The organism is Phenylobacterium sp. P4_E10, assembly GCF_056401675.1.
In genome coordinates this window covers 113,031-224,431 of the sequence record NZ_JBFUIW010000003.1, presented here as the reverse complement: position 1 = coordinate 224,431, position 111,401 = coordinate 113,031, and the positions used below count along the sequence as shown (strand labels likewise).

General features: G+C 67.5%; 105 protein-coding genes and 4 tRNA genes (2 of these 109 cut by a window edge). 73 read left to right on the top strand and 36 right to left on the bottom strand.

Features of this window, described 5'->3' with window-relative positions:
* Positions 1–1,099: the 5' portion of a DUF885 domain-containing protein gene (locus tag AC1DQJ_RS04955; RefSeq protein ID WP_477600846.1), read on the bottom strand. Its footprint begins 716 nt before the window's first position; 1,099 of the gene's 1,815 nt are visible here — the first part of the coding sequence; it begins with the start codon at positions 1,097–1,099; its stop codon lies beyond the left edge, outside the window.
* 225 nt (positions 1,100–1,324) lie between these two features.
* On the opposite strand from AC1DQJ_RS04955, the gene AC1DQJ_RS04950 reads away from it, so the two are divergent.
* Entirely contained in the window at positions 1,325–4,810 is a 3,486-nt protein-coding gene (locus AC1DQJ_RS04950; RefSeq protein WP_477600844.1) for a calcium-binding protein, read from the top strand.
* 31 nt (positions 4,811–4,841) lie between these two features.
* Complete coding sequence (locus tag AC1DQJ_RS04945) at positions 4,842–5,492, top strand: PEPxxWA-CTERM sorting domain-containing protein (RefSeq protein ID WP_477600842.1); 651 nt, start codon at positions 4,842–4,844, stop codon at positions 5,490–5,492.
* Positions 5,493–5,499: 7 nt separating this feature from the next.
* Here AC1DQJ_RS04945 and pdxA read toward each other — a convergent pair whose 3' ends face one another.
* Genes pdxA through lptF form a run of 5 tightly spaced genes read right to left on the bottom strand, consistent with a single transcriptional unit; the run spans position 5,500 to position 12,505 of the window.
* Positions 5,500–6,504 (bottom strand): 4-hydroxythreonine-4-phosphate dehydrogenase PdxA, encoded by a 1,005-nt coding sequence (gene pdxA / locus AC1DQJ_RS04940; protein WP_477600840.1) that lies wholly within the window; start codon positions 6,502–6,504, stop codon positions 5,500–5,502.
* A complete protein-coding gene (locus tag AC1DQJ_RS04935) occupies positions 6,501–7,841 on the bottom strand; it encodes a peptidylprolyl isomerase (protein ID WP_477600838.1) in 1,341 nt (446 codons plus the stop codon). Before AC1DQJ_RS04935 ends, pdxA begins: the two co-directional genes overlap by 4 nt.
* Before the next feature lie 58 nt (positions 7,842–7,899).
* Positions 7,900–10,206, bottom strand: a complete 2,307-nt coding sequence (locus AC1DQJ_RS04930; protein ID WP_477600836.1) for an LPS-assembly protein LptD — start codon at positions 10,204–10,206, stop codon at positions 7,900–7,902.
* A 53-nt stretch (positions 10,207–10,259) separates the two neighbouring features.
* Positions 10,260–11,363 (bottom strand): LptF/LptG family permease, encoded by a 1,104-nt coding sequence (locus tag AC1DQJ_RS04925; RefSeq protein ID WP_477600835.1) that lies wholly within the window; start codon positions 11,361–11,363, stop codon positions 10,260–10,262.
* Positions 11,360–12,505, bottom strand: coding sequence for an LPS export ABC transporter permease LptF (gene lptF, locus AC1DQJ_RS04920; protein WP_477600833.1), 1,146 nt, complete (start codon positions 12,503–12,505; stop codon positions 11,360–11,362). Before lptF ends, AC1DQJ_RS04925 begins: the two co-directional genes overlap by 4 nt.
* A 155-nt stretch (positions 12,506–12,660) precedes the next feature.
* Here lptF and AC1DQJ_RS04915 point away from each other — a divergent pair, with 155 nt between their 5' ends.
* Complete coding sequence (locus tag AC1DQJ_RS04915; protein WP_477600831.1) at positions 12,661–14,136, top strand: leucyl aminopeptidase; 1,476 nt, start codon at positions 12,661–12,663, stop codon at positions 14,134–14,136.
* 67 nt (positions 14,137–14,203) lie between these two features.
* On the opposite strand, the gene AC1DQJ_RS04910 is transcribed toward AC1DQJ_RS04915, so the two are convergent.
* Complete coding sequence (locus AC1DQJ_RS04910) at positions 14,204–14,572, bottom strand: hypothetical protein (protein WP_477600829.1); 369 nt, start codon at positions 14,570–14,572, stop codon at positions 14,204–14,206.
* Between the two features lie 161 nt (positions 14,573–14,733).
* Here AC1DQJ_RS04910 and AC1DQJ_RS04905 point away from each other — a divergent pair, with 161 nt between their 5' ends.
* Genes AC1DQJ_RS04905 through AC1DQJ_RS04895 form a run of 3 tightly spaced genes read left to right on the top strand, consistent with a single transcriptional unit; the run spans position 14,734 to position 16,204 of the window.
* Entirely contained in the window at positions 14,734–15,438 is a 705-nt protein-coding gene (locus AC1DQJ_RS04905; protein WP_477600827.1) for a hypothetical protein, read from the top strand.
* Positions 15,435–15,893 carry a DNA polymerase III subunit chi gene (locus AC1DQJ_RS04900; protein ID WP_477600825.1) on the top strand — a complete coding sequence of 153 codons (459 nt, stop codon included), beginning with the start codon at positions 15,435–15,437 and terminating at the stop codon, positions 15,891–15,893. Before AC1DQJ_RS04905 ends, AC1DQJ_RS04900 begins: the two co-directional genes overlap by 4 nt.
* On the top strand, positions 15,890–16,204 hold the full coding sequence (locus tag AC1DQJ_RS04895; RefSeq protein ID WP_477600823.1) for a peptidase inhibitor I78: 315 nt from the start codon (positions 15,890–15,892) through the stop codon (positions 16,202–16,204). Before AC1DQJ_RS04900 ends, AC1DQJ_RS04895 begins: the two co-directional genes overlap by 4 nt.
* A gap of 118 nt (positions 16,205–16,322) precedes the next feature.
* On the opposite strand, the gene AC1DQJ_RS04890 is transcribed toward AC1DQJ_RS04895, so the two are convergent.
* Positions 16,323–17,135: an ion channel gene (locus tag AC1DQJ_RS04890; RefSeq protein ID WP_477600821.1), complete on the bottom strand. Its 813-nt coding sequence runs from the start codon at positions 17,133–17,135 to the stop codon at positions 16,323–16,325.
* 100 nt (positions 17,136–17,235) lie between these two features.
* On the opposite strand from AC1DQJ_RS04890, the gene hisC reads away from it, so the two are divergent.
* A complete protein-coding gene (gene hisC, locus AC1DQJ_RS04885) occupies positions 17,236–18,297 on the top strand; it encodes a histidinol-phosphate transaminase (protein WP_477600819.1) in 1,062 nt (353 codons plus the stop codon).
* Here the strand turns inward: hisC and AC1DQJ_RS04880 are convergent.
* Complete coding sequence (locus tag AC1DQJ_RS04880; RefSeq protein ID WP_477600817.1) at positions 18,294–20,180, bottom strand: ABC-F family ATP-binding cassette domain-containing protein; 1,887 nt, start codon at positions 20,178–20,180, stop codon at positions 18,294–18,296. The two genes, hisC and AC1DQJ_RS04880, sit on opposite strands and share 4 nt — an antisense overlap.
* Positions 20,181–20,554: 374 nt before the next feature.
* Between AC1DQJ_RS04880 and ndk the strand changes: the two genes are divergently transcribed.
* From ndk to AC1DQJ_RS04860, 4 genes are all read left to right on the top strand, one after another.
* The gene (gene ndk, locus AC1DQJ_RS04875; protein ID WP_477600816.1) at positions 20,555–20,974 is read left to right on the top strand and encodes a nucleoside-diphosphate kinase; all 420 of its coding nucleotides are present in this window, start codon (positions 20,555–20,557) and stop codon (positions 20,972–20,974) included.
* 565 nt (positions 20,975–21,539) lie between these two features.
* The gene (locus AC1DQJ_RS04870; protein WP_477600814.1) at positions 21,540–22,691 is read left to right on the top strand and encodes an acyl-CoA dehydrogenase family protein; all 1,152 of its coding nucleotides are present in this window, start codon (positions 21,540–21,542) and stop codon (positions 22,689–22,691) included.
* A complete protein-coding gene (locus AC1DQJ_RS04865; protein ID WP_477600812.1) occupies positions 22,692–23,912 on the top strand; it encodes a CoA transferase in 1,221 nt (406 codons plus the stop codon).
* A gap of 8 nt (positions 23,913–23,920) precedes the next feature.
* Positions 23,921–24,700, top strand: coding sequence for an enoyl-CoA hydratase/isomerase family protein (locus AC1DQJ_RS04860; protein ID WP_477600810.1), 780 nt, complete (start codon positions 23,921–23,923; stop codon positions 24,698–24,700).
* 37 nt (positions 24,701–24,737) lie between these two features.
* Here the strand turns inward: AC1DQJ_RS04860 and purM are convergent, their stop codons facing one another.
* Positions 24,738–25,766 (bottom strand): phosphoribosylformylglycinamidine cyclo-ligase, encoded by a 1,029-nt coding sequence (gene purM, locus AC1DQJ_RS04855; protein ID WP_477600808.1) that lies wholly within the window; start codon positions 25,764–25,766, stop codon positions 24,738–24,740.
* Positions 25,767–25,860: 94 nt separating this feature from the next.
* Here purM and rnd point away from each other — a divergent pair, with 94 nt between their 5' ends.
* The 6 genes from rnd to AC1DQJ_RS04825 all read left to right on the top strand — a co-directional run bounded on the left by rnd (position 25,861) and on the right by AC1DQJ_RS04825 (position 33,269).
* Positions 25,861–27,048: a ribonuclease D gene (gene rnd / locus AC1DQJ_RS04850; RefSeq protein WP_477600806.1), complete on the top strand. Its 1,188-nt coding sequence runs from the start codon at positions 25,861–25,863 to the stop codon at positions 27,046–27,048.
* A gap of 177 nt (positions 27,049–27,225) precedes the next feature.
* On the top strand, positions 27,226–28,917 hold the full coding sequence (locus AC1DQJ_RS04845) for a putative bifunctional diguanylate cyclase/phosphodiesterase (protein WP_477600804.1): 1,692 nt from the start codon (positions 27,226–27,228) through the stop codon (positions 28,915–28,917).
* Positions 28,914–29,624, top strand: coding sequence for a LysM peptidoglycan-binding domain-containing protein (locus AC1DQJ_RS04840; RefSeq protein WP_477600802.1), 711 nt, complete (start codon positions 28,914–28,916; stop codon positions 29,622–29,624). The genes AC1DQJ_RS04845 and AC1DQJ_RS04840 overlap by 4 nt, the downstream gene beginning before the upstream one ends.
* 77 nt (positions 29,625–29,701) lie before the next feature.
* Positions 29,702–31,459 carry a protein kinase domain-containing protein gene (locus AC1DQJ_RS04835; protein WP_477600800.1) on the top strand — a complete coding sequence of 586 codons (1,758 nt, stop codon included), beginning with the start codon at positions 29,702–29,704 and terminating at the stop codon, positions 31,457–31,459.
* The gene (gene tagH, locus AC1DQJ_RS04830) at positions 31,456–32,523 is read left to right on the top strand and encodes a type VI secretion system-associated FHA domain protein TagH (protein ID WP_477600798.1); all 1,068 of its coding nucleotides are present in this window, start codon (positions 31,456–31,458) and stop codon (positions 32,521–32,523) included. Before AC1DQJ_RS04835 ends, tagH begins: the two co-directional genes overlap by 4 nt.
* Positions 32,520–33,269 (top strand): PP2C family protein-serine/threonine phosphatase, encoded by a 750-nt coding sequence (locus tag AC1DQJ_RS04825; protein ID WP_477600796.1) that lies wholly within the window; start codon positions 32,520–32,522, stop codon positions 33,267–33,269. The genes tagH and AC1DQJ_RS04825 overlap by 4 nt, the downstream gene beginning before the upstream one ends.
* Before the next feature lie 381 nt (positions 33,270–33,650).
* Here the strand turns inward: AC1DQJ_RS04825 and AC1DQJ_RS04820 are convergent, their stop codons facing one another.
* The 4 genes from AC1DQJ_RS04820 to AC1DQJ_RS04805 form a co-directional block, all read right to left on the bottom strand.
* Positions 33,651–35,039 carry an alkaline phosphatase gene (locus tag AC1DQJ_RS04820; RefSeq protein ID WP_477600794.1) on the bottom strand — a complete coding sequence of 463 codons (1,389 nt, stop codon included), beginning with the start codon at positions 35,037–35,039 and terminating at the stop codon, positions 33,651–33,653.
* A gap of 88 nt (positions 35,040–35,127) precedes the next feature.
* Entirely contained in the window at positions 35,128–36,663 is a 1,536-nt protein-coding gene (locus AC1DQJ_RS04815) for a Ppx/GppA phosphatase family protein (RefSeq protein ID WP_477600793.1), read from the bottom strand.
* Positions 36,644–38,863: an RNA degradosome polyphosphate kinase gene (locus AC1DQJ_RS04810; RefSeq protein WP_477600791.1), complete on the bottom strand. Its 2,220-nt coding sequence runs from the start codon at positions 38,861–38,863 to the stop codon at positions 36,644–36,646. The genes AC1DQJ_RS04815 and AC1DQJ_RS04810 overlap by 20 nt, the downstream gene beginning before the upstream one ends.
* Before the next feature lie 39 nt (positions 38,864–38,902).
* The gene (locus AC1DQJ_RS04805) at positions 38,903–39,574 is read right to left on the bottom strand and encodes a P-loop NTPase family protein (protein ID WP_477600789.1); all 672 of its coding nucleotides are present in this window, start codon (positions 39,572–39,574) and stop codon (positions 38,903–38,905) included.
* Between the two features lie 218 nt (positions 39,575–39,792).
* Here AC1DQJ_RS04805 and AC1DQJ_RS04800 point away from each other — a divergent pair, with 218 nt between their 5' ends.
* Positions 39,793–42,141, top strand: coding sequence for an arylsulfatase (locus AC1DQJ_RS04800; RefSeq protein ID WP_477600787.1), 2,349 nt, complete (start codon positions 39,793–39,795; stop codon positions 42,139–42,141).
* Positions 42,142–42,198: 57 nt separating this feature from the next.
* Here AC1DQJ_RS04800 and AC1DQJ_RS04795 read toward each other — a convergent pair whose 3' ends face one another.
* Positions 42,199–42,960 (bottom strand): arginyltransferase, encoded by a 762-nt coding sequence (locus AC1DQJ_RS04795; protein WP_477600785.1) that lies wholly within the window; start codon positions 42,958–42,960, stop codon positions 42,199–42,201.
* 88 nt (positions 42,961–43,048) lie between these two features.
* Positions 43,049–43,954, bottom strand: coding sequence for a flagellar motor protein MotB (locus AC1DQJ_RS04790; protein ID WP_477600783.1), 906 nt, complete (start codon positions 43,952–43,954; stop codon positions 43,049–43,051).
* A gap of 83 nt (positions 43,955–44,037) precedes the next feature.
* Between AC1DQJ_RS04790 and AC1DQJ_RS04785 the strand changes: the two genes are divergently transcribed.
* A complete protein-coding gene (locus tag AC1DQJ_RS04785) occupies positions 44,038–44,892 on the top strand; it encodes an NAD(P)-dependent oxidoreductase (RefSeq protein WP_477600781.1) in 855 nt (284 codons plus the stop codon).
* Positions 44,893–45,020: 128 nt separating this feature from the next.
* Here the strand turns inward: AC1DQJ_RS04785 and AC1DQJ_RS04780 are convergent, their stop codons facing one another.
* Genes AC1DQJ_RS04780 through AC1DQJ_RS04770 form a run of 3 tightly spaced genes read right to left on the bottom strand, consistent with a single transcriptional unit; the run spans position 45,021 to position 46,884 of the window.
* The gene (locus AC1DQJ_RS04780; protein WP_477600779.1) at positions 45,021–45,401 is read right to left on the bottom strand and encodes an NUDIX hydrolase; all 381 of its coding nucleotides are present in this window, start codon (positions 45,399–45,401) and stop codon (positions 45,021–45,023) included.
* A complete protein-coding gene (gene hemB, locus AC1DQJ_RS04775; RefSeq protein WP_477600777.1) occupies positions 45,398–46,408 on the bottom strand; it encodes a porphobilinogen synthase in 1,011 nt (336 codons plus the stop codon). Before hemB ends, AC1DQJ_RS04780 begins: the two co-directional genes overlap by 4 nt.
* Entirely contained in the window at positions 46,405–46,884 is a 480-nt protein-coding gene (locus AC1DQJ_RS04770; protein WP_477600775.1) for a hypothetical protein, read from the bottom strand. The genes hemB and AC1DQJ_RS04770 overlap by 4 nt, the downstream gene beginning before the upstream one ends.
* A 104-nt stretch (positions 46,885–46,988) precedes the next feature.
* Between AC1DQJ_RS04770 and AC1DQJ_RS04765 the strand changes: the two genes are divergently transcribed.
* From AC1DQJ_RS04765 to hemA, 5 genes are all read left to right on the top strand, one after another.
* A complete protein-coding gene (locus AC1DQJ_RS04765; RefSeq protein ID WP_477600773.1) occupies positions 46,989–48,128 on the top strand; it encodes an isobutyryl-CoA dehydrogenase in 1,140 nt (379 codons plus the stop codon).
* Positions 48,125–49,174: an enoyl-CoA hydratase/isomerase family protein gene (locus AC1DQJ_RS04760; protein WP_477600771.1), complete on the top strand. Its 1,050-nt coding sequence runs from the start codon at positions 48,125–48,127 to the stop codon at positions 49,172–49,174. Before AC1DQJ_RS04765 ends, AC1DQJ_RS04760 begins: the two co-directional genes overlap by 4 nt.
* 34 nt (positions 49,175–49,208) lie before the next feature.
* Entirely contained in the window at positions 49,209–49,931 is a 723-nt protein-coding gene (locus tag AC1DQJ_RS04755; protein ID WP_477600769.1) for a class I SAM-dependent methyltransferase, read from the top strand.
* A 9-nt stretch (positions 49,932–49,940) separates the two neighbouring features.
* On the top strand, positions 49,941–50,837 hold the full coding sequence (mmsB, locus tag AC1DQJ_RS04750) for a 3-hydroxyisobutyrate dehydrogenase (RefSeq protein WP_477600767.1): 897 nt from the start codon (positions 49,941–49,943) through the stop codon (positions 50,835–50,837).
* Positions 50,838–50,971: 134 nt separating this feature from the next.
* A complete protein-coding gene (hemA, locus tag AC1DQJ_RS04745; RefSeq protein WP_477600765.1) occupies positions 50,972–52,201 on the top strand; it encodes a 5-aminolevulinate synthase in 1,230 nt (409 codons plus the stop codon).
* 118 nt (positions 52,202–52,319) lie between these two features.
* On the opposite strand, the gene AC1DQJ_RS04740 is transcribed toward hemA, so the two are convergent.
* Positions 52,320–52,751, bottom strand: a complete 432-nt coding sequence (locus tag AC1DQJ_RS04740; RefSeq protein WP_477600763.1) for a Ros/MucR family transcriptional regulator — start codon at positions 52,749–52,751, stop codon at positions 52,320–52,322.
* Positions 52,752–52,939: 188 nt separating this feature from the next.
* Between AC1DQJ_RS04740 and glyA the strand changes: the two genes are divergently transcribed.
* The 9 genes from glyA to AC1DQJ_RS04695 all read left to right on the top strand — a co-directional run bounded on the left by glyA (position 52,940) and on the right by AC1DQJ_RS04695 (position 60,720).
* The gene (gene glyA, locus AC1DQJ_RS04735; protein ID WP_477600761.1) at positions 52,940–54,229 is read left to right on the top strand and encodes a serine hydroxymethyltransferase; all 1,290 of its coding nucleotides are present in this window, start codon (positions 52,940–52,942) and stop codon (positions 54,227–54,229) included.
* A 42-nt stretch (positions 54,230–54,271) separates the two neighbouring features.
* Positions 54,272–54,745, top strand: a complete 474-nt coding sequence (nrdR, locus tag AC1DQJ_RS04730; protein WP_477600759.1) for a transcriptional regulator NrdR — start codon at positions 54,272–54,274, stop codon at positions 54,743–54,745.
* Complete coding sequence (locus tag AC1DQJ_RS04725; protein ID WP_477600757.1) at positions 54,735–55,385, top strand: RibD family protein; 651 nt, start codon at positions 54,735–54,737, stop codon at positions 55,383–55,385. Before nrdR ends, AC1DQJ_RS04725 begins: the two co-directional genes overlap by 11 nt.
* Positions 55,386–55,976 carry a riboflavin synthase gene (locus AC1DQJ_RS04720; protein WP_477600755.1) on the top strand — a complete coding sequence of 197 codons (591 nt, stop codon included), beginning with the start codon at positions 55,386–55,388 and terminating at the stop codon, positions 55,974–55,976. It abuts the gene before it with no gap.
* A 30-nt stretch (positions 55,977–56,006) separates the two neighbouring features.
* Complete coding sequence (gene ribH, locus AC1DQJ_RS04715) at positions 56,007–56,471, top strand: 6,7-dimethyl-8-ribityllumazine synthase (RefSeq protein ID WP_477600753.1); 465 nt, start codon at positions 56,007–56,009, stop codon at positions 56,469–56,471.
* Positions 56,468–56,926 carry a transcription antitermination factor NusB gene (gene nusB, locus AC1DQJ_RS04710; RefSeq protein WP_477600751.1) on the top strand — a complete coding sequence of 153 codons (459 nt, stop codon included), beginning with the start codon at positions 56,468–56,470 and terminating at the stop codon, positions 56,924–56,926. Before ribH ends, nusB begins: the two co-directional genes overlap by 4 nt.
* Positions 56,913–57,872, top strand: a complete 960-nt coding sequence (gene thiL, locus AC1DQJ_RS04705; protein WP_477600749.1) for a thiamine-phosphate kinase — start codon at positions 56,913–56,915, stop codon at positions 57,870–57,872. Before nusB ends, thiL begins: the two co-directional genes overlap by 14 nt.
* Positions 57,873–57,916: 44 nt before the next feature.
* Positions 57,917–58,381, top strand: a complete 465-nt coding sequence (locus AC1DQJ_RS04700; protein ID WP_477600747.1) for a hypothetical protein — start codon at positions 57,917–57,919, stop codon at positions 58,379–58,381.
* Between the two features lie 212 nt (positions 58,382–58,593).
* Complete coding sequence (locus tag AC1DQJ_RS04695; RefSeq protein ID WP_477600745.1) at positions 58,594–60,720, top strand: sodium-translocating pyrophosphatase; 2,127 nt, start codon at positions 58,594–58,596, stop codon at positions 60,718–60,720.
* Between the two features lie 81 nt (positions 60,721–60,801).
* On the opposite strand, the gene AC1DQJ_RS04690 is transcribed toward AC1DQJ_RS04695, so the two are convergent.
* On the bottom strand, positions 60,802–61,290 hold the full coding sequence (locus AC1DQJ_RS04690; RefSeq protein ID WP_477600743.1) for an outer membrane protein assembly factor BamE: 489 nt from the start codon (positions 61,288–61,290) through the stop codon (positions 60,802–60,804).
* Between the two features lie 105 nt (positions 61,291–61,395).
* On the opposite strand from AC1DQJ_RS04690, the gene AC1DQJ_RS04685 reads away from it, so the two are divergent.
* The 7 genes from AC1DQJ_RS04685 (at position 61,396) to AC1DQJ_RS04655 (ending at position 65,611) form a co-directional block, all read left to right on the top strand.
* Positions 61,396–61,926 carry a ubiquinol-cytochrome C chaperone family protein gene (locus AC1DQJ_RS04685; protein WP_477600741.1) on the top strand — a complete coding sequence of 177 codons (531 nt, stop codon included), beginning with the start codon at positions 61,396–61,398 and terminating at the stop codon, positions 61,924–61,926.
* Complete coding sequence (locus tag AC1DQJ_RS04680) at positions 61,923–62,444, top strand: YceD family protein (RefSeq protein WP_477600739.1); 522 nt, start codon at positions 61,923–61,925, stop codon at positions 62,442–62,444. Before AC1DQJ_RS04685 ends, AC1DQJ_RS04680 begins: the two co-directional genes overlap by 4 nt.
* An 84-nt stretch (positions 62,445–62,528) precedes the next feature.
* Positions 62,529–63,581, top strand: a complete 1,053-nt coding sequence (gene plsX / locus AC1DQJ_RS04675) for a phosphate acyltransferase PlsX (RefSeq protein WP_477600737.1) — start codon at positions 62,529–62,531, stop codon at positions 63,579–63,581.
* Positions 63,582–64,562: a beta-ketoacyl-ACP synthase III gene (locus AC1DQJ_RS04670; protein WP_477600735.1), complete on the top strand. Its 981-nt coding sequence runs from the start codon at positions 63,582–63,584 to the stop codon at positions 64,560–64,562.
* Positions 64,563–64,716: 154 nt separating this feature from the next.
* The gene (locus AC1DQJ_RS04665; RefSeq protein WP_477600733.1) at positions 64,717–65,019 is read left to right on the top strand and encodes an integration host factor subunit alpha; all 303 of its coding nucleotides are present in this window, start codon (positions 64,717–64,719) and stop codon (positions 65,017–65,019) included.
* 13 nt (positions 65,020–65,032) lie between these two features.
* Positions 65,033–65,446, top strand: coding sequence for a MerR family transcriptional regulator (locus AC1DQJ_RS04660; protein ID WP_477600731.1), 414 nt, complete (start codon positions 65,033–65,035; stop codon positions 65,444–65,446).
* A gap of 88 nt (positions 65,447–65,534) precedes the next feature.
* A tRNA-Pro gene (locus tag AC1DQJ_RS04655) sits at positions 65,535–65,611 on the top strand.
* A 24-nt stretch (positions 65,612–65,635) separates the two neighbouring features.
* Here AC1DQJ_RS04655 and AC1DQJ_RS04650 read toward each other — a convergent pair.
* Positions 65,636–65,833 (bottom strand): DUF2842 domain-containing protein, encoded by a 198-nt coding sequence (locus AC1DQJ_RS04650; protein ID WP_477600729.1) that lies wholly within the window; start codon positions 65,831–65,833, stop codon positions 65,636–65,638.
* A 44-nt stretch (positions 65,834–65,877) separates the two neighbouring features.
* Positions 65,878–66,126 carry a GlsB/YeaQ/YmgE family stress response membrane protein gene (locus AC1DQJ_RS04645; RefSeq protein ID WP_477600727.1) on the bottom strand — a complete coding sequence of 83 codons (249 nt, stop codon included), beginning with the start codon at positions 66,124–66,126 and terminating at the stop codon, positions 65,878–65,880.
* A gap of 137 nt (positions 66,127–66,263) precedes the next feature.
* On the opposite strand from AC1DQJ_RS04645, the gene AC1DQJ_RS04640 reads away from it, so the two are divergent.
* Positions 66,264–67,292: a COX15/CtaA family protein gene (locus AC1DQJ_RS04640; RefSeq protein ID WP_477600725.1), complete on the top strand. Its 1,029-nt coding sequence runs from the start codon at positions 66,264–66,266 to the stop codon at positions 67,290–67,292.
* Here the strand turns inward: AC1DQJ_RS04640 and AC1DQJ_RS04635 are convergent.
* A complete protein-coding gene (locus AC1DQJ_RS04635) occupies positions 67,289–68,725 on the bottom strand; it encodes an alkaline phosphatase PhoX (protein WP_477600723.1) in 1,437 nt (478 codons plus the stop codon). The genes AC1DQJ_RS04640 and AC1DQJ_RS04635 overlap by 4 nt on opposite strands.
* 217 nt (positions 68,726–68,942) lie before the next feature.
* Between AC1DQJ_RS04635 and rplM the strand changes: the two genes are divergently transcribed.
* The 6 genes from rplM to AC1DQJ_RS04605 all read left to right on the top strand — a co-directional run bounded on the left by rplM (position 68,943) and on the right by AC1DQJ_RS04605 (position 72,511).
* Positions 68,943–69,416 carry a 50S ribosomal protein L13 gene (gene rplM / locus AC1DQJ_RS04630; protein WP_477600721.1) on the top strand — a complete coding sequence of 158 codons (474 nt, stop codon included), beginning with the start codon at positions 68,943–68,945 and terminating at the stop codon, positions 69,414–69,416.
* Between the two features lie 5 nt (positions 69,417–69,421).
* Positions 69,422–69,892 (top strand): 30S ribosomal protein S9, encoded by a 471-nt coding sequence (gene rpsI / locus AC1DQJ_RS04625; protein WP_477600719.1) that lies wholly within the window; start codon positions 69,422–69,424, stop codon positions 69,890–69,892.
* A gap of 89 nt (positions 69,893–69,981) precedes the next feature.
* Entirely contained in the window at positions 69,982–70,959 is a 978-nt protein-coding gene (gene argC, locus AC1DQJ_RS04620; protein WP_477600717.1) for an N-acetyl-gamma-glutamyl-phosphate reductase, read from the top strand.
* The gene (locus tag AC1DQJ_RS04615; RefSeq protein ID WP_477600715.1) at positions 70,956–71,396 is read left to right on the top strand and encodes an N-acetyltransferase family protein; all 441 of its coding nucleotides are present in this window, start codon (positions 70,956–70,958) and stop codon (positions 71,394–71,396) included. The genes argC and AC1DQJ_RS04615 overlap by 4 nt, the downstream gene beginning before the upstream one ends.
* Before the next feature lie 41 nt (positions 71,397–71,437).
* Positions 71,438–71,923, top strand: a complete 486-nt coding sequence (gene msrB / locus AC1DQJ_RS04610; RefSeq protein ID WP_477600713.1) for a peptide-methionine (R)-S-oxide reductase MsrB — start codon at positions 71,438–71,440, stop codon at positions 71,921–71,923.
* A 9-nt stretch (positions 71,924–71,932) separates the two neighbouring features.
* On the top strand, positions 71,933–72,511 hold the full coding sequence (locus AC1DQJ_RS04605) for a histidine phosphatase family protein (RefSeq protein WP_477600711.1): 579 nt from the start codon (positions 71,933–71,935) through the stop codon (positions 72,509–72,511).
* Here the strand turns inward: AC1DQJ_RS04605 and AC1DQJ_RS04600 are convergent.
* Genes AC1DQJ_RS04600 through phaC form a run of 3 tightly spaced genes read right to left on the bottom strand, consistent with a single transcriptional unit; the run spans position 72,508 to position 75,952 of the window.
* A complete protein-coding gene (locus AC1DQJ_RS04600; protein ID WP_477600709.1) occupies positions 72,508–73,056 on the bottom strand; it encodes a hypothetical protein in 549 nt (182 codons plus the stop codon). The two genes, AC1DQJ_RS04605 and AC1DQJ_RS04600, sit on opposite strands and share 4 nt — an antisense overlap.
* Complete coding sequence (locus AC1DQJ_RS04595; protein ID WP_477600707.1) at positions 73,053–73,997, bottom strand: alpha/beta hydrolase; 945 nt, start codon at positions 73,995–73,997, stop codon at positions 73,053–73,055. The genes AC1DQJ_RS04600 and AC1DQJ_RS04595 overlap by 4 nt, the downstream gene beginning before the upstream one ends.
* A 23-nt stretch (positions 73,998–74,020) precedes the next feature.
* Complete coding sequence (phaC, locus tag AC1DQJ_RS04590; protein ID WP_477600705.1) at positions 74,021–75,952, bottom strand: class I poly(R)-hydroxyalkanoic acid synthase; 1,932 nt, start codon at positions 75,950–75,952, stop codon at positions 74,021–74,023.
* Positions 75,953–76,044: 92 nt separating this feature from the next.
* Between phaC and AC1DQJ_RS04585 the strand changes: the two genes are divergently transcribed.
* The 14 genes from AC1DQJ_RS04585 to AC1DQJ_RS04520 all read left to right on the top strand — a co-directional run bounded on the left by AC1DQJ_RS04585 (position 76,045) and on the right by AC1DQJ_RS04520 (position 87,340).
* Complete coding sequence (locus AC1DQJ_RS04585; RefSeq protein WP_477600703.1) at positions 76,045–76,506, top strand: hypothetical protein; 462 nt, start codon at positions 76,045–76,047, stop codon at positions 76,504–76,506.
* A gap of 115 nt (positions 76,507–76,621) precedes the next feature.
* Positions 76,622–77,842 carry an LL-diaminopimelate aminotransferase gene (locus AC1DQJ_RS04580; protein WP_477600701.1) on the top strand — a complete coding sequence of 407 codons (1,221 nt, stop codon included), beginning with the start codon at positions 76,622–76,624 and terminating at the stop codon, positions 77,840–77,842.
* Complete coding sequence (locus AC1DQJ_RS04575) at positions 77,839–79,128, top strand: homoserine dehydrogenase (RefSeq protein ID WP_477600699.1); 1,290 nt, start codon at positions 77,839–77,841, stop codon at positions 79,126–79,128. Before AC1DQJ_RS04580 ends, AC1DQJ_RS04575 begins: the two co-directional genes overlap by 4 nt.
* 44 nt (positions 79,129–79,172) lie before the next feature.
* Positions 79,173–80,126, top strand: coding sequence for a class II fructose-bisphosphatase (gene glpX / locus AC1DQJ_RS04570; RefSeq protein ID WP_477600697.1), 954 nt, complete (start codon positions 79,173–79,175; stop codon positions 80,124–80,126).
* Positions 80,127–80,201: 75 nt separating this feature from the next.
* Positions 80,202–81,314 (top strand): serine hydrolase domain-containing protein, encoded by a 1,113-nt coding sequence (locus tag AC1DQJ_RS04565; RefSeq protein WP_477600695.1) that lies wholly within the window; start codon positions 80,202–80,204, stop codon positions 81,312–81,314.
* Positions 81,315–81,398: 84 nt separating this feature from the next.
* Entirely contained in the window at positions 81,399–83,198 is a 1,800-nt protein-coding gene (gene recJ, locus AC1DQJ_RS04560; RefSeq protein ID WP_477600693.1) for a single-stranded-DNA-specific exonuclease RecJ, read from the top strand.
* Between the two features lie 124 nt (positions 83,199–83,322).
* Positions 83,323–83,397, top strand: a tRNA-Glu gene (locus AC1DQJ_RS04555).
* A gap of 155 nt (positions 83,398–83,552) precedes the next feature.
* Positions 83,553–84,155 (top strand): cold-shock protein, encoded by a 603-nt coding sequence (locus AC1DQJ_RS04550; RefSeq protein ID WP_477600691.1) that lies wholly within the window; start codon positions 83,553–83,555, stop codon positions 84,153–84,155.
* A 23-nt stretch (positions 84,156–84,178) separates the two neighbouring features.
* Positions 84,179–84,757, top strand: a complete 579-nt coding sequence (locus AC1DQJ_RS04545; RefSeq protein ID WP_477600689.1) for a DUF192 domain-containing protein — start codon at positions 84,179–84,181, stop codon at positions 84,755–84,757.
* The gene (locus AC1DQJ_RS04540; RefSeq protein WP_477600687.1) at positions 84,750–85,178 is read left to right on the top strand and encodes a PaaI family thioesterase; all 429 of its coding nucleotides are present in this window, start codon (positions 84,750–84,752) and stop codon (positions 85,176–85,178) included. The genes AC1DQJ_RS04545 and AC1DQJ_RS04540 overlap by 8 nt, the downstream gene beginning before the upstream one ends.
* Before the next feature lie 124 nt (positions 85,179–85,302).
* A tRNA-Pro gene (locus AC1DQJ_RS04535) sits at positions 85,303–85,379 on the top strand.
* Between the two features lie 30 nt (positions 85,380–85,409).
* Positions 85,410–85,715 carry an ETC complex I subunit gene (locus AC1DQJ_RS04530; RefSeq protein WP_477600685.1) on the top strand — a complete coding sequence of 102 codons (306 nt, stop codon included), beginning with the start codon at positions 85,410–85,412 and terminating at the stop codon, positions 85,713–85,715.
* 128 nt (positions 85,716–85,843) lie between these two features.
* A tRNA-Arg gene (locus AC1DQJ_RS04525) sits at positions 85,844–85,920 on the top strand.
* A gap of 109 nt (positions 85,921–86,029) precedes the next feature.
* The gene (locus AC1DQJ_RS04520) at positions 86,030–87,340 is read left to right on the top strand and encodes a M20/M25/M40 family metallo-hydrolase (protein WP_477600683.1); all 1,311 of its coding nucleotides are present in this window, start codon (positions 86,030–86,032) and stop codon (positions 87,338–87,340) included.
* Here AC1DQJ_RS04520 and metC read toward each other — a convergent pair.
* Positions 87,337–88,497: a cystathionine beta-lyase gene (gene metC, locus AC1DQJ_RS04515; RefSeq protein ID WP_477601108.1), complete on the bottom strand. Its 1,161-nt coding sequence runs from the start codon at positions 88,495–88,497 to the stop codon at positions 87,337–87,339. The two genes, AC1DQJ_RS04520 and metC, sit on opposite strands and share 4 nt — an antisense overlap.
* Positions 88,498–88,618: 121 nt before the next feature.
* Here metC and AC1DQJ_RS04510 point away from each other — a divergent pair, with 121 nt between their 5' ends.
* Complete coding sequence (locus AC1DQJ_RS04510; protein WP_477600681.1) at positions 88,619–89,695, top strand: amino acid ABC transporter substrate-binding protein; 1,077 nt, start codon at positions 88,619–88,621, stop codon at positions 89,693–89,695.
* On the opposite strand, the gene sseA is transcribed toward AC1DQJ_RS04510, so the two are convergent.
* From sseA to AC1DQJ_RS04495, 3 genes are all read right to left on the bottom strand, one after another.
* Positions 89,692–90,531 carry a 3-mercaptopyruvate sulfurtransferase gene (sseA, locus tag AC1DQJ_RS04505; protein ID WP_477600679.1) on the bottom strand — a complete coding sequence of 280 codons (840 nt, stop codon included), beginning with the start codon at positions 90,529–90,531 and terminating at the stop codon, positions 89,692–89,694. The genes AC1DQJ_RS04510 and sseA overlap by 4 nt on opposite strands.
* 2 nt (positions 90,532–90,533) lie before the next feature.
* Entirely contained in the window at positions 90,534–91,532 is a 999-nt protein-coding gene (locus AC1DQJ_RS04500) for a cysteine synthase A (protein WP_477600677.1), read from the bottom strand.
* 88 nt (positions 91,533–91,620) lie between these two features.
* A complete protein-coding gene (locus AC1DQJ_RS04495) occupies positions 91,621–92,763 on the bottom strand; it encodes a class I SAM-dependent methyltransferase (RefSeq protein WP_477600675.1) in 1,143 nt (380 codons plus the stop codon).
* Between the two features lie 301 nt (positions 92,764–93,064).
* On the opposite strand from AC1DQJ_RS04495, the gene kdsA reads away from it, so the two are divergent.
* The 4 genes from kdsA to AC1DQJ_RS04475 are packed head-to-tail and all read left to right on the top strand — an operon-like array spanning position 93,065 to position 97,499.
* Positions 93,065–93,910, top strand: coding sequence for a 3-deoxy-8-phosphooctulonate synthase (kdsA, locus tag AC1DQJ_RS04490; protein ID WP_477600674.1), 846 nt, complete (start codon positions 93,065–93,067; stop codon positions 93,908–93,910).
* A 21-nt stretch (positions 93,911–93,931) separates the two neighbouring features.
* Positions 93,932–95,386 (top strand): D-glycero-beta-D-manno-heptose 1-phosphate adenylyltransferase, encoded by a 1,455-nt coding sequence (rfaE2, locus tag AC1DQJ_RS04485; RefSeq protein ID WP_477600673.1) that lies wholly within the window; start codon positions 93,932–93,934, stop codon positions 95,384–95,386.
* Positions 95,383–96,381, top strand: a complete 999-nt coding sequence (gene rfaD, locus AC1DQJ_RS04480) for an ADP-glyceromanno-heptose 6-epimerase (protein WP_477600671.1) — start codon at positions 95,383–95,385, stop codon at positions 96,379–96,381. The genes rfaE2 and rfaD overlap by 4 nt, the downstream gene beginning before the upstream one ends.
* Before the next feature lie 14 nt (positions 96,382–96,395).
* Positions 96,396–97,499 carry a DUF3089 domain-containing protein gene (locus AC1DQJ_RS04475; protein WP_477600669.1) on the top strand — a complete coding sequence of 368 codons (1,104 nt, stop codon included), beginning with the start codon at positions 96,396–96,398 and terminating at the stop codon, positions 97,497–97,499.
* 47 nt (positions 97,500–97,546) lie between these two features.
* On the opposite strand, the gene recG is transcribed toward AC1DQJ_RS04475, so the two are convergent.
* Positions 97,547–99,622, bottom strand: a complete 2,076-nt coding sequence (gene recG, locus AC1DQJ_RS04470) for an ATP-dependent DNA helicase RecG (RefSeq protein ID WP_477601106.1) — start codon at positions 99,620–99,622, stop codon at positions 97,547–97,549.
* A 74-nt stretch (positions 99,623–99,696) separates the two neighbouring features.
* On the opposite strand from recG, the gene AC1DQJ_RS04465 reads away from it, so the two are divergent.
* The 3 genes from AC1DQJ_RS04465 to mfd are packed head-to-tail and all read left to right on the top strand — an operon-like array spanning position 99,697 to position 104,112.
* On the top strand, positions 99,697–100,296 hold the full coding sequence (locus AC1DQJ_RS04465) for a hypothetical protein (protein WP_477600667.1): 600 nt from the start codon (positions 99,697–99,699) through the stop codon (positions 100,294–100,296).
* A 47-nt stretch (positions 100,297–100,343) separates the two neighbouring features.
* Positions 100,344–100,634: an FAD assembly factor SdhE gene (locus AC1DQJ_RS04460; RefSeq protein ID WP_477600665.1), complete on the top strand. Its 291-nt coding sequence runs from the start codon at positions 100,344–100,346 to the stop codon at positions 100,632–100,634.
* Positions 100,624–104,112, top strand: coding sequence for a transcription-repair coupling factor (mfd, locus tag AC1DQJ_RS04455; RefSeq protein WP_477600663.1), 3,489 nt, complete (start codon positions 100,624–100,626; stop codon positions 104,110–104,112). Before AC1DQJ_RS04460 ends, mfd begins: the two co-directional genes overlap by 11 nt.
* Here the strand turns inward: mfd and AC1DQJ_RS04450 are convergent.
* Positions 104,109–104,612, bottom strand: a complete 504-nt coding sequence (locus tag AC1DQJ_RS04450) for a CcdC protein domain-containing protein (RefSeq protein WP_477600661.1) — start codon at positions 104,610–104,612, stop codon at positions 104,109–104,111. The two genes, mfd and AC1DQJ_RS04450, sit on opposite strands and share 4 nt — an antisense overlap.
* Positions 104,612–105,940: a diguanylate cyclase domain-containing protein gene (locus tag AC1DQJ_RS04445; RefSeq protein ID WP_477600659.1), complete on the bottom strand. Its 1,329-nt coding sequence runs from the start codon at positions 105,938–105,940 to the stop codon at positions 104,612–104,614. The genes AC1DQJ_RS04450 and AC1DQJ_RS04445 overlap by 1 nt, the downstream gene beginning before the upstream one ends.
* A gap of 132 nt (positions 105,941–106,072) precedes the next feature.
* On the opposite strand from AC1DQJ_RS04445, the gene AC1DQJ_RS04440 reads away from it, so the two are divergent.
* Together AC1DQJ_RS04440 and AC1DQJ_RS04435 are read left to right on the top strand one after the other, a co-directional pair.
* Positions 106,073–106,849, top strand: coding sequence for an SDR family NAD(P)-dependent oxidoreductase (locus tag AC1DQJ_RS04440; RefSeq protein WP_477600657.1), 777 nt, complete (start codon positions 106,073–106,075; stop codon positions 106,847–106,849).
* A gap of 59 nt (positions 106,850–106,908) precedes the next feature.
* Positions 106,909–108,042, top strand: a complete 1,134-nt coding sequence (locus tag AC1DQJ_RS04435) for a CaiB/BaiF CoA transferase family protein (RefSeq protein ID WP_477600655.1) — start codon at positions 106,909–106,911, stop codon at positions 108,040–108,042.
* A gap of 43 nt (positions 108,043–108,085) precedes the next feature.
* Here AC1DQJ_RS04435 and AC1DQJ_RS04430 read toward each other — a convergent pair whose 3' ends face one another.
* A complete protein-coding gene (locus AC1DQJ_RS04430) occupies positions 108,086–109,165 on the bottom strand; it encodes a substrate-binding domain-containing protein (protein WP_477600653.1) in 1,080 nt (359 codons plus the stop codon).
* A 317-nt stretch (positions 109,166–109,482) separates the two neighbouring features.
* On the opposite strand from AC1DQJ_RS04430, the gene AC1DQJ_RS04425 reads away from it, so the two are divergent.
* The gene (locus AC1DQJ_RS04425; protein ID WP_477601104.1) at positions 109,483–110,430 is read left to right on the top strand and encodes a YihY/virulence factor BrkB family protein; all 948 of its coding nucleotides are present in this window, start codon (positions 109,483–109,485) and stop codon (positions 110,428–110,430) included.
* On the opposite strand, the gene AC1DQJ_RS04420 is transcribed toward AC1DQJ_RS04425, so the two are convergent.
* Complete coding sequence (locus AC1DQJ_RS04420; RefSeq protein ID WP_477600651.1) at positions 110,402–110,635, bottom strand: sulfurtransferase TusA family protein; 234 nt, start codon at positions 110,633–110,635, stop codon at positions 110,402–110,404. The two genes, AC1DQJ_RS04425 and AC1DQJ_RS04420, sit on opposite strands and share 29 nt — an antisense overlap.
* A gap of 231 nt (positions 110,636–110,866) precedes the next feature.
* Between AC1DQJ_RS04420 and AC1DQJ_RS04415 the strand changes: the two genes are divergently transcribed.
* Positions 110,867–111,401, top strand: partial view of an ATP-binding protein gene (locus AC1DQJ_RS04415; protein WP_477600649.1) — the beginning only. The gene runs 1,991 nt beyond the window's last position; the window shows 535 of its 2,526 coding nt (coding positions 1–535); it begins with the start codon at positions 110,867–110,869; its stop codon lies beyond the right edge, outside the window.

The window sequence follows — 111,401 nt, the reverse complement described above, 5'->3', positions numbered from 1 at the left end:
CGGCCTTCACGGCGGCCATTTGGCGGTTCAGCTCGCCCAGCAGCGCCTGCCGACCCGCATCGGTGTTCGGATAGAACTGGGCCGGGTCCTTGGCGAAGGCGTCGAGGCGGGCGGCCACCGTGCCTTGGGTCAGGCCCTGGGCCTTGAGCAGAGGATCGAGGCGGGCGGTGAGGTCGGCGACCTGCTCCAGGCCGATCTTGTGCGCGGCATCGGGCGTTAGGTCGGTGGTGGTGTGGAACCGCAGGGCGTACTCGTAATAGGCCGCAGTGGTCGGCTGGCGCGAGACGGTGGCGTCATGCACCGCGGTGCGGCGCTGCTCGGTCAGCAGGGCGATCTGGCCGGCCAAGCCCTGTGCGATCGGGCCGTCGACGATGGCGGCGGCCTTGGCGGCCCAGTCGTTCCCCAAGCCCTTTTCGGCGGCACGCCGACCGAGCGAGGCGGCAAGCCCCGAGGTCTCGCCCTTCTGCGAGGCTAGCGCGTTCAGCTGGGCGAGGGTCTTGTCGATGATGAAGTCGGGCGGAACCAGGCCCAGGGCGGCGTTGTCCCTGGCCCGGGCGGTCTCGTCCTTCAGCGCCTTGGCGAAGTCGGTCAGGCGCGCGAGGTAGGCCTCAGCGTCGGCCTTGGTCTCGATCACGTGCTTGGTGTCGAGGGCGTCGGGGACCTTCTGGTACGAGCCGGTCAGCTGGCTCAGCACATAGGGCACCGGATAGTCGTAAGAATCGACCCCGACGAACGGGAACTTCGCGCCCTCGGCGCAGCGGTCGGCGAGCCAGACGACGGTGTCGTACTCGGTGACGGCGCGGCCGGTCAGGCTGGAGCGGTCGATGGCCTGGAGGGCCGGCCGGGCGTCGATCAGCGGCTGGAACGCGCCCATGCGGCCGGCCTGAGAGCGATTCCCAATGCGCGACTTCAGCGCGGCGCGCGGTCCCTTGTCGAGGCCGAGGCCTGAGGCGTTGAGCGGGTCGGCGACCAGCATGCCTTCGAAGATGTGGTCATAGAGCTTTAGAGCCTGCGGCGGCGTGCTCGCCTGCGCCCGCGTGACGAGGCCCAGACTCACCGCGCTGGCGGAGGCGGCGAGCAGGTGGCGACGATTCAGCATTGGCGGACTCCCCCGGAACTGGAGCGGCAAGAGGACACGGGATGAGGGAGCAGGCAAGCCCGCTGCACACGCTCCAGGGGAAGTCCGTCCCATTCCGGAACCACCTTGGTCGGCGACGAAAATATGATCGCCTTTTTCCTTTCGTTCGTCGCACCGACCAAGCCGGGAAACCCCGTGTTTCGTAGCCCTCACCGCTGAAAAGTCAGCAATTGGAAGGACTGCGCCATGGCCGTGATCAACGGAACGGACAGTTGGGAAATTCTCGTCGGCTCGGACGTGGCCGATCAGATCAGCGGCGGCAAGGGCCAGGATACGATCCAGGGCCTGGACGGCAACGACACCATCTACGCCGAGACCTTCGGCGATCGTTTCCACCTCGACAACGAGTTTGACCTCATTGACGCCGGGGCTGGCGACGATGACATCACCGCGGGGACCGGCGACCGGGTCATCGGTGGGCAAGGCGACGATGACGCCATCCTGGCCTACCGCTCCGAGAACCGGCCGGCCCTGTTCTTCGACGGCGGGGCTGGGTTCGATACCCTGACCCTTGACGGCTACCTCGACGGTGTCAGCGGCGTCCAAAGGTTCGTCGTCGCGATGGACGAGTGGGCCGACGTACATACCACCGCAGACATTCGCCTGTATTCGGTCGAGCGCCTGGATCTTGGCCTGATGGGCGGAGGGCACGTCTATGCCGGCGCCGCCAACAACCACATCACCGCCAGCATCCTGCAGGACTTCATCAGCGCGGGTGATGGCAATGACACCGTGGGCCTGCGGGCGGGCGGTGACGACGTCGTGTCGGGCGGAGAGGGCGAAGACACCCTGAGCTTTGAGTCGATCACAAGCCTGGTCGGCGTGCCCGAGGCTTGGGGGCTAATGGTCAAGCTGCACGACACCAGCGCGCAGGCCTATTACCACGAAGCCTATGTAGTCTCGGAATCTCCGGGGCCGGGCATTCCGACGACGTGGGGCTATCGTCCCGCGGGCGCACTGAAGATCGAGTCGTTCGAGCATTTCATCGGCAGCTCGCTGCGCGACACCGTCGAAGGATCGGACTTCGGCAACCGTCTCGACGGGCGCGCCGGCAACGACGAACTGAAGGGGCTGGACGGCACGGACACTCTACTCGGCGGCACGGGCGACGACACCCTCGACGGCGGCGCGGACAACGACCTGCTCTACGGCGAGGACGGCCGTGACAAGCTGTACGGCGGCGAGGGGGCGGACACCTTGTTCGGCGGCGCCGACACGTCTGCCGACCTGCTGTATGGCGACGGGGGCAGTGACAGCCTGGATGGCGGCGCCGGCGCGGACTCGTTGTTCGGCGGCGCGAGCGCGGACACTCTGGATGGCGGCCTGGGAATCGACTTCCTCGACGGCGGGGAGGGCGGCGACCTGCTCAATGGTCAGGGCGCGAACTACAACGACGACACCTTGGCCGGGGGTGAAGGCAACGACACCCTCCAGGGCGGCTACACCGGCGGCGTCCTGATCGGCGGCGCGGGCGCTGACCGCATTGTCGGCACTTCAACGGGGGGCGACCGCTCCTATGCCACCGCCAGTTATATCGACTCCGACGAGGGCATTCAGATGGACCGGCGGCTGGATTCCAGCACCTGGTCCGGCGACGCCAAGAACGACGTCCTGATCAACCTCCACAAGGTCCAGCTCTCGACGCACGACGACGAGTTCCATGGGCGCGGCGAGGGCACCATGAGCTCGCAGACGGCGGATGACGAGATTTTCGGCGCCGCGGGCAACGACACGATCTTCGGGTACGGCGGCGTGGACAGTCTCGTCGGCGACTCCGGAAACGACTCCCTCTCAGGCGGCGAAGGTGCTGACGTCCTGCGCGGGGTCGACGGCGCGGATTACATGGACGGCGGGGCCAATAGAGACATCCTCTATGGCGGCGCTGGCAATGACACCATGGTCGGCGGCCAGGGCGACGACGAGCTCCTGGAGTCCACCGTCTTGGACGGCATGGCCCCCACCGTCGATAACGACGTCTTCGACGGCGGCGACGGCGCCGACCGTATCTTTGTCGCCAACGGCAGCGACACCGTCTATGGCGGGGCCGGGGACGACTACATCGAAGACACCAACTCCTCAAACAAGATCGGCCACCTGCACCTCGAGGGCGGGGCCGGCGACGACCTCTACACCGTGTTCCGCGCCGACTTCACGGTCGTCGAAGAACTGGCCGGGGGCCGCGACAAGATCGAGCTCAACTACGGGGTCAGGTTCAACGGCGCGGCCTATCAGCTCGGCGAGAACATCGAGGACATCAGCGCTCGCTCGATGTTCGAGGCGGTCCAACTGGGCGGGAATTCGCTGGACAATGAGATGTTCGGCTCCCGCTTCAACGACACGCTGAGCGGTGGATACGGCAACGACACCATCAGCGGCCACTTGGGTAATGATTTCATCGACGGCGGCGCCGGTTCGTTCGGCGAGGAGCGCGACGTCGCGAAATTCAGCGGCAAGTTCTCCGACTACAAGTTCGTCACCCTCGAGAACGGCGACCTGCAGGTCACCGACCTGCGGACCAACGGCGACGGCGAGGGCGTCGATATCCTCCGCAACATCGAGCGGCTGAAGTTCACCGACGTCGAGCGCGACCGCGGCGACCTGGCGAACACCGCCCCGACCGCGAGGCCGGACGCTGTGACGGTGGACGAGGATGCGACCACCGGCAATCTCTACGACCTGCTGCTCTCCAACGACACCGACGCCGACGGCGACGCCCTCGGCATCATGTCGGTCGGACTGACCGGCACGAAGGGGTCTGTGGTCTACGACAGCGCGGCCAAGAAGCTGACCTACGCCGCCGACACCGACGTCTTCGACGACCTGAAGCCCGGCGAAACGGCGACCGACACCTTCACCTACACGGTTCGCGACAAGACTGGGGCGACTAGCACCTCGACGGTCACTGTGACGATCACCGGCCAGGAGAACGGCGACGACTGGATCAGCCTGACCAATGGCAATGACACCCGGACGTTCACCGACGCGACCGAGCGGGTTCGTGGCCTCGACGGCAACGACAAGATCCTGGCGGGCGGCGGCGCTGACACCATCGATGGCGGCAGCGGCCATGACACGATCGAAGGCCAGGCCGGCGCCGACCAACTGATCGGCGGGATGGGCGACGACCGTATTGTCGGCGGCCTCGGCGATGTCTCCCTCGCCGGTGGCGAGGGGACGGACACCGGCGTCCTCGACTTCAGCGGCGCGCAGTCTGGGGTCACCTTCTGGCTCTCGCAGAACCTGAAGGGCCCGACCGACGCCGGCGGCGTGCAGGTTTCCGGCTTCGAGCGCGTCGAGTTCACCGGCGGCGCGGGCAGTGACTACGTGCTCGGCGGCGCCCTCAACGACGTGCTCAAGGGCAACGGCGGCGCTGATACGCTTTCGGGCGGTGAGGGCGCCGACACCATCAACGGCGGCGCCGGGACGGACGTACTCGAGGGTGGGGCCGGCAAGGACCGCTTCGTCTTCACCTCGTTGGACGGCGACCGGATCTCCGACTGGCAGGCCGGGGACGTCGTCGACGTGCTCGGGCTCGAAATCTACGGCCTAAAGCTGACCGTGAGCGGCGGCGCGACCCGCGTCGACTTCGACGTGGACGGCGATGGCCAGTTCGACGACGGGCAGATCGTCATCCAGAGCACGGCGGTCAAGATCACCGACTTCGACTGGTGAGCCAAATCTCAATTGAATCGGGAATTTAGTCATGAAACTTAAGATGTTTGCGAGCGCTGCGGTCGGCTTGGCCGCTGCGCTCACCCTCTCGGCGCCCGCCCAAGCGGCGACCCGGGTCCTCGACTTCACCGGCGCTTGCGGCGGAGCGGCCTTCTGCACGATCGGGCAGGGCTTTGGCGACGACGCCACGGTCAACATCTCCTATCGCACCGTGGACGGGACCACCGGCGATACCCTGGATGGACTGAACTTCGCCTCGGCCGGCTACGGCGACCTGGACGGCGCCGTGTTCGGGGCGGACGGTGAGGACGCCTATGCAGAGATCATGTTCGAGGCCGCGAACGGCTTCGAACTGTCGCTGCGGAGCTTCGACTTCGCCGGCCTGGCCGCGCGCACCCGGGCCACCTTCGAGCTGTACTCGCGCGACGGCGACCTGCTCGGCGCGATCGGCTACCGCACGCCGGCCGGCCATGGCACGGCGGCCTTCGACGACAACTACCTGGGCGCGGTGATCATGCGCTGGAAGCCGTCGGCGGATGTGGCGGTGGACAACATCACCTTCGACACTCGGGCGCTGCCGAGCGCGGTGCCGGAGCCGGCGAGCTGGGCCCTGATGATCGCGGGCTTCGGCCTGGTTGGCGGGGCCATGCGCCGCCGCCGTGAAGCGCTGGCCACGGCCTAGGCCGCAGTCAGCCGGCCCGCCGCTCAGCGATCGTCGCCGCCATGCGAATGGCGGCGATGAGGCTGTCGGGGCGGGCCAGGCCGCGGCCGGCGATATCGAAGGCGGTCCCGTGGTCGGGTGAGGTGCGGACGATCGGCAGGCCGAGGGTGAGGTTCACCCCGCCCCAGAAATCCAGCATCTTCACCGGGATCAGGGCCTGGTCGTGGTACATGCAGACTGCCGCGTCGAACTTTTCGCGGGCGGCCGGATGGAACAGGCTGTCGGCCGGCGTCGGGCCTGTCGCATCGACGCCCTGAGCGCGCAGAGCCGCCACGGCCGGGCCGATGACCTCAGCCTCTTCGCGGCCGATGGTTCCATCTTCTCCCGCGTGGGGATTGAAGCCGGCCACCGCCAGGCGCGGGGCGGCGATGCCGAAGTCACGGCGCAGGGACTGGTCAGTGACCAGGGCGGCGTTGACGATCTTATCAATCGAAAGCAGCGCGCCGACCTTGGCCAGCGGTTCGTGGACGGTGACCAGGGTGGTGCGCAGGCCCTCGACCGCCAGCATCATGATCGGCCCGCGGGCGCCCAGATAGTTGGCGGCGGCGGTGAGTTCGCCCAGGAACTCGGTGTGACCGGGAAACTGGAAGCCGGCCTCGTAGAGCGGGGCCTTGGCGATCGGGGCGGTGACCAGGCCGCTGACCGCACCGGACAGGGCCAGGCCCGCCCCAGTCTCGATCCAGCGGATGATGGCCGGCGCGGCCGCCGATGAGGGCTGGCCGGCGATCACCGGACTGCGCAGCGGCACGTCGAGGACGGGCAGCGCCTCCGGGAAGACCTCAACGGCCTGCTTGGGCGCGGTTACGCGGCGGACCAGATGCATGCCCGACCCCGACACCGAGGCCAGGGACTGGAAGTCGCCGACGACGACGAAGGCGGGCCCCTCGTTGCGCAGTCGGCTCCAGGCCTTGAAGATGATCTCAGGACCGATCCCGGCGGGATCGCCGAGCGTCAGGGCAAGAGGTGGCGTCACCGCGTCTCGATCGTGGCCGAAGTCCGGAGGTCGCGCATGTAGCGACGGGCGATCATGCTGAGTTGCTGGCCGAACAGCCGGCTTTCGATCTGCTCGGCGGTCATGCTCTCGGCGCCGCCGGTGCGCTTGGCGCAGACGGCCAGGATGTGCATGCCGGCGTTGGTGCGGATCGGCGCGGAGACCTGGCCGGGTTTGAGGCCCTCGATGGCCGTGCGGAACGACGGCGCCAGGTCCTTGATGTCGGTTTCGCCCAGGTCGCCGGCGACCACGCCGTTGACCTTCCCGGCCTTGGCTTCGATGTCGCCGCAGCCCGTGACCTGGCCGCGCAGGGTGTCCAGCGTGGCCGTGGCGGCGGCGATCTGGCCTTCAGTGGCCGACTGCGGCAGGGCGACGGCGGCTTGTTTGAGGCTGACCACCGAGGCTTCGGCGCCCGAACGCTTGTCGCGCAGGAAGATGATGTAGACGCCGTCGCGGACCGGAATCGGGCGCGACAGCTGGCCCGGACGCATCTGGTCGAGAGCAGCGTCGATCTCAGGCGCCATTTCGCCGGCGGTGATCCACCCGGCGTCGCCGCCGCTGGCCGCCGTCGCGGAGGCCGAGAACTGCCGGGCGACGGACGGGAAGGGCGCGCCCTGCTGCATCTGGTTGATGAGCTGCGTGGCGCCGGTCATGGCGGTTTCCATGCCGCCGACGCGGTTGGCGTCGAGGAAGACTTCGCTGATCTGGTATTGCGGCTTGGCGGCGGCGGCTTCCATGCGCTGCTGCACGGCCTTCACCTGGTCTTCGCCGATGCGCAGGCGCTGGCCGTAGCGGCCGCGGATCCAGCGCTGCCAGCTGAGCTGCGCGCGGACCTGTTCCTTCAGGGTGCCGACGCTGATGCCCTGGGCGGCGAGCGAGGCTTCGAACTGTTCGAGCGACATGTTGTTGTTGCGCGCCATGTCGGTCAGCTCTTCGTTGACCTCCTCCTCGGACGCCACGATCGAGAACTTCTGCTCCTTCTCCTGGCGGCGCAGCTCCTGCATCTGCAAGCGCTCGTCGACCAGGGAAACCAGCGCCTCGCGCTGGAACTGGGCGATGTTCTGCTGGGTCGGCTGGATGCCGGAGGTGGCGATCAGCAGACGCATCCGCTGGCCCAGGTCGTAGGTCGAAATGATGTCGTCGTTGACCACGGCGGCGACGCCTTCGCTCAGGCCTTGCGGCGCGGCGGGGGCGGCTGGAGCAGCGGGCGCGGGCGCGGTCTGCGCGAAGGCGTAGGGCGGCGCGGCCGCTGCGGACAAGGCTGCTGCCAAGGCGACGCCGCGCGCCGCGAGGCCCGTGACTTTACGCGCGCGGATCATGGATGAGGTCTTCCTTAGCGTGGCCGTAGCAGGCGGCGCCCCGGGGCGGCCGCAGTTGTCAGTTGGCATATATCGGTTCGCCCAATGTGGCGAGGGTTAGGCGGACGGAGAAGGACTCGGAAGGTCCCAGGCGGCCCACCACCGTGTCCTCGCGGCGATAGATGAAGTCGAGCCGGGTGCACTCGTCGCGATAGACCACGCCGACATCCCGGATGACCCAGCCGTCCTGCACGAGGTCCCGGTTGCCGTAGAGCGACAGGCCCCAGTTCTTGGTCACATAGACCTCGCCGCCCAGGTCGAGGTTCTCGACCCGGCCGCGGGTGTCGAGGGCGTTGGGATTGGCGCGGTCGCGCAGGTAGCGGACGTACCCGTAGCCCCAGCGGGACGAGACGTTGGCCCCGGTTTCGGCGCGGGCCACCTCGAAGTCGTCGGAGTCCAGGCGCGCGCGTCCGAAGAACGAGAGCCCGGGCAGCGGCTCGGCGGTGACCGACACGATCCAGTCCGAGGCCTCGTCCCGGAGGCCGCTCGCAGGGCCGAAGGCGTCGTTGGGCTCGTCCCGGAAGGAGCGGCCGACCAGCAGCGTGCCGCGGCGTCCATCGTCCCAGAGCAGCGACCCGCGCAGGCCGACATTGGCCCGCAGCCCGTCCTCGTAGAGGTCGTAGCCGGGGAATTTGTTGGGCCGGAACAGATTGGTCTCGTCAAACTCGAACGTCAGCGAGTCCTCGTTGAGGTAGATCGCCTCGCCCAGCACCGTGCCCAGCTCGATCTGGTCGAGTTCCGGAGACAGCGCCAGCTGGACGACAGGTTCAATAATCGCCGTTACGCTCTTGAATTTACGGAATAAAGGGTAGCTGAAGTCAGCGCCGGCGACCCCAAGGGCGCGGGTCTGGGTCTCCGAGCGCGAGCCATTGCTCAGCACCCCGACCAGATTGTCGTCGATCGAGTAGGCGTCGAGCCGGGCCTGGACGTAGGGCGAAATCCGCAGGCCGCCCGCAGTGATGTTGGTCCGCCAATCGACCTCCCCCGTGGCTCGGCGGCTATCGAGGCCGTCCAGCCGTTGCGCCAGATTGTCGGGTGACTGGTCGCGGGTGAGGGCGACCGCGCTGGCCTTCAGGCGCAGGCGCCCGCCCAGGACCTCGGGATCGGCTTCCCAGCGGGTCTCGATCAGCGGGGCGACGACGGGGAAGGTGCGCTCGTTGTCTTCCGGCCGCAGGCCCTGGATCGTGAACGCCGCGGCCGAGAAGTAGGAGCGGCGATCCTGGCGGGTTGTGTAGATCTGGCTGATCAGGCGCCGGTCGTCGGCGACGTAGGGGCCGCGGTTCTCGTAGACACTGCCCACTTCGTACTTGTCGAACAGCAGGTCGTCGGAGGTCCGCTCGGCCGTGAAGCCCCAGCGCCAGTAGTCGTTGATCGCGAACCCGCCGGCCGCGAGGATATAGCTGCGCGAGGTCTCCTCGCCGAACCGGTCGCCGTTTCCGTCGAAGTCCTGGTCGTAGGTGTAGCCGAAGCGCGCGTCGATGGCGCCGGAGTAGAAGCGCTTGCGGAATTGTCCGTTAAGGAACGGGTTAACTTTCGTGTTGATTTGAGGACTTAGCGTCAAATCTGAATGTGGCGAGATGACCAGCAGATAGGGCTGCTCGTAGCTCAGGCCGCGCCGGTCCGAGGCTGAGATGTCGGGCGGCAGGAAGCCCGACTTGCGCGTCGCCTGGGGGTCAGGGTGCCAGAACACCGGCAGGTAGATCAGCGGCACGCCCATGATCCTGACCACCGCGTTGCGGTAGTAGATGATCTGGTTGGCTTTATCCTGCACCACCTTGTCGGCCTTGATCGACCAGGTCGGGGTCTTGGGCGCCGAACCGTCCGGGGTGCAGATGTCGCAAGGGGTGTAGATCGCCCGGTTGAGCTCGTTGATCGTGGCCGAGCGGTGCACCGCCGTCGCCGAGGCGAGCTTGATGTTCTGCGGCATGCGGGCCGAGAAGCCGGTGGCGACACCAGCCTTCATCTGGTCGTCCAGCACGATCTCGTCGGCGAACTCGACGCTCCCGTCGGCATTGATGATCGAGGTATTGCCGGTCGCCCGCATGACGCCCTTGGCCTCGTCATAGACCAGCTGGTCGGCGCGCAGCGTGCGCCCCTGGTAGCGGACCTCGATATCGCCCTTGGCGGTCGTGACCTTGTTCTTGTCATCGCGGATGACGAGGTCGGCTTCCATGTAGAGCTGACCGGGCGCAAGCCCGTCCGGCGACGGCGCGGCGGCGGCCGGACGTGCGGCCTCCTGCGCCTGCGCCGCGCCGCAGAGCACCATGAGCGCCACGCCTGCGAGCAGGCCGCGCTTGGGGTAGGCTGAACGCCTGCCGAGACTCATGAACTCCCCTCGTCGCGGTTCGAGACGGTTTGATAGCCGGTAGCCCCGGCGATTCAACCGTCTTCGGTGTAGCAGAGCAGTGCAAGCCCCGACAGCAGGGCTACGACCGGCGGCGCCCAGGCCGCCGCCACCAGCGGAATGATGTCCGCGTTGGCCAACGCCCCGGAAAACTCGTTGAAGAAGAAGACGACGAAACCGAGGCCCACGCCAGCGCCGGCCAGGCCAGCCAGACCGCCCAGTCGAGCCAGCCGCAGCGAGAAGGCCGCGGCCAGGATCGACATGGCCGCAAACAGCACCGGGGTGGCCAGCAACTGGTGGAACCGCAGCCGGTAGCCGTTGGCCGAGAAGCCGGCCTGTTCGGTCAGCCGGATCGCCGTCGGCAGTCGCCAGAACGCCACCGACTCCGGCGCAGCGAACCGCTCCATCGCCGATTCCGCATCCAAGGTGGAGCGGATCGACAGCGAATCCGAGCGCACGGAACTCTCGCCCGCGCTGGCCTCGCGCACGTCGGTCAGTTTCCAGTAGCCGGGATAGAGCTGGGCCTCGGCGGCCTCCAGCCGGCGCTTGAACTCCGGCCGGCCCTCCTGGTTCTTCTGATAGACGAACAGCGACACGGCCTTCAGCCGCACGCGGCCCTGGGCGGTGTCGCGCTGCTTGGCGTGGATCACCATCTGGGTGCGGTCGTCGCCCTGACGCAGCCAGACCTCCTTGGGAGCGTCCGTCAGGTAGTTCTCCATCAGGCTGGCGCGACTGGATTCGTAGCGGGCGCTGAAGGCGGCGGCGAGCGGGTTGAAGACCAGGACCACGGCCACGCCGATCAGGAAGGCGGCGCCAGCCGAGGGCAGGATGAAGCGCCAGGCCGAAATCCCGGCGGCGCGCATGGCGACCAGCTCGGAGCGACGGTTGAGCCCGACAAAGGCGGCGATGCCGCCGAACAGGAAGACGAACGGCAGCAGCAGCAGCACGATGGCCGGGGTCTGCAAGAGGGTCAGGCCGAACAGCTGGGTCACGCCCACGTCGGCGCGCACCGCCACTTCGCGCGAGAGGTTGACGAAGGAGACCAGGATGATCACCGCGGCGATCACCGAAAGCGCTGCGCCGACCCCGGCCAGGGTGCGGCCCATCACATAGCGTTCGAGCTTTCCGGTCCCGATCATGCCGCAGCCTCGCCGCGGCGGCTGATCCGGTGTGGCTTGAGGCGCATGTCGATGAAGCGGGTGACCTTCTGCCGGAACACCCCGCGCAAGGCGGCATAGGCGCCGACCACCGGCACGGCGTACTGCAGGACGTTGAGCCACGCGGCCTCCTCGGACGCCGCCTGCACGATGAAGCCGAGGATGCGGAAGGCCACCGCCGCGGCGCTGACAATAGCGATGCGCCGGCCATAGCCCATGCGCGAGAAGCCGCCGCCGATGATCCCCGACAGCGCCATGGCCATCAGGGCGATGTTGTACAGCGGGCTGGCGATGCGGTTGTGGCCTTCGGCCAGCAGCTTGAGCCGGTTGCGCTTCTCCCAGTCCTGCGCCAGGTCTGGGAACAGCAGCTCGCGCAGATAGCGGTCCGACGGCTTGAAATGGATCAGCTCGTCACTCCGCATGAATGGCGACAGATCGTAGGGATAGTCGTCGAAGGTCAGGTAGTTGAGCACGCCAGCTTCGCTGAACTCCTGCATGGAGCCGCGATGCATGGCCAGGACCGGCTTGCCGTTGCGCTTTTCCAGTCGGCCCTGATCGGCGGTGTAGGTGGTGGCGGCGCCGCCTTCCTTTTCCTGGTGGATGAACAGGTTGTGGATCAGCCCCGTGGCGTCCACGCTCTGGGCGTATACGGTCAGGCCCGGCGCCGGATTGGTGAACTCGCCCTCGCGGATCAGCGTCGAGGCCAGGTCGGTGCGGACGCTGTACAGCGTCTCGCGCATCTCGCGGGCGGCCAGCGGCTGGATCCAGAGATTCATCACCAGGGCCAGGATGGCGATCATCGAAGCCAGGCGCAGGGCAGGGGCGATCACCCGCCAACGGCTCATGCCGCCGGCGTAGCAAACGACGATCTCCTGCTCGGTGTGCAGGCGGTTCAGGGAGACCAGCGCGGCCACGAACACCGCGATCGGTAGCACCATATTCAGCAACTGCGGCATGGCCAGCAGCGTGACCTTGACGAACACCAGCGCGCTTTGGCGCTGGCTGACGATGATGTCGAGCGCCGAGAGGCTCTGCGAGAGCAACGCGACAGCCGTCAGCGCCGCCGTGGCCAGCACGGTCGGTCCCAGAAGCTGGCGGAGCAGATAGCGGTCGATCAGCGGCATTGAAGAAATGTGGGTTCGGCCAGGGGATTTTGCGCGCCCCGAACGTGAACCTGCTCTAAATCATGCGTCGCCGCGTCACACAACCGCCGCAAGAACGGCCAAGCTTGTTGTATCGGAGGGCGCGGCCCCAATTCTATGTCTGGAGTTCGACACTGATGCAGATCGAGTTCGTCGCGGCGGGCGCCGCGATTGGCGAGAAGAGCGCCCTGGCCCTCGTGGTCTTCGAGGGCGAGGTCCTGGGCGGCGCCGCGGGCGAACTGGACAAGGCCTCGGGCGGCGTCCTGGGCCGTGCGGCGGGCGCTCAGCGCTTCACCGGCGGCAAGGGGCAGGTCCTGGACGTGCTGGGCGTGGCCGGCGATGCGGCCCGGGTGCTGCTGGTCGGCGGCGGCAAGAAGGAAGCCTTCGACGAGTTGGCCGCCGAGCATGTGGCCGCCAGCGCCTATGGTGCGGTGAAGAACTCGGGCCTGACCACCCTGCGGGTGGTGCTGCCGACCGGCGGGTCCGCTCCGCGAGCGGCGCTGGGCGTGCGCCTGGCCTCCTACCGCTTCGACCGTTACCGGACCAAGGAGCCGGCGGAGAAGAAGCCCTCGGTCGTGAAGGCGCAGATCGTCGCCGCGGACGCCGACAAGGCGCTGGTCGACTTCGCGCCGCTGGCCGCGCTGGCCGACGCCGTGGCGTTCTCGCGCGACCTGGTGTCCGAGCCGCCGAACGTGCTCTATCCGGCCGAATTCGCGGCGCGCGTGAAGGCTCTGGAGACCCTCGGCCTGGAGGTCGAGATCCTCGGCGAGGCCGAGATGGCCAAGCTCGGCATGGGTTCGCTGCTGGGCGTCGGGCAGGGCAGCGTCCGCGAGAGCCAGATGGCGGTGATCAAGTGGTACGGCGCGGCCGACAAGACCGCCCAGCCGGTGGCCTTCATCGGCAAGGGCGTCTGCTTCGACACCGGCGGCATCTCGATCAAGCCAGCCGACGGCATGGAAGACATGAAGTGGGACATGGGCGGCGCCGCCGCCGTGGCCGGCCTCATGCACGTGCTTGCCGGCCGCAAGGCCAAGGTCAACGCCATCGGCATCCTCGGCCTGGTTGAGAACATGCCCGACGGCAATGCCCAGCGTCCGGGGGACGTCGTGACTTCGATGTCGGGCCAGACCATCGAGATCATCAACACCGACGCCGAGGGCCGTCTCGTGCTGGCCGACGCGGTCTGGTACTGCCAGGACCGCTTCAAGCCGAAGTTCATGGTCGATCTGGCCACGCTGACCGGCGCGATCATCATCAGCCTCGGCAACGACTACGCCGGCCTGTTCTCCAACAACGACGAACTGTCGGGCAACCTGCTGGCGGCCTCGGGCGTCGAGGGCGAGCCGCTGTGGCGCATGCCGCTGCCGGCCCAGTACGACAAGAACATCGACTCGATGATCGCCGACATGAAGAACACCGGCGGCCGTCCTGGCGGTTCGATCACCGCGGCGCTGTTCATCCAGCGTTTCGTCAACAACGTGCCCTGGGCGCATCTGGATATCGCCTCCACCGCCTGGAAGAAGCCCTCGAGCGTCCCGACCATCCCGGACGGCGCGACCGGCTACGGCGTGCGACTGCTGAACCGCATGGTTCAGGACAAGTACGAAGGCTGACCGGTTTCCCGGTTCAGTGAGATCGGCATGGCCGGGCTGTTGAGCCCGGCCATCGTCAGCACGGCCGCTAGGGCGCCTTGCCCGGCACCATCTTCAGCGTGATGGGTTGGCCGTTCACCGCCTTTGACGTCCAGGTGGCGGTGGCCGCGTCCTGCGGGACCGGAGTGCAATAGACGATCGGCGCCGGGAACGGCTTAAGTTGCTGCAAGCAGACCTCCTCGCCCTTGAGGCGCCAGCGCCCACTGGAATCCTGTCCTCGCCGGCCCTTGGCCGTATAGGCGCCGCCCTGCGCCAGCCAGAGTTGCTGGGTCTGGCCGTTGGGAAAGGTCGTGACCACCGTATTTCCGAACGCCGCCTCGATCGGCGGCACGGCCAGGGCCGCGGTCGCCACGAGGGCGAGCGGACAGGCCAGGATGCCGGGTGCCTTGAATCGCATGTCGTCAAGCTGAGCCCTGATTGCGTCAATCCAACGACGGTCAAGGCATGGGCGTTCCCGCGACTGGGAATTCGCCGATTTGGAACGCCTTCGGAAACTGGATGCGGGAGGGGGAGGGAAGGTTCTGGCGCTGGCTGCGCGCGGCCCTCTAGAAGGGGCTCATGCGATTCATCCTGCTTCATAGTCCGCTGACCGGGCCGGCGGCCTGGGGCCCGGTCGCGGCCGAGTTGGCGGCGCGGGGGATCGAGGCCACCCGGCCGGTCATCCCGCCGATGCTAGCCCTGGCTGCGCCGCTCTATGAGAGTGCGGCGCGCGCCGTGGCCGCCCAGGTGCTGAGCCAGGGCGGACCCTTCGTGCTGGCGGTGCATTCGGCGGCGGGCGGCCTGGCGCCCAGCGTCGTGGCGGCGGCCAAGGGCCAGGTGCGCGGCGTGCTCTATGTCGATGCGGTCCCGCCCTATCCTGGCCGCTGCTGGTTCGAGACCGCGGGCGATGGCCTTGTCGCCAGCCTGAAGGCCAAGGCCGCCGACGGCATGATCCCGGCCTGGGATCAGTGGTTCCCGCCCGGCGCGCTGGAGAGCCTGCTGCCTGAGGGGTCGGTTCGCGAGCGTTTCACCGCCGAGCTCATGCCCACCCCGCTTTCCTGGTTCGAGGAGGTTGCGCCGGAGACGGACTTGCCGAGCGACGTCGGCTGGGGCTTCCTGAGGCTCTCGAAGGCCTATGAACGGGAGGCTGGCGAGGCGCGGCGGCTGGGTTGGCCGACCTTGCGCCGCGACATGCACCACCTGGCCATGGCCACGCACCCGGCGGAGGTGGCCAACGCCATGCTGGCCCTGACCCGGCTCCTGGGACTGAAGGTGGCTGCTTGAGCGACGCGCCCTGCGAGGTCTGGTTCTATCATCTCGAGCGCTCGGGCCTCGATCAGGTGCTGCCTGAGCTGCTGGAGCGCACCTTGACCCGCGGCTGGAAGGCGCTGATCCGCGCTCGCGAAAACGAGCGCATCGAGCATCTCGACGGCTGGCTCTGGGCCTATCGGGAGGAAAGCTTCCTGCCTCACGGCACGGCGGACGAGCCGCAGGCCGCGCGCCAGCCGATCCTGCTGACCCTGGGGTTCGACAACCTCAACCAGGCGGACGTTCTGTTTCTTGTCGATGGAGCTGATCCGGGCGACCTTGCCGGCTACGCCCGCTGCCTGGTGGTGTTCGACGGACGCGACGAGGCTCAGCTGGCGGTTGCGCGCAGCCAGTGGAAGCTCCTGAAGGGCAAAGGGCACCCGGCCTCCTACTGGAAACAGCAGGAGCGGGGATGGGAGAAGCAGGCATGAAGACGAAGCTGATGCTGGGTCTGGCCGTGATGGCCCTTGCTGGATGCGCCGGTGATCCGCCGCCGCCCCCGCCGCCGCCCATCGCACCCGCGCCGCCGCCTCCTCCGCCGCCGGAGCCGGACAAGTGCGGCGCCGCCGCCGCGCAGAAGTTCGTCGGCCGGCCGCGCAGTGAAATCCCGGTGCCCGTGCAGCCAAGCCTGCAGCGCGTCGCCTGCACGACCTGCCCGGTGACGATGGACTTCAACGAGCGACGGCTGAACTTCTTCTACGACGCCGAGACCGGGATCGTGAAAGAGGTGAGGTGCGGCTAGACCGTTACTTGCCGCGCTTTCGCAGCAGCCGGCGTAGGCCGGCGAGCGCCGCGGGCGCGACCACCGCGGCCGCCAGCAGCAGATAGATCAGGCGGGCTTCGTCCGGCATCGGCCCTCGCTAGAAGTCGTCTTCGTTGGGGATGTTGAGCTGTTCCCCGCACGCCTTGCAGTAGACGGCGTCCACGTCATGGCGGCGCAGACCGCATGTAGGGCAGGTGAAGCGGACCTTGTAGGGCCGGAACAGCGCCTGGGCGAGGCGCACGAACAGGGTGATGCCGGTCAGCATGGTGACGATGGCGATCACCCGGCCCCAGGTTCCCGGCAGGGTGATGTCGCCGTAGCCGGTGGTCGTCAGGGTGGTGACGGTGAAGTAGAGCGCGTCGATATAGCCGTCGATGCCTTCGGTGCGCGCGAAGCTCGTATAGACGAACCCGGTCATCACGAAGATGAAGGTGACCAGGGTCGCCAGCGCCCGGATCACGTCCTCCCAGCGGGTCTCGTCGTAGCGTCGACCCACGGTGCTCCAGAAGAACTCGGAATTGATCAGCGTCCACAGCCGCAGGACCCGCAGGAAGGCGAGATTGAACAGCCACAGCGGGAACAGCAGGGTGACCAGGACGAAGATGTCGATCCAGGTCACAGGCCGCTTCAGCCAGTCCCAGACATTGTCGCTGGCGAAGGCCCGCGCCGCGAGGTCGACGGCCAGGATGAAGGCCATGGCGTAGTCGACGACCAGGAAGATCGGCGTGTCGCGCAGCAGCGGCGAGGCGATGAAGAAGGCGATCATCACCAGATCGATGGCGATCACCCACAGCCGGAAGCGCACCGAGCGCCGGGAGGACCCGAAATAGAGCTCGTGCAGCCGGGCGCGGATGCGCGGCGCCAGGCGGCGTTGGCCAGGTTGGGGCAGGGGCGCTTCGGCGGTCGGCATGTCGGGAGGATAGAGATGCGCGCCCATCCTCGGGAAGGGGGCATGGACGAGAAGCTCGCGCCGGTGCACTAGGGCCCCAGCGTTTCGACCTGGAGGACTGATGAGCCGCTTCTGGAGCGACCTGGTGCGCGAGCTGAAGCCCTATGTGCCGGGCGAGCAGCCTAAGATCCCCGATCTGGTCAAGCTCAACACCAATGAGAGCCCGTTCGGCCCGTCGCCCATGGCGATGGCGGCGATCGCGGCGGAGGCCGCCGACACCCTGCGGCTCTATCCCGACCCCGAGGCCGGCGCGATGCGGCAGACCCTGGCCGCCTATCACGGCGTGGGGCCCGACCAGGTGTTTGTCGGCAACGGGTCGGACGAGGTGCTGGCCCACGCGTTCGCCGCGCTGCTGAAGCATGACGATCCGCTGCTGTTCCCGGACATCACCTACAGCTTCTACCCCGTCTACTGCCGGCTGTTCGGGATCGCGTTCCAGACCGTGCCGCTGGACGCGCAGATGGGCGTCGCGATCACCGACTACCGGCTCCCGGCAGGGGCCATCATCCTGGCCAATCCGAACGCCCCGACCGGGGTGGCGCTGTCACGCGCGCAGATCGCCCAACTGCTGGCCGAGCACCCCGACCAGCCAGTGGTGATCGACGAAGCCTATGTGGACTTCGGCGGCGAGAGCGCCATCCCGCTGGTGGCCAGTCATCCGAACCTGCTCGTGGTCCGCACCATGTCCAAGTCGCGGGCGCTGGCCGGCCTGCGGGTCGGCTATGCGATCGGCGATGCGGCGCTGATCGAGGCGCTGGTTCGGGTGAAGGACAGCTTCAACTCCTATCCGCTCGGCCGGCCGGCCCAGGCCGGGGCCATCGCCTCGGTCGAGGACGAGGTGTTCTTCCAGCAGAGCCTGGCGGCGGTGATCGCGGGCCGGGAACGCATGACCGCCGGCCTGGTGCAGCTCGGCTTCGAAGTCCTGCCGTCGGCCGCCAACTTCGTGTTCGCCCGGCGGCCGGGCCGTGACGGCGCACAGCTTGCGGCCGCGCTGCGCGAACGGGCGGTGCTGGTGCGCCATTTCGGGGCCGAGCGCATCGCCGGCTACCTGCGCATCACCGTCGGGACCGACGCCCAGATCGACCGGCTGCTCGAAGCGCTGGCCGAGATCTTGGCGGCCTAGGCCTCGCCCCTGACCGCTTCGTAGGCCTCGTTGGCCTCAAGCCATTCCAGCTCGGCGGCCTCGAGGGCGGCGTGGGCGGCCTGGCGCTGGTGGCCGAGCTCGGCGGCCTTGGCCGGGTTCTGGGCGAACACCTTGGGATCGGTCAGGGCCGCGTCAATGCGGGCCAGGGCCTGACTGGCGCGGGCCAGGGCGGCCTCTGCGGCCTCCGCGCGGCGACGCGCCGTGCCGGTCGGCATCTTGGACTTCGAGACGGGCAGCGGCTTGGGGGCTTCGACCGGCTCGGGCTCGCGGACCTGGGTCGGGGCCTTGCCGGCCTGCTTGGCCCGGTCGATCACGAACTTCGCGTAGTCGTCCATGTCGCCCTCGAAGGGCGCGATCGTGCCGTCGGTGGCCAGCCACAGGCGGTCGGCCACAAGCTCCATCAGCGACCGGTCGTGGGTGATCAGGATCACCGCGCCCTCATAGTCGTTCAGCGCGTCCAGCAGCGCCCGGCGGCTGTCGATGTCGAGGTGGTTGGTCGGTTCGTCGAGGATCAGCAGGTGCGGCTTCTCGGCGGCCACCAGGTTCAGCAGCAGCCGCGCGCGCTCGCCGCCGGAGAGGTTGGCGACCGTCGTCTCGACCTTTGCGTGGCCCAGCCCGTACTGCGCCAGACGGGATCGGCGGCCGGCCTCGGAGGCTTCCGGCATCGCGCGGCGAATGATGTCGAGGGGCGTGTCGGCGGGGTCTAGCGCCTCGATTTGGTGCTGATGGAACCAGCCGACCTTCAGCCGCGCCGAGCGCTTGAGCTCACCGGTCTGGGCTTCCAGGGCGCCGGCCACCAGCTTGGCGAAGGTCGACTTGCCCGCGCCGTTGACGCCCAGCAGACCGATGCGGTCGTCGAGGTCGAGGCGCAGGTTCATGCCTTTGAGGATCGGCGGGGCGTCGCCATAGCCGGTCGAGACGCCTTCGAGTCGAACCAGCGGCGGGGCCAGCGGGCGCTCGGGCGAGGGCAGGATGAATGGCGAGGTGTGCTCGATGGCCACCGCGGAGACCGGCGGCAGCTTGGCTAGCATCTTCAGGCGCGACTGGGCCTGCGTGGCCTTGGAGGCCTTGGCGCGGAAGCGGTCGACGAAGGACTGCAGGTGCGCGCGCTGCGCGTCGACCTTGGCCTTGGTGGCTTCCTGCAGACGGGCCTTCTCTTCACGCTGGCGCTCGAAGCTGTCGTAGCCGCCCACATAGATTGTCAGCTTGCCGTCGATCAGATGCAGGATGTGGTCGCAGCTGTTGTTCAAGATCTCGCGGTCGTGGCTGATGATCACCGCGGTGTGGGGGTACTTCTTCAGCCGGCTTTCCAGCCAGAGCGCGCCTTCCAGGTCGAGATAGTTGGTCGGTTCGTCGAGCAGCAGCAGATCGGGTTCGGCGAACAGCGCCGCCGCCAAGGCCACACGCATCCGCCAGCCGCCGGAGAACTCGGCCATCGGGCGCAGCAGATCGGCGTTCGAGAAGCCGAGGCCCGAGAGGATTTCGGCCGCACGACTGGGGGCGCGGTCGGCGCCGATCTCCGACAGGCGGCCATAGATGTCGCCCATCCGCTCCGGATCGGCGGTTTCCAGCTCGTCGAGCAGCGCCGCGCGCTCTTCGTCGGCGGCGAGAACGGTGTCGATCAGCGGCACCGGCGTGGCCGGATGCTCCTGATCGACGGAGGCGATCCGCGCTTGCTTGGGATAGCCGATCTCGCCGTCGCCGGCATGCAGCTGGTCGAGGATGAGTTTGAAGAGGGTCGACTTGCCGACGCCGTTGCGGCCGACGAGGCCCACCTTTGCGCCCACGGGAACGCTAACGCTCGCATGGTCGAAGAAGCGGCGGCCCCAGGAGTCGAAGGTCAGGTCATTGATCTGCAGCATGGCGAGCGCGGGGCCTTAGCAGAGGCGCGCCCGCCAGAGAAGGGCGCCTAAGCGCTCAACGCCGCGAGCTGACCGGCTTCCAACAGATTAGGGGGCGGCCGGGACATGGCGCTCTGAAGCGGCGGCGGCGCGTGCGGAGCGGGCGGTCTACGAGCCGGCCGGGGTGGCCCACAGCAGGGCAAGGAGGAGGAGAAGGATTCGCATGGGATGCGGCTCTAGGGCGGCTACGCGCCCGCGCCTACGCGGTTGCGGGGAACCAGCGCGCCGGCGCGACGAATCGGCTGTCTGGGCCGTGCTTGGCGTTGTCACAGAGGGCGGCTATAAGCCCGCCACCCGCGCGGGCCGCCCGCGCCTCCCCAAGAAAAAGACAGACCATGACCGAACGCACCTTCTCGATCATCAAGCCGGACGCGACCAAGCGGAACCTGACCGGCAAGATCAATGCGGTGATCGAAGACGCCGGCCTGCGCATCGTTGCGCAACGCCGCATCCAGATGACCGAGGCCCAGGCCAAGAAGTTCTACGAGGTTCATGCCGAGCGTCCGTTCTACGGCGAGCTGGTCGAAACCATGACCTCGGCCCCGGTGGTCGTGCAGGTTCTGGAAGGCGAAGGCGCCGTGGCCAAGTACCGCGAAGTCATGGGCGCCACGAACCCGGAACAGGCCGCCGAAGGCACCATCCGCAAGCTGTTCGCCCTGAACGTCGGCGAAAACTCGGTCCACGGCTCCGACAGCCAGGACAACGCGAAGATCGAAATCGCCCAGTTCTTCACCGACGATCAAATCGTCGGCTAAGCATTGGAACGGTAAAGCTCGCTGGGCGTTGATGGAGTGCGGCTACGAGCCCCACTCGGTCCACCAGCGGACCAGCCGCATCATGGCCCCGTCCAGGTCCTAGCCTGGGCGGGGCTTTCTTATGCCTGGGTTCAGCGCGGCCGGGTGATCTGGCTCGCCCGCAGATGGGGCGAGTGGATTCGATCATAGCGATCGGCGGATTTCAGGTGCAGCGCTGCATCCAACAGGTTCGCGCCGCGCAGTCCGCGGGGCGGGGGTTCCGGGCTCAGGGCTCGCCAAAGGCTGACGGCCTCCCGGTGCAAGCGTTCATTGCGGTCCATACGGTCCATGCCCGTTCGAACAACCAAAGCGCACTCAAGTTCCACCATAGTATGGTTAATGATTCGCAAATTTGCCGAAGCTTGCATTTGAATCTGTTCAAGGTTTCGCTTCAGCGAAGACTGGAGCTTGACTGTAAGATGGTCAGCCGAAAGCCCAGCGGGGCTTCCGCGGCGGCAAGGCTTCCGCCCGCGCCGGCTTTTCGCTAGCTGAGGATTTGCGCGGAGCGACCGCGCCGGAGAACACCGTGGCCGAGACCTTTCCTGAGATCCGAGACGCGGTCCGCAAGCTGTGCGCCCAGTTCCCAGGGGAGTACTGGCGTGAACGCGATCGCGAGCGGATGTATCCCACGGAGTTCGTGCAGGCGCTGACGCAGGCCGGCTTCCTGTCGGTGCTCATCCCCGAAGAATATGGGGGTTCAGGCCTTGGGCTGGCCGCAGCGACGGCGGTTCTGGAAGAGATCCATAGGTCGGGCTGCAACGGCGGGGCCTGCCACGCCCAGATGTACACCATGGGCACCATCCTCAAACACGGGAGCGAGGCCCAGAAGCAGGCCTACCTGCCGAAGATCGCCAGCGGCGAACTGCGCCTGCAGGCGTTCGGGGTGACCGAGCCGACGGCCGGGACGGACACCACCCGCATCTCCACCTTCGCGCGCCGAGAGGGCGACCACTATGTTGTCAGCGGCCAGAAGCTGTGGATCAGCCGGGCCGAACACTCCGACCTGATGGTGCTGCTGTGTCGGACCACGGCGCGCGAGGACGCGGCCAAGCCGTCAGACGGGATGAGCGTGCTGATCGTCGACCTGCGTGAAGCGGTCGGGAACGGCCTGACCATCCGGCCGGTGCGCACCATGCTAAACCACGCGACCACCGAGCTGTTTTTCGATGGACTGAAGGTGCCGGTGGCAAACCTGGTCGGCGAGGAGGGCAAGGGCTTCCGCTACATCCTCGACGGCATGAACGCCGAACGGATCCTCATCGCGTCGGAATGCATCGGCGACGGCAAGTTCTTCGTGGATCGCGCCAGCGCCTACGCCAAGGAGCGCGAGGTGTTCGGCCGGCCGATCGGCCAGAACCAGGGCGTGCAGTTCCCGATCGCCCGGGCCCACGTGCAGGTGACCGCCGCTTCGCTGATGGTCGACAAGGCCGCGGCGATGTTCGACTCCGGCGAGCCGTGTGGGACGGAGGCCAACATGGCCAAGATGCTGGCGTCCGAGGCCTCCTGGTTCGCCGCGGATACAGCGATCCAGACCCACGGCGGCTTCGGATTCGCCGAGGACTACGACATCGAGCGGAAATTCCGCGAAACGCGGCTCTACCAGGTCGCTCCGATCTCCACGAACCTGATCCTCAGCCATGTGGGAACGCATGTGCTCGGCATGCCGAAGAGCTTCTAGATGTACGATCTTCTCAAGGGCCTGAGGGTCGTCGAGGGTTCGGCCTTTGTCGCCGGGCCGACCTGCGGGCTCTATTTGGCGCAGCTGGGCGCCGAGGTGATCCGCTTCGACAATATCGGCGGGGGCCCGGATTTCCGGCGTTGGCCGCTCACGCCGGGCGGAGACAGCCTCTATTGGGAGGGGCTGAACAAATCCAAGAAGTCGATCGCCATCGATCTGTCGCGGCCGGAGGGGCGCGAGCTCGCCGCGCGGCTGGCGGCGGCGCCGGGCGAGGAAGGCGGGGTCTTCGTGACCAACTTCCCGGTCGAGGGCTTTCTCTCCTACGAGAAGCTGAGCGCGTTGCGGCCGGACCTGATCTGCGCCCGGGTGATGGGCTGGGCCGATGGCGGCCCGGCGGTCGACTACACGGTCAACAGTGCCGTGGGGGTGCCGATGCTGAACGGCTTTCCGGAAGAGCTGCGCCCGGTCAACAACGTGCTGCCGGCCTGGGACCTGCTGACCGGGGCCTATGCCGCCTTCGCCCTGGTCTCAGCGCTGCATGCGCGCCAGCGGGACGGGAAGGGGCGGGAGATCCGCATTCCTCTGTCGGACATCGCCGGCTCGACCATGGCCAATCTGGGCTATCTGGCCGAGAGCCTGGCGGGGCCGGACCGGCCACGGATGGGCAACGACCTGTTCGGCGCCTTCGGCCGCGACTTCATGTTGAAGGGCGGTCAGCGGATCATGCTGGTGGCGATCACCCCGCGGCAGTGGAAGGGGCTGATCGAGGTTCTGGAGATCGCCGCCGAGGTGTCGGCGCTGGAAACCGAGTTGGGGGTCGGCTTTGCGGCCGACGAAGGGCTGCGGTTTGATCATCGCGGCCGGCTGTTCCCGATCTTCGAGGCGGCGTTCGCCCGCAAGACGCTGGAGGAGCTCCAGCCGGCCTTCGACAGGGAAGGGGTCTGCTGGGGGCCCTACCAGGGGATGGGCGCGGCGGCGGAAGACCCTCGGCTGATCAAGGGCAATCCGGTCTTCAGCGACGTGCGCCATCCGAGCGGGCGGACCTATCCGGCCGCCGGGTTCGCAGGCAGCATCCCGCAGGAGGCTCGTGCGCCGGCGCGTCCGGCTTCGCGGCTGGGCCAGCATACCGACGAGGTGCTGGCGCAGGTGCTGGGGCTGAGCGGCGGCGAGATCGCCAGGCTGCACGATGCGGGCGTGGTGGCCGGGCCGGACGGGAAGTGAGGGGGACGATGGGCGATACGATCGAGATCAACGAACCGTCGGAGGGCGTTCGGGTCGTCACCCTGAACCGCCCGGACGCCGCCAATGCGCTCAATACTGTCATGGGCGAAGAGCTGCTGGCGCTGTGGAAGGCCATGGCCAAGGACGCGTCGGTGCGGGTGGCGGTGCTGACCGGCGCCGGGCGGTTCTTCTGCGCCGGCGCGGACCTGAAGGAGCGCGACGGCATGTCCGACCAAGCGTGGTCGGACCAGCACGTGATGTTCGAGGCGATGATCCGTGCGCAGTTGGCCTGTCCGTTCCCGATCATCGCGGCGGTGAACGGCGCAGCGATGGGCGGCGGCTGCGAGATGGCGCTGGCCTGCGACTTCGCCTGGGCCTCGCAGTCGGCGCGGCTTGGCCTGCCGGAGGTGGGGCTGGGGATCATTCCAGGCCTTGGAGGCACGCAGTACATCGTCCGCGCGGCGGGCGAGCGGCGGGCGGCGGAACTGTTGATGTCGGGTTTGCCGATCGACGCCGCGCGGGCGCTGGAATTTGGACTGGTCAATCACGTGACGCCGCCGGACGAGCTGATGGCTCAGGTCCTGGAGCGGGCGCGGGTGATCGCTGGCAAGGCGCCGCTATCGGTAAGGGCGCTGAAGAAGGTGGTCCGCGGTGGGGCGGCCCTGCCACTCGACAAGGCCATGGCCCTCGAGCTGGTCGAGTACAACCGGCTGTTCAAGACCAAGGACCGCCGCGAGGGCGTCGCGGCGTTCAACCAGAAGCGGACAGCCGTGTTTAAGGGCGAGTGAGTTCCTCCCCCAGAGGGGGGAGCAACTACGGGTGAGCCTATTCGGCCTTGGCCAGTTCGCCGCAGACGAAGGCTTCTTCGCCGGCGTGGAGCAGTCCGTCGAGGACGTCGGGCAGGTCGTGCGGATCGACGATCAGCACCAGGCCGACGCCGCAGTTGAAGGTGCGGCGCATCTCGTGATCGGCGACGCCGCCGACTTCAGCCAGCCATTGGAAGACCGGGGGCAAGGCCCAGGCGTCCCAGTCGAACTTGGCGACCAGGCCCTCGGCGATGGCGCGGGGCGGGTTCTCGATGAGGCCGCCGCCGGTGATATGGGCGCAGCCCTTGATGCGGCCCTTCTTGATCTGCGGCAGCACGCTCTTGATGTAGATCCTGGTGGGCGCCATCAGCGCCTGGGCCAGGGTCTTGCCTTCCTCGAACGGGGCCGGAGCGTCCCAGGCGAGGCCCGAGCGCTCGACGATACGGCGCACTAGCGAATAGCCGTTGGAATGCGGGCCCGAGGATCCGAGCGCGATCAGCACGTCGCCGGGCTGCTGAGCCTCGAGGCGGGGCAGCACGCCGCCGCGGTCGACCGCCCCGACGCAGAAGCCGGCCAGATCGTAGTCGCCTTCGGAGTACATGCCTGGCATCTCGGCGGTCTCGCCGCCGACCAGGGCCGCGCCGGCCTGGCTGCAACCCTCGGCGATGCCGGCGATCACGCGGGCGGCGGCCTCGACGTCCAGCTTGCCGGTGGCGAAGTAGTCCAGGAACATCAGCGGCTCGGCGCCCTGGGCCAGCAGGTCGTTGACGCACATGGCCACCAGATCGATGCCGACCGTGTCGTGCTGGTCGGTGTCGATGGCGATCTTGAGCTTGGTGCCTACGCCGTCGGTCGTGGTGACCAGCAGCGGATCCTCGTAGCCGGCGGCTTTCAGGTCGAACAGCGCGCCGAAGCCGCCGAGGGACGCATCGGCCCCCGCGCGACGGGTTGCCTTGGCCAAAGGCTTGATACGCTCTATCAGGGCGTTTCCGGCATCGATATCGACGCCGGCCTGGGCGTAGGTGAGGCCGTTGGGCCGGTCGGTCATGTGACGCCTTTAGGTACCAGGACGATTAAGAAATTGGCCGCTGCGCGCATGTGGCGCTTGCAGACTCGGCCTTGCGCGAGCGTATAGCTACTTGATGACGCCGATTACAACTACCGCCGAACTCCAGGCGTTCTGCGACAAGATCCAGGGCCAGCCCTTCGTCGCTGTGGACACGGAGTTCATGCGCGAAACCACATACTGGCCGAAGCTCTGCCTTATTCAGGCCGCAGCTCCCACCGCCGAGGCGGTTATAGACCCCCTGGCGGACGGTATCGACCTGGAACCGTTCCTGGCGATCCTGCGCGATCCGAAGATCGAAAAGGTCTTCCACGCCGCGCGCCAGGACGTTGAAATATTCAATAATCTCAATGCGATGCCGACGCCGTTGTTCGACACTCAGGTGGCGGGCATGGCGGCTGGGTTCGGCGAGCAGATCGCCTATGACGCCCTGGTCCGGCAGATGCTCAAGGTGGAGATCGACAAGTCGTCGCGCTTCACCGACTGGGCGCGCCGGCCGCTGACCGACGCCCAGCTGTCCTACGCCGTGGGCGATGTGACGCACCTGGCCGAGCTGTTTCCGCTGCTGCGGGCGCGGCTCGAAAAAGAAGGGCGCCTGGCCTGGGTCGTCGACGAGATGCAGGGTCTGACCGATCCGGCCATGTACGACGTCAGCCCGGAAAACGCCTGGAAGCGGCTGCGGCCGCGCCGGCACACGGCCAAGTACCTGGCGATCTTCAAGGCGGTGGCGGCGTGGCGTGAGCGCACGGCCCAATTGCGTGACCAACCGCGCGGCCGGATCCTGAAGGACGACGCGATCGACGAGATCGCCACGCAGGCTCCGACCGACGCTGATGGCCTGGACCGGCTGCGCTCCGTGCCTAAGGGCTTCTCCGGGTCGCGTTTCGGGCCCGACCTGCTGGCCGCCGTGCGCGAGGCGCTGAAAGATCCCGAGGCCTATGCTCCGGTGATCGAGAAGACCAAGCATCAGCCGTCGCCGGCCGCCGGCGCCGTGGTCGAGCTGCTCAAGGTGCTGCTGAAGGCGCGCTCGGAGGACGCCGGCGTGGCGTCCAAGCTGATCGCCACGGTCTCCGATCTCGAGCAGATCGCCAATGACGACAACGCCAAGACCCAGGCGCTGACCGGCTGGCGGCGCGAGGCGTTCGGTGAGGACGCACTGCGCCTGAAGCGCGGCGAACTGGCTCTGGTGCTCGACGGCGCACGCGTGCGGGTGGTCGAGGTGCGTCGAGCGCCCAAGGCCAAGGCGACCGAGGCCGCGGAGTAGCTCCCCGGGCGGGGAGCTTTCCGACTTCAACAAGCCACAGTCTCACGCCGCGCCGGCTTCTAGCCCGCCGCGACTGCGCTCGCTAACGGCTTGTTAAGGACGAAACTTCACCAAGCGGTAGAAGAACCAAGGTCATATTCCACCCGCATTTTCAGTGGGATGGCAGTTCGAGCGGGCATGGAGAGGCTCTGGATCTACAGCGCCTTGGCGCGTGCCTCGGCGATTGGCTACCGCGACAAGGCGATGGGCTTGGCCGTTGTGGCCGCAGCCTTTCCCTTTGCGGGCTGGTTGGCGCCGGGCGAGGGCTGGACACGGACCGCGACTATCCTGGCATGCCTGATGGGGTCGCTGGCGGCGATCATCTGCCTAGCGGGCCTGCTTCGTCCAATACGGTTGACGGCAAGGACCCTGCGAGCGGCCGCTCTGGGCGCGGATGAGGCTTTGAACCTTCCCGTTCACCACACAGACGAGGCCGGCCAGATGATGGCGGATCTCGCCGGGCTGCTCGGCCGTTTGGACGTCCAGCGCCACCGGCTCTCCAATCGCCATCCCGTTAGCGGTCTTCCGACCCGCGAGCCGTTCCTGGCCATGTTGGAAGCCGACGTGGCCGCGACAGACCGGGCCATCGTCCTGGGACTGGCTCGGTTCGCCGATTACGACCGCCTTGCGGCGTTCGACCAGGGCGCTGCCGATCAGGCCCTGAACGCCTTTGCGCGCCGCCTGGCGGGAGCGGTGAACGAGACCCATCTCATCGCCCAGGTAGACCGCGATTGTTTCGCGATCTGGTTCAAGCATGCCGCGGCTCCGCATGTCGCCGCCGGGGAGTTGCAGGCGCTCGGTTATGTGCTCGCCCAGGAACTCGGCGAGGCGCAGCTGTCCCCGGATGTCGATCTCGGCGCGGCGATCTTCCCGCACGACGGGAATGATCCAGCCACCCTGCTGACCCGCGCCTTCGCTGCCCTGCCCAAGGCCGGCGAGGCCTCCAACGGCAAGCTGTCGTTCTACTCGGCGCAATCCTCGGACGCGGCCAAGGAGCGGTTCTCGCTGGAGAAAGATCTGCGCCACGCGATCGAGCGCGAGCAGTTCATGCTGCACTATCAGCCCGTGGTCGACCTGGGCACGCGGAGGCTGGCGGGCGCGGAGGCGCTGCTTCGCTGGCGGCATCCGAAGCTGGGCCTGGTGTCGCCGGCCGAGTTCATTCCACTGCTGGAGCAAACCGGCCTGATCGACGAGGTCGGCGTCTGGGTTCTGAACACTGCTTGCCGACAGGCGCGCGCCTGGCAGGACGTAGGCCTGACCGAATTGAAGATGGCGGTGAACCTGTCGGCGCGGCAGTTCCGCGATCCGGCGTTGAAGACCACCATCGTGCGGACGCTGGAACGTCACCGCCTGGCGCCCGCGGCGCTGGAGGTTGAACTGACTGAGACCGCGGCCATGGAAGACGCCGCCCGCACGCGCCAGACGGTGGAGGACTTGCGTCAGATCGGGGTCAGCGTCGCGATCGACGATTTCGGAGCCGGCTACTCCAGCCTGTCCTACCTGAAGAACCTGCCGTTCTCGAAGCTGAAGATCGACCGGGAATTCGTGACCAAGGTGGATGAGCGGCGCGACAGCCAGGCGATCTGCCGGGCGCTGGTCGAACTGGCCAACGGGCTTGGCATCAAGGTGCTGGCCGAAGGGACCGAGACCCAGCGGGAGGTCGAGGCTCTGCGCGCCATGGGATGCGACATGTTCCAGGGGTATTTCTTCGGCAAGCCGATGTCGGGCGAGGATTTCGTGGCCAACGCCCGCGATCCGGCCTGGCTCGCCCTGCTGGCATCGCCGGCGCGTCGCGCACGGGCCGAGCTGAAGCGACGGGTGGCGGGATGAGGATCAAGGCGCTGGCTGCGGCCAGCTTGGCGCTCAGCCTGGCGGCCTGCGCCCAGACTGGCAATCAAGGCCCCGGAGTCACGTCCGCCCGCCCGGTCAAGGCGACGGAACCCGCGCCGCCGGTGTTCACGGCGACGCCCGGCCTGAGCGCGCGCGACCGCCAGCGCAAGGCCGTCGAGCTGCTGGGAACTGGACAGAGCGGCCAGGCCCGCGCCGAACTCGCCGCCGTGCTGGCCGAGCAGCCTGGGAACCTGGCGGCGCGGAAGCTGCTGGACCAGATCGACAAGGATCCCAAGGTCCTGCTGGGCGAGAAGAACTACCCCTACAAGGTTCGGGCAGGGGAAAGCATGTCGGTGCTGGCGGACCGGCTGCTCGGCGACTCCCTGATGTTCTATGGGCTGGCCCGTTACAACGGCATCGCCGACCCTTCGCAGATGGAGGTCGGCCGCACGCTGCTGATCCCGGGCGTCCCACGCAAGGTCGCGCCCGCCGCCGCCAAGGCGGTCGCCCCGCCCGCGCCCGTGCGCAATCCGGCCCGGGCCGCGCAGCTAAGGGGGCAGGCGCTTGAGCAGATGAATCGCGGGGCCATTCACCAATCAGTGGCGCTGCTGCAGCAGGCTCAGACGCTCGATCCCGGTAATCCCGCTATCCAGAAGGACCTCGAACGCGCCCAGCGGATCAAGGCCAGCGTCCAGGGACGTCCGTAACCAAACCCGGGAATTCCTCTTTAACTCTACGAGCTTAAGCTCGACCGGTGGCTCGTGGGGAGCGGGGGGACGGGTTAATGCTCGAGCTTGTTGGGCGCTACGAGATCCAGGCGCGGATCGGCGAAGGCGCGATGGCCGACGTCTACCGGGCCTATGATCCAAGCATCAACCGGGTCCTGGCCATCAAGGTCCTGAAATCCGAGTTCCGGCAGAACCGGCAGTATGCCGTGCGGTTCCTGCGCGAGGCCAAGGCGGCGGGCGTCCTGTCGCATCCGAATATTGTGACGATCTACGACGTCGGCGAGGTCGACGGCTATCCGTACATCGCCATGGAACTGCTCGACGGCGAGCCGCTGGACAAGGTCATCGCCCAGAACGGACGTGCAGCGGTCGGCGAAGTCCTGGCCATCGGCGCACAGCTAGGCGAGGCGCTGCGCTATGCGCACGGCGTTGGCGTGGTCCACCGCGACATCAAGCCCTCCAACATCATGCTGGCCGCCGACGGGCGGAGCATCAAGATCCTGGACTTCGGCATCGCCCGGGTCGCAGAGGCCGACAGCGACGCCGAGAGCCTGAAGACCCAGGTCGGTCAGGTGCTCGGAACGCCTCGCTACATGAGCCCGGAGCAGGCCCTGGGCGGTGAGATCGACGGCCGATCGGACCTCTTCTCGACCGGAGTTCTGCTCTATGAGCTGGTCACCGGTCAGCGCGCCTTCGTTGGGGCCAGCGCAGCGACCCTGGCGCTGCAGATAACCCAGCAGGATCCGCGGCCGATCGCCGAACTGGCGCCTGACTGCCCGCGCGGCCTGCAGTTCATCATCGACAAGCTGCTGGCCAAGAAGCCCGAGCGTCGGTTCGCGGACGGCGGACAACTGGCTGAAGCTCTCAAGCGCGAAGCCCGGACGCTGGAAGCCGAGGCTGAGGAGGCGCCGGCGCGCCAAGGTTACCTTCCACTCCCGGTGCGCCAGACGCTGATGATGGCCGGCGTCACCGCTGCAGCGCTGCTGGTCAGCGTCGGCCTGGTGCTGAACGGCCAAGGCAAGGCCATGGAGCGCATGGCGCTGTCCTCCGGCACGGCGATCGCCTCATTTGTGGCGTCAAACGCCGCCCTGACGGCGGCGGACAACGCGACCCTTCCGCCGGATCAACGGGATTGGGCTCCGGTCAGCGCCTTTGTCCGCGCCGCGGCGGAGGACCCCAACATCGGCCAGATCACCGTGGTCGACGCCGAAGGGCTGATCCGCGGGGCCAGCGACCTCAACCAGATCGGACAGATCTACGAGACGCCGCGCGGCGAGGCCTTGGTTCAGAAATCGGGGGGAACCACCGTCACCTCGACCAAGCTCGCCAAGGGCGGGCGCGGTTTCCGGTTTGTGCGGCCGATCCTCTATGCCGGCCGTTCATATGGGATGGTGGACGTGACCGTCAGCAAGGCTGAGCTGGAAGCGGCGGCCGGGCTCTCGCGCTGGCTGCTGGCCGCTCTTTGCCTAGTGACGCTCGGCGTGGTCGTGGCGGTCAGCTATGCCGGCGCGCGCCTGGTGGCGGCGCCGGTGAGGCGATTGAAGCAGGCCCTGGCGGACGCGGCGGACGGCAATCTCGACTTCCGCATCTCGCACACCCGCAAGGATGAGTTTGGCGACCTGTTCGACGGCTTCAACAGGTTGGCGGCCGCCGCTCAGGAGCGCCTGGAAAGCCGCCCGGCGGCCGAACCTTCGGCGCTGACGGAGCTGAAGATCGCCGCCGCGGCGGCCGAGCGGGCCGCGCAGGCGTTCGACCGAACGCAGCTTTTGTCGGAGGACGATACGGGGCGGACCGTGATCGTGGGGCGTCCATGAGCATGGCTGCCGTCATCGAGACGCCGGTGAAGGCGGTCACCCTGCGCCTGTTCGCCTTGAGCGACCCGTTCAAGCAGATTGATGCTCGCGAGCTCTCGTCTGGCGAACTGGTGATCGGCCGCGATCCGGAGGATGGGTGGAAGATTCCCGACCTGGAGCGCACGGTTTCGCGCGAGCACTGTGTGCTGACCCTCGATCAAGGGCGTCTGTCGTTGCGCGACACCAGCGCCAACGGGGTGTTCCTGGGGGCGCAGCGTGATCGGGTGCCGCCAGGCGAACCGGCGCCGATCGTTCCTGGGGACACGATCCGGCTGGGCGGTTTCATGATCGTGGTCGAGGCGCGTGAGCGCGCTCTGGACCAGGCGTTCGACGGCCCGTTTGCGGGGCCGATGCTTCAGGCGATGGCCATCGACGGGACGGCGGTGAGCGTCCCCAGCGGCTGGAGCGAGGCCGACGACGTCGTTTCATCACCGAGCGACGGGACGCTGCTGGAGGCCTTCTGCGCCGGCGCGCGGCTGGACGCCTCGGCGTTCGCCGGCGAGGACCCGGCCGAGGTGATGCGTCGCCTGGGCGCGGTCTACCAACAGATGGTGCTGGGCCTCGGAGACCTGATGAGCGAACGCACGACTCTCAAGGCCGAGTACCGCATGAGCCGGACCACGGTCTCGGCGGAGGGCAACAACCCGTTTAAGTGGGCGCCGCCCCAGCGGGTGGCTACGGACCTGCTGCGCCCGCGCGGTGAAGGCTTTCTGTCGGGGCCGTCCGCGGTAAAGGCCTCGTTCGAGGACATGAAGAAGCATTTGCTGTGCACCATGGCGGGGCTGCGCGCCGCCGTGAGCGCAAGCATGGAGTCTTTGGCCCCCAAGGAGGCCGAAGCGCGGCTGAACGGGCGTTCCATGGTCCTGAAGAACCGCGACGCCATGGCCTTTGCCGAGTACGCGAAGCTTCACGCCGAGTTCACGGCCCAGGCCAAGTCCGACCCCGAAAGCGCGGTCAATCGCGCTTTCCGAGCCGCCTATGAGCGCCAGTTGCTGGAACTGGACTCCATGAGCACCCAGGCATGAGCCGGGCCGCCGCCGCCATGCCCCGGGTTCGGTCATTCGAGTCGGCGGTGCGAACCGATGTGGGGCTGGTTCGGGATCTGAACGAGGATAGCCATCTGGTCCGCCCGGATATCGGGCTCTGGGTGGTCGCCGACGGCATGGGCGGGCATCAGGCCGGTGACACGGCGAGCCGCATGATCGTCGAGACGCTGGCCGCGATCGATGGCGAGGCGTCAGCTTATGGGCGTCGCGAGGCGGTGCGCGGACGGCTGGCGGAGGTGAATTCTCAGCTCGTCGAGCGGGCCGGGCGGCTGGCCGCCGGGGCGGTGATCGGCTCGACGGTAGCGGTGCTGGTGGTCCACGAGGACCACTACGCCTGCATCTGGGCCGGCGACAGCAGGGTCTATCTGCAGCGCGGCGGCGCGCTGATGCGGATCAGCCGCGATCACAGTCTGGCGCAGGAATTGATCGACGCTGGGGCTCTCTCAGAAGAGGACGCGCGCCATCGCAAGATCTCCAACGTGATCACCCGGGCGGTGGGCGCCGCGCCGACCCTGGAACTGGAAGAGACGCATGGGGAGATATTGCCTGGAGATCTGTTTCTGATCTGCTCGGACGGCCTGACTGGCCTGGTGCAAGATCACGAGTTGGGGCTGATCCTGGCCGGAACCGACCTCGAAGCCAGCGCCGATCGGCTATTGGCGTTGACCTTGGAGCGCGGGGCCAAGGACAACGTGACCCTGGTGCTGGTCCGCGCCCTCCGTTGAGCGGCCGCCAAACGTAGCTGTGGATAATCTGCAAGCCTTGCCGTGATTTGGGTAGGGCCAGTTTTCCCGTGATTTGCTCAGGGTTCTTCCACAGAACGCGGTTCCATGGCGCTTGCCAGAAATGCCGTTCGGAGCGAGCCTCAACTTGTCGAGAGGAAGCGCGGCGCGGCGGCCCGGGAGACCGGGACGAGAGGCGAGCGGAAGGCTCCAAGAGACGCGGCCGAGGGGTGACCCGGAGCGGCTTTTCGAAGGGGTCACGACGACGGACGCAGCCGGCCAGAGCATTCTCGCCCGCTACGAAGGTCGAAGACCTTGAGACCTCAGGCTTGCGGGCCTGGATGAGAAGGCGACGCCGTGGGCAACCATAGCGCCGCCTTCTTGCTATTTGGGCTCCGGCAGGGCCAGGGCCTGGCGCATGACCTGATAGATGGCCGGCTGGTCCATCAGTCCGTGCACGGCCTCCGACCCAGGCCCGCTCGCGTAGGCGGCGACATCCTCGCCAGTATGGGCGGCGCTACCGAGCGGAACGGCGGCGTAGGTGAGGTGGTCAGGATCGGCCATGTCCGCTGCGGTCGGCACCGGGCGGGGATCGCCGTTCATCGGAGCCCCAGGGCCCGTCGCATACATCAGGATCGGCATCGGCCGCCCGTCGAGCGCCTGGGCGGGATCGTCGTCATTGCCGGGCAGCACGCCGAGGATCGAGGTTCCCCGCCCGCCGCCGTTGATAGTCAGGCCATGGCTGTGGTCGGCGGTGACGATGATCAGCGTGTCCTTGGCGTCGGTCATGGCGGCCGCCTTGGCGATGGCCTTCGAGAACTCCACGGCCTCGTTCAGGGCGTCACCCGCCAGATTGATGTGATGGGCCTTGTCGATCAGGGCGCCTTCAACCATCAGGAAATAGCCGTGCTTGTTCTGCGATAGCAGCGCGATGGCCTTGCTGGTCATTTCAGCGAGCGTCGGGGCGTCGGTGTTGCTCGCGCGGCGAACGCTTTCCCGCATCATGTTGTTCGGGGCGAAGAGACCCAGCAGCCGCTTGGTCTCGCCAGGGACTGCGGAGAGCTCAGAACCGGTCGTGACATAGGCGCCGCCCGACTTGCGCCACTCGGCGGTCAGGTCGCGCCCGTCCATGCGTTTGCCGTTGTCGTCGCTGATGAAGTTGGCGAGGCCCCCGCCGAGCATCACGTCGAACTGCTCCGCTGCCGGGCGGTCCAGCATCTGGCGGGCGATGTCGACGCAGCCGGCCTCGACCGCTTCCGGCGGGAGATCGGCGTCGGCCTGCCAGCGCCGCGACGGCGTATGGGCGTAGAGCGCGGCGGGCGTGGCGTCGGTGATGGCGGCCGTCGAGACCACTCCGACGGCGAGCCCGGCCTGCTTCGCCGCTTCCGCCAGGGTGGGGACGGAGCGGCCCTTGGCCGATACGCAGTTTGCCAGGGCGATCCTGTCGTTGAGGCCCAGCGCGCCGTTGAGCGTGCGATAGCCGGTCAGCAGTGCTGAGGCGCCGGCCGCCGAGTCGGTCACCAGGCTGTCGGCGGAGTAGGTGCGGACCAGGGCCAGCTGAGGAAACGCCTCGAACGACAGGCGATTGGAGGCGCCGTCGATCCCGCGCTGCTGGCCGTCATAGATTCTGGCTGCGGTGAGGGTGGAGACGCCCATTCCATCGCCGATGAACAGGATGACGTTCTTCGCCCGCTCGGCGGCCGACGCAGGGCTCGCGTGCAGCGCCAGAGCGCTGAGCGCGCCCGCCAGGATCTTGCCGCCGATGCTCGTCAAGGTTCGCGTCCCCCGTATCCGTGGGCACGCTCATGGTCGTGATTGACTACAGGCGCGTGACGGCCAGGTGACGGCTCGATTGCATCTGCTACCCGACCTGCAGCTTCAGGCGAAGGGCCTGGGCCAGGGTCTGGGCCCGTTTGGCTGTCTGTTCACCGAGCAGCATGTCCGACCAGCCCTCCTGGGTGGACAGCAGCAGCCGGTCGCCTTCGATCGCCAGGCGGCAATGCGAGAGCAGGCCGGCGTTGCGGCCGGAAAGATCGCAGCCGAGCCGAATGGCGGAGCCGAGAGCGCGGGCGCGCTGGCGACGCTCGGCCGACAGCACCTTGGCGATCATGCCAGGGTCCGGAGGCGTCGGCGCCGAAGAGTGGCGAGCGAACGCAGCGCTGGCGAGGAAAGCCCGCTCTGGATGGTTCATGCCGGCGATCGGCGCCCGGAGAACCTGTTCGAAGGCCAGCTCTCCGCGGTGATCAGGGTGCAGGCGGGCGCCGAGGTCGGCCAGGCGACAGGCGGCGGCGATCAGCGTGGGCTCACGACTGCCGAACACCGCCGGAAGCTGGCCGAAAGCCGGGGCGAGCCAGGTTTGCAGCGCGACACCCAGGTCGGACGACAGCCCGCGTACGGCTGTCAGGGCCTCGCAGCCCTCGATCAGCGGATCGCGTGCGGCTTCCTCGGGCGGCATGGCCTCAAGCAGCAGGCCTTCGCGCAGGCCGTAGGCCGAGATCACGATCCGCTCGATGCCCAGCCGCTCGATCAGGGCGTCCAGCACGAGGGCTGAATAGGGAAGGGTGTCGAAGCGCTTCTTCGACAGGCCCTGCATCCGTTCCAGGCTGTTCTTCGATTGGCGGGCGACAAACCGGGCGACGTCGACGGCGTCCGAGCGGTTCATCTCATACTGGTGAGCCACGCGGAGCGGATAGTCGGCCATCTCCATGTGCAGCAGGGCGAGGTTGCGCCATGCCCCGCCGACGGCGTGGAACTCCCTTGACCGGAAGCCGAGGCCGGCGCCGTCAATGCGCTGGTCTATGACCTTGCGGACCTTGTCGACCTCCAGCGGCCGGGGCGCGCCGAGCGCGAAAGGCCCAAGCGGTAGCGTGGTCCCATCGCGCGGGGCGTCTGGGTCCAGGTGCACGAGTTCGAGGCTGGAGCCGCCGAGGTCGCCGACCACGCCGGCGGCGTCCGGTTGGCCGGCGATGACCCCGAGCGCGGCGTAGCGCGCCTCCTCTTGGCCGGAAAGGACGCGCAAGCGCAGGCCGGTCTCCATTTCCACCCGAGTCAGGAAGACTTGGCCGTCCGAAGCCTCGCGCACGGCGGCCGTGGCCACGGCGAAGATGTCGGCGCGGTTCCAGCCGCTCAGGGCGGAACGGTAGCGGCGCAGGGCGACCAGGGCGGTCTCGATCCCTTCGGGCGACAGCCGGCCGGTCGCGGGCAGGTCACGGCCGAGCCCGGCCAGGGCCTTTTCGTTGAAGACGGTCCAGATCGCGCGGCCTTCCAGCCGGTAGATCACCAGGCGCACGGAATTGGAGCCGACGTCGATGACGGCGGTCTGACGGGAGCCTGGGTCCTGAAACGCGCTCGGACCGGGTTCGCCTAACAGGACCCGGTTATCCGCGCGGGGCCACATGATCGATTGCGCGCGGCATGTCCTTCACCTTCTCTCCCCGGCCCGACAGGCTGGGATTGGTCATGAAGTACTCGTGCGCGGAGAAGGCGCCCGGATGATCCCATGACGGGTCCCGGGTATAGCGGCCGTCCGCATCGAGCGTCCAGCTTTGCGCTTCATCCTTCAGGTTGGCGACCATGATCTGTTGCAGGACCTGCTGGTGAACCGTGGGGTTCTCCACCGGAGTCAGGCACTCGACCCGGCGGTCGAGGTTGCGCGGCATCCAGTCGGCCGAGGAGATGAACACGCGGTTCTCTGCCGACGGCATCGCCGCGCCGTTGGCGAAGGCGACGATGCGGGCGTGCTCAAGGAAGCGACCGACGATCGACTTCACGCGGATGTTCTCCGACAGGCCGGGCACGCCTGGCCGCAGGCAGCAGATCCCGCGGATCACCAGGTCGATGACCACGCCGGCCTGGCTGGCCTCGTAGAGCGCATCGATGATGACCGGATCGACGAGCGAGTTGAGCTTGGCCCAGATGCCGGCCGGCTTGCCCTCTCGGGCGGCCTGCACCTCGCGCATGATGAAGGTCAGCAAGTCGGCCTTCATGGTCAGCGGCGACGGCGACAGCTTTTCCAGGTGTTCGGGCCGGGCGTAGCCCGTGATGAAGTTGAACACCTTGGCCGAGTCCCGGCCGAGCGCCGGATCGCAGGTGAACAGCGACAGGTCCGTATAGATGCGCGCGGTGACCGGGTGATAGTTGCCGGTCCCGAAGTGGCAGTAGGTGCGAAGCTGGTCGCCCTCCTTGCGGACCACTATCGAGAGCTTGGCGTGGGTCTTGTACTCGACGAAGCCGAAGACGACGTGGACGCCGGCGCGCTCGAGATCGCGCGCCCACTTGAGGTTGGCTTCCTCGTCGAAGCGGGCCTTGATCTCGACCAGGGCGGTGACGTTCTTGCCGTTCTCGGCGGCTTCGATGAGCGCAGCGACAATCGGGCTGTCGGACGAGGTCCGGTAGAGGGTCTGCTTGATCGCCAGGACGTTGGGGTCGCGTGCGGCCTGGCGGATGAATTGAACCACGACGTCGAAGCTCTCGAACGGGTGGTGGACCAGGATGTCCTTGGCGCGGATCGCGGCGAAGCAATCGCCGCCGTGGTCGCGGATGCGTTCGGGAAAGCGGGCCTCGAACGGCTTGAACTTCAGATCCGGGCGATTTGACGGGATCAGTTGCGAGAGCTCGTCTAGACCGAGCAGGCCGTCGATGAGGATGATGTCCTCTTCCTTGGCGTGCAGGTTCTCGACGATGAAGGCGCGCAGGTCCTGCGGCATGGCCGCTTCGATCTCAACGCGGACGACGGAACCGAGGCGGCGCTGCTTAAGCCGCTCTTCGAAGTCGCGGACTAGGTCCTCGGCCTCTTCTTCCATTTCCACGTCGCTGTCGCGGATGAGGCGGATGACGCCCAGCGATTCGACCTCGCTGTCCGGGAACAGGTGGTCGAGGAAGAGGGCGGTGAGGCTCTCCAGGCTGATGAAGCGGCGCTCCGGACGCTTGCGGCGGCTGGGCGGGGTAGGGAGCTCCCAGAACCGGGCGACCTGGGCCGGGATCGGCACCAGCGCATAGAGGAGGCGGCCGTCCGACACCCGCTTCAGCTTCAGAACGATCGAGAAGGCGAGGTTGGGGATGAACGGGAACGGGTGGGCCGGGTCGATAGCCAGCGGCGTCAGCACCGGGAAGACCCGGGACAGGAAGACCTCTTCCATGGCCTGGCGTTCGGCAGGCAGGACCTGGTCGGAGGTGACGACTGAGATGCCTTCGTCGGCCAGTTCCTCGCGCAGCAGCCGCCACTCAGCTTGCTGGTCGGCCATCAGATTGGCGGCCTCGGCGTTGACGCGCAGCAGCTGCTCGACCGCGGTCAGGCCGTCCTGGCTGACCACGCGGACGCCTTCGCGGGCCTGCGCCTTCAGGCCGGCCACGCGGACCATGTAGAATTCGTCGAGGTTGTTGGCCGAAATCGAGAGGAACCGCAGGCGCTCCAGCAGTGGATGGCGCGGGTTCTTGCTCTCGTCGAGCACGCGTTCGTTGAAGGCGAGCCACGACAGTTCGCGATTGAAGAAGCGATCCGGGGAGGCGGCCAGCTCGGAGTCGTAGGCGAGCGGCTGGGCGTCGGCGGGCCGCGGAAGGGGGGCGGCGTAGGTCATGGACTGCACATCGTTCGGCATGCGGCGGTTCTGAACCACCCATTTAACGCCTGCAAGTCATCACTCGAAAAGGTCAAGATTCTCCATATCATCTTCAAGAATCTGTCGCGCAAGCGTGCGGGATATCGGGCGTTGTTCATCATCGGCGGCTTCGTCCAGCCGCTTGACGATCTCTCGCGCGTAGGGGATCGACCTTTCCATGCGACGTAGCAGGTAAGGGAAAACCTCCTTGGGCGGGCGAATGCTCCGCTCGCGGAAGAATTTCTTTAGAACGCCCTCCAACACCTCATCGTCCGGTTCCTCGATCTCGGCGAGGAAGAGGGCGTTGAGACGCGAGCGCAGGTCCGGCAGCTCGGCGGGCCATGCGGCCGGCGCTTCGCGCGCGGTGAGCAACAGCCCAACGCCGTCGCGGCCGGCGATGTTGATCAGATGGAACAGCGCCTCATCATCTACGCCCTGGTCCACGTCTTCGATCAGCACCGGCCGGCTGGCCGCCGCCACGATGTCAGGCGCGGTCCTGTCGAGGACGATGGCGCCGGTGCGCGCCGCCCATTCGCGGGCCAGATGAGTCTTGCCCACCCCTTCAGGGCCGAACAGCGCCAGGGCATGTCCGGGCCAAGCGGGCCACCCGTCCAGCGCGGCGACCGCCTGGACGTTGGAAGGCCCGGTCACGAAGTCCTCCCGAGCGAAGGAAACCGGACGCCTGAGCTTCAGGCGTAGTTGCCGCGTCATGCGCCGGGTCCAAGAGACTGAAACACGAGCTGTGTTTACCAAACCGGGTTCCGCGGGTCGACGCATCCAGGGGTGCGGCCTGGGGATGATTCGTCAAAATCGCGGGAGAAACACCGGTCGCAAGGCGAATCCCCGGTGGGCTCTCAGGTCTGGGCCTGAGGGGAGGAACCCTGCAGGCGAGGCATGGTCCCCGGACCCAGTTTCACCGAGGCCGCACCATGTCCGACGACCTGCCGCGCACGATCCTGCCGATCCCCGACAAGAAGTACGTGGGTCTGACCACCTACGACGCCAAGGACCCGGACACCCACTATCCGCCGATCAAGGCGCTGCGGCCGCCGAAGGACGCGCCGAACGTGGTGATCTTCCTGGTCGACGACGCGGGGTTTGGATCCTCGTCGGTATTCGGCGGGCCGTGCCACACCCCGAACTTCGAGAAGCTTGCGGCGGGCGGCCTGAAGTACAGCCGCTTCCACACGACGGCGCTCTGCTCGCCGACCCGGCAGGCCCTGCTGACCGGGCGCCACCACCACTCGGTCGGGATGGGCGCGATCACCGAAATGGGAACCTCGGCTCCGGGCAACAGCGGGGTGCGGCCGAAGGAGAAGGCGGCTCTGGCCGAGATCCTGAAGCTGAACGGCTTCTCCACCGCCCAGTTCGGCAAGTGCCACGAAGTGCCGCTCTGGGAAGTCACCCCGATGGGGCCGTTCAACCAGTGGCCGACCGGCTCGGGCTTCGAGCACTTCTACGGCTTCGTCGGCGGCGAGGCGAACCAGTACTATCCGGGCCTCTACGAAGGCACCAAGGCGGTCGAGCCGCCGAAAACCCCGGAGGAGGGCTACACCCTCAACGAGGACCTAGCCGACCGCGCGATCACCTGGGTCCGCCAGCAGAAGGCGCTGATGCCGGACAAGCCCTTCTTCATGTACTACGCCCCCGGCGCCACCCACGCCCCGCACCATGTGCCCAAGGAATGGTCCGACAAGTACAAGGGCAAGTTCGACGCCGGCTGGGACAAGCTGCGCGAAGAGACCATCGAGCGGCAGAAGCAGCTCGGAGTGGTGCCCAAGGACGCTGTTCTGACCGCGCGGCACGACGAGATCCCGGCCTGGGACGAGATGTCCGCCGAGCTGAAGCCGGTGCTCGCCAAGCAGATGGAGATCTATGCCGGCTTCATGGAGCAGACCGACCATGAGATCGGCCGGGTGATCGACGCGATCAACGACCTGGGCATCATGGACGACACGCTGATCTACCTGATCATCGGCGACAACGGCGCTTCGGCTGAGGGCACGATCAACGGCTGCTTCAACGAGATGTGCACGCTGAACGGCATGCCTGACATCGAGACCACGGAGTTCCTGCTCGGCAAGATCGACAAATTCGGCACGCCGGAAGCCTACAACCACTATGCCGTCGGCTGGGCGCATGCGCTCTGCGCGCCCTACCAGTGGACCAAGCAGATCGCCTCGCATTGGGGCGGCACGCGCAACGGCACGATCGTCCACTGGCCGAGAGTCATCAAGGCCAAGGGCGAGATCCGCGACCAGTTCCACCACGTCATCGACGTCGCCAAAACGATCATCGAGGCCTGCAACCTGCCAGAGCCCGCCATCGTCAACAGCATCGCTCAGGCGCCGTTCGAGGGCGTCAGCATGCTGCCGACCTTCACCGACAAGAAGGCCGCGGAAACCCACACGGTCCAGTACTTCGAGATGATGGGAAACCGCGGCATCTATCATAAGGGTTGGACGGCCTGTACTCGGCACAGGACGCCCTGGAAGGCCGACACTCCGCCGCCCTTCGACGAGGATGTCTGGGAGCTGTACGGCCCAGACGACTGGACCCAGTCGAACAACCTGGCCGCCAAGGAGCCGAAGAAGCTGGCCGAGCTTCAGCGTCTCTGGCTGATCGAGGCGACCAAATACAATGTCGTGCCGCTGGACGATCGCGGGTTCGAGCGGGTCAATCCGGACATCGCCGGGCGGCCGCAGGTGATCACCGGCAACAGCCAGCTGCTGTTCCAGGGAATGCGGGTCGCCGAAGCCTGCATCCTGACATTGAAGAACAAATCGCACGCGGTGACCGCGCAACTCACGATCCCGGCGTCCGGAGCCGAGGGCGTGATCGTCACCCAAGGCGGCCTGGCTGGCGGTTGGACGCTCTACGCCAAGGATGGAAAGCTGAAGTACTGCTACAACTTCTTCGGCATCGAGTATTTCATCATCGGCTCCGACACCGCCATTCCCGCTGGCGACCATCAGGTGCGGATGGAGTTCAAATATGACGGCGGCGGCCTGGCCAAGGGGGGCGACGTCACGCTGTTCTTCGACGGCAAGCCGGTCGGCAAGGGGCGCGTCGATAGAACCCAGCCCATGGGTTATTCGGCCGACGAGGCTTGCGACGTGGGCGCCGACACTGGCTCACCGGCCTCGCCGGAGTACGGCGTCACCGGCAACAGCTTTGCCGGCAAGATCCATTGGGTGCAGATCGACATCGGCGATGACGATCAGAGCCATCTGATCACCCCCGAGCAACGCCTCAAATTGGCGATGGCCAGACAGTAGTCGCTGCGCGGCTACCCACGAGACGATCGCTCGGACGGCCGCCCGGTCAGTACGGCCTTAGGGACGGATGGGGCCGCGATCGCGGGCCGACATCAGCGACCAGCCTTCGGGACGCAGCAACTCGATCGGCGAGAATCGGACCTTGTAGTCCATCTTCTCGGAGCCGCGGACCCAGTAGCCCAGATAGACGTAGGGGATCTCGGTCAGGCAGGCCTGGACGACGTGGTCGAGGATCACGAACGAGCCGAGGCTGCGGCGCGGCATGGTCGGGTCGTAGAAGGAATAGACCAGCGACAGGCCGTCATTCATCAGGTCGACCAGGGCGCAGGCGATGAGGTCGCCGGGGCCGCCGTCCTTCGAGCGCAGCCGGTATTCGATGATGTGGGTGCGGACCGCGGTGTCCTCGACCATGGCGACGTAGTCAGGCCAGGTCATCTCGGCCATGCCGCCGTCGGCGTGGCGGGTCACCAGATAGCGGCGAAGCAGGTCGAACTGCTCCATGGTCGCCTCAGCCTCGACCAAGTGGCGCTCGAGGTCCTCGTTGCGGGCCAGCACGCGGCGCTCGGAGCGGGAGAAGGCGTAGTCCTTGGCGGGAATGCGGGCCGAGACGCAGGCCGAGCAGCTTTCGCAGGCCGGGCGATAGGCGATGTTCTGGGAACGCCGGAAGCCGACCTGGGTCAGGCTGTCATTGACGCTGGCCCCGTCGGACAGCGGCAAATGGGCAAAGACCTTCCGCTCGTGCCGGTCAGGCAGATATGGGCACGGACTGGGCGCCGTCAGGAAGAACCTGAGCTGTCGCGTCGGAAAGTGCTGCGTCACGTACGGCTCTCAAAACGATGCGCCTGATGGGATTAGGCGTCATGGGAGGCTCAGGCGCAAGCTCCCATGTATCAGAGCTGTAAACTCCTCATTGCAGACCATGATCCGGCGGCAGGACGGGGGCTTCGCGCAGCAGCACGATGGCGATGCGGCGGTTGCCCGGCATGGTCGGATCGTCGGGATAGAGCGGTTCGGAATTGGCCTTCCCGGAGACCTGGTAGACCCGGTCGGGATCGACCCCGGCCGATTGCAGGACCCGGCGCGAAGCGTCGGCGCGACCGGCCGAGAGTTGCCAGTCGCCGTCGGCCTTGGAGCCGTTGGCCGACACGCTGGTGTGGCCGGAGATGCTGACCCGGTTGGGCAGTTGGTTGATGACCTTGGCCACGGCGCGCAGCAGCAGCTTGGCGCGATCGTTGGGTTCGGTGCGGCCGGTGGCGAACATCGAGCGGCCTTCCTGGTCGACCAGCTGGATGCGCAGGCCCTCGGGCGTGACGTCGATCAGGATGTTCTTCGACAGCTCGGCCAGTTCGGGCATGTCCTGCAGCGCCTGACGAAGCGACTGGGCGGCCGAGGCGAAGGCGGCCTGTTCCCGCTGGAGTACGGCTTCGCGGAGGGCTTCGGTCGAAGCATCGCGGGCCATTTCCTTGGCCGCGTCGGTTTCGCTGCCGTCGTTGGGGTGGCGCGATTCCGGAGCCATCTCCTCGATGACCGACTGCGAGCCGGCGGCCATGCCGCCGTCCTCGCCCAGCGCCGTGCCGCCGAGAATGCCGCCGGAGCCGGAGGTGCTTTCGGAAACGCTGGCCGGGGCGAAATAGTCGGCGATGCCGCGCTTCTGTTCCGGGCTCGTGGTGTTGATCAGCCACATCAGAAGGAAGAAGGCCATCATCGCGGTCACGAAGTCCGCGTAGGCGACTTTCCAGGCGCCGCCATGGTGGGCGTGCCCTTGGGCCTTCTTGACCTTCTTGATCAGGATAGGCGCTTCGCCCATTGCCATGTTCAAACCCCGGTAGCCCCGATTCTTGCGCAAGATGCGGGGGCCCCCGTTAAGATGGCGTTGAGCGTAAGAAGGATCAGTCGATGAAAGTCGCTTTCGTGGGCCTGGGCGTGATGGGCTTTCCCATGGCCGGCCACCTGGCCAAGGCCGGGCATGAGGTCGCCGTGTTCAACCGCAGCCCCGAGAAGGCGCAGCGCTGGGCCGCGACCCACGGCGGCCGAGCGGGGGCGACGATCGCCGAGGCCGCGGAAGGCGCCGAGATCGTCTTCCTGTGTGTCGGCAATGACGACGACGTCCGCGGCGTGGTCGGGGAGGCGCTGCCGGTCATGGCGGCGAGCGGGATCATCGTCGACCACACCACCACCTCGGCCAAGGTCGCCCTGGAGATGGCGCAGCTGGCGCAGGCCGGCGGCCGGTTCTTCGTCGATGCGCCGGTGTCGGGAGGTCAGGCGGGGGCCGAGAACGGCCAGCTGACCGTGATGTGCGGCGGTGATCCCGCGGCCTTCGCTCGCGCCGAGCCGGTGATCGACGCCTTCGCCAAGGCCACGCGGCTGATGGGCGGACCGGGAGCGGGGCAACTGACCAAGATGGTCAACCAGATCTGCATCGCCGGGGTGGTCCAGGGCCTGGCCGAGGGCATGCATTTCGCCAAGCGCGCGGGGCTCGACCCGCTGGAGGTGGCCGCGGCGATCTCCAAGGGGGCGGCGCAGTCCTGGCAGATGGACAATCGATGGGGGACGATGGCCGAGAACCGCTTCGACTTCGGCTTCGCCGTCGACTGGATGCGCAAGGATCTGGGGCTGGTGCTCGACGAGGCCGCGGCCAACGGCGCCAAGCTCGACATGACCGCCCTGGTCGACGGCTACTATGCAGAGGTCCAGGGGCTGGGCGGCAATCGCTGGGACACGTCCAGCCTGGTGGCGCGGCTGGAGAAGTAGTTCGAATTTCCTTCCCTTCTGGGGGAGGTGGATCGCCGTAAGGCTGTGAGACGGAGGGGGCCTGCTGAGTCAGCAATCCCCCTCAGTCAGCCATTGGCTGACAGCCCTCCAGCCGGGGACCAATTGGCTCACAGCCGCGGCAGAACCTGGCGCTCCAGCAGCGGCGCCAGGCGCACGCTGGGCGGCGACTTGGGCTCGATCCAGAGCAGTTCCTCGATCTCGGCCTGAGGCAGCACGTCGCCGGCCATTTCGGTCAGGTAGATCGCGCCGTAGACCCGGGTGTCGGGCTCGTTGGCGGCGGGGGCGTCGTATGTGCCCAGGTGGCTGGCGCTGACCAGATCGCAGCCCAGTTCCTCGCCCAGCTCGCGCGACAGGGTGTCGATATCGGCCTCGCCGGGGTTGCGCTTGCCGCCGGGCAGCATGAAGGCGGTCGTGCCGCGCTTACGCACGGTCAGCACCCGGCCGCCCTGGTCGCGGATGACGCCGGCGACGATCTCGACGGCCTTCACGCCCCCAGCATCCGCGCGGCGCGCGGAGCGAAGTAGCTGATGATCCCGTCGGCGTCGGCGCGCTTGAAGGCGCCCAGGCTCTCGAGGATGGCCCGTTCCTCGTCGATCCAGCCGTTCTGGGCGGCGGCCATGATCATCGCGTACTCGCCCGAGACCTGGAACGCGAAGGTCGGCATTTCGAACTCGCGCACTACGCGGCTGACGATGTCGAGATACGGCATGCCCGGCTTGACCATGACCATGTCGGCGCCCTCGGCGATGTCGAGGGCCACTTCGCGTAGCGCTTCTTCGGTGTTGGCCGGGTCCATCTGGTAGGTCTTCTTGTCGGCCGGGGCGCCGGACGTGCCGAGCTTTCCCGAGCCGATGGCGTCGCGATAGGGGCCGTAGAAAGCAGAGGCGAACTTGGCCGCGTAGGACATGATCATCACGTCCTGCAGGCCCTCGGCCTCCAGGGCCGAGCGCAGAATCCCGCAGCGGCCGTCCATCATGTCGGACGGGGCGAGAATGTCGCAGCCGGCCTTGGCCTGGACCAGCGCCTGCTCGACCAGCCGCTCGATGGTGGCGTCGTTGGCGATCTTGCCGTTCTCGATGACGCCGTCGTGGCCGTGGTCGGTGAAGGGGTCGAGCGCGACGTCGCACATGATGCCGACCTCGGGGGCGGCGTCCTTCATGGCCTTGACCACCGTGGCGATTAGGCCGTTCGGATCGGCCGCCTGGGAGCCGAGGGCGTCCTTCTTGGCGCCGTCGATGTAGGGGAAGATGGCGATGGCCGGGATGCCCAAATTGCGGGCCTCGACGGCGGCCTTGGCGCAATCCTTGACCGACAGGCGCGAGACGCCTGGCATCGACGCGACCGGAACCTCGCCCTCGCCCTCGTGAACCACCATCGACCAGATCAGGTCGGCAGGGGTGAGGACGCTTTCTCGAACCAGGCGACGGACCCAATCGGCCTGGCGAAGGCGACGGAGACGAAGGGCGGGGTAGGCGGCGAGAGGGGGCAGGCTCATGAGGCTCGGCTCTGGCCCATCCCCCGCGCCGACGCAAGCTTGATGAAACCCAGGGCGGGCGCGAACACCAGCCAGAGGCCTCCGATGGCGGTAAACAGCGCCGTGGCGGCGATCAGGGCGATCATGGTTCGGTCGACCGTGACGTCGGAGAGGTCGATGCGGACCCGGTCGGGGGTGTTCCAGCCTTCGATCCGGGTGACCTGGAACAGTTCGCCGGCCACGCCGATGATCGCGCCAAGGAAGCAGAGGCCCGCCGCTAGGGCGATGACGAAGGCGACCCAGAAGATTCGGATCTGATAGGCGTAGTGCGAGGCAATCGGGGGCGGGGCCTCGTCCTTCTGCGAATAGGCGATGATGGCGGCGATCAGGGCCGGAACGCCGGCGAAGAAAATCGCAGCGAACAGCAAGGCGTAGTTGATGTAGGCGAGGTTCCGGGAGGAGTCCCCGGCGCGCCCCCCGACCGCTTGAACAGCCATTCAAAGACCCTGAGAAAAGCGCGCCCCCCGGCGCCCCGTCGTTGACAGGTTGCTCCAGCGGAGCGACTTGCTCAAGTCAGCCTCTCAAAACCGGGTTCGAGCGAATGGATTTCTCCCTCTCCGACGATCAGCGCGCAATACAAGACGCGGCAAGAGCCTTCGCGGAGGCGGAACTTGCCCCAAAGTCTGCGCAGTGGGATGAGGACAAACACTTCCCGACAGACGTGCTGCGCAAGGCGGCCGAGCTGGGCTTTGCGGGAATATACATCGGGGAGGATGTCGGCGGCTCGGCCCTGACCCGGCTGGACGCTTCGATCGTGTTCGAAGCGCTGAGCTATGGCGACGTCTCGGTGGCGGCCTACCTGACGATCCACAACATGGCCTCGTGGATGATCGACCGGTTCGGGGCCGACGAGCTGCGCAGGAAGTACCTGCCGCGGCTGACCACCATGGAGCTGATCGCCAGCTACTGCCTGACCGAGCCGGGCTCGGGCTCGGACGCCGCGGCGCTGCGGACCACGGCGGTGCTGGACGGCGACCACTACGTGTTGAACGGCTCCAAGGCGTTCATCTCCGGCGGCGGGGTCTCGGACCTCTATGTTGTGATGGCGAGAACTGGAGAGGCCGGCGCCAAGGGCGTCTCGGCCATCGTCGTGGAAAACGGTGCGCCGGGTCTGTCGTTCGGGGCGCAGGAGAAGAAGATGGGCTGGAACGCCCAGCCGACCGCCCAGGTGAACTTCGACAATGTCCGCGTGCCGGTCGAAAATCGGATCGGCGGGGAGGGCGAGGGCTTCCGCTTTGCGATGATGGGGCTCGACGGCGGGCGGCTGAACATCGCCTCCTGCTCGCTGGGCGGAGCGGCCTTCGCGCTGGAGACGGCCCAGGCCTACATGAGCGAGCGCAAGCAGTTCGGGAAGCAGCTGGCCGAGTTCCAGGCTCTGCAATTCAAGATCGCCGACATGGCCACCGAACTGGAGGCGGCGCGCCTGATGGTGCGGCGGGCGGCGAATGCGCTCGACAACCGCGACCCGCAGGCCACCAAATACTGCGCGATGGCCAAGCGGTTCGCTACTGACGCCGGCTTCGAAGTCGCCAATCAGGCGCTGCAACTGCACGGCGGCTATGGCTATCTGAAGGACTATCCGCTGGAGCGGGTGGTGCGTGACCTACGCGTCCACCAGATCCTCGAGGGCACCAACGAAATCATGCGGGTGATCATCGCCCGGGAGATGTTCCGGCAATGAGCATGCAAGACGTCCTGACCCGCATCGAGGGCCGCGTCGGCCGGATCACGCTGAACCGGCCGCAGGCGCTGCACGCCCTGACCCAGCCGATGTGCCAGACGATGACCGAGGCCCTGCTGGCCTGGCGCGACGACCCGGCCGTGGCGCTGGTGCTGTTCGACCACGGCGGCGAACGCGGCTTCTGCGCCGGCGGCGATATCCGCATGCTGGCCGAGAGCGGGGCCGGGGACGGCAAGGCGGCGCGGGAGTTCTTCTTTGTTGAATACCGGCTGAACCACCTGCTGTTCGAATATCCGAAGCCGGTGGTGGTCATCATGGACGGCGTCACCATGGGCGGGGGCGTCGGCCTGGCCATGCCGGCTCAGTATCGGGTGGCGACCGAGCGGACGACCTTCGCCATGCCTGAGACCGGAATCGGGCTCTTTCCCGACGTCGGCGGCGGTTGGTTCCTGCCGCGCATGCCCGGCCACATCGGCGTCTGGCTGGCGCTGACCGGCGCGCGGATCAAAGCCGCCGACTGCGAGCTGACGGGTCTGGCCACCGACTTCGTCGAGAGCGCCAAGATCCCGGAGCTCAAGGCGGCGATCATCGCCGACCCGGCCGCCCTCGACGGCGTTCTGACCGAGTACGAGGGCGACGCCGGCAGACCACCCCTGGCCCAGCACCAGGACGAGATCGAGAAGATTTTCGGGGCCGACACCCTGGAGGAGATCATCGCCCGACTGGAGGCGGCTGGGACTGAGTGGGCCGCCGAACAGCTGAAGGTGATGGCGACCAAGTCGCCGCAGACCATGAAGGTCGCCCTGCGCCAGCTGCGGCTCGGCGGGAAGATGGAATCCTTCGCCGAAAACATGGCGATGGAATACCGGATCGGCGCCCGCGTCGTGCAGCGTCACGACTTCATCGAGGGCGTGCGCGCCGTGATCGTCGAGAAGGATCACGCCCCGAAGTGGAACCCGCCAACCCCTGCAGGCGTGACCGAGACCATGCTGGACGGGATTTTTGCTCCGCTTCCTTCCACGGAGGAGTGGACGCCCCTACCTTGAGCGATAACTGACGAGCCGTCGCGGAGGAAACGAGATGACGCGCTACCTGTTGATGGCCGCCAGCGCGGCCCTGGTGCTTTGCGTATCCAGTGCCCAGGCTGCTCCGCCGGCCAATGTCACGTCGGCGGTGGCCGACGCAGCTCGCCCCGATACGGACAAGGTGCGAGATGTGGCGCGCAAGCCCGCGGAAATGCTTGAGTTCGCCGGGGTGAAGTCGGGCCAGACGGTCGGCGAAATTCTGCCGGGCGGGGGATACTTTACGCGTCTGCTGAGCAGCGCGGTCGGTCCCTCCGGCAAGATCTATGCGGGCGTGCCGGCCAACGACCTGGAGAAGGAAAAGACGGCTCTGGCCAAGGGCAACGTCCAGGTCGTGGCCCTGACCCCGACGTCGCTGGGCTTTCCCGAGCCGGTCGACGTGATCTTCACCGCCCAGAACTATCACGACTTCCACCTCAAGCGCCTGAACCTGGACGTCTCGGCGGTGAACAAATCGCTGTACGACGCCCTCAAGCCGGGCGGCGTCCTGGTCATCATCGACCATGCGGCGGTTCCCGGCTCGCCGGTCGAGGTGGCCGACACCCTTCACCGGATCGATCCGGCCATCGTCAAGCGCGAGGTCGAAGCGGCGGGCTTCAAATTCGTCGGGGAAAACAACGCGGTGCGGAACTCGTCCGACCCGAAGACGGCCATCGTCTTCGACCCCTCGATCCGTGGCAAGACCGACCAGTTCGTCTACAAATTCCAGAAGCCCAACTAGGGAAAAGACATGCGTATCGCGTTCATCGGCTTGGGAAACATGGGTGGCGGCATGGCCGCCAACCAGGCGAAGGCGGACCGCCAGGTCGCGGCCTTCGACCTCTCGGCCCAGGCGCTGGAACGCGCCAAGGCGGCGGGCTGCGCGCCCGTCGCCGATATCGCCGCGGCGGTGAAGGACGCCGACGCGGTGATCACCATGCTACCGGCCGGACCGCACGTGCGGAAGGTCTACGCCGAAGAGATACTGCCCAACGCCCCCAAGAGCGCCTTGCTGATCGACTGTTCGACCATCGACGTGGAAAGCGCCCGCGCGGTGGCTGAGCAAGCGAGGGCCGCCGGCTTCCGTTTCGCCGACGCTCCGGTCTCCGGCGGCACGGCGGCCGCCGACGCCGGGACCCTGGCGTTCATGGTCGGCTGCGACGAGGCCGACTTCGTCCAGGTCGAGATGGTGATCGGACCGATGGCGCGGGCGGTGATTCGGGCCGGAGACCATGGAGCGGGCCAAGCGGCCAAGATCTGCAACAACATGGTCCTGGGCATCTCGATGATCGGCGTGTGCGAGGCCATCGCCATGGCCGAGAAGCTCGGCCTCGATCCCGAGCGGTTCTTCGAGATCGCGTCGAAGTCCTCGGGCCAATGCTGGTCGATCACCAACTATTATCCCTGGCCAGGCCCAGTGGAGACCGCGCCGTCGAACCGCAACTACAGCGGCGGGTTCGCCACGGCGATGATGCTCAAGGACCTCAAGCTGGCCCAACAGGCGGCCGCGGCGGCCGGGGCGGCGACGCCCATGGGCGCTCAGGCAGAGGGACTCTATGCCCTATTTGACAGGCTCGGGTACGGAACTAAGGACTTTTCCGGAATTCTGCAGATGCTGCGCGGACGCTTACAAGAGCTGGATGGCTGATCACGAACCCTAGGTGCTCGCTTACGAAATCTGATCGATTGCGTATGACGAATTGTAGACAATCAAACCTAGCGGCGCGATAAGCCCGGCCAATTGCAAGGGGACCGTTCCGAACGCCGGAACGGATCAAGTCGATGGATTATAAGAACGCCTTCCAGACCGCACTCGGACAGATCCGTTCGGAAGGTCGCTATCGGGTGTTCGCCGACTTGAAGCGTCACCGCGGGCAATTCCCCCGCGCGACCTGGACCCAAACCGATGGTTCGCAGTCGGACGTCGTGGTCTGGTGCTCGAACGACTATCTCGGTCAGGGCCAGAACCCGATCGTCACCGACGCCATGCACAAGGCCATCGACGAGGCCGGCGCCGGCTCGGGCGGCACCCGCAACATCTCGGGCACCACGCACTATCACGTCGAGCTGGAGCATGAGCTCGCCGACCTGCACGGCAAGGAAGCCGCGCTGCTGTTCACCTCGGGCTATGTCTCGAACGAGGCCTCGCTCTCGACGCTCTACAAGATCCTGCCCGGCCTAATCATTTTCTCGGACGAGCTGAACCACAACTCGATGATCTCCGGCATTCGCGCCGGCGGCCGCGAGCAACGCCGGGTTTTCCGCCACAACGATCTTGAGCACCTCGAGCAGCTGCTGGCCGAGGCTCCGGCCGATGCGCCGAAGGTCATCGCCTTCGAGAGTGTCTATTCGATGGACGGCGACATCGCCGACATGAAGGCTACGGTCGCCCTGGCGAAGAAGTACGGCGCCATGACCTATCTGGACGAAGTCCATGCGGTCGGCATGTACGGCCCGCGCGGCGCCGGCGTCGCCGAGCGCGACGGCGTCATGGCCGAGATCGACATCATCGAAGGCACGCTGGGCAAGGCGTTCGGCGTCATGGGCGGCTACATCGCCGCCGACGCGGTGATCGTCGACGCGATCCGCAGCTATGCCGACGGCTTCATCTTCACCACCTCGATCCCTCCGGCCCTGGCGGCCGGGGCTGTGGCTTCGATCCGTTGGCTGAAGGAACACAACGAGGTCCGCGAGGCTCACCAAGCGCGCGCCGCGGCCCTGAAGGCTCGGCTGCTGAAGGCCGGCCTGCCGGTCATGCCGTCGGTCAGCCACATCGTCCCGGTGCTGGTGGGCGACGCCGTCCACTGCAAGATGATCTCGGACATTCTGCTGGCCGAACACGGCATCTATGTGCAGCCGATCAACTACCCGACGGTGCCGCGCGGCACCGAACGCTTGCGTTTCACGCCCTCGCCGGCCCATACCGACGAGATGATGGACGCTCTCGCTGAGGCGCTCGAGAAGCTCTGGGTCCACTGCAATATCGCCCGTGTCGGCGGGCAAGCAGCCTAAGGCCTACCTGTTTTGCACTTGTGAGCGAGGCTCGTCGGGCGCATACCCGCCGAGCCTCGAATATTTTCGGAGACCCTGCGGGTTCACTGATTTCCTGAATGCGGCCAGGCCGCGGACCTCATTTTCCCCGTCGTACGCCGCGGCCCAGGCCGATCTGCTTGGCGAAGTCGGATCTGCGCGCGGCGTATGCAGGCGCCACCATCGGATAGTCGGGCGGCAGGCCCCAGCGTCGGCGATAGTCCTCCGGGCTCATGTCGAAACGCGAGCGCAGGTAGCGCTTGAGCATCTTCAGCTTCTTACCGTCCTCCAGACAGACGATGTAGTCGTGCTGAATCGAGCGGCTGACAGGCACCGCGGGCTTGGGTTTTTCATCCAAGACGGGGGCCGGCGAGCGGTTGAGGCCTTCAAGGGCCCCATAGACGGACCTGATGATCTCCGGCACGGCGTCCGCAGAGACAGCGTTGCGGCTGACATAGGCGGCGACGATGTCCGCACCAAGCCGCATCAACTCCTCGCCCGAACGATCACCGGGCTCGGCTTCAATACTCATTCAGGACCCCCTGACAACGCCATGACGAACGGATGCGCCGCGCGGGCGCGCTCGCCTCCGTGGGGGTTGCAACGCTGCAGGCAGAAGTTCGTTCCATGCCGTTGGATCGTAGGTCCGATGGCGCTAAAGAGCGCACAACAGAGCGCTCGCCCCGCATTCGCGCCCTCAAGTTCCCGAAAGGCCCGCCCATGACCGTCCACGCCCAGACCCCCGCAGACGCCTTCTTCACCTCGTCCGTCGCCGACACCGACAAGGACATCGCCGCCGTCCTGGCAGGCGAACTGAAGCGCCAGCAGGATCAGATCGAGCTGATCGCCTCGGAAAACATCGTCTCGCGCGCGGTGATTGACGCCCAGGGCTCGGTGCTGACCAACAAGTACGCCGAAGGCTATCCGGGCAAGCGCTACTACGGCGGCTGCGAGGTCGTCGACGTGGCCGAGACGATCGCCATCGAGCGCGCCAAGCAGATCTTCGGATGCGAATACGCCAACGTGCAGCCGCACTCGGGCAGCCAGGCGAACCAGGCCGTGTTCATGGCCACCATGAGCCCAGGCGACACCTTCATGGGCATGGACCTGGCGGCGGGCGGCCACCTGACCCATGGCAAGAACGTCAACCAGTCGGGCAAGTGGTTCCGTCCGGTGGCCTATGGCGTGCGCCAGCAGGACCACCTGATCGACTACGACATGGCCGCCGAGGTCGCCCTGGCCGAGAAGCCGAAGGTGATCATCGCCGGCGGTTCGGCCTATAGCCGCCATATCGACTTCGCCCGCTTCAAGGAAATCGCCGACAGCGTCGATGCGCTCCTGATGGTCGACATCGCCCACTATGCGGGCCTCGTGGCGGGCGGCGTCTATCCGAACCCGTTCCCGCACGCGGACATCGTCACCACCACCACCCACAAGACCCTGCGCGGTCCGCGGGGCGGCATGATCCTGACCAACTCCAAGAAGCTGGCCAAAAAGATCGATTCGGCGGTGTTCCCCGGCCTGCAGGGCGGCCCCCTGATGCACGTGATCGCCGCCAAGGCGGTGGCCTTCGGCGAGGCGCTCAAGCCGGAGTTCGCGCAGTACGCCCGCCAGGTGGTGGATAACGCCCGGGCGCTGTCGGACAGCCTGCAGTCGGCCGGCTTCAAGATCGTCTCGAACGGCACCGACAGCCACCTGATGCTCGTCGACCTGACGCCAAAGGGCGTGTCGGGGGCCGACGCCGAGGTGGCGCTGGAGCGCGCGCACATCACCACCAACAAGAACGGGATTCCGTTCGACCCGCTGCCCCCGATGCAGACCTCGGGCCTGCGCGTCGGCACCCCGGCCGGCACCACCCGCGGCTTCGGCCCGGGCGAGTTCCGCCAAGTCGGGACCTGGATCGGCGAGGTCCTCGACGGTCTGGCCAAGGGCGGCGACAACAGCGCCGTGGAAGCCAGGGTCCGCGATGAGGTGCTGGCGCTGACGAAACGCTTCCCCATCTACGGTTAACCTCTGTATCTAGGGGTCGAATTGGCCGGAAGGGGCTAGATCATGCGGTGCCCGTTCTGCGGCCACGCCGAAAGTCAGGTGAAGGACAGCCGCCCGTCGGAAGACGGCGCGGCTATCCGCCGCCGCCGGTACTGTCCGGAATGCGAAGGCCGGTTCACGACCTTTGAGCGCGTGCAGTTGCGCGAACTCACCATCGTCAAGCGGTCCGGGCGGCGCGCGCCGTTCGACCGTGACAAGCTTGCCCGCTCGATCAGCCTGGCCACGCGCAAGCGGCCGATCGAGCCCGAGCGGATCGAGAAGATGATCTCGATCATCGTCCGCGAGCTGGAAAGCGTGGGCGAGACGGAGCTGCCGTCCTCGGCGGTTGGCGAGCTGATCATGAAGCACCTGAAGACGCTCGATGATGTGGCCTACGTCCGCTACGCCTCGGTCTATCGGGACTTCCGCGAGGCCGGCGAGTTCGCGACCTTCCTGGGCCAGGAGGGCCTGAGCGACGGCGACGAGGATGGGCGCTAGCGTCACCCTCAAGCTGGCGACGTCGCTGGACGGCCGGATCGCCACCGCGAGCGGCGAAAGCCGCTGGATCACCGGGCCGCAGGCGCGCCAGGCGGTGCATCAGCTCCGCGCTGAGCATGACGCCGTGGTTGTGGGCGTCGAGACGGCGCTGGCCGACGATCCCGAACTGACCGTGCGGCTGGACGGGTGGTCGGGTCCCCAGCCGGCCCGCGTGGTGCTCGACAGCCGCCAGCGACTGGCCGATGGCTGCAAGCTGGTGGCGAGCGCCCGTGAGATCCCGACCTATGTGATTTCCACCACCCCACCGCAGCCTCGCCTGGTCGACGCGGGCGTGCGGGTGCTGCAGGTCAAGGCGGTCGGCGAAGAGCGCCCGAAGTTGGATGACGTTGTGGCAGCCTTGGCGGAGCAGGGCCTGAACCGACTGTTTGTCGAGGGCGGCGGGCAGGTGGCGAGCAGCTTTCTGCGCTGTGGCCTGGTCGACAGGATCGAGTGGTTCCGCGCTCCAATGGTAATCGGCGGCGAGGGACGACCGGGCATCGGGGCCTTGGCCTTATCGGCGCTGGCCGATGCGCTGCGGCTGAGGCGAGTTGAAATCCGCGAGGTCGGCGACGACCTCTGGGAGCGTTACGAGAGGATCTGAATGTTCACCGGCATCGTCACTGATGTGGGCCGCGTTCGCGCCGTCCGCGAAACCAACCGCGACACGCGTTTCGAGATCGAGACCAGCTTCGACTTGTCGACCGTCGATATGGGCGCCTCGATCAGCCATGCCGGCTGTTGCCTGACCGTGGTGGAGAAGGGCGAGGGCTGGTTTGCTGTCGAAGTCTCGGGCGAGACTCTGGGGCTAACGAACCTGTCTCAGTGGAAGGAAGGCGACCCGGTTAACCTGGAGCGCGCGGCCCGGGTCGGCGACGAGCTGGGCGGCCACATCGTCTCCGGCCACGTAGACGGAGTCGGCGAGGTGATTTCGGTGGAATCCGAGGGCGGTTCACATCGGGTCAAAATCCGGGTTCCGCGGCCGCTGCACCGCTTCATCGCGCCGAAGGGTTCGATCGCTCTGGAGGGCGTCAGCCTGACCGTAAACGAGGTCGAGGACGACGTGTTCGGCGTCAATCTGATCCCGCATACATGGGATGTGACCACGCTGGGGCGGCTGAAACCCGGGTCCAAGGTCAATCTGGAGATCGACATGTTGGCTCGCTATCTCGCCCGCTGGCGAGAAACGGCCTAAAGGGTCCCTCCAAACAGAGACTGGAGCCCCATGCTCGAAGAAAAGATTCGCATCCTGATCGTCGAAGCCCGCTTCTACGACGACCTGGCCGACGAGATGCTGAAGGCCGCGGCCGACGTGATCACCGCGCACGATGCGGAATACGACGTCATCAGCGTGCCCGGCGCGCTGGAGATTCCTGGCGCGATCGCTATCGCGGAGGAGGGCGGCCACAAGCCCGCCGGCAAGCGCTACGACGGCTATGTCGCGCTCGGCACGGTGATCCGCGGCGAGACCTATCACTTCGAAATCGTCTCCAACGAGTCGGCGCGTGGCTTGATGGACCTGACGGTCGGCAAGCGCCTGGCGATCGGCAACGGCATCCTGACCGTCGAGGACGAGGACCAGGCCTGGGCGCGCGCCAAGGCCAGCGAAGGCGACAAAGGCGGCGGCGCCGCCCGCGCGGCGCTGGAAATGATCGCACTGAAGCGTCAACTGCTCGGACAGGCCCGATGAGCCGCAGCCAACGATCGATCGCCCGTCTGGCCGCGATCCAGGCGCTCTACCAGATGGAAGTCTCGGGCGTGGGCGTGGAGGCGGTGATCCGCGAGTTCACCGACCATCGCTTTGATCGCAACATCGAGGGCGATCCGGAAGGCGAGGGGGCTACCCTGGCCGCCGCCGACGAGGCGTTCTTCGCCGACCTGGTGCGCGGCGTCGTTGGCCATCAGCGCGAGATCGATGCGGCCGTGGTCAAGCGGTTGGCCGCCAACTGGCGTCTGGAGCGGCTGGACGCCACGGTGCGGGCGATCCTGCGCTCGGGCGTGTTCGAGCTGTCGCATCGGCCGGACGTGCCGACCGAGGTGGCGATCGACGAGTATGTCGAGCTGACCAAGTCCTTCTTCGACGGACCCGAGGCCGGTTTCGTCAATGGGGCGCTGGACGCGGTGGCCCGCGATGTCCGGGCCTGACGAGGCCCCCGACGAGTTCGGGCAGATCGCCCGGCTCTATCGGCCGCTGACCCGCGGAGCGCCCGAGGCGCTGGACCTGCTGGACGACGCGGCGGTGATCCCGTCGCGACCGGGTTTCGACTTGGTGGTGACCAAGGACGCCATGGTCGAGGGCGTGCACTTCCTGCCCGGCGAGGCCCCGGACCTGATCGCCCGCAAGCTGTTGCGGGTGAACCTGTCCGACCTCGCCGCCAAGGGGGCCGAGCCCTACGGCTACTTCCTGGCGACGGCCTGGTCGCCGACCTACGACTGGACGTCGCGGCAACGGTTCGCCGCCGGACTTGCCGAGGATGGCGAGGCGTTCGGGCTGGCGCTGCTGGGCGGCGATACCGTGTCGACCCCGGGGCCGCTGACCCTGTCGCTGACCATGCTGGGCTGGGTTCCGGCGGGGCGCATGGTGCGGCGGGCCGGGGCCAAGCCGGGCGACCTGGTGCTGGTTTCCGGCGTGGTCGGCGACGGCTGGCTTGGCCTGGCTGCGGCGCGAGGCGAGCTTGCGGACACCGATGGCTATCTGGCGGCCCGCTACCGGCTGCCGGAGCCCAGGCTCGAACTGCGTGAGCTGCTCAGGGTGCATGCCAGCGCCGCGGCGGACGTCTCCGATGGGCTGATCGCCGACTCCGGGCACATCGCCGAGGCGAGCAAAGTCGGCCTGCTCCTGGACCTCAATCACCTGCCATTGTCGGCGTCGGCGCGGGCCTGGCTCGACGAACAGCCCGACCGAGTCGCTGCGCTGGCGGCGCTGGCCTCCGGCGGCGACGACTACGAAGTCGTGTGCACCGCTCCGCGCTCGGCCGTCTCGGCGCTGGGCCTCACCGTGATCGGCGAGGTCGTCGCCGGCGACGGGGTCGAGGTGACGGTCGGCGGGCAGGAGGTCAGCGTCGCCGATGGCGGCTGGCGGCACCGCTAGGCCGCGAAAGTTTCCGGAAACCCTTGTGCGGTAAGGATCGCCACATGATCCGCCGCGCGCTCATCACCGGACTAGCCATGTTCGCCGCCACGAACGCCTTCGCTTCCGCCCCCGCCAAGGGCGAGAAGGCCGAGGAAAAGATCATTGGCCAGTACGTGGACATCTATCCGGTCGCCATGCCGATCGTCGCCGAGGGACGGCTTATCAACTACGTCTTCGTGACCATGCGGATCCAGCTGACCCAGACCGCTGACGCCCCCAAATGGCGGGCCAAGGAACCGTATTTCCGCGACGCCCTGGCGCGAATGGGGCACCGGACTTCGTTCGCCAACGCCAAGGACTACGCCAGCGTCGATGCGCCGCGGCTGACGGCGGCGTTCCAGCGCGAAGCCGTTGCGATCGCCGGTAAGGACGTCAAGAGCGTGGCCATTACCGCCCAAACTGCAAAGCAGCGCTTGGGCCTGCCCAAACCGGGTCCCACGCCGGCGCACGTCGAAATCCAGCCCTAAGCCAGCCTTGAGCTTGGCTGTCGTCGCGTAACCGCGGTCAACGGGACGTTGCGCGTCTCAGTTACAACTGGCAACGTCGCCCCCACCAATAAAGGGGCGGCGGATTCACGACGCTCCATTCGAGGGAAAAACGACAGGGCTAGAAGTGTCGCGCACCGCCCATCGTGGGCGGCGAGCGGCTCTTCGTGCAAATCGATAGGGGCGCTTAGAACATGAGTCTTACGCTTACGCTGGTGATCGCTGCCGGCCTATTGGCGGTGCTCTACGGCATCGTACGAACTGCTCAGTTGTTGCAGGCATCACCGGGAAATGCCCGCATGCAAGAGATCGCCGCGGCGATCCAGGAAGGGGCGCAGGCCTACCTGCGTCGTCAGTACACTGCTATCGCCATTGTCGGGGTCGTGGTCCTGATCGCTGCTGCTGTCCTGATCGGGCCGCTGGCTGCGGTGGGCTTCGCGATCGGCGCCATCCTGTCGGGCGCGGCGGGCTTCATCGGCATGCTGATCTCGGTAAGGGCCAACGTCCGCACGGCGCAGGCGTCCTCGGAGGGGCTGGCCAAGGGCCTGGCCCTAGCGTTCCAGTCGGGCGCGATCACCGGGATGCTGGTGGCCGGCTTCGCCCTGATCGGCGTGGCAGGCTATTACGCCATCCTGATCGGGCCGCTGGGCCATGAGAACACTAGCCGCGAAGTGGTCGACTCGCTGGTCGCGCTGGGCTTCGGCGCTTCGCTGATCTCGATCTTCGCCCGTCTGGGCGGCGGCATCTTCACCAAGGGCGCCGATGTCGGCGGCGATATGGTGGGCAAGGTCGAAGCCGGCATTCCGGAAGATGACCCCCGCAACGCCGCCACCATCGCCGACAACGTCGGCGACAACGTGGGCGACTGCGCCGGCATGGCCGCGGACCTGTTCGAAACCTATGCGGTGACCACGGTCGCCACCATGGTCCTGGCGGCGATCTTCTTCCGCGGGACCGACATCGTCAGCAACATGATGCTGCTGCCGCTGGCGATCTGCGGGGTGTGCATCATCACCTCGATCATCGGCACTTTTGGCGTCCGCCTGGGCAAGTCCAACAACATCATGGGCGCGCTCTATCAGGGACTGATCATCACCGGGGTGCTGTCGGTGGCGGCGATCTACTGGGTGGTGACCTCGCTGGTCCCCGATGCGCTGACGGTCGGCGACAAGACCTTCGGCGCCATGAGCCTGTTCTGGTGCGGCATCGCCGGCTTGGTGGTGACGGCGCTGATCGTCGTGATCACCGAGTACTACACCGGCACCGGCTTCCGTCCGGTGAAGTCGGTGGCCAAGGCCAGCGTCTCCGGCCATGGCACCAACGTCATCCAGGGCCTGGCCATGTCGCTCGAATCCACCGCGGCTCCGGCCCTGGTGATCGTGGTTGGCATCATCGTCACCTACGGCCTGGCGGGCCTGTTCGGCATCGCCATCGCCACGACGGCCATGCTGTCGCTGGCGGGCTTCATCGTCGCGCTGGACGCCTTTGGTCCGGTCACCGACAACGCCGGCGGCATCGCCGAAATGGCCGGCCTGCCGCCCGAGGTCCGGGTCACCACCGACGCCCTCGACGCGGTCGGCAACACCACCAAGGCGGTCACCAAGGGCTATGCGATCGGTTCGGCCGGTCTTGGCGCTCTGGTGCTGTTCGCGGCCTACACCGAAGACCTGAAGTACTTCGCCGCCAGCGCTACGCCGGGGTCGTTCTTCGACGGCCTTGGCGCGGTGGCCTTCGACCTCTCCAACCCCTACGTGGTGGTCGGCCTGCTGATCGGGGGGCTGCTGCCCTTCCTGTTCGGCGGCATGTCGATGACCGCGGTGGGCCGGGCAGCCGAGTCCGTCGTCGCCGAGGTGCGGCGTCAGTTCAAGGAAAACCCCGGCATCATGACCGGGGAGGTAAAGCCGGAGTACGGCCGGGCCGTGGACATCCTCACCAAGGCGGCGATCAAGGAGATGATTGTCCCCTCGCTGCTGCCAGTGTTCTCCCCGATCGTGCTGTTCATCATCATCAACATCATCGCAGGCAAGGTGAATGCGTTCGCCAGCCTCGGCGCCATGCTGATGGGCGTGATCGTGACGGGCCTGTTCGTCGCCATCTCGATGACCTCGGGCGGCGGGGCGTGGGACAACGCCAAGAAGCTGATCGAAGAAGGCCACTACGGCGGCAAGGGCTCCGAAGCCCACAAGGCCGCGGTGACCGGCGACACCGTCGGCGACCCCTACAAGGACACGGCCGGCCCCGCCGTGAACCCGATGATCAAGATCACCAACATCGTGGCTCTGCTGCTGCTGGCGGTCCTGGCCAACGGGGTGGTCGGCTAGTCCGTCCGACTACAATCAGACATGCGAAGGCCCCGGAGAGCGATCTCCGGGGCCTTTTGCTTCTGGTCTGCGGCTGTGAGCCTAGCGCTGGTCGCCCGGGCGGGTGCCGGGCAGGCCCTCGTCCTGGTTGGGCATCATGGTGCCGCGGCCGACGTTGCCGAGCAGCTGCTCGAGGATGGTCAGCTCGCGACCGCGAGTCGGGGTCTCCCGACCGTTGAAGGCGATGACCTTACCGTCCTTCAAGGTCATGGTGTCGACGGCCTTCACGACCTCCGTCTCCTTGTCGAAGGTCACGGCCACGACGTTGCGGGCGGTAATGACCGGGCGACGGAAGGCGACCTTCTCCTTGATCTGGTCGATGTAGAACCAGACGTTGGGGTCGAAGGTGGAGGTGGCCGACGGCGAGCCGAGGCTGGCGCGAACGGTGGACTTGGTGTCGGCGCCGACCTTGACGTCCTTCGGGTTGGCCTCGATGGCCTGGAACCCGGAATAGGTGGTGATGGGCGCGCAGGCGCTGGCGGAGGTCAGCAGACCGGCGGCGAGTGCGGCATAAGCGACGCGGCGAAACATGTGCGAACCGGACCTGTTCAATTCTTCGAGGCTTTGACCTATCGCTCGCCGCCCCTTAGTTCAATGCCGCCTGTATCTGCGCCTGACGGCGAAATCGAGGCCGAGATGTTTCTGGACCGCTTCTTCCGCCCCCGCATGACCCTGGCGAACGGCCAGAAGCTGTATGCCGGCGTGGTGGCGCAGGCCCGCTTGCCGGCGCTCTACGAGGCTTATGGCGTCCCCGATACCGTGGAGGGCCGATTCGAGCTCTACACCGTCCACGTCTTCCTGCTGCTGGATCGCCTTCGCGGCCAAGGGAATCGCGCCAGCGAAACCTCACAGGCGCTTTTCGACACCTATCTCAGCGCGCTGGACGACGCGCTGCGCGAAATGGGGGTCGGGGACCTCTCGGTGGGCAAGAAGATGCGCAAGTTGGGCGAGGCCTTCTACGGCCGCGTGAAATCCTACGAGTCGGCGTTTGCGGCCTTGCCGCAGACAGACCACCTGCATGCGCTGCTAGGACGCACGGTCTATGCGCAGGGCGGGGGGGAGAACGTGGCCAAGCTTGGCGAATACGTGCTGCGCCAGCGCGGCGAGCTCGCCGACCAGAAACTGGACAGGCTGCTGGACGGCCAAGCGGCCTGGGGGCAGGCGTGAGCGCCTGGCGCCATGTGATCCGACTGGCGGATCTCGGCCGGGGCCCGGTCTCCGTCACCCTGGAGCCTGACGAGGCGGTTCGCGCCGAGCTGGCGAAGTCCCTGGCGATCGAGAGCCTGCCGATGCTGCGGGCCCGGCTGCATCTCCGGCCGTGGCTGGACGGGGCCGAGATCACCGGACGATTCCAGGCCCGGGTCGAACAGATCTGCGGCGTTACCCTCGATCCGTTCGAGAGCGAGCTCGACGGCGATCTCGACGTAAAGGTCGTGCCGGCCGGAAGCCCGAACGCGCCGATCGATTCGGGCGGCGGTGAGATGGAGATGGATCTCGAAGCGGCCGATCCCCCGGACGTGCTCGACAGCGAGGAAATCGACCTTGCGGCCTATCTGGTGGAGCATCTTGCTCTGGAGATCGATCCCTTTCCGCGCAAGCCGGGGGCGGAGTTCGACTACACGCCCGACGCTCCCGAGGAATCGCCTTTCGCAGTCCTGAAGAAACTGAAGGATGGCGATGCGTGATCGGGTCTATGTTTGCATCAGGGCACCTCGCCCCATATCCTCGCCCTGCTTGCGGCGCGAAGCTGTAAGAGATTGAGCGGCGCTGTGGCGAATTCCCTGGTCATTTCGATTGATGCAATGGGGGGCGATCACGGCCCCTCGGTCGTGGTTCCCGGCGTGGCGTTGGCCGCTGCGGAAGCCCCCGACCTAAGATTCCAGCTACACGGAGACGAGGCGGCAATCGCCGCCGAGCTCGCCAAGCATGGCTCCCTCAAGGAGCGCGTGGAGATTCGCCACGCTGATCGTGTCGTCGCCATGGACGAGAAGCCGGCCCAGGCGCTTCGCCGCGGCAAGGGCACCTCCATGTGGGGTGCGATCGACGCTGTGAAGACCGGCCAGGCCCAAGCCGCGGTGTCGGCAGGCAATACCGGTGCTCTCATGGCCATCTCGCTGCTGATCCTGAGGATGAGCGTCGATGTGGATCGTCCCTGCCTGGTCGTCGGATGGCCGGGGGTTAAGGGCGTCACCACGGTGCTGGACGTCGGGGCGAACGTGGATTGCGACGCCGAGCGTTTGGTCGAGTTCGCCATCCTCGGCGAAGCTTTCCACCGCGCCGCCCATGGCGTGCCGCGGCCGACCGTCGGGCTGCTGAACGTCGGCTCCGAGGACATGAAAGGCCACGAGGAGGTGCGCCAGGCACACGCCATCCTGCGCGGCGGCAAGTTCGATCTCGATTATCGCGGCTTCGTCGAGGGCGATGAGCTGTTCCAGAACAAGGTCGATGTCGTGGTCACTGACGGGTTCACGGGCAATGTCGCCCTGAAGACCGCCGAGGGCGCCGCCAAGTACATCGGCGGCGAACTGCGCAACGCCCTGACCAGTTCGCTCACCAGCAAGCTCGGCGCTCTGATGGCCCGGTCGGGCCTGCTCAAGTTCCGCGAGAAACTGAGCCCTGACGCCGCCGCGCCGCTCCTTGGCCTCAATGGCGTGGTGGTGAAGAGCCATGGGGGCGCGTCGGCCCGGGATATCGCCGCAGCGATCCGAATGGCCGCGAAGCTCGCGCAAAGCGACTTCGCAGCGGAGATCGAACGGAATATGACGCGCCTGACCGCAGCGGTGGCCGAACAGCAGCCGCCGGCCGTGGATGGAGCCGCCTGAGTGACCAAAGTTCTGCGTAGCGTCGTGACCGGCGTCGGGGGCTATCTGCCCGACGAGATCGTCACCAATAGCGATCTAGCCAAGGTCGTCGACACCTCTGATGAGTGGATCGTGGAGCGGACCGGCATCCGGCAGCGCCACCGCGCGGCCCCCGACCAGCCTGTCTCGGATCTGGCTGTAGAGGCGGCAAGGCGGGCGCTGGAAGCGGCTGGCAAGACCCCGGCCGACGTTGACCTGATCATCGTGGCGACGACGACGCCGGATCTGACCTTCCCGGCGACGGCGACTATCGTTCAGCGCAAGCTGGGCTGCCCGGTCGGTGTGGCCTTCGACGTTCAGGCTGTGTGCTCGGGATTCGTTTACGCGCTGTCGACCGCCGACGGCTTCGTGGCCCGCGGCCGCTCCAAGTGCGCCCTGGTGATCGGGGCCGAGACCATGACCCGGCTGATGGACTGGAACGACCGCGGCACCTGCGTGCTGTTCGGCGACGGGGCTGGCGCAGTCGTGCTTGAGCCGCAGGAAGGCGAGGGAACGACAGCCGACCGCGGTCTGCTGGGTTTCGCCCTGCGCGCGGATGGGACCAAGCAGGATCTGCTGTTCGTTGATGGCGGCGTCTCGACCAACGGTCAGATCGGCCATCTGCGGATGCAGGGCAACCAGGTCTTCCGCCACGCCGTGGTGAACATTTCCGAGGCGATCTTCGCCGCCGCAGCGGACGCGGGCATCGACGTGGCTGAGGTGGACTGGTTTATCCCGCACCAGGCCAACCAGCGGATCCTCGAAGGCGTGGCCAAGCGGGTGGGTATCCACGAGGGCAAGGTCGTCTCCACCGTCTCCGAACACGCCAACACTTCGGCGGCGTCGATTCCGCTGGCCTGGTGGAAGGCGACGGTCGATGGCCGCATCAAGCCGGGGCAGATGCTGCTGCTCGAGGCCATGGGCGGCGGCCTCACCTGGGGCGCCTGCGTGGTGCGCCTCTAGCCGTTGTTGCGAGACACTTGCGTCTGCAGCCCTTAGGGGCGAGGGTGCGAATGTGGACAATTGTTCGCTTGAAGTCTTTGACCTGATGCGACAATCAGGTCATGACGGCTTGACGATGTACTCAGTAACGGTGTTTTCCGGGGTAGGGGCGTTAATGAAAGGCGCTACGGTGACGCGGGCCGACCTTTGCGAGGCGGTTCATGAGGAGGTGGGTCTTACCCGCCAGGACTGCTCCGAGCTTGTCGAGCGGACCCTTGAGCTTATGGCTCAGGCTCTTGAGAAGGGGGAACAGGTGAAGCTTTCCGGATTCGGGGTCTTCCAAGTGCGCGAGAAGCGCGCGCGGATGGGCCGCAATCCCAAGACTGGGGAACCCGCCGCGATCGAGCCGCGCCGGGTCATCGGCTTTCGCGCCTCCCAGGTCATGAAGGCGCGGGTGGACCGCGCCCTGTTGAAGTGAGGACGGCGGCTTCGTGGCCAAGGGCCCGGACGCCTTTCGAACGATCTCGGAAGCAGCCGACGAGCTGAATGTTCCGCAGCACGTGCTGCGGTTCTGGGAGACCAAGTTCTCCTTCATCCGGCCAATGAAGCGCGCGGGCGGCCGGCGCTTCTATCGTCCGCAGGACATCATTGTCCTGCGCGGGGTTCGGACCCTGCTGCATGACGCCGGATACACCATCAAGGGCGTGCAGAAGCTACACAAGGAGCAGGGGCTCAAGCGCCTGTTGGCGGCGGCCGCCGGGGACGTCGGGCTGCAGCCCGCTGGATTGGCGCTGGAACTCGCCGCCGGCGAACTGACCGAGGAAGGGCGCGAGCGGCTGCGGTTCGCATTGGACGACCTGCAGAGCGCCAAACGCCGCCTGGACGCGTTGCTTGAGCGGGAGTGACCTCCGTCTCCACAGCAATCGACGCGGCCTCTAGAAATACAGCTTGCCCGGCCAGCCTAACCGGTTAGAAGGGCCGCCTTGCCGATGTCGGAGCGTGGCGCAGCCTGGTAGCGCACTTGACTGGGGGTCAAGGGGTCGCAGGTTCGAATCCTGTCGCTCCGACCATCGGCGGATTTCCCCAGAAGCTATTCAGCGTCCGCGGTTCATCCAGGAGATGAGCGGCAGGATCGGTATGCCCCAAGCCAGCCCGCCGATGCCGTAAAAGGCCAGTTGCGCGGCCCAGTGGTCGGGCAGACGCTCCCCGATCATGGTCATCACCCAGGCGTAGAAGCCCAGGAAGACGACGATCCCAATTCCACCAATAAACTTCCGGACGCGCGCGCTCATGCGCCATGCCTATAGGCGCCGAGGCGCGCGCCGTCACTAGAGGCTTAGCGTCGCTTGATCAGGCCCAGCAGGAACAGCAGCACGATTGCGCCAATGGTGGCGACGATGAAGCTGCCAATCCAGCCGCCGAAGTTGAAACCGATCAGGCCGGCGATCCAGCCGCCCAGCAATGCGCCGACCACCCCGACGAGCAGATTGGTCAGCAGTCCATGGTCGCGCTTCATCACCTTCTCGGCCACGAACCCAGCGGCGATGCCGATGACGATCCAGCCGATGATACCCACGCCCTGCATTGTCTTGCCTCCGGTTGAGTCCCACTCACCAAATGCGGTCAAGCTTTCGTGGTTCCGTTGGCGCAGCATGGACCTCCGCCGCGTTCTCCGATAGCGGATCGCCGCAAGAACGCCCTGAAGAGTCCGAACTTTAAGTCATGACCTCGTTTCTTCGTTCAGACCGGTCCCGTCCGGTCGCAATCTGGCTGTTCATCGTCGCGGCGCTGGTGCTGGCGATGGTGGTCGTGGGCGGCGCCACGCGGCTGACCGATTCCGGCCTGTCCATCACCCAATGGAAGCCGGTGACGGGCGCGCTGCCGCCGATGTCCGCGCAGGACTGGGCCGAGGAGTTCGCGCGCTACAAGGAGATCCCGCAGTATCAACAGGTCAATGCGGGGATGAACCTCGAGGCGTTCAAGTCGATCTACTGGTGGGAATGGAGCCATCGGCTGCTGGGCCGACTGGTCGGGGCGGTGTTCGCCCTGCCGTTCGCCTACTTCCTGCTTCGCGGCGAGTTGCCGCGCCGCCTGATCGTCCGCTGCGCAGGCCTGTTCGTGCTGGGCGGGCTGCAGGGGGCGGTGGGCTGGTGGATGGTCGCAAGCGGCCTGGTGGACCGGGTCTCGGTGGCGCCCGAGCGACTGATGATCCACCTGGGGCTGGCGTTCGCCTTGCTTGGAGCTTTGGTCTGGACCGCGCTGGACGCGTGGTCGGGCGCGCCGCGGCAGACAATCCCCAGTCCCTGGAACAAGGGCGCCTTGGCGCTGGTCGGACTGATCTTCCTGCAGATCCTACTCGGCGCGCTGGTGGCGGGCAACGACGCCGGCTTCGTCTACAACGACTGGCCGCTGATGAACGGCGCACTGTTCCCGGCGGACTACGCGGGGCAGGGGCTCTGGGGGACTCTGGCGCACAGCCAGGCCGCCGTGCAGTTCAATCATCGGATGGTCGCGTACCTGCTGACTATCGTCGGGCCGCTCATGGCCTGGGTGGCGTCGCGTTCGCCGCTGCCCGTCGAAGCCAAGCTGCTGGGGGTTGCGACTGGCGGCGCTATCCTGGTCCAGGCGGCGCTCGGGGTGATCACCCTGGTTGCCGGGGTGCCGATCTGGCTGGGCATGGCGCACCAGGTGGCGGCGGCCATCGTGCTCTCGCTGGCCGCCGCCTTCGCCTGGCGTGTCCGTCGGCCCTAAGCCTTCAGGCTGTTCCAGGGGCCGGTGATCGCCAAGGTGCAGCCCGGTGTGTAGATGTTCACGAACATCGTCGAGCCGTCGGGCGAGAAGCAGACGCCGGCCAGTTCCGATGTCCCGCGCACCTTGGCGCCTGCAAGCATCTGGGCGTTGCGGCCCAGAGTGTAGACCTTTCCCTCCGGCGTGATCCCGCGCAGGTAGTTTGTGCCGCCGACCTTGTCCTCGCAGGTGACTAGGTGGCCCCAGGGCGCGATGACCAGGTTGTCGGCCATCTGCATGATCCGGGTGTCCGAAGGCTCAACGAACAACTGCAGGCGGCCCGGAGCGTCGGTCTCTCCAGACTGACCTTCGTTCTCGCTGGGGACGTAGCGAAGGACCTGGCCGTTGAACTTCGGGCCGCCGCTGGTGCAGGTGAAGTAGAGCTCGCCCTTGCCGAAATAGATGCCTTCGCCGCGCGCGAACCACGAGGCTCCGGCCGAGTGACCGCGCTGGCGCAGGTCGGTGTTGGGGTTGTCGACGCCGTCGAGGTCGATCCAGCGGACCTGCTTCCAGTCGCCTTGGCTCCAGGAGACGGCGTCCCAGTTGCGTGGATCGCCGCCGTCAGTGACAGCCATGGCCTGCAGACGGCCGCCGGCGTGCAGGCGACGACGATCGTTGGGCAGGTAGCGGTAGAACAGACCTTTGCCGTCCACCTCGTCCTCGGTGAGGTAGACGATGCCGGTGCGCGGATCGATGGCGCAGGCTTCATGCTTGAAGCGGCCCATGCCGGTGATCGGGATCGGCTCGGCGAGGCCGCGGAGGCGGGAGGGCACTTCGAAGACCCAGCCGTGATCCTTCTTCACGCCCTGGCCGGCCTTGACGACAGTCTCCTCGCAGGTCAGCCAAGAGCCCCAGGGGGTGCCGCCGCCGGCGCAGTTCACCGCCGAGCCGGCCAGGCTGAGGTGCTGGGCCTTCAGTTCGCGGGACTTCAGGTCGTAGATCAGGGTGCTCGTGCCGCCACCGAGCGGCAGGCCCTCGATATCCGTGTCGTAGAGATCCGCGGCCGCGACCTTGGGCGCGAAGGCCCGGTCCTGGCCATAGGCGGTGATCTGCAGGTCGCGGGGAGGGGGGCTGATCTCATGGTTGCGGACCAGGGCGACCTTGCCGCGGCCGGCGGCGAAGCAGCCCATGCCGTCCATCTTGCCAGCGGCGACCAGGCCGTCGTCCATCGGATCGCCGGCCTTGGAGATCACCTTGTAGGAGAAGCCCTCCGGCAGGTCGAAGATCTCGGCCGGATCGCGCCGCAGCGGCCCATAGCCGGTGATCTCGCTGGCGTAGCCTGGGTTGGAATAGCCGTCCGCATCGGCGGTGATCTGGGCGTCGGCGAAGCGGGCGAAGCCAGCAAAGGCGGTTGTGGCGGCGGCGGTCTGAAGGAACTGACGGCGGGAAGCGAACATGAAGGCTTTCGACTTAGCGAAACGTGAGGGAGCTGAACCATAGAAGCGGAATGGCCGCGTCCTGCGGTATTATGATACCTACATCGCGAAAGCCTTGCGGCGTAACGATTTGCGGGCCTTGGTGAGCAATCAGTGTTGACAGGCGCCCCGCAGGCCATTACTAGCCGCGCCCTCGCCGGGACCTTTCTCGTCCCGCCAACCTAACGGACCCGTTCCCATGATGAAGACGACGGCTTCGCTGAAGCCCGCCGACGTCGAGAAGAAGTGGATCGTGATCGATGCAGAGAACGCCGTGGTCGGCCGTCTCGCTTCGTTCATCGCCATGCGTCTTCGCGGCAAGCACCGCCCGGACTACACCCCGCACGTCGATTGCGGCGACTTCGTCGTCGTCGTCAACGCCGACAAGGTGAAGTTCACCGGCAAGAAGCTGCAGGACAAGATCTACTACTGGCACACCGGTTATCCGGGCGGCATCAAGGAACGCACCGCGGGCAAGATCCTCGGCGGCAAGTATCCGGAGCGCATCCTGGAAAAGGCCGTTGAGCGCATGCTGCCCAAGGAAAGCCCGCTCGCCCGCAAGCAGATGACGCACCTGCGCATCTACAACGCCGGCGAACACCCGCACGAGGCGCAGAACCCCGAGACCATCGCGTTCGCCTCGCTGAACGCCAAGAACGTGCGGAGCCTGTAAGACAGATGTCCGAGACCCAAGGTTTCGAGGCCCTGCAAAGCCTCTCGTCCAACCCGCAAGCCGCGCCGGCTGAGCCGAAGATCGACGCTCAAGGCCGCGCCTACGCCACCGGCAAGCGCAAGAACGCCATCGCCAAGGTCTGGATCAAGCCCGGCAAGGGCACGATCACGATCAACGGCCGCGACCAAGAAGTTTACTTCGCCCGTCCGGTGCTGCGCATGATGATCGCCCAGCCGCTGCAGGTCACCGACCGCCTCGGCCAGTTCGACGTCATCATCTCGGTCGAAGGCTCGGGCCTGTCCGGCCAAGCCGGCGCGATCCGTCACGGCCTGTCGAAGGCGCTCACCTACTACGAACCGGCCCTGCGCCCGGTCCTGAAGCCGCACGGCTTCCTGACCCGCGACAGCCGCGTGGTCGAGCGTAAGAAGTACGGTAAGGCCAAGGCCCGTCGTAGCTTCCAGTTCTCGAAGCGCTAACCGCGCGCGAGCACTCGCGTTTGGGAAGGGCGCTTCGGGCAACCGAAGCGCCCTTTCTGTTTTTGGCCTAGTTTTTCCGGACCCAGAGCATGGCCCACACAGTTTTCATCGACGGCGAAGCCGGGACCACCGGCCTGCAGATCCGCGAGCGGCTGGAAGGCCGCAGCGACCTGGAAATCCTGTCGATCGATCCCGAGAAGCGCAAAGACGCGACCGCCCGCGCTGAACTGCTGAACGCCGCCGACGCGGTGATCCTGTGCCTGCCGGACGAGGCCTCGAAGGAGGCGGTCAGCCTGATCACCTCCAACAGCGTACGGGTGATCGACGCCTCGACCGCCTACCGCACGGCGGCGGGCTGGATCTACGGCTTCCCTGAGATGTCCAAGGATCAGCGCGCGGCCGTGGCCGGCTCCAAGCGGGTGAGCAATCCCGGCTGCTATCCCACTGGCTTCATCGGGCTGGTGAAGCCGCTGGTCGAGGCCGAACTGATCCCGACCGACTATCCGGTCAGCGTCAACGCCATCTCGGGCTACTCCGGGGGCGGCAAGGGCCTGATCGCCGAGTTCGAGGCGCCGGCGCACGAGGGGACCAACGACGCCTTTCGGCCCTATGGCCTCAACCTGGCGCACAAGCACCTGCCGGAGATGAAGCTGAACACCGGCCTCGCCCACGAGCCGATCTTCGCGCCCGCCGTGGGCCGCTACGCCCAGGGGATGATCGTCGAAGTGCCGCTGGCGCTCTGGGCTTTGCCCAAGACGCCAACCCCGGCGCAACTGCTGGAGACGCTAGCCGAAGCCTATGCGGGCGAGCAGTTCGTCGAGGTGGCCACGGCCGCCGAATGTGCGGCTCTGCAGCAGACGCGGGCGGGGGCGGGCAGCTATATCGAGGCCCTCGACCCCGAAGCGCTGAACGGCACCAACAAGATGAAGCTCTATGTCTTCGGCAACCGCGAGAAGGGCCAGGCTCGGCTGGTGGCGGTGCTGGATAATCTCGGCAAGGGCGCCTCCGGCGCGGCCGTGCAGAGCCTCAACCTGATGCTGGGCCTGCCGGAAGCGACCGGCCTGTGATCCTGCGGCGGGCGAGCCTGGCCGACGCCGGGGAGATCGCCCGCCTGCACCGGCATGTGATGCGCGAGTCGCTATCCTTCCTGCCGGAACTGCACACCGCCGAGGAGGACCTCTGGTTCTTCAGCGAGCGACTGCTGCCGGAGAACGAGGTCTGGGTTGGCGAGGATGGCGGCGTGATCGCCGGCTACATCGCCTTCAAGCCAGGCTGGGTCAGCCATCTCTACATCCACCCCGAGCATCAGGGGCGGGGGCTTGGCGACGCCTTGCTCGCGAAGGCCCTGGAGGACGGTTCGCCCCGTGAACTGTGGACGTTCCAGCAGAACGCGCGCGCCCGGGCGTTCTACGAGGCTCGGGGCTTCTCGCTGGTGAAGCTGACGGACGGGGCTGACAACGAAGAAAAGACGCCGGACGCCCTCTACGCGTGGCCGGGACGCTGACGATCTTGCATCCGACCGCCGCTGAAGAACGTATTCCCGGCATGAGCAAGATCGACCGACGTGCATTCCTGATGGGATCGGCCCTCGCGGCGGTCCCCGCGCTGAGCCTGGCGGCCGACCCCGATCCCTATGCGGGCTCGCCGTGGCGCAAACTCACCGACGCCGACTGGCGCAGGCGGCTGGACGTGGCGACCTACAACGTCCTTCGTAAGGAAGCGACCGAGATGGCCGGGACCAGTCCGCTGAACAAGGAAAAGCGCCGCGGGACCTATGTCTGCGCCGGTTGCGCGTTGCCGCTGTTCAAGTCTGACTGGAAGTTCGAGAGCGGCACCGGCTGGCCGAGCTTCTACACGGCCATCAAGGGCGCGATGGGCAAGAAGACCGATTTCCTGATCGGCGTGCCGCGTACCGAATACCACTGCGCCCGCTGCCTGGGGCACCAGGGCCACGTCTTCCCGGACGGCCCGCGGCCGACCGGCCTACGCTACTGCAACAATGGCGACGCCTTGAGGTTCGTCGCGGCATAGCATGCCCGCATGCCGACGATTCTGTTCCTGACTCACCCGGAAGTGGTCATCGATCCGACCATGCCGATCCCGCATTGGCCGCTGTCCGAGACCGGGCGGCGTCGAATGGCGCTGTTCATCGAGGGCCTTGGCGCGCGGAACCTGACGGCCGTCTATTCGAGCGATGAGCGCAAGGCCACCGACGGGGCCGAGATGGCCGCCGCCGCCCTCGGCGTCCCGCATCGGATCGATCCGGCCTTGGGCGAGAACGAGCGCTCCTCGACCGGCTACATCGCCCCGCCTGAGTTCTGGGAGGTGGTCGAGGAGTTCTTCGGGCGCCCTGATCAGAGCGTTCGAGGCTGGGAGACCGCGCGGGCGGCGCAGGCGCGGATTGTCGAGGCGGTCCAGCGCCTGGCGCGCGAGGAATCGACCCAGGGCGATCTGCTCGTGGTCTCCCATGGCGCGGTCGGGCGGCTGCTGAGCGCCCACCTGCAAGGGGTCGAGATCGGCGCGGAGGACCGGCCGGAGCACCCTGGCGGGGGATGCTGGCTGGAGCTGGATCGCGCCAGCCTGCGGATCGAGCGGAGCTGGCAGTCCGTGGCCGATTAGGGCGCGATGGGCCTGGTCAGATCGAACTCGACGCGGAAGTGGCGGTTCGGGCGCCGGAGTTCGTAGGCGAAAGCGGCACCTGGCTCGACCTCGACGGCCCAGACATTGGTCACTGAGGCCGCACGGTTCTCGCGGAGAAACAGATCCTTGGAGAACTGATCGACCGGGAACTCCTGGCGCGTGGCGGAGCCTGGCGAGGCGGCGTCGCCGCCGTACTGGCTGACCGTATCTTCGGTCCCGTCGGCGTGCCTATGGTCATGTTTCAGGCGCAGACCTTGCACATTCCTGCTGATGACCCAAGTGCGCGAGCGGTCGGCGCCGACGCTGAAGGGAATGCGGATCTCCTTTGGCGTGCAGTTGGCGACCTGCATGACCAGCCGCTGACCCGTGAAGCTGGCGTCGGCGGGGTCGCTGGTCACCACGCGGCCCTGGAAGGCCTTGCCGCAGAGGGCCGTGACGCGGTCGAAGAACTGGTCCTGAGGTGTTGCGGCGGCAGCCGGCGAGGCGAGGGCGAGCACCGCCGCGGCGATAAGGTAAGCTTTCACTTGTCATCCTTGCTCAGCGCGCCGAGCACGTGGTCGACGCCGCGCAGGACGGCGTCGGAATGGGTGAGGCCGAGCAGGGTGGCGTGCTCGGCGGCGGGCTCGTTCTCATAGTAGCCGGCGCGCGAGTTCCGCTCCGGCGCGCGGCGCGCCACGTTCCAGCCCAACATGCGCGTCTCGTCGCCGGCGGTGACAACCGCGACTGGCCAGTTCGGATCCAGTTGGACAGCGGCGGCCTGGGTCGCGCCCTGCGGCCAGACCAGCACTTCGTCGGCGGCGGTGCGGGCATGGCGGCCGAGGACAAAGGCATGGCGCTTCTCGGCCTTGCCCTGGGGCGGCAGACCGATGCGGTCGCCGGCGTAGAAGGCGATCCTGCTGAGGCCGAGACTGCCGGCGACGGCGGTGGCGCGGGCGACCTTCTGCACCCGGCTGAGGAAGCGCTGGGCGTCAGGGCTTTCCGCCATCTCCGGGGTGGTGGCCTCCAGCAAGACCAGCCCGGCCACCTGGTCGGGATGTTGGCCGGCGTAGAGGCGGATGTGCTGGCCGGCCATGGAGTGGGCCATGAAGATGAAGGGGCCCTGCTCGCCCGAAGCGGCGATCAGCCTGGCAAGATCGGCGGCGATGGCGGCGCTGTCGCGCGGCTTGGGGCCCGGATCGGAGAAGCCCATCCCCGCGCGGTCATAGGCGCAGGAGCGCAGGCCCTTCTGCGCCAGGCGCTGCTGGATGGCCGCGAAGTCGGCCGCCAGACCCCAGGCCCCGGCCTCCATCCAGATCACCGGCAAATCGGACTTGGGGCCGGCGCAGACCAGCCGGAGCTTGCGTCCGCCGATGTCGACGAAGCGTCCGCTCGGTTCGAAAGGCCCGGCCAGGGCGACGAGCGCGAAACCGGCGCCGACCCACAGAGCCGCCAGCGCGGCCACGCCGAGCGCGATGTATTTGAGCATTGGTCCCCCGGAAGCTCAGCCTTTTAAGACTTCACCTTCACATAAGAGCCAGGCGCGTTCTCGATAGGGGCGAACTTGCCTTTGGCGGGATCGCGGGCCTGAACGAGCCCGCCGGACTTAGCCCGCAGCCACTCGGCCCAGTGCGGCCACCAGGAGCCCGGCGTTTCGGTGGCGGCGCCCATCCAGTCCTCGACCGAAGCCGGCAGCTCGGTGTTGGTCCAGTGCTGGTACTTATTGGCCACCGGGGCGTTGATGACGCCGGCGATGTGGCCGGACCCGGCAAGGGTGAAGGTCACCGGCCCGCCGAATAGCTTGGCGCCGCGATAGACCGAGCGGGCAGGGGCGATGTGGTCTTCCTTGGAGGACTGCACATAGACCGGGGTCTTCACCTTGCCGAGGTCGAGCTGGACGTTGTCGAGCACCAGTTCGCCCTTCGAGAGGGCGTTCTCGCCGTAGAACTTGCGCAGGTAGAACAGGTGCAGCGCCTTGGGCATGCGGGTCTGGTCGGAATTCCAGAACAGCAGGTCGAAGGGCTTGGGCTCCTTGCCCATCAGGTAGTTGTTCACGAAGAACGACCAGATCAGGTCGTTGGCGCGCAGCGAGTTGAAGGTCTCGGCCATGGCCTGGCCCGAGAGCACGCCGCCGGCCGCGTCCATCTGCTTTTCCAGATCGCCCAGCCAGTCCTCGTTGGTGAACAGCAGCAGGTCGCCGGCCTCGGCAAAGTCCTGCTGGGCCGCGAAGAAGGTGGCCGAGGAGATCCGCTGGTCGTCCTTGGCCGCCATGTGGGCCAGGGTCGAGGCGAGCAGGGTGCCGCCGATGCAGTAGCCGACGGTATTGACCCGGTCGACGCCGGCCTGGGTCATGGCGGCCTCGGTGGCCGCGTAGATGCCTTGGCGCATGTAGTCTTCGAAAGTCTTGCCGGCGAGGGCGGGGTCGGGATTGACCCACGAGGCCACGAAGACCGTGAAGCCCTGGTCCGCGAGCCAGCGGATCATCGAGTTCTCGGGCCGCAGGTCGAGGATGTAGAACTTGTTGATCCAGGGCGGGAAGATCAGCAGCGGGATCTCGTGGACCTGCTCGGTCGTCGGATCGAACTGCAGCAGCTGCAGGATCTCGTTCTGAAAGACGACCTTGCCTGGCGCGGTGGCGACGTTCTCGCCGATCTTGAACATCTCGTAGTCGGTCTGGCTGATCGCCAGCTGGCCGCCACCGCGGGTCAGGTCCTCGGCGAAGTTCTGCATGCCCTTGACCAGCGACTCGCCGCGGCTCTGCATCGCCTCGCGCAGGGCGGCCGGATTGGAGGCCAGGAAGTTCGAGGGCGAGAAGGCGTCGGTGAGCATCTTCATGAAGAACTCGACCCGGCGCTTGGACATCGGATCGACGCCATCGACCTCGGCCACCAGCGAGTTCAACCAGTTGGAGGTCAGCAGATAGGACTGCTTGATCACGTCGAAGACCGGATTGGCCGCCCAGTCGGGATCGTTGAAGCGCTTGTCGCCCTTTTCCGGCGAGACCACCGGCGCGACCTCCTCGCCTCCGGCCCGGCGCGCGGCGAGCTGCCAGAGTTCGAGGTAGCGCTGGAAGAGATCGGCCTGCGCGCGCACCAGGCGGTCGGGCTGGGCGATCAGGCGGCCCATCACGTCGGTGAGGGCGGGGGCGACGTGGAAGGGGTCGGGCTGCAGGCCGGCCGGGCGCTCGGCCTGGCGCAACGCCGCCTCGGCGATCGCGCCCTGGGCGGTCAGGGCGGCCCGCGCCAGGTTCGCCGACATCTGTTCGATCGCGTCGCGCTGATCGGCGCTGAGCTGTTCGAGTCCGGGGCCGGGTCCGACGGCGGGCGAGGGCTCGGGCGGGGCCGCAGCCTGGGGCTCCAGCTTCACCTTGGCGGCGGCCTTGTCCGAAGACTTGCTCTTCTTCTTGCCCTTGGATTTCGAAGGCGCCGCAGTCTGATCGGTCATAGCCCTTGTTCCTCCAATGCCCCTATTCCTTGGGACGCAGAAACGCTGACGCTCTTTCGCCCGAAGCGATCATGGCTTAGACCGGGACGGAAATGAACGCGCCGCTTCGACTTTTCGCAAATCTGCTGGGCAAGCCCTCGCTGCGGGGGCTGCTGGCTTGCGCCGGTGCGGCGGCGTTGCTGGCCGGCTGCGCGAGCAATCCGTTGGCCGAAGCGCCGGTCGATCCGAACTCTCCTGTGGCCGAGGACGTGGCCCGGATAGCGCGTGAGGAGCGCGAGTTCCCGACCTTCGCCGACATTCCGCCGGTCCCGACCGATCAAAGGCCTTTGGCCGAGTTCGGTCAGCAGGCCGACAAGCTGGAAGTGGCCGCCGCCAAGCTCGTGCGCGACACGGCCGCCAACACCTGGACCCTGGACGGCACTGAGCGCTTCGCCGCGCGTGCGCGCGCCGCCGCCGGGCCCGACATCGACGCCGGCGCCTCGACGACACCGTCGACCGAGGCTTTCGCACGGGAGCTTCGGGAGCGAGCTACCCCGCCTCCGTCGCCGCGATAATCCGGCTGGCGGGGGCAAGAATGACCTTGAACCTGCTTGGCTGGCCTCTGCATGGGGGCTATCCATGCGCGACTTCAGCTCCCTATCGCCGCAGGTAGCGCGGCCAGAGCTTCAAATGACTCCCGAATTCCATCGTATCCGACGTCTGCCGCCCTACGTCCTTGAGGAAGTGAACCGCATCAAGGCGCGGCTGCGCGGCGAAGGCGTCGACATCATCGATTTCGGCATGGGCAATCCCGACATGCCGACCCCCAAGCACATCGTCGAAAAGATGATCGAGACGGCCCGCGACCCGAAGGCGGGCCGCTACTCCGCCTCGAAGGGCATCTCGGGCCTGCGCAAGGCCATGGCCGGCTACTACAAGCGCCGGTTCGGGGTGACGCTGAACCCCGACAAGGAAGTGATCGCGACCCTGGGGTCGAAGGAAGGCTTCGCCAACCTGGCCCAGGCGCTGACCGCGCCGGGCGACGTCATCGTCTGCCCGAACCCGGCCTATCCGATCCACGCCTACGGCTTCATCATGGCCGGCGGGGTGATCCGGCACGTGCCCGCGCATTCGCCCGAAGAATACCTGGCCGGCGTCAGCCGCGCAGTGAAGCATTCGGCGCCGCCCCCGAGCGTGTTGATCCTGTCCTACCCGTCGAACCCGACCGCGCAGTGCGTGGATCTCGACTTCTACAAGGACGCGATCGCGCTGGCGAAGAAGCACGAGATGCTGGTCATCTCGGACATCGCCTATTCGGAGATCTACTTCGACGACAACCCGCCGCCGTCGGTGCTGCAGGTCGACGGCGCCAAGGACATCGCGGTCGAGGTCAACTCGCTGTCGAAGACCTACGCCATGGCGGGCTGGCGGGTCGGCATGGTGGTCGGCAACGAGCGCATCTGCTCGGCGCTGGCCCGGGTGAAGTCGTATCTGGACTACGGCGCCTACACCCCGATCCAGGTGGCGGCCGCGACCGCGCTGAACAGTTCGCAGGACTGCGTTGACGAGATCCGCGCGATCTACAAGGCGCGCCGCGACACCCTGGTGTCGTCGATGAAGCGCGCCGGCTGGGACATCCCGTCGCCGTCGGCCTCGATGTTCGCCTGGGCGCCGGTTCCCGAGCAGTTCAAGGAGGCCGGCTCGCTGCTGTTCTCCAAACTGCTGATCGAGGAAGCGGGGGTGGCGGTGGCGCCGGGCGTCGGCTTTGGCGAGTACGGCGAGGGCTTTGTCCGCGTCGGCCTCGTCGAGAACGAGCAGCGCATCCGGCAGGCGGCTCGAAACGTGAAAAAATTCCTGGCCAACGCCGACGAGATCCTCGGCCGGGCCCACAACACTATGGCGGCGCAATGAGTAAGACTGAGTGGCGGGTCGGCGTCGCGGGCCTGGGTACGGTCGGCGGCGGTCTGCTGAATTTCCTGGCGGATCGGCCGGACTTCGCGCCGGCCGGCGGCCGTGCGGTCGTCACCGGGGTCTCGGCGCGCTCGCGCTCGCGGCCGCGGCCGTTCGACATTTCCAACCTGCCGTGGTTCGACGACCCGGTGGCGCTGGCCTCTTCGCCTGAGAACGACCTCTTCGTCGAGCTCATCGGCGGCTCCGACGGCCCGGCCAAGGCCGCGGTCGAGGCGGCGCTGAACGCCGGCAAGCCGGTCGTCACCGCCAACAAGGCGCTGATCGCCGAGCACGGCGCCGAACTGGCCGCCCTGGCCGAGTCCAAGGGCGTGCCGCTGCTGTTCGAGGCCGCCGTGATGGGCGGCACGCCGGCGGTGAAGATGCTGCGCGAGGCGATGGTCGGCGACGACGTGAAGTCGGTGGCGGGCATCCTCAACGGCACGTGCAACTACATCCTCTCGGAGATGGACACCGGCGGGCGTCCGTTCGCGGACGTACTGGCCGAGGCTCAGCGCCTCGGCTACGCGGAGGCCGATCCGACCATGGACGTCGGGGGCTTCGACGCCGCGCACAAGATCTCGATCCTGGCCGCCCTGGCCTTTGGTTGCGCGCCCAACTACGCGGCGGCCGAGATCGAGGGCATCGACCAGGTGGCGCTGCTGGACATCCGGCTGGCTAAGGACCTGGGCTACAAGATCAAGCTGATCGCCTCGGCCGACAGCTCGGACGGCGGGGTGTTGGTGCGGGTCCACCCGACCCTGGTCGCCCAGAACCATCCGCTGGCCCAGGCCGGCGGGGCGCTCAATGCGCTGTTCATCGAGGGCGCCCGGATCGGACGGATCTTCATCCAGGGGCCCGGCGCGGGCTCTGGCCCGACCGCCGCGGCCGTCGCCGCCGACATCGCCGACGTGATGACCAAGGCCGTGCGCCCGGTCTTCCAGGCGCCGGCCGGCTCCTTGAAGCCGTTCGTGCCGGTCGATCCGGCCAAGACCATGAGCCGGGCCTATCTGCGGTTCCTGGTGAAGGACGAGCCGGGCGTGATCGCCGCAGTGTCCGAGACCCTGGCCGAAGCGGGGGTCTCGATCGAGAGCTTTCTGCAGAAGCCGGTCGAGAACGCCGACGGGGTGCCGATCGTGCTCACCACCCATGCGGTGGCCGAGTCGGTGCTGACGGCGGCGATCGACCGCATCGCCAATCTGCCGGCCGTGCTCGAAAGACCGCGCCTGCTGCGCATCGCGCGCATATAAGAATCCAACGATAATCTGCGCCCTCACGGCGCTGGGAGAGACTGATGAGTTCGCAAGATCTGGATCGCGGCCTGGTTCTGGACGCGGTCCGGGTGACAGAGATCGCCGCCATCGCCGCCTGGAAGCTGGTCGGCCGCGGTGACGAGAAGGCCGCTGACCAGGCGGCGGTCGACGCCATGCGGACGGCGCTCAACGACCTGGACATCGATGGCGAGATCGTCATCGGCGAAGGCGAGCGCGACGAGGCCCCGATGCTGTACATCGGCGAGAAGGTCGGCCGCGGCAAAGGCCAGGCGATCGACATCGCGCTTGATCCGCTGGAGGGCACCACCCTGACGGCCAAGGCGATGGCCAACGCCCTGGCGGTGATGGCCTGGGCGCCGAAGGGCACGCTGTTGAACGCCCCTGACACCTACATGGACAAGATCGCCTGCGGGCCGGGCTATCCGGCCGGGATCATCGATCTCGACAAGTCGCCCTCCGACAACGTCAAGGCGCTGGCCGAAGCCAAGGGCGTGGAGCCCTCGGACATCACGGTCTGCATCCTGGACCGCCCGCGCCACGCGGAAATGATCGCCAGCGTCCGCTCGGTCGGCGCGCGCGTCTACCTGATCACTGACGGCGATGTCGCCGGGGTCATGAACACCGCCGACCCGTCCACCGGCGTCGACCTTTATGTCGGCCAGGGCGGGGCGCCGGAAGGCGTGCTGGCCTGCGCGGCGCTGAAGTGCGTCGGCGGCCAGTTCCAGGGCCGCCTGGTGTTCCGCAACGCCGACGAGAAGGCGCGTGCGGCGCGGGTCGGGATCACCGACTTCGACAAGAAGTACGACCTGCACGAGATGGTCCGGGCCGACGCGATCTTCGCGGCCACCGGCGTCACCAACGGCGCGCTGCTGGACGGCGTGACCTATGAGGACGGCTTCGTGCACACCCACACCCTGGTCATGAACTCGTCGACCCGCACGGTGCGCGAAGTGCGGATGAAGCGGCCGGTCTGATCGCGGCGTGGCCGCTTCGGCGGCCTGTCCGATCCTTAAGGTGACGCCGCCCAAGCGGGGATTTAAGCCGGCTGGATGTTGTCGACGTCCAGGCGAACTCTGCTGAGCGGCCTCGCCGCGCTCTCCCTTCCGATGCCGGCGCGGGCGGCGGCGCCCTCCGTGCTCGTGGAGGCCATGGCCGGCGGCGCCACGCCGGGCATGGCGGCCATGGTGATCCGCGACTTCCGGGCCGAACCTGAGCTGACGGCCGGGATCCGCCGTCTGGGCGATCCAGGGTTGGCGGCGCCTGGCGAGCGCTGGCACCTCGGTTCCGACGGCAAGGCGATGACCGTCACGCTGGTCGCGCGGCTGGTGGAGCAGGGGGTGCTCACCTGGGACCGGCCGCTGGACCAGATGCTGCCGCAGCTCGCCAGCGGCATGCGCCCCGAATATCGGGACGTGACGCTGCCCGACCTGTTGTCGCACCGCTCCGGACTGCCCGAGAACCACGACGACACCGACTTCTTCAACAGCTTCTACGTGGACAAGGCGAAGCCGACCGCCCAGCGGCTGCGCTACATCGAAACCGCGCTGCGGGACGCTCCGGTCGGCCCCAAGCGGGCCGAGCCCTCCTATTCCAACACCGGGCTGCTGATCGCGGCGGCGGCGGCGGAGCGCGCTTCTGGAAAAAGCTTCGAGGCGCTGATCGTCGAGCAGGTCTTCCGACCGCTGGGCATCGGCTCGATCAGCTTCGATCAGTTCGGCGGCCCGGGCGAGCCCGCCGGCCACGTGGACGGTCGCATCGCCGACCGGCAGCTGGACGCCAATCCACGGATGTTCGCCCCGGCCGGCGCCATGCGCATGAATCTGCCCGACTGGGCGCGGTTCTGCATCGAGCACATGAAGGGCGAGCACGGACGCGGCCGGCTGCTCACCGCAGACACCTACCGCTTTCTACATGCCGCCCAGGGCGACACCGGCTTTGCGCTCGGCTGGGGCGCGCGGTCCAGCGCCATGGGGCTGCAGGGCCCGGTGCTGACCCACGCCGGGTCGGACGGCAACTGGAACGCCCTGGTGGCGCTGTTCCCACAAACCGGCGACGGGGTGCTCGTGGCCGCCAACGCGGGCGAAAGCATGGGCGGCGACAAGGCCAGCCTGACGGCGTTGCGCGCCCTGGCCGTCACGGTGGCCAAACCGCTGGCGTCATAGGCTGCGACCATTGCGGACGCATGCGGCGATGAGCTCGGGGGCTGCGCCTATCGGGACGCCGACGACTCCGCGTAAGGTCGGCGGATGGCCGATGGATCGACAGGCACGGGCTATCTTGGCGTCACGCGGTCACTGACTGGCCGCATGTGGCGCGAGCGGCCGGCCGACGCCGCCGTCGTGCGCCGCCACCAGCTGTCGCTGGGGCTCTCCGAGCCCCTGGCGCGGGCCCTGGCCTCGCGCGGGGTCGCCGCCGACGCTGGTGAAGACTACCTGCGCCCGACGCTCAAGGCGCTGTTCCCCGATCCGTCGAGCTTCCTCGACATGGACCGGGCGGCGGCGGTGCTGATCGACGCGCTGATCGCGGACCGTCCGATGACGGTCTTCGCGGACTATGACGTGGACGGGGCCTCGAGCGCCGCCCAGCTGGTGCGCTGGTTCCGCTTCATGGGCAAGGAACTGCCCATCTATGTCCCCGACCGGATGACCGAGGGCTACGGCCCTTCACCCGCCGCGTTCCGCAAGATCCGCGAGAGCGGCGTGGAGCTGGTGGTCACCGTCGACTGCGGCGCGGCCGCCTATGAGGCCCTGGCCTGCGCCAAGGAGATCGGGCTGGAGGTGGTGGTGATCGACCATCACCTGATGCGCGAGGAGATCCCCGAGGTCGCCGCCCTGGTGAACCCCAACCGGCCCGGCTGCCAATCCGGGCAGGGCGTGCTGGCCGCGGCCGGCGTCGCCTTCGTGCTGATGGCGGCGCTGAACCGCGAGGCGCGGGGCAGGGGGCTGTTCAAGGACACGCCCGAGCCTGACCTGCGTCAGTGGCTGGACCTCGCCGCCCTGGGCGCGATCTGCGACGTCACTCAGTTGGTGGGATTCAACCGCGCGCTGACCGCCCAGGGACTGAAGGTGATGTCGGCCTGGCGCAACCCCGGCCTGAAGGCCCTGCTGGAGGTCGCAAAGGGCTCCGGACCGGCCAGCGTCTTCCATGCCGGCTTCATCCTGGGGCCGCGGATCAACGCCGGCGGCCGGATCGGCCGCTCAGATCTCGGCGCCCGGCTGCTCTCGACGGACGATCCGGAGGAGGCCGCAGCCCTCGCCGCCGAACTCGACACGCTCAACGCCTCCCGCAAGGAGGTCGAGAAGGAAATCTTCGACGAGGCCGTGCGCATCGTCGATCGCGAGAGCAATCAGGCCGACGCGGCCATGGCGCTGGTGGCGGCCGACGGCTGGCATCCGGGCGTGATCGGCATCGTCGCCAGCCGGCTGCGGGAACGCTATCGCAAGCCGACCCTGGTCATCGGCATCGACCGGGCCGCCAATGTCGGCAAGGGCTCAGGCCGCTCGCAGCCCGGGGTCAATCTGGGCCGGGCGGTGCAGGCGGCGTTCGACGAGGGGCTGTTGTTGGCCGGGGGCGGGCACGCCATGGCGGCGGGGCTGTCGGTTCGGCCCGAGCTGATCCCCGACCTGCGCGCCTTCCTGAACGAGAGACTGGCCGAAGAAGCCCAGACGGCGGCCGCTGCGGACGGTCTGGACATCGATGCGCTGGTGACGGCCGGCGGCGCGGACAGGGGCCTCTATCAGGCATTTCAGGCGATGGCGCCGTTCGGCCCCGGCAATCCCGAGCCGGTGTTCGCCGCCGCCAATGTGCGCGTCGAGCGGCCGATGGCCCTGCGCGGCGGCCACGTGCGGGTGACGCTGACCGACGGCTCGGGCGGCAAGCTGAAGGCCGTCGCCTGGCGGGCCGAGGACACCGAGCATGGCCGGCGGCTGCTAAACGAAGGCGGCGCGATCCACGTGGCGGGCCGGCTGAAGCCGGACGACTGGCAAGGGCGCGAGAGCGTCGAGCTGGAAATCGAAGACGTCGCCGACCCCCGGCGGGTCGGCTGAGCCTTGGCCGCAAAGGGCGTTTGCGCCCGGCGTAGCCACTCGAATAACGGCGTCCTCAAAAAGGTTCAGCAAGGCGCTTGCGCCCCCGCGGAATCGTCAATATAGACACCGCTCTCGCGGACGCGGTCCCTTCGTCTATCGGTTAGGACGCCAGGTTTTCAACCTGGAGAGAGGGGTTCGACTCCCCTAGGGACTGCCACCGCGGGCTCCCCAAAATCCACGTAGACGTGAAGAATGCGACCCCCGCGTGTGTTGGTCGCAAAATGCCCCATTGACGGCACTAGCCTAACAAGAACACTGTTATAGTTGGCCATTATCCGAAAGGATCGGGGGGAGACCGGGCCAGAGGGGCAGATGTCTGGTTACGAATTCGAGGGAGTAGGTCCGCACGAGGAATCGGTGCGGATCAGCGGGCGTGTGAAGTGGTTCGACGCCGGCAAAGGTTATGGTTTTGTGGTCCCGGATGATCCTAATCAGACCGGGCTGAAGGACGTGTTGCTTCACGTCACGAGTTTGCGGAACTCCGGGCGTGAAAGCGCCCTGGAAGGCGCCGTGATCGTCTGTGACGTGATCCGCCGTCCGAAAGGCTGGCAGGTGGCCGAGGTGCTGGAGGTGGACGAAAGCGCCGCCCCGCCGCCTTCCGACCGCCGCCGGGACGACAATCAGCATGGGCGGCGCGACAGCTTCGACCGTGGCGGGTTCAACGCGCGGCCTCAGCGCCGACCGTCGGCCCCACCCGGGCCGCTGGAGCGGGCCAAGGTGAAGTGGTTCAACCGCGCCAAGGGCTACGGCTTCGTAGTCCGCGACGGGGAGAGCGGCGACATCTTCGTTCACATCGAAACCCTGCGGAGGTCCGGTATCGAGGACCTGCAGCCGGGCGACGACGTGATGGTCCGGTTCGCGGAAGGTCCGAAAGGACTTGTCGTCGCCGAGATCGAGTCTGTAGGTCTAGCTTAAGACACACAGCTCGGAGCTTGCCGGTGCCTAGGCTGACGGGGCCGCAACGCGGCCTGACCGCCCTTGCGGGCGCTATGCTGCTGCTTGCCGCGTGCACGCAGGAGCCGGCGGCCCAGGCGGCCCCCAATCCTGCGCCTGCCGCGCAGGCTGCACCTGCCGCACAGTCTGCGCCCGCCGCTAATATTGCGGTTGGCGGGGCCGTGGGGGAGGCGCCGAAGGGCTTCGAGCCGCTGGAGGCGGTGACGCCCAGCGGCCGCACGCGGTTCTTCGTGGAAATCGCCGACAATGACGCCGAGCGGGAACGCGGGCTGATGTTCCGCAAGGAACTGGCCCCCGACCGCGGCATGCTGTTCGACTTCCATGGCGAGCCGCACGAGGTGGCGTTCTGGATGAAGAACACCCTGATCCCGCTGGACATCATCTACATCCAGCAGGGCGGGACCGTGCTCTCGATCGCCCGCAACACCACGCCGTTGTCCGAGGCGCCGATCCCGTCGGGCGGGACGGTCGTCGCGGTGCTGGAAATCGCCGGCGGGCGGGCCGAGCAGATCGGCCTGATGCCGGGCGACCGCATCGAGCATCGGATCTTCAAGGGTGGCTGATCGCGACGTCGTTCCTGAGCCGCCGGCGGGTTTCGTCCCATCCGGCTCACGCGGGCCGTTCTCGAGCCACAACGGGCCGTATTTCCATCGCGCTGAGATGGGCGAGCTGACCGAGCAGGCCTTCTTCGCCCTGCCGCGGCACGCCAACGGCCTGGGCCTGGTGCACGGCGGCATGCTGACGGCGTTCCTCGACGGCCTGATGGGCGCGGCGGTGTTCCGCAATGTTCGCCAGACCGCGGTGACGATTCACCTGTCGGTGGACTTCCTGCACATGGCCCGGGTCGGCGAGTGGGTGATGGGCGAGGCCAAGGTCACCCGCGCCACCCGCGACGTCGCCTTCGTCGAGGCCCGCGCCCATGTCGGCGGGACCGACGTGATCCGTGGCTCGGGCGTCTTCAAGCTGATGCGGCGCCACGGCTAGGCCCTTTCCGGCTCAGCGTTTCAACCGGCTTCCACTTAAAGCTGTGACGCTCTGAGCGCCCCGCGCGCTTTGTTCAATTGCGGTAAAGGCCAAAGCCTTATATCCCCCCGACGCCGACGCTTTTCGGGGTGTAGCGCAGTCTGGTAGCGCACCTGGTTTGGGACCAGGGGGTCGGAGGTTCGAATCCTCTCGCCCCGACCAGCGTCGGCCAAAGATTGATTGAGGGTCCGCATGCTCGCGCGCATCTACCGTCCGGCCAAGAACGCCATGCAGTCCGGCAGGGCCAAGACCAAGGATTGGGTGCTGGAATTCGAACCGGCCTCGGCCAGACGGTCGGACCCGCTGATGGGCTGGACCCTGACCAGCGACATGAACGGCCAGATCCGCCTATCCTTCGAGACCAGCGATGAAGCGGTGGCCTACGCCCAGGCTCACGGCATCGCCTTCCAGATCACCGAGCCGAAGACCCCCAAGCGCATCATCAAGGCCTATGCGGACAACTTCGCCTACGGCCGCAAGCAACCCTGGACCCACTAGGGCTTTCACGAGCGCCCATAGCTCACCGGACCGCCTTCTAAGCGAACGGTTGCAAGCGCCGAGGTCATGCGAAATAGGGGGAGAGGCCTTTCGGAGTTCGTCCCGTCAGGTCGCGACGCGTTCTCTGAGCGCCCATAGCTCAACCGGATAGAGCATCCGCCTTCTAAGCGGACGGTTGCAGGTTCGAGTCCTGCTGGGCGCGCCAGGGTCGGTAACCGCGAGTCTTCGGGGCTTCCAGGCAGTTCTCTCCGCTTGAGTTCGCCCCGCGGCGGGCGGATGGTCAGGCCATCGAGTCAGTACCCGGGGGACGACCCATGATCCGCTTGAAGACCACCGCCGCGGCGATCGCGGCGCTCTCCGTCCTGGCCGCGGGCCCAGCCTTCGCCGCCGGCCTCAGCGCGCCGGAGAAGAAGATGGTCGCGACGGCGACCGCCGAGCAGGAGCGTTCGCTGAAGCTGCTGGAGACCCTGGTCAACATCAACAGCGGCACGCTGAACAAGGCGGGCGTGGAAGAGGTGGCCAAGATCCTTCAGGGCGAGCTGAAGGACCTGGGCTTCGAGGTCCGCTGGGTTCCGATGGCGCAGGTCGATCGCGCCGGCCACATCGTGGCGGTCCACAAGGGCTCGGGCAAAGGCAAGCGCATGCTGCTGATCGGGCACATGGACACGGTGTTCGAGCCCGAGAGCCCTTTCCAGAAGTACGTCCGCCGCGGCGACATCGCCGAGGGGCCGGGCGTCAACGACATGAAGGGCGGCCTGGTGATCATGCTGGGCGCGCTGCGGGCCATGAAGGCGGCCGGGACCCTGAAGGACGCCGACATCACCATCGTCCTGACCGGCGACGAGGAGCGGGCAGGGCGTCCGCTGGAGGTCTCGCGCGCCGACCTGATCAACGCCGCCAAGGTCAGCGATCTGGCCCTGGAGTTCGAAGGCCTGGCGCAGGAGAACGGCAAGGACATGGCCTCGATCGCCCGTCGCTCGTCGACCGAGTGGCGGCTGAGCGTGAAGGCCAAGTCCGGCCATTCGTCGGGCATCTTCAACGACAGCGTCGGCTATGGCGCGGCCTATGAGCTGGCGAGGATCCTCGACCAGTTCCGCCAGCAGGCGCGCGAGCCGAACGCGACCTTCAATGTCGGCTACATGGCTTCGGGCGCAACGGCGGCGCCCAATGGCAACGACACCGGGGCGAGCGCGACCGGCAAGTCCAACATCATTCCGGCAGAAGCGGTGGCGCGCGGCGACCTGCGGACGCTGTCCAACGCCCAGACCGAGAGCATCCGGGCCAAGATGCGCGCTGTCGTCGCCCAGCCGCTGACTGGCGCGACGGCGTCGATCGAGTTCACCGACGGCTATCCGGCCATGGCCCCGAGCGCCGGCTCGCGCGCCCTGCTGGTCAAGCTCAACGAGGTCAATCGCGACCTCGGCCTGGAGCCGATGGCCGAGCTGGACCCGCTGAAGCGCGGGGCGGGCGACATCGGCTTCGTCGGCGACCTGCTGCCGGGGTTGATCGGGTTCGGCGCGGCCGGGGCCGGGGCGCATGCGCCGGGCGAGACCATGGAACTGGACAGTCTTGATCGTCAGACCCAGCGGGCAGCGCTGTTCATGAGCCGGATGGCTCGGCCCTAGATGAGGGCAGTGTAGGCGTCGAGGGCCTGGCGCAGGTCGGCGATCAGGTCATCCTGCGCTTCAAGGCCGATGTGCAGGCGCATCAGCGGGCCTTCGTACTTCGGCGCGAACTTGCGCTTGCCGAGCTGAGGGTCGCTGACGATGGCCAGGCTCTCGAACCCGCCCCAGGAGAAGCCAAGGCCGAACAGCTGCAGCGCGTCAAGGAAGGCGTCGACGGCTTCCGGCGACCCCGGCTTCAGCACGAAGCCGAACAGGCCGCAGGCGCCGCTGTAGTCGCGTTTCCAGAGCGCATGGTCCGGGGAGCCGGGCAGGGCGGGGTGGATGATCTGCGCCACCTCCGGCTGCTGGGCCAGCCAATGGGCGATGGCCAGGGCCGCGTCGCCTTGGGTTTTGAGCCGGGTCGGCAGGGTCCGCAGGCCGCGGAGCATCTGGTAGGCGTCCTCGGCCGAGACCGCCCAGCCGAGATTGTGCACGCCGTCCTCCAGCGCCCGCACCAGGGCCGGATCGCGCGCCGCGGCCGACCCCATGAAGATGTCCGAATGGCCGCCCACGTACTTGGTCAGCGCCTGGACGCTGATGTCGACGCCGTGCTCCAGCGGCTTGAACAGGTAGCCGGCGCCCCAGGTGTTGTCGGCGAGGGTGAGGATGCCGCGCGCCCGGGCGAGGGCGGAGACCGCGGCGAGGTCCTGCATCTCGAAGGTCAGGGAGCCCGGCGACTCCATCACGATCAGCCGGGTCGCCTCGCTGGCCGAGCCGACCAGCTCCTCCGGCGAAAGGCGCGGATCGAAATAGCGGACGGCGACGCCATAGCGCTTGAGGACATTGTCGCAGAAGCGGCGGCTGGGCTTGTAGATGTTGTCGGCGGCCAGCACCTCGTCGCCGGACTTCAGAACCGCCAGCATGGCGCCGGTGATCGCCGCCAGGCCTGACGGGTAGAGGCTGACGCCGGCCGCGCCCTCCATCTCAGCGAGCGCGCACTTGAGCGCCTCGTGCGCCGCCAGGCCGGCCCGGCCGTAGGTCAGGTAGGCCTCGTCGTCATAGAGTGCAGCCGCGCAGGGCAGCAGGACGGTCGAGCCCTTCTGAATCGGCGGACCGACAGTCTTGACGAGGTCGTCAGACCGGGCGCCGGCGCGAATGAGACGGGTTTCTTCAGCCATGCGGGTTGACGGGCCGGAACGAACTTGAGCCATGATCAGCTCGCACTTAGAGCCTGGTCAGCTTTGCAATCAAGGAGGGCGGCCAATCCACCGGCCCAGTATTTCTAAGCCTGTCCCCAGCTTGATCGCCGCCGTCCTGCTGGTGGCCGCCTGCGGAGAGCCGAAGACCCCGCCGCCACAGCCGCCGCCGCCCAAGGTTGAAGCTCCCGCCGCCAAGGCCGCCTTCACGCCTAAGCCTAGTCCGACGCTGGCGGCGATCCGGGCGCGAGGCTGGGTTTCGTGCGGCGTGAACCCCGGGCTGTCGGGCTTCGCCTTCGCTGACGACCGCGGGACCTGGCGCGGCTTCGACGTGGACATCTGCCGAGCCATCGCCGCCGCCGCCCTGGGGGACGCCAAGGCGATCCGCTTCACGCCGGTCAGCGCCGAGGATCGGTTCTCAGCCCTGCGCAGCGGCAGTATCGACGTGCTCTCGCGCAACGCATCCTGGACCGTGGCGCGCGACGCCGGCGAAGGCGTGGACTTTGCGGCCATCACCTATTTCGACGGTCAGGGATTCCTGGTTCCCAAGTCGCTGGCGTTGACCAGCGCCGACGAACTGAACGGCGCGCGGATCTGCGTGCAGGCGGGCACGGCCAGTGAGGCGAACCTCGCCGACTATTTCCAGGCGCGCGGTCTCAAGTACACCGCTGTGGTGACCAAGACCGAGGCCGAGGCCAGGGTGAAGTACCAAGCCGACGGCTGCGACGCCTTCACGGCCGACATCTCGGCCCTGGCCTCGTCGCGTTCGGTGATGAACAGCCCCAATGCGCACGTCATCCTGCCGACGGTGATCTCCAAGGAGCCGCTGGCGCCGGTCGTGCGGCAGGACGATCCGGTCTGGACCGACATCGTCCGCTGGACGGTCTATTCGCTGATCCTGGCCGAGGAGCTGGGCGTCGACAGCAAGACCGCGCCGGAGCTGGCCAAGACTTCGACCGACCCGCGCATCCGCCGCCTGCTGGGCGTGGAGAGCGACTTCGGCGCGCCGATGGGGCTGAAACGCGACTTCGGCTATCAGGCCATCGTCCAGGTCGGCGCCTATGACGAGGTGTTCGAACGCAATGTCGGCGCTCGTTCGGCGCTGAAACTGGCGCGGGGGCACAATGCGCTGTGGAGCGCCGAGCAGCCGGGCCTGCTCTACGCGCCGCCGATCCGTTAGGGGCCCGTGACGACCGGAGCGTCAGGCAGTCCGCCCCACTCGGTCCAGGACCCGTCGTAGACCGCCGTGCGGTCCAGGCCCAGGCGTGCGAGCGCCAGCGCCAGGACCGAGGCGGTGACGCCCGAGCCGCAGGTGGTGACGATCGGCTGCTTCAGATCCACCCCCGCGCCCTTGAAGGCGGCGGTGAGCTGTTCGGCCGGCTGCAGGGTTCCGTCCTCGGCCACCACCTGCTCCCAGGGCAGGTTGGCCGCGCCAGGCATGTGGCCGGAACGCAGGCCGGCGCGCGGCTCGGGCGCCTCGCCGGTGAACCGGGCGGCCGAGCGGGCGTCGACCATCCGCGCCGAACCGCTGGCCAGGATCTCGCGGACGTCGGCGGCGCTGCGCACCAGCCAGGGATCGAAGGCGGGCTCGACCTGGACCGCGCGGGGATAGATCTCGCCCGGTTCGATCGAGCGGCCTTCTGCGATCCACTTGCGCAAACCGCCGTCGAGCACGTGGACCGTCGGGTAGCCCATGGCCCGCAAGGTCCACCAGACCCGTGCGGCCGAGCGAATGCCGTGAGTGTCGTAGATGACGATGTCCGCCTCGCGCGGGAGGCCGAGCAGGCCGGCGGCCTTGGCGAAGGCCTCGGGGCTCGGCAGCATGTGCGGCAGGTCGCTCGAGGTGTCGGCGATGGCGTCGATGTCGAAGAACACCGCGCCCGGTATGTGGCTGACCAGATACTCGTCGTGGCCGCTGCGGTTCTCGGCCGGCATGTACCAGGAGCTATCGACCACGCGAATGTCCGGCGCTCTCAGGCGGTCGGCGAGCCAGGCTGTGGAGACGACGGGATCCATGTCTACAACCAACGCGGAACGGGGAAGTCGCGCTGCTTCAGAAACTCGGGATTGAAGATCTTGCTCTGATAGCGCGCGCCCTGGTCGCAGAGGATGGTCACGATGGTGTGGCCCGGACCCATCTCCTTGGCCATGCGGATCGCCCCGGCGACGTTGATGCCGGTGGAGCCGCCCATAACCAGGCCCTCGTGCTCGACCATGTCGAAGATGACGTTCAGCATCTCGACGTCGTCGATCCGGTAGGGGTGATCGACGGTCAGGCCCTCAAGATTGGCGGTGATCCGACCCTGGCCGATGCCCTCGCTGATCGAGGTTCCGTCGGACTTCAGCTCGCCGTCGGTGTACCAGGAGTAGAGAGCCGCGCCGTGCGGGTCGGCCAGACCGATCTTGATGTCCGGCTTGCGGACCCGCAGGGCCTCGGCGACGCCAGCCAGGGTGCCGCCCGAGCCGACGGCGCAGATGAAGCCGTCGACCTGGCCGCCGGTCTGTTCCCAAATCTCCGGTCCCGTGGTCTCGACGTGGGCCTGACGATTGGCGACATTGTCGAACTGATTGGCCCAGATCGCGCCGGCCGGTTCCTTGGCGTTCAGCTCCTCGGCCAGGCGACCTGAATAGCGGACATAGTTGTCGGGGTTGGAGTAGGGGACGGCGTCGACCTCGACCAGCTCGGCGCCGAGCAGGCGGATGGCGTCCTTCTTCTCCTGGCTCTGGGTGCGCGGGATGACGATGGTCGTGCGGTAGCCCGACGCCGCGGCGACCATGGCCAGGCCGATGCCGGTATTGCCGGCGGTGCCCTCGACGATGCGCCCGCCAGGACGCAACAACCCGCGCCGCTCGGCGTCGCGCACGATGTAGAGCGCGGCCCGGTCCTTCACGGACGCGCCGGGGTTCATGAACTCGGCCTTGCCGAGGATCTCACATCCGGTGGCCTCGCTCGCACGGCGCAGGCGGATCAGCGGGGTGTTTCCGATGGCGTCGAGGACGCTGGGAGCGACGGTCATGGCGGTCTACTTAAGGCCCGCCGCGCGCGAGGAACAGGGGTGTTGAGGCCCAGCTTTCTTGCAAGCGCCCCAAGCCGATCTGCGAAGGTCAGGCCTTGGCAAGGCTCAGCTGGACGACATTGGTTCGTTCGGTGCGGAAGCCGGCCTCGCAATAGCTGAGATAGAACCGCCAGAGCTTGCGGAACCGCTCGTCGAAACCCTGTGTGGCGATCTCGTCCCAGGCGCTCTCGAAGCGCTTGCCCCACTCGGCCAGAGTGTCGGCGTAGTCCTGACCGAAGCGGACCATGCCGGTCCCGGTGAGGCCGGCGCTGGTGGTCTCGGCCTCAAGGCGTTCCTCGGAGGGCAGCATGCCGCCCGGAAAGATGTACTTCTGGATGAAGTCGGCGCGGCGGCGGTAGGCCTCGAAGATCTCGTCGCGTATGGTGATGATCTGCAGGCCGGCGCGCCCGCCGGGCGCCAGCACGTCGCGGATCTTGCCGAAGTAGGTCGGCCAGTAGCGCTCGCCCACGGCCTCGAACATCTCGATGGAGGCGACCCGGTCGAAGCGGCCCTCGACGTCGCGGTAGTCGATCATGCGGATCTCGGCCTTCTCGGCCAGGCCCTGGGTGAAGATCCGCTGGCGAGCGAAGTCGAACTGTTCCTTGGAGATGGTGATGCCGGTCACCTTGGCGCCGACCTCCTTGGCGGCGAACTCGGCGAAGCCGCCCCAGCCGCAGCCGATCTCTAGAACCGATTGGTCGGTTTGCAGGCCCATCCCCTCTGCAAGGCTCCGGTACTTGTAGGTTTGGGCCTGCGCCAATTCCTGGCCGGACTGCTGATAGCGCGCCGACGAGTAGGTCATCGTGTGGTCGAGCCACTTCGAATAGAAGGCGTTGCCGAGGTCGTAGTGGGCGTGGATGTTCTTGCGCGAACCCTGGCGGGTGTTGGCGTGGAAGGTGTGGCCGATGAAGTTCACGGCCCGTACCAGGGGATTGCCCAGGAACAGCTTGGCCAGCCGGTCGAGGTTGAGGCCTACGGCGCTGAGCACGGCCGAGAGGTCCGGGGTGTCCCACTCGCCGGCCATGTAGCCCTCGGCGAAACCAATGTCGCCCGCCGCCAGCACTCGGCGCATGAAGGCGAAATCGTGGATGACGACCCGGGCTTCGACCCCTGGATCCGTGCCGTTGATCCGCAACTCGCGGCCGGCCGGCGTGATGAAGGTGAAGGCGCCGACGCGCCAATTCAGCGCCATCAGCCTCGCCGCGAACCGAAATGCGGCCGGCGCGCCGGCGAGCTGCGGGAGCTTGCCGAAGGCCCGAGGTGAAGCGGCTAGAGCCGCCAACGATGGTTCATGCGCCAAGCTCATGGTCGCAACCCTCGATTTCTCAGACGCTAACAGTGCATTTAGGATTGAAACTAATCAACACCAGTAGCGCTAGTTGGCTCCGCGCCTGCCCGGAGTTCACCTTTTCGCGCTTGTGAACCGCGCCCACGCGCGCCACTTAGGCCCAAACGACGGCGTCGCCGCCGTCTGAACAGACTTCGGGAATCCCATGACCGTACTGACGCTTGACCGCTGGAATCTCTCGATCGGCGATGGCCAGCCGTTGGTGGTGATCGCCGGCCTGAACGTCATTGAAGACCTGGACCTGGCGCTGGAGACGGGCCGACACCTGAAGGCGGTCACCGCCGAGCTTGGCCTGCCCTATGTGTTCAAGGCGAGCTTCGACAAGGCCAACCGCTCCTCGGTGAAGAGCTTCCGCGGGCCTGGTCTCAAGGAAGGCCTGAAGATCCTCGCCGAAGTGAAGGCGCAGCTGAACGTGCCGGTGTGCACCGACCTGCACGAGATCGATCAGGCCGAGCCGGTCGCCGTGGTCGCCGACCTGGTGCAGATCCCGGCGTTTCTCTGCCGCCAGACCGACCTTGTGGTCGCCACCGCCAAGGCGACGGGCGCGGCCGGCGGGCTGTTGCATGTGAAGAAGGCCCAGTTCCTAGCGCCTTGGGACACCAAGAACATCCTCAGCAAGATCAAGGAAGTGTCGGACGTCGGCGTTGTTCTCTGCGAGCGCGGCAGTTCGTTCGGCTACAACAACCTGGTCGTCGATATGCTGGGGATTCCGGAGATGAAGAAGCTGGGCGCGCCGGTGACGATCGACGCCACCCACGCGGTGCAGCTGCCGGGCGCCGATCCGCGCACGGGCGGCGCTTCGACGGGTGGTCGCCGTGACGGCGTGGCCGTGATCGCCAAGGCGGCGGTGGCCGTGGGCGCCAACGGCGTGTTCCTCGAGTTCCACCCCGAGCCGGACAAGGCGCTGTGCGACGGGCCGAGCTGCCTGCCGCTGGCTGGCGCGCGCGATCTGCTGGCCAGCCTCAAAGCCGTTCATGCGGCGGTTCAGTAATCGGCGTAGGCTCTGAGCATCATGGACCTCGCGGCCCTTCAGAAGATCCTTTCGGCCCTGTCGGGCGCACGCATCGTCTGCGTCGGCGACCTGATGGTGGACCGCTTCGTCTACGGCGACGTGACGCGCGTCTCGCCCGAGGCGCCGATCCCGGTGCTCGCCCGCAAGCGTGAACTGGTGATGCTGGGCGCGGCCGGCAACGTGGCGCGCAACGCCGCGGCGCTGGGCGGCGAGGTCTGCCTGGTCGGCATGATCGGCGGCGACGCCGAGGGCCATGAGGCGCTGCGGCTGATCAAGAGCGAGGAGGGCGTCGAAGGCTTCGTGGTCACCGACCCGGCCAGGCCGACGACCTTGAAGACCCGTTTCGTGTCCGGCGGCCAGCAGCTGTTGCGGGTCGACATGGAGACCAGCGGCCCAGCGACGGGCGATGTCGAACAGCGCCTGGTGCGCACGGTACGGGACGTCGCCAAGGGCGCCGGCGTGGTGCTGCTGTCAGACTACGGCAAGGGCGTGGTGACGCCGGCGGTCATCGAGGCGTCGCGCGAATCCGGCGCGGTGATGATCGTCGACTCCAAGGCGCGAAGCTTCGCCCGCTATGGCGCGGTTGATATCGTCAAGCCCAACGCGGCCGAACTGGCGCACGCCACCGACATGCCGACCTCCACTGATCCCGAGATCGAGGCGGCGCTGGCCCATGCCCTGACCTTGTGCGAGGCCAAGGCGATCCTGGTGACGCGCGCGGCCAAGGGGATATCGCTGGCCGTGCGCGGCGAACCGGTGCGCCACTTCCCCGGCGTCCCGCGCGAGGTGTTCGACGCCTCCGGCGCCGGCGACACCACACTGGCGGCGCTGGGCGTCGCTCTGGCGGCCAAGGTCGCCATCGAGGACGCGATCGAGTTCGCCATGCTGGCCTCGGGCGTCGCGGTCGGGAAGGCGGGCACCGCGGTCGTCACGCCCGAAGAGATGATCGAGGCCTCGATCAGCGCCCACATGGCCCCCGCCGAAGCCAAGATCGTCACGCCGCAGCGGATGGTCGACGAGATCGCCCGCTGGCGAGCCAAGGGCCTGAAGGTCGGATTCACCAACGGCTGCTTCGATATCCTGCACCGCGGCCACGTGGCCTATCTGGCCCAGGCCCGGCTGTGGTGCGACCGGCTGATCGTCGGCTTGAACTCCGATCGATCGGTTCGCGAGCTGAAGGGCGACGGACGCCCGGTGAACGACCTGGAGAGCCGCGCCATGGTGCTGGCCGGGCTGGGTTCGGTCGATCTCGTGGCCCCGTTCGATGAGTCGACGCCTAGCGCCTTGATCGAAGCGGCGCGACCTGACGTTCTCATCAAGGGCGCGGACTATGCCGAGAGCGAGGTCGTCGGCGGCGACTTCGTGAAGTCCTACGGCGGTGAGGTGAAACTCGCCCAGCTGGTGGATGGCTATTCGACCACCGCCGCCATCGCCCGGATGCAGGAGAAAGCATGACCCGTCGGATCATCTTCGTCACCGGCGGCGCCGGGTTCATCGGCTCCAACATCGTCGCCAAGCTGGCGGAGGACCCGGACCTGGACGTGGTGGTCTGCGACCGCCTGCGTGAGGCCGAGCTCGGCAAGTGGCGCAACATCGCCAAGCATCCGATCGGCGACTTCGTGGCGCCCGAGCACATGTTCGAGTGGCTGGAGAAGCGCTGGCGCGACATCGAAGTGGTCGTCCATATGGGCGCGGTCTCCTCGACCACCGAGCCGGACGCCGACAAGATCATCCATTCGAACTTCACGCTGTCGCGCGACCTGTTCCGCTGGTGCGCAGACCATCAGCGGCGCTTCGTCTATGCCTCGTCGGCCGCCACCTACGGCGACTCCGTGGACTTCCAGGACCGCGACGACCTCAATTCGTTGGCCGCCCTTCGCCCGCTCAACACCTACGGCTGGTCGAAGTCGCTGTTCGATCTGTTCGCCGCGCGCCAGGCGGCCCGCGACTACGCCCCGCCCCAATGGGTGGGCCTAAAGTTCTTCAACGTCTACGGGCCGAACGAAGAGCACAAACACTCGATGAAGTCGGTGGCGTCGCAGATCTGGCCGAAGGTCCGCGACGGCCATTCGGTTCAGCTGTTCAAGTCCTATCGCAATGGCGTGCCGGACGGCGGTCAGAGCCGGGATTTCGTCTATGTCCGCGACGTCGCCGACGTGGTCGGCTGGCTGGCCAAGAACGAGCAGGTGAACGGCATCTACAATCTCGGCTCCGGCACGGCCCGGACCTTCGAGGACTTGGCGCGAGCGGTGTTCGCCGCCGCCGGTCGGGCGCCTGAGATCGAGTACACGCCGATGCCTCCGGCCATCCGCGACAAGTACCAGTACTTCACCCAGGCGCACATGGAGCGCCTGCAGCAGGCTGGCTACAATCAGCCCATGACCAGTCTTGAGGACGGCGTCACCGACTATGTGAAGCGCTATCTCTCCCAGCCCGATCCGTATCGGTAGGGCGAAGGGGAACCATGGCCGAGCGTCCGAAGGGGTTCCGGCGTCTGGTGACGGCCGCCATCGTTGTGGTCGGCCTGGTGTTGGCGGCTGGCGCCTATGTCTGGCGCGACGACATCCTTCGCACCCAGCTCGATCCCAAGGAGCCGTTCCAGACCTACGACCCGCCGCCGGCGCCTGACTTCGCCCAGCGCTCGGCCTGGGCGCTGATGCCGTTGGCCCCCGACACGCCGACCATAGGCGAGCCCGCCGCGGACGTGTTCTTCGTCTCTCCCACCACCTTCGACGGCGGCCGTCACTGGAATGCGCCGATCGACGATCCGGAGGCCGACCTGCTGTTTCGCCGAGTGATGGCGCCGAACTATGCCGGGCCGTTCGTCCGGGTCGGCCGCATCTTCGCGCCCCGCTATCGGCAGGCCAGCCTCTACACACTGATGACCTTGCGTGACGACGCCAAGGAAGCCCGCCGCTTCGCCTATGCCGATGTGGCGTCGGCCTTCCGCTACTACCTGGCGCACTACAATCATGACCGGCCGCTGGTGATCGTCGGGGTGGAGCAGGGCGGCACCCTGGCCGCGCGCTTGATCGCCGAGGAAGTCGCGCCGAATTCCGGGCTGCGCGCCCGCGTGGCGGCGGCCTATCTCGTCCAGACCGTGGTGCCGGCCGACGCGCCGCCGCTGCCGCCTTGCATGGCGCCCGGGCAGACCGGCTGCCTGGCGGCCTGGGCTGCGGTTTACGAGGGCGAGCCGGAGCGCGCCCAGGCGCTGCTCGATCGCTCGTTGGTCTGGGGCGAGGGCGGTCAATTGGTCAATCTCGCCGGGCGCACGCCGATCTGCTTCAATCCTTTGTTCGGGGCGGTCGTCGACGCGGAGGCTCCGGCCCGCCTGAACCAGGGCGCCACCAACGCCACGGGACTCGAATGGGGGATGCGGCCGGCCTTCCTGACGCGGCAGGTCGGGGCCAAGTGCGAGAAGGGTGTGCTGCGGGTCACCCGCCCCAAGTCGCCGTCGCTCAAGCCCTCGGGCTCCTGGACCGACCGCCGACGGGCGCCGGGCTACAACCTGTTCTACGCCGACCTCGAGGCCGACGCCGCGGACCGGGTCGCGAGCCTGGCGCATTGATCAGGAGCGGCGACTAGCGGGCGAGAACCGCGGCAAGCGGATGTCAGCTAGCCGGCGTCCTTGAGCGGCGAGGCGGGCCGCCAGTCGAACAGCTCCTGCAGGACCCGCAGGGCCTTGCCGCGCTCCGAGGTCAGTTCCGGATCGCGGGCGATGATCAGGCGCGCGTCGTCCCCCGCCGCGGCGATCAGGTCCCGATGCGCGATCGGGTCGGCGAACACGTAGGCGGGGAAGCCCGACTGGCGCAGGCCCAGGGCGTCGCCGCCGCCCCGCAGTTCGAGATCCGTCTCGGCGATCAGGAAGCCGTCGTCGGTGCGCCGCAGGATATCCAGGCGCTTCTGGGCGGTCTCCGACAGCGGCGGGTCGTAGAGCAGGACGCAGGCGCTCTCGCGCGAGCCGCGCCCGACCCGGCCGCGCAGCTGGTGGAGCTGGGCCAGGCCGAAGCGCTCGGCTTGCTCGATGACCATGATGGTGGCGTTGGGCACGTTGACCCCGACCTCGACGACCGTAGTCGCGACCAGCACGCTGACCTTGCCGTCGGCGAAGTCGGCCATCACGGCGTCCTTCTCCGGCCCGGACATCTTGCCGTGGACCAGGCCGACGCCGGGGCCGATCTGCGCGCGCAGCTCCAGCGCCCGCTGCTCGGCCGCCTTGAGGTCGATCAGCTCGGATTCCGAGACCAGGGGACAGATCCAGAAGGCCTGGGCCCCAGCGGCGACGACCTGGCGGAGCCGGCCCTCGACCTCGGCCAGCCGGCTCATCGGGACCGCGCGGGTCGCTACGGGCGTGCGGCCAGGCGGCTTCTCGTCGATCCGCGAGACGTCGAGGTCGCCATAGACGGTGAGTTCCAAGGTCCGCGGGATCGGGGTGGCCGACATGGCGATCAGGTGCACCGCCTCGCCCTTGGCCTGCAGGCGCTGGCGCTCGGCGACGCCGAACCGGTGCTGCTCGTCGATCACCGCCAACTGCAGGTTCTGGAAGGCGACGTCGTCCTGGAAAAGCGCGTGGGTGCCGACCGCGACCTGGACAGCGCCGGAGGCCAGGCCCCGCAGCTTCTCGGCGCGAGCCAGGCCCTTGTCACGACCGGTGAGCAGCACCGCCGCAATCCCATGCTCGGAGAGCGGCCCGGAGATGGTCTCGAAATGCTGGCGGGCGAGGATTTCGGTCGGGGCCATCAGGGCGCTCTGACCGCCGCCGGCGGCGACGTCGGCCATGGCCAGCATGGCGACGACGGTCTTGCCAGAGCCCACATCGCCCTGGATCAGTCGGCTCATCCGCTCGCCGGCCGCGAAGTCGGCGCGGATGTCGGCCAGCGCGCGCTCCTGCGCTCCCGTCAACACGAAGGGCAGGTCGGCGCGCACGCGGCTGGCGATGTCCGAAGAGGCGATGGCGGGGGCCGGAGCGGCGCGGCGGTCGGACTTGCGCTGAGCCATGGCCAGCTGGTGCGCCAGCAGTTCGTCATAGGCCAGGCGGCGTGCGTGCGGGGTCTGCGGCGCGAGATCGGCCTCGCTCTGCGGGGCGTGGGTCAGGGCCAGCGCCTCGCGCCAGCTGGGGAAGCGCTCGCGTTGCAGCCAGGCGGGGTCTTGCCACTCGGGCATTTCCAGCGCGCGACCGAGCGCCTCCAGCGCGAACTTGCGGACCGTGCGGGCGGGCAGGCCGGCGGTGGCCGGATAGACCGCCTCCCACAGAGGGATCTCGTCGATGCGGTCGGGCGGCAGCAGGTAGTCCGGATGGGCGATCTGAAGGTTCAGGCCGAACCGCTCGACCTTGCCGCTGACCAGCCGCTTTGAGCCCAGCGGGTGCTTGGCCTCCAGCTGGCCGCCGAAGCTGCCGAAGAACACCAGGCTGAGGACCCCGGTCCCGTCATAGGTCTCGACGCGCCAGGGCTGCTGGGGGCCGCGCGGCCGCTTGTAGGCGTCGATCTGCACCTCGAAGATCTGCACCGCGCCTTCGATCGCGGAGGCCACGGTCGCCCGTTCCCGGCGGATCACCGAGTGCGGCCGCAGGAACAGGACGTCGCGCACGATCGGCCCGGCCAGCTTTTCCAGCAGGGGCGCGACGCGGCTGCCCACGCCCTTGAGGGTGGTGATCGGCGCATAAAGCGGAAAGAGAATCTCGGGCCGCATGACGGGAACATAGCGCGACCATGGACAGCCTGCGGCGCCCATGATGAAGTTCGCAAAACCCAGGGGGGAATCAAATGCCTAGAGCGCTTACGGCGACGGCCTGCGTCATGCTTCTGGCCGCCTGCAGTCCCGGTCCCGAGAAAGCCCAGGCTGAAACGGCCGTGGCGCCCGTGCTTCCGCCGGCGGTGCCGGTCGATCCCACCTTCACTGGCCTGACCCGCGCCAAGGGCGACGACCAGTTCGGCTACTACCTGCCCACCGCCGAGGTGAAGATCGGCAAGTACCGCCTCGACAACCTGCATATCGCCGGCCGTCAGGGCTTCAACGACTGGGAAAGCGGCCAGCGCACCAAGACCTACGCGCCGGTGATGCTCGAGTTCGTCGACGTCACCAGTCCCGCCCGCAAGAACGCGCTGGGCAACGTCGTCTATTCCGTGAAGCTCAAGGTTCTGCCCACCGCCTATCTGGTCACCGACGACCAAGTCCGGCTGGTCGGCAATCATCCGAAGCTCGGGGAGGTGCGCCTGGACGCCAAAATCGACCCGAAGGCGCTGAAGAAGTCCAACGCAAGCAAGGGCAAGGACGGCGGTGTGGTCGCTGCTGGCGCGCTCCAGGTCGGCGCCACGCCGTTCAACCAGGTCTCGTTCACCTGGAAGGGCGGCGATTGGGGCTGATCCCACTGGCGTGACGTGGCGGGGCGGCCTATATCGGCCGCTCCCCCATGAGCACCGACGATACACGACTGAAGCGTTTGAAGTTCCGGGCATGGCACCGGGGCTTCCGGGAAGCGGACCTCATACTGGGGCCGTTCGCGGACAAGTATGGCGCTGAGCTGAGCGCCGAGCTGCTGGACGCCCTCGAGGCGCTGCTGGAAGAGCCGGACCAGGACATCTACGAGTGGATCGTCGAGCGGACGCCGACGCCGCCTGAACACGACGGCGAAATCATGCGCATGATCAAAGCCTTCCGCTTCGAAGCTTTCGAGGCGCGCGGAGGGCCCCATGGCGGCTGACGGCTTCCGCGCCCCGACGGCGGCGGAGACCCGGCGGATCGCCCAAGACCCAGGCCGATTGGATCTGGTCGGCGCGCCGGAGGGCTTCGACGCCCTGGTGATGTCCGACATCGTCAAGTCGCGCGGCGGCCTGTCGGTGTTCGTGGCCCGCGACGCCTCGCGCCTCTCGGCCTTCGTCGACGCGTTCTCGTTCTTCGCTTCCAGCGTCGAGGTCGTGCGATTCCCGGCCTGGGATTGCCTGCCGTACGACCGCATCGGCCCTTCGGCCGGCGCTGCGGCCGAACGGATGACCGCCCTGGCGCGCCTGGCCAAGGGTTTTGACCCCAAGAAACCGGCCCTGCTGGTCACGACCGTCCCGGCCCTGATCCAGCGCGTGCCGCCGAAGTCGTCGGTCGAGGGCGCGGCCTATTCGGCGACGGTCGGCAATGTGGTCGAGATCGCCGATCTCGAGCGCTATTTCGCCATCAACGGCTATCAGCGCGCCTCGACGGTGTCGGAGCGTGGTGAGTTCGCGATTCGCGGCGGCGTGATCGACGTCTTCCCGCCCAACGCCGAGGAGCCGGTTCGCCTGGACCTGTTCGGCGACACGCTGGAATCGATCCGCGGCTTCGATCCGGAGACCCAGCGCTCCACCCGACAACTGAAGGACATCTCGCTGCTGCCGGTCAGCGAGGCGCTGCTCGACAAGGAGGCTATCTCGCGCTTCCGCCGCGGCTATGTCGAAGCGTTCGGCGCGCCTGGCGGCGATCCGCTCTACGACACGGTCAGCGAGGGCGGCCGCCGGGCCGGGATGGAGCACTGGCTGCCGCTGTTCTATCCGGACATGGCGACGCTGCTGGACTACCTGCCGTCCGACACCCTGATTGCCCTCGACCACCTGGCCGACTCGGCCCGCGACGAGCGTCTCTCGATGATCGAGGACGCCTACGACGCTCGGGCTCAGGCCGACCGCAAGGTCCACTATCACCCGCTGGAGCCGACCCGGCTCTACATGGACGCCGACGAATATCGCGAACGCCTAGCCGTGCGGCCGACTCGCCGGTTCTCCGTGTTCCAGGAGGTCGAGGGCGACACCGTCGTCGACATGGGCGCGCGTCTGGGCCGGACCTTCACGGCCGAGCGCCAGCAGGATTCGGTGAACCTGTTCGAGGCGACCGCCGATCACGCCCGCCGGCTGGTGGGCGAGGGCAAGCGGGTGCTGTTCGCCTCCTGGTCGGACGGTTCGTCGGATCGACTGGGCGCCATGCTGGCCGACCACGGCCTGAAGAACATCTCGCTGGCTCCGTACTGGGACGCCGCCCGCGCCGCTGATCCGAAGATCTTCCAGCGCGTGGTGCTGCCGCTGGAGTCCGGGTTCGAGACCGACAAGCTGGCGGTCATCAGCGAAACCGACATCCTCGGCGACCGGCTGGCGCGTCCGCGCCGCCGCCGCCGCGCCTCGAATTTCCTCGCGGAAGCCTCGTCTCTGACGCCGGGCGACCTGGTGGTCCATATCGACCACGGGATCGGGCGCTACGATGGCCTGAAGACGCTCGACGTCCAGGGCGCGCCGCACGATTGCCTGGAGCTGCAGTACGGCGGCGAAGCCAAGCTGTACCTGCCGGTCGAGAACATCGACCTGCTGACCCGCTACGGCAGCGACGGGGAGGGGGTTCAGCTCGACCGCCTGGGCGGCGCGGCCTGGCAAGCCCGGAAGGCCAAGGCCAAGGAACGCCTGCGCGAGATGGCCATCGGCCTCATCCGCATCGCCGCCGAGCGGGCCACCAAGGACACCGACGCCATCGTGCCGCCGCACGGCGTCTTCGACGAATTCTGTGCGCGCTTCCCCTACGAGGAGACGGAAGACCAGCTCAACGCCATCGGCGACGTGCTGGAGGATCTGGGGGCTGGAAGGCCGATGGATCGCCTGATCTGCGGCGACGTCGGCTTCGGCAAGACCGAAGTCGCGCTGCGTGCGGCGTTCGTGGTCGCCATGAGCGGCCAGCAGGTGGCGGTCGTGGCGCCCACGACCCTGCTGGCGCGCCAGCACTTCAAGACCTTTTCCGACCGCTTCCAGGGCTGGCCGGTCAAGGTTCGCCGACTGTCGCGGATGGTGCCGGCCAAGGAGGCCAACGAAACCCGCACCGAGCTCGCCAACGGCGAGGTCGAGATCATCGTCGGCACCCACGCGGTGCTGAGCAAGCAGGTCAGCTTCAAGAACCTCGGCCTGGTGATCGTCGACGAGGAGCAGCACTTCGGGGTCAAGCACAAGGAGAAGCTCAAGGAGCTTCGCGCCGACGTGCACATGCTGACCCTGACCGCTACGCCGATCCCGCGCACCCTGCAGATGTCTCTGTCGGGCATCCGTGAGATGTCGATCATCGCCACGCCGCCGGTCGACCGGCTGGCGGTGCGCACCTACATCACGCCGTTCGACCCCGTGGTGATCCGCGAGGCGCTGCTGCGCGAGAAGTATCGCGGCGGCCAAGCCTATTACGTAGCGCCCCGGATCAGCGACCTGCCGGACCTGCAGAGGTTCCTGCGCGAGCAGGTGCCCGAGGTGAAGTTCGTGGTCGGGCACGGTCAGATGGCCCCGACCCAGCTCGAGGAGGTGATGAGCGCCTTCTACGAGGGGCAGTACGACGTGCTGCTGTCGACGACGATCGTCGAAAGCGGCCTCGACATCCCCACCGCCAACACCATGGTCCTGCACCGCGCCGACATGTTCGGCCTGTCCCAGATGTACCAGCTACGCGGCCGGGTGGGGCGAGCCAAGGCGCGAGCCTATGCCTATCTGACCACGCCCTCGGAGAAGCAGATCACCCTGTCGGCCGAGCGCCGGCTGAAGGTGCTGCAGTCGCTCGACAGCCTCGGCGCCGGCTTCCAGCTGGCCAGCCACGACCTGGACCAGCGCGGCGGCGGCAACCTGCTGGGCGAGGAACAGTCGGGCCACATCCGCGAGATCGGGGTCGAGCTTTACCAGCAGATGCTGGAAGACGCGGTCAACGAGCTGAAGGAGCTGGCCGGAAAGGGCGAGGCGGCCGACCGCGGATGGTCGCCGCAGATCAACACCGGCGCGGCCGTGCTGATCCCGGACGACTATGTGCCGGACCTCAATGTGCGGCTGTCGCTCTACCGCCGCCTGTCGGACGCAGAGAAGGCGGGCGACCGCGAGGCCCTGGCCGCCGAGATGATCGACCGGTTCGGTCCGCTGCCGCCCGAGGCCGGTCAGCTGCTGAAAGTCGTGGCGATCAAGGGACTCTGCCGCGAAGCCAACGTCGCCAAGATCGATGTTGGGCCGAAGGGCGCGGTCGTCACCTTCCGTGGGGACGAGTTCAAGAACCCGATGGGTCTGGTCGGCTTCGTGCAGAAGAACCAGGTCGCCTGGCGCATCCGTCCGGACCACAAGGTGGTGGTGAAGGGCGAATGGGAGACGCCGGAGCAGCGCCTGGGCGCGGCCGAGGGCATCCTGGCCGAACTGGCGAAGCTGGCGGCCTAGGCGCGGGCCTGGCGCAGCAGCCGTCGGGCGCGAATCCACATTTCCAGCCGCTGGGCGCAGACCAGGCCGGCGGCGAACAACAGGAACATCTCGGCAAGATCCGCGGGCCGTACGCGCCACTGCGCGGCGTGGCTGGCGGCGTAGTCCCTCAGGGCGAAGCGGACCAGAAACAGGCCTGCGATCAGCGCCATGCCGAGCGGCGATGCACGGCTGGTCAGGGCGTGGGTAGCCGGGTCGATGGTGATCTGCGTGGTCCGTCCGCGCCACCAACCGAAGCCGAGGCCGGCTCCTAGAGCAAAGACGTCGACGACCAGGATGGCGAACGTGGACGGCGGCTGGGCTGTGAGGCTCATGGCCACCACCGACAGGATGAGGGCGGGCATGATCCACATGCGCTCGATCCGCAGCGTGCGTTCACGCACGCCGCGCAGGACGATGATGACGATGGCGATCAGCGGGGCCAGGTAGGCCCACGCCCCCTGCGGACCCGCGGGGTCCATCAGCTGGCCTTTTGGTGGGCCCCGGCGGCCGCCTCTTCCAGCGCCTTGCCGATGTTTTCCGGGCTGGTGACCTCGGCCACGCCGATGTCGAAATCGACCACGAACGGGGGCTGGCCGTCGCCGGCCTCGAAGGCGGTGCAGCCGATGACGGCGGCGATCCGTTCACCGGCGGCGCGGGCCGCCGCCTTGCTGGTGGCGGGTAGGGCCAGGGCGAAGACCTCCTGGCTCAGGCGAGCGGCGGTGTCCTCGACGCGAACCAGGCGGCCGACCATCGACCCGATCTGCGGAATGGCGCGGTCGAGCCAGCCGCCGGCGCGGGCTGCGCTGACGTCGGTGCGCTCGGCGACCCTGAGAACGCAGACCGACAGCGGGCGGCCGCGGTCGCGCGAGGCCTGGGCCAATCTTGCGACGTGCCGGGCGAACAGATCGCGAGTGAAGAGCCCGGTGGCGGCGTCCATAAGTCCCGAGGTCTTCGCCTTTTCGAGCGCCCGGCGGATCGAGGTCTGCCGGCGATAACTGCGGGCCAGTTCGAGCACGCGGCGAGCGGTCTCGGTCTCCGGCGTCTCGGGAGAAGCCACATCGGACACGCCCCGATGATAGGCCTCCGACATGGTCACGTAGCTCTCCTGGCGCATGTAGAGCAGGGCGGGCGTGTGATAGAGGCGGGTGTTGCGGCGCATGCCGGCGGCGATCGACAGCGCCTCCTGGCTGGTGTCGCCGGCCCAGAGCACCACGGCGTCGAACGGCCGCTCGTGCAGATAGTCGAAAGCGGTATAGGCGGTGAACGCCCCGATCACTTCGGCGCCGGAGCGGGCCAGGGCGTTCGAAAGCGCGAGGAACTGAGGCGCCGGCTCGCCGATCGCCAGGACCTGGTAGGGCGAAGTGTCGGGCTCGGGCATGTCCAGGCGCCGACCGCGTTCGGTGAAGGTCTCCAGCCGCAGCTCGAACTCCTCCTCGGCGACGGCGGTGCGGACCAGGGTCTCCAGCCGCATCACCACCTGGGCCGGATGCACCGGCGCGGCGAGGGTCAGGTCGAAATCGTAGGTCTCGAGTTCAGGGCCCGGGTCGCCGATGGCGATGACCGGCAAGCGCCGAGGCGCGCAGGCGGCCTTCAGGCGCCGCGCCATGGTCAGCGCCTCGTGCCCGCCGCTGGCCAGATCGATGATGGCGGCCTCGACCTTGAGATCGGCGAGCGCTGCGGTGGCGGCATAGGGGCCGCGCGCCGTGACCGTACGCCAGCCGAGCCGGTCAAGGCCCTCAGCGAGCGGGCCCGCCACGGCGTCGTCTCTCGCAACGATCAAGACTCGCGCCTGGACGCCCGCCGTCATTCGCCTAAACCCTGGCCCTTCATCCGCGAGACAGCGCCCAGGTTGGGCGGGAATCGACGCGCACGAGGACTATACAGCCGCAAGGCGAATGGCACAGCGATGGCAAGTCGCATGACTGTGGAGGGAACGGGTATGGATCAGGTTCTGAAGGGCCAAGTGGCGGTGATCACCGGCGCCTCCGGCGGTCTTGGCGCGCACTTCGCCCACGTGCTGGCCCGCGCGGGCGCGTCCGTGGCCCTCACGGCGCGGCGTCTCGACATGGTCGAGGCGCATGCCGGCGCCATCGCCGGAGAAGGACACCAGGCCATGGCGCTGAAGCTCGACGTCGCCGACGTGGCGGCGATTGGACCGGCCTTTGACGAGGTCGAGGCGGCGCTCGGCCCGATCTCCATCTTGATCAACAACGCAGGGGTCGGCGGCGACGGCCTGGCGCTGGATCTGTCGCCGGAGACCTGGGATCAGACCTTCGATGTCAATGTCCGCGGCGTGTTCTTCGCCGCGCAGCAGGCCGCCAAGCGCATGATCGCCTCGGGGGTCGGCGAGCGCGGCGAAGGCCGGATCGTCAACATCGCCTCGATCGCCTCGCACACCGTGCTGCCGGGTCTTTCGGCCTACTGCGCGTCCAAGGCCTCGGTGGCCATGCTGACCAAGGGGCTGGCGCGGGAATGGGCGCGCAAGGGCGTGGCCGTGAACGCCATCTGCCCGGGCTACATCGAGACCGACATCAATTCGGACTGGTTCAAGACCGAGGGCGGTCAGAAGCAGATGAAGGGGTTCCCCCGCCGCCGGTTGATGGAGGCCGACGACCTGGACGCCGCCCTGCTGATGCTCGCCGGCCCGGCTGCTCGGGCCATCACAGGGACGATCATCACCATCGACGACGGTCAGTCGCTGCCCGGCGGCGGCTGACGGATTGGCTGACGGAGCGTCATCGCCCTAGGTTGCCGGCAAAGACAGGGAGACGAAGTATGCGCCAAGGACCGCTGACCGGGCTGAAGATCGTTGAGTTTGCGGGCATCGGGCCTGGGCCGTTCTGCGGGATGCTGTTGTCCGACCTCGGCGCCGACGTGGTCAGAATCGACCGCAAGGGCCAGGGGCGGGGGTCCGCTGCCGACATCACCGCCCGTGGCCGGCGCTCGATCGGCCTCGACCTGAAGAACCCGGCGTCCATCGAGACCTGCCTGAAGTTGATGGAGAGCGCCGACGCGGTGTTCGAGGGCTTCCGGCCCGGTGTCATGGAACGGCTCGGCCTGGGACCGGACATCGCCCTGAAGCGCAATCCGAAGCTGGTCTATGGCCGGATGACCGGCTGGGGCCAGTTCGGGCCCTACGCCAACGCCGCCGGGCACGACATGAACTACATCGCCATCACCGGCGCTCTGCACGCGATCGGCACGAGCGAGAAGCCGATTCCGCCGTTGAACCTGGTCGGCGATTTCGGCGGCGGCGCGCTCTACCTGGCGTTCGGCCTGCTGGCCGGCGTGATCAGCGCGCGCGAGACCGGCAAGGGGCAGGTGATCGATTGCGCCATGAGCGACGGCGCGGCCTCGCTGATGTCGATGTTCTACGGCTTCAAGGCCAGCGGCATGTGGAAGGAAGAGCGGCGCGCCAACCTGCTGGATGGCGGCGCCCACTTCTACGACACCTACCAATGCGCCGACGGCAAATGGATTTCGATCGGCTCGATCGAACCGCAGTTCTATGCGCTGCTGCTGGAGAAGACCGGCATCAACGACCCGGCCTTCGCCGCCCAGATGGACCGGGGTCAGTGGGATTCGCTGCGCGACAAGCTCGGCCACGTCATCGCCCAGAAGACCCAGGCCGAGTGGTGCGAGATCATGGACGCGACGGACGTCTGCTTTGCGCCGGTTCTCGATCTGGACGAGGCGCCCAAGCACCCGCACAACGTCGCCCGCGAGACTTTCGTGGAGCTGGCGGGGGTGGTCCAGCCGGCGCCAGCGCCACGGTTCTCGGCCACGCCGGGAGCGATCCAGGGCCCGCCGCCCGCCATCGGCGCCCATGACCGCGAGGCCCTGGGCGATTGGGGCTTCTCAGCCGCCGATATCGACGGGCTCAAGGCGGCCGGGGCCCTGGCGGGATAAGCCGTCCGGATGCTCCCCCAGGCGGGGAGCATCCGCCTCAGCCTTACTTCGTCGGCGCGGTGATCGGGGTGAGGGCGGTCGCGGCCGCCTTCTGAGCCGCGTGGGCGTCCGGCGCCAGCGGGATCAGGCCGCGCTGCTGCAGATAGCCGCCCTTGCCGGTGGCGGCGTCGGAGACGAAGGCGTTCACGTATTCACGCAGGCCGGGCGTGACGCCGATATTGGCCTTCTTCACGTAGATGTAGAGCGAACGGGAGATCGGGTAGGTCCCGTTCGAGATGGTCTCGAAGGTCGGCGCGACCCCGTCGACGGTCGCCGCCTTCACGGTGTCCATGTTGTTCTCGAGGAACGAATAGCCGAAGGCGCCCAGGGCGTTGGGGGTCTTGGTCAAGGTCTGGACGATGGCGTTGTCGTTCTCACCGGAGTCGACCCAGGCGCCGTCGCTGCGGATCGTATGCGCCTTGGCCTTGAACGCGTCTTCGTCGGACTTGTGCAGGGCTTCCATCGCCGGGAGCTTGCGGGCGCCTTTCTCCAGGGCCAGTTCGGCGAAGGCGTCACGGGTGCCGGAGGTGGGCGGCGGGCCATAGACCAGGATCGCCTGGGCCGGCAGGCCGGCGTCGACGTCCTTCCAGGTCTTGGCGGTGTTCTTTTCGAAGCCGGCGCCCGCCGGAATTTCAGCGGCTAAGCCGCGATAGACCTGCTCGAGCTTGAAGTTGTAGGTCGGACCGCCCTTGGCGTTGGCGATCACGATGCCGTCGAAGCCGATCTTGATCTCGACGATGTCGGTGACGCCGTTGGCGGCGCACTGCTCGAACTCCGACTTCTTGATCGGGCGCGAAGCGTTGGCGACGTCCGGGTAGGCCGCGCCCGCCCCGCCGCAGAACAGCTTGAAGCCGCCGCCGGTGCCCAGGCTTTCGACCTTGGCCGGCCGGCCGCCGGTCGTCTTGGCGACGTTCTCGGCCACGCGGGTGGCGAACGGGAAGACGGTGGAGGAACCAGCCGCCCAGACCTGGTCGCGGCCGCTGGCGCTCGGCCCGGCCGCCTTTTCGGCGCCGCCCTTCGGAGCTTGTTGGCCGCAGGCGCTGAGCGCGACGGCGACGACGGCGAGATAGGCGAAAGTCTTCATGGCTTGGCTCCGCACCTGTTGTGCCGTCGCGCTAGCATTGTTGTTTGACGGTTATGTGAAGGTTGGATGACGCGGGGCCAGGTGAACGGGTTCCGCGATCGGCGTTCAGCGGCGGTTCAGCCACGCGGTCCGATAGTGATCCCAGGTTGGTCACCGCAATCTCCCGTCCCTCGACGCGGCGGCCGGCCCCGATGGAACAGACACGCCCATCGGCGGCGCGTCGGCATCCCGAGAGGGACCGGCGCGCCGCTTCCATTTTAGCGCCGCGGCGCGATGATCGCTTGCACGACCGGGCGACCTTGATCAACTTCCGCGCCATGTCGCTGCAGCAGAGATTCCAGCGCCTGCGCGAGATCGACTGGGACCCTACCCATTGGCTGCGTCTGGCGCTTCTTGTCACGGGCCGCGCCTTGAGCCGGCTCTGGGGCAGGGACGTGATGCTGTACGTCGGCGGCGTCTCCTTCTTCGCGATGCTCGCGGTGTTTCCCGGTCTGGCGATCGGCATCGGCGTGTACGGGCTGCTCGCAGATCCGAACGAGGTCGCTCATCAGGCCGAGGCATTGGCGCGGCTGATGCCGTCAGGCGCGCAGAGCCTCTTCGAGGGGGAACTCGAGCGCCTGGCTCAGACGCCCCTGCAGGCGGTTTCGGCCCAGAGCGGTCTGGCCATCCTGATCGGCGGGTACGCCTCCCACCGCGGCTTCAAGGCGCTGCTGGCCGGCCTGTCGTTCATCCATGACGAGGACGCGCCGCGCGGCTTCGTGGGCTTCAACATCATGGCGCTGCTGGTGCTGCTGGCGGCGTTCGCCATGCTGGCCTTCTTCTCGACGATCTTCTTCTATTTCCGCTTCGTGGCGGCGGCCTTCGACCTCAAGCCGCTGGCCGGAGTTCCCTGGCTCTACAGCGAATGGACGTGGGCCAGCTTCGGCCTGACCGTGGCCATGAGCCTGATCTACCGTTTCGCGATGTCCAGCAAACCGGTGGCGTGGCTGCCCTCGATCCTCGGCGGCGCCTCGGCGGCCATCCTCTGCCTGTTCGTTTCCTGGGCCAGCGCCTTCTACGTGGAGCAGATCGCGCACCTGGGCGCGACCTACGGCTCGGTGTCGGCCGTGGTGGTGTTCCTGATCTGGCTGTCCTGGAGCGTGAACGCGGTCTTCTTCGGCGGGGCCTTCGCCACCGAGATCGAGATTGTGCTGGATCAGCGCCGGCAGGCGGCGCTGCCCGATTTGCGCGACCCGCCTAGGCTGGCTTCGCGATCAGAAAACTGAGCACGCCGCCTTCTTCGCCGGACTCCATCACCGTGAAGCCGCCGCCGGCAGCGAAGTGAGGCACATCGATCCGCGCCAGCGGGTCGTCGGCCAGCAGCCGCACGCGGGCGCCTGCCGGCGCATCCTCCAACGCCCGTCGCAAGCGCAGGGTCGGCACCGGACACCGGTGACCGCGCGCATCGACAGTGATCTCGGAAAAAGCCATCGGCCGGCTCACTAGCGCGTCACGGCGGCGAACCCAAGCGGAGCCTTCGCGAGGCGACATCGTTGCGCTGAACTGCCACCCCTGGGCGTAAGCGGGTCTGAGATGCAACCCGAGTTGGGTGCGGGCCGGTATCGGAATGCCTGTAATCTGAACAACTCGTTGGAAACACGCGTAAACCTCGCCGCAACACCTGGCGAGTCATCCTGACCTCGATCCATGAGGTCGGTCGGGATGCAGTCACTTTCGCGAAGGTTCCAGCTCACGCTCGGCGTGTTGTCGTTGGTGGTCACCGTGCTGGGGACCCTCGGCGCCTTCGTCGTTTTCCAGCAGGAGCTCTCCAACCGCCAGATCGCCTTTCTCGCCGACTATGTGAGAGAGCGCAGCAGCAACGTCGACAAGCGCTTCTCGAACCTCGAGAACCTGCACAAGTCGGCGGCCGCGGAGCTCGAGCGGCGCGTGAAGCTGTTGTCGCCGCAAGACGTCGATCGGCTGGCCGATCAATACTACCCCTTGCGAGCCGACGGCACGCGGCGCAGCCGACCCGAGTTCTTCGACGGACACCTCGGCCGGACCGGCGAGTTCACCTACGGCATGGGCGCGCTTCTCACGCGGCCTGAGACCATCGCTCAGGAACAGAAGGCCGCGTTGGTGGCGGCGTTCGAGATCGTTTCCGACTTCGGCCAGGCTGCGCACGGCGAGTACGACAACTTCTACTTCTTCACGCCCGGCACCCGCCTGGTGATGTTCGGGCCCGACCGGCCGGACA

Coding starts and splice junctions, on each gene's coding strand:
- lptF (WP_477600833.1), bottom strand. CDS start 12,505: ATGCCGCTGATCGACCGCTATCTGCTCCGCCAGCTTCTGGGACCGACC.
- rfaD (WP_477600671.1), top strand. CDS start 95,383: ATGACCCGTCGGATCATCTTCGTCACCGGCGGCGCCGGGTTCATCGGC.
- AC1DQJ_RS04860 (WP_477600810.1), top strand. CDS start 23,921: ATGGGCGATACGATCGAGATCAACGAACCGTCGGAGGGCGTTCGGGTC.
- metC (WP_477601108.1), bottom strand. CDS start 88,497: ATGGCTGAAGAAACCCGTCTCATTCGCGCCGGCGCCCGGTCTGACGAC.
- rpsI (WP_477600719.1), top strand. CDS start 69,422: ATGTCCGAGACCCAAGGTTTCGAGGCCCTGCAAAGCCTCTCGTCCAAC.
- rfaE2 (WP_477600673.1), top strand. CDS start 93,932: ATGGACCTCGCGGCCCTTCAGAAGATCCTTTCGGCCCTGTCGGGCGCA.
- mmsB (WP_477600767.1), top strand. CDS start 49,941: ATGCGTATCGCGTTCATCGGCTTGGGAAACATGGGTGGCGGCATGGCC.
- kdsA (WP_477600674.1), top strand. CDS start 93,065: ATGACCGTACTGACGCTTGACCGCTGGAATCTCTCGATCGGCGATGGC.
- AC1DQJ_RS04565 (WP_477600695.1), top strand. CDS start 80,202: ATGTTGTCGACGTCCAGGCGAACTCTGCTGAGCGGCCTCGCCGCGCTC.
- AC1DQJ_RS04435 (WP_477600655.1), top strand. CDS start 106,909: ATGCGCCAAGGACCGCTGACCGGGCTGAAGATCGTTGAGTTTGCGGGC.
- AC1DQJ_RS04835 (WP_477600800.1), top strand. CDS start 29,702: ATGCTCGAGCTTGTTGGGCGCTACGAGATCCAGGCGCGGATCGGCGAA.
- thiL (WP_477600749.1), top strand. CDS start 56,913: ATGTCCGGGCCTGACGAGGCCCCCGACGAGTTCGGGCAGATCGCCCGG.
- AC1DQJ_RS04550 (WP_477600691.1), top strand. CDS start 83,553: ATGTCTGGTTACGAATTCGAGGGAGTAGGTCCGCACGAGGAATCGGTG.
- nrdR (WP_477600759.1), top strand. CDS start 54,272: ATGCGGTGCCCGTTCTGCGGCCACGCCGAAAGTCAGGTGAAGGACAGC.
- AC1DQJ_RS04915 (WP_477600831.1), top strand. CDS start 12,661: ATGCAGATCGAGTTCGTCGCGGCGGGCGCCGCGATTGGCGAGAAGAGC.
- AC1DQJ_RS04925 (WP_477600835.1), bottom strand. CDS start 11,363: ATGATCGGGACCGGAAAGCTCGAACGCTATGTGATGGGCCGCACCCTG.
- AC1DQJ_RS04635 (WP_477600723.1), bottom strand. CDS start 68,725: ATGTTCGCTTCCCGCCGTCAGTTCCTTCAGACCGCCGCCGCCACAACC.
- rnd (WP_477600806.1), top strand. CDS start 25,861: ATGACGCCGATTACAACTACCGCCGAACTCCAGGCGTTCTGCGACAAG.
- phaC (WP_477600705.1), bottom strand. CDS start 75,952: ATGACCGATCAGACTGCGGCGCCTTCGAAATCCAAGGGCAAGAAGAAG.
- AC1DQJ_RS04595 (WP_477600707.1), bottom strand. CDS start 73,997: ATGCTCAAATACATCGCGCTCGGCGTGGCCGCGCTGGCGGCTCTGTGG.
- AC1DQJ_RS04425 (WP_477601104.1), top strand. CDS start 109,483: ATGTCGCTGCAGCAGAGATTCCAGCGCCTGCGCGAGATCGACTGGGAC.
- AC1DQJ_RS04740 (WP_477600763.1), bottom strand. CDS start 52,751: ATGAGTATTGAAGCCGAGCCCGGTGATCGTTCGGGCGAGGAGTTGATG.
- glpX (WP_477600697.1), top strand. CDS start 79,173: ATGAGTTCGCAAGATCTGGATCGCGGCCTGGTTCTGGACGCGGTCCGG.
- AC1DQJ_RS04785 (WP_477600781.1), top strand. CDS start 44,038: ATGAAAGTCGCTTTCGTGGGCCTGGGCGTGATGGGCTTTCCCATGGCC.
- AC1DQJ_RS04475 (WP_477600669.1), top strand. CDS start 96,396: ATGGCCGAGCGTCCGAAGGGGTTCCGGCGTCTGGTGACGGCCGCCATC.
- AC1DQJ_RS04880 (WP_477600817.1), bottom strand. CDS start 20,180: ATGCTGCAGATCAATGACCTGACCTTCGACTCCTGGGGCCGCCGCTTC.
- AC1DQJ_RS04690 (WP_477600743.1), bottom strand. CDS start 61,290: ATGTTTCGCCGCGTCGCTTATGCCGCACTCGCCGCCGGTCTGCTGACC.
- recG (WP_477601106.1), bottom strand. CDS start 99,622: ATGCGGCCCGAGATTCTCTTTCCGCTTTATGCGCCGATCACCACCCTC.
- AC1DQJ_RS04725 (WP_477600757.1), top strand. CDS start 54,735: ATGGGCGCTAGCGTCACCCTCAAGCTGGCGACGTCGCTGGACGGCCGG.
- AC1DQJ_RS04945 (WP_477600842.1), top strand. CDS start 4,842: ATGAAACTTAAGATGTTTGCGAGCGCTGCGGTCGGCTTGGCCGCTGCG.
- AC1DQJ_RS04760 (WP_477600771.1), top strand. CDS start 48,125: ATGAGCATGCAAGACGTCCTGACCCGCATCGAGGGCCGCGTCGGCCGG.
- AC1DQJ_RS04700 (WP_477600747.1), top strand. CDS start 57,917: ATGATCCGCCGCGCGCTCATCACCGGACTAGCCATGTTCGCCGCCACG.
- AC1DQJ_RS04930 (WP_477600836.1), bottom strand. CDS start 10,206: ATGAGTCTCGGCAGGCGTTCAGCCTACCCCAAGCGCGGCCTGCTCGCA.
- recJ (WP_477600693.1), top strand. CDS start 81,399: ATGGCCGATGGATCGACAGGCACGGGCTATCTTGGCGTCACGCGGTCA.
- AC1DQJ_RS04790 (WP_477600783.1), bottom strand. CDS start 43,954: ATGGCAATGGGCGAAGCGCCTATCCTGATCAAGAAGGTCAAGAAGGCC.
- AC1DQJ_RS04665 (WP_477600733.1), top strand. CDS start 64,717: ATGAAAGGCGCTACGGTGACGCGGGCCGACCTTTGCGAGGCGGTTCAT.
- ribH (WP_477600753.1), top strand. CDS start 56,007: ATGCTCGAAGAAAAGATTCGCATCCTGATCGTCGAAGCCCGCTTCTAC.
- AC1DQJ_RS04500 (WP_477600677.1), bottom strand. CDS start 91,532: ATGACCGTCGCTCCCAGCGTCCTCGACGCCATCGGAAACACCCCGCTG.
- AC1DQJ_RS04445 (WP_477600659.1), bottom strand. CDS start 105,940: ATGACGGCGGGCGTCCAGGCGCGAGTCTTGATCGTTGCGAGAGACGAC.
- AC1DQJ_RS04905 (WP_477600827.1), top strand. CDS start 14,734: ATGCGATTCATCCTGCTTCATAGTCCGCTGACCGGGCCGGCGGCCTGG.
- argC (WP_477600717.1), top strand. CDS start 69,982: ATGGCCCACACAGTTTTCATCGACGGCGAAGCCGGGACCACCGGCCTG.
- AC1DQJ_RS04805 (WP_477600789.1), bottom strand. CDS start 39,574: ATGACGCGGCAACTACGCCTGAAGCTCAGGCGTCCGGTTTCCTTCGCT.
- AC1DQJ_RS04720 (WP_477600755.1), top strand. CDS start 55,386: ATGTTCACCGGCATCGTCACTGATGTGGGCCGCGTTCGCGCCGTCCGC.
- sseA (WP_477600679.1), bottom strand. CDS start 90,531: ATGGATCCCGTCGTCTCCACAGCCTGGCTCGCCGACCGCCTGAGAGCG.
- AC1DQJ_RS04770 (WP_477600775.1), bottom strand. CDS start 46,884: ATGGCTGTTCAAGCGGTCGGGGGGCGCGCCGGGGACTCCTCCCGGAAC.
- hemA (WP_477600765.1), top strand. CDS start 50,972: ATGGATTATAAGAACGCCTTCCAGACCGCACTCGGACAGATCCGTTCG.
- AC1DQJ_RS04845 (WP_477600804.1), top strand. CDS start 27,226: ATGGAGAGGCTCTGGATCTACAGCGCCTTGGCGCGTGCCTCGGCGATT.
- AC1DQJ_RS04495 (WP_477600675.1), bottom strand. CDS start 92,763: ATGGCGCTGAATTGGCGCGTCGGCGCCTTCACCTTCATCACGCCGGCC.
- AC1DQJ_RS04910 (WP_477600829.1), bottom strand. CDS start 14,572: ATGCGATTCAAGGCACCCGGCATCCTGGCCTGTCCGCTCGCCCTCGTG.
- AC1DQJ_RS04440 (WP_477600657.1), top strand. CDS start 106,073: ATGGATCAGGTTCTGAAGGGCCAAGTGGCGGTGATCACCGGCGCCTCC.
- AC1DQJ_RS04840 (WP_477600802.1), top strand. CDS start 28,914: ATGAGGATCAAGGCGCTGGCTGCGGCCAGCTTGGCGCTCAGCCTGGCG.
- AC1DQJ_RS04890 (WP_477600821.1), bottom strand. CDS start 17,135: ATGCCGACCGCCGAAGCGCCCCTGCCCCAACCTGGCCAACGCCGCCTG.
- AC1DQJ_RS04460 (WP_477600665.1), top strand. CDS start 100,344: ATGAGCACCGACGATACACGACTGAAGCGTTTGAAGTTCCGGGCATGG.
- AC1DQJ_RS04645 (WP_477600727.1), bottom strand. CDS start 66,126: ATGCAGGGCGTGGGTATCATCGGCTGGATCGTCATCGGCATCGCCGCT.
- AC1DQJ_RS04585 (WP_477600703.1), top strand. CDS start 76,045: ATGAACGCGCCGCTTCGACTTTTCGCAAATCTGCTGGGCAAGCCCTCG.
- AC1DQJ_RS04685 (WP_477600741.1), top strand. CDS start 61,396: ATGTTTCTGGACCGCTTCTTCCGCCCCCGCATGACCCTGGCGAACGGC.
- purM (WP_477600808.1), bottom strand. CDS start 25,766: ATGACCGACCGGCCCAACGGCCTCACCTACGCCCAGGCCGGCGTCGAT.
- AC1DQJ_RS04605 (WP_477600711.1), top strand. CDS start 71,933: ATGCCGACGATTCTGTTCCTGACTCACCCGGAAGTGGTCATCGATCCG.
- AC1DQJ_RS04530 (WP_477600685.1), top strand. CDS start 85,410: ATGCTCGCGCGCATCTACCGTCCGGCCAAGAACGCCATGCAGTCCGGC.
- rplM (WP_477600721.1), top strand. CDS start 68,943: ATGATGAAGACGACGGCTTCGCTGAAGCCCGCCGACGTCGAGAAGAAG.
- AC1DQJ_RS04935 (WP_477600838.1), bottom strand. CDS start 7,841: ATGATCCGCGCGCGTAAAGTCACGGGCCTCGCGGCGCGCGGCGTCGCC.
- AC1DQJ_RS04580 (WP_477600701.1), top strand. CDS start 76,622: ATGACTCCCGAATTCCATCGTATCCGACGTCTGCCGCCCTACGTCCTT.
- glyA (WP_477600761.1), top strand. CDS start 52,940: ATGACCGTCCACGCCCAGACCCCCGCAGACGCCTTCTTCACCTCGTCC.
- AC1DQJ_RS04420 (WP_477600651.1), bottom strand. CDS start 110,635: ATGGCTTTTTCCGAGATCACTGTCGATGCGCGCGGTCACCGGTGTCCG.
- nusB (WP_477600751.1), top strand. CDS start 56,468: ATGAGCCGCAGCCAACGATCGATCGCCCGTCTGGCCGCGATCCAGGCG.
- AC1DQJ_RS04450 (WP_477600661.1), bottom strand. CDS start 104,612: ATGGACCCCGCGGGTCCGCAGGGGGCGTGGGCCTACCTGGCCCCGCTG.
- hemB (WP_477600777.1), bottom strand. CDS start 46,408: ATGAGCCTGCCCCCTCTCGCCGCCTACCCCGCCCTTCGTCTCCGTCGC.
- ndk (WP_477600816.1), top strand. CDS start 20,555: ATGACCGAACGCACCTTCTCGATCATCAAGCCGGACGCGACCAAGCGG.
- AC1DQJ_RS04755 (WP_477600769.1), top strand. CDS start 49,209: ATGACGCGCTACCTGTTGATGGCCGCCAGCGCGGCCCTGGTGCTTTGC.
- AC1DQJ_RS04575 (WP_477600699.1), top strand. CDS start 77,839: ATGAGTAAGACTGAGTGGCGGGTCGGCGTCGCGGGCCTGGGTACGGTC.
- AC1DQJ_RS04765 (WP_477600773.1), top strand. CDS start 46,989: ATGGATTTCTCCCTCTCCGACGATCAGCGCGCAATACAAGACGCGGCA.
- AC1DQJ_RS04810 (WP_477600791.1), bottom strand. CDS start 38,863: ATGCCGAACGATGTGCAGTCCATGACCTACGCCGCCCCCCTTCCGCGG.
- hisC (WP_477600819.1), top strand. CDS start 17,236: ATGAGCCGCTTCTGGAGCGACCTGGTGCGCGAGCTGAAGCCCTATGTG.
- msrB (WP_477600713.1), top strand. CDS start 71,438: ATGAGCAAGATCGACCGACGTGCATTCCTGATGGGATCGGCCCTCGCG.
- mfd (WP_477600663.1), top strand. CDS start 100,624: ATGGCGGCTGACGGCTTCCGCGCCCCGACGGCGGCGGAGACCCGGCGG.
- AC1DQJ_RS04695 (WP_477600745.1), top strand. CDS start 58,594: ATGAGTCTTACGCTTACGCTGGTGATCGCTGCCGGCCTATTGGCGGTG.
- AC1DQJ_RS04825 (WP_477600796.1), top strand. CDS start 32,520: ATGAGCCGGGCCGCCGCCGCCATGCCCCGGGTTCGGTCATTCGAGTCG.
- AC1DQJ_RS04950 (WP_477600844.1), top strand. CDS start 1,325: ATGGCCGTGATCAACGGAACGGACAGTTGGGAAATTCTCGTCGGCTCG.
- AC1DQJ_RS04430 (WP_477600653.1), bottom strand. CDS start 109,165: ATGAAGACTTTCGCCTATCTCGCCGTCGTCGCCGTCGCGCTCAGCGCC.
- AC1DQJ_RS04520 (WP_477600683.1), top strand. CDS start 86,030: ATGATCCGCTTGAAGACCACCGCCGCGGCGATCGCGGCGCTCTCCGTC.
- AC1DQJ_RS04800 (WP_477600787.1), top strand. CDS start 39,793: ATGTCCGACGACCTGCCGCGCACGATCCTGCCGATCCCCGACAAGAAG.
- AC1DQJ_RS04865 (WP_477600812.1), top strand. CDS start 22,692: ATGTACGATCTTCTCAAGGGCCTGAGGGTCGTCGAGGGTTCGGCCTTT.
- AC1DQJ_RS04465 (WP_477600667.1), top strand. CDS start 99,697: ATGCCTAGAGCGCTTACGGCGACGGCCTGCGTCATGCTTCTGGCCGCC.
- tagH (WP_477600798.1), top strand. CDS start 31,456: ATGAGCATGGCTGCCGTCATCGAGACGCCGGTGAAGGCGGTCACCCTG.
- AC1DQJ_RS04640 (WP_477600725.1), top strand. CDS start 66,264: ATGACCTCGTTTCTTCGTTCAGACCGGTCCCGTCCGGTCGCAATCTGG.
- AC1DQJ_RS04815 (WP_477600793.1), bottom strand. CDS start 36,663: ATGTGGCCCCGCGCGGATAACCGGGTCCTGTTAGGCGAACCCGGTCCG.
- AC1DQJ_RS04895 (WP_477600823.1), top strand. CDS start 15,890: ATGAAGACGAAGCTGATGCTGGGTCTGGCCGTGATGGCCCTTGCTGGA.
- AC1DQJ_RS04650 (WP_477600729.1), bottom strand. CDS start 65,833: ATGAGCGCGCGCGTCCGGAAGTTTATTGGTGGAATTGGGATCGTCGTC.